At 71.0% G+C, this 90,012-nt stretch carries 83 protein-coding genes; 49 read left to right on the forward strand and 34 right to left on the reverse strand.

The genetic code is table 11. The features are described 5' to 3' along the window. Positions 1 to 178: 178 nt before the first annotated feature. From ABZ826_RS14015 to ABZ826_RS14025, 3 genes are all read right to left on the reverse strand, one after another. Positions 179 to 1,234 carry a type III polyketide synthase gene (locus ABZ826_RS14015; protein ID WP_361446813.1) on the reverse strand — a complete coding sequence of 352 codons (1,056 nt, stop codon included), beginning with the start codon at positions 1,232 to 1,234 and terminating at the stop codon, positions 179 to 181. A gap of 483 nt (positions 1,235 to 1,717) precedes the next feature. Further along, a complete protein-coding gene (locus ABZ826_RS14020) occupies positions 1,718 to 2,923 on the reverse strand; it encodes a cytochrome P450 (RefSeq protein WP_361446815.1) in 1,206 nt (401 codons plus the stop codon). Positions 2,924 to 3,170: 247 nt separating this feature from the next. Next, positions 3,171 to 4,172, reverse strand: a complete 1,002-nt coding sequence (locus ABZ826_RS14025) for a DUF1259 domain-containing protein (protein ID WP_361446817.1) — start codon at positions 4,170 to 4,172, stop codon at positions 3,171 to 3,173. A 346-nt stretch (positions 4,173 to 4,518) separates the two neighbouring features. Here ABZ826_RS14025 and ABZ826_RS14030 point away from each other — a divergent pair, with 346 nt between their 5' ends. Together ABZ826_RS14030 and ABZ826_RS14035 are read left to right on the forward strand one after the other, a co-directional pair. Next, a complete protein-coding gene (locus tag ABZ826_RS14030) occupies positions 4,519 to 5,724 on the forward strand; it encodes a DUF2786 domain-containing protein (protein ID WP_361446819.1) in 1,206 nt (401 codons plus the stop codon). Positions 5,725 to 5,861: 137 nt separating this feature from the next. Beyond that, complete coding sequence (locus ABZ826_RS14035) at positions 5,862 to 8,015, forward strand: FUSC family protein (protein WP_361446821.1); 2,154 nt, start codon at positions 5,862 to 5,864, stop codon at positions 8,013 to 8,015. A 19-nt stretch (positions 8,016 to 8,034) separates the two neighbouring features. On the opposite strand, the gene ABZ826_RS14040 is transcribed toward ABZ826_RS14035, so the two are convergent. Beyond that, the gene (locus ABZ826_RS14040; RefSeq protein ID WP_361446823.1) at positions 8,035 to 8,502 is read right to left on the reverse strand and encodes a hypothetical protein; all 468 of its coding nucleotides are present in this window, start codon (positions 8,500 to 8,502) and stop codon (positions 8,035 to 8,037) included. A 253-nt stretch (positions 8,503 to 8,755) separates the two neighbouring features. On the opposite strand from ABZ826_RS14040, the gene ABZ826_RS14045 reads away from it, so the two are divergent. Next, positions 8,756 to 8,998 (forward strand): DUF397 domain-containing protein, encoded by a 243-nt coding sequence (locus ABZ826_RS14045; protein WP_266746995.1) that lies wholly within the window; start codon positions 8,756 to 8,758, stop codon positions 8,996 to 8,998. A 74-nt stretch (positions 8,999 to 9,072) separates the two neighbouring features. Here ABZ826_RS14045 and ABZ826_RS14050 read toward each other — a convergent pair whose 3' ends face one another. Beyond that, a complete protein-coding gene (locus ABZ826_RS14050; protein ID WP_361446826.1) occupies positions 9,073 to 9,570 on the reverse strand; it encodes an ATP-binding protein in 498 nt (165 codons plus the stop codon). A gap of 326 nt (positions 9,571 to 9,896) precedes the next feature. Between ABZ826_RS14050 and ABZ826_RS14055 the strand changes: the two genes are divergently transcribed. The 6 genes from ABZ826_RS14055 to ABZ826_RS14080 all read left to right on the forward strand — a co-directional run bounded on the left by ABZ826_RS14055 (position 9,897) and on the right by ABZ826_RS14080 (position 15,382). After that, on the forward strand, positions 9,897 to 10,778 hold the full coding sequence (locus ABZ826_RS14055) for a helix-turn-helix transcriptional regulator (protein WP_361446957.1): 882 nt from the start codon (positions 9,897 to 9,899) through the stop codon (positions 10,776 to 10,778). A 54-nt stretch (positions 10,779 to 10,832) separates the two neighbouring features. Continuing rightward, a complete protein-coding gene (locus ABZ826_RS14060) occupies positions 10,833 to 12,290 on the forward strand; it encodes an aldehyde dehydrogenase family protein (protein ID WP_361446828.1) in 1,458 nt (485 codons plus the stop codon). 99 nt (positions 12,291 to 12,389) lie between these two features. Then, positions 12,390 to 12,941, forward strand: a complete 552-nt coding sequence (locus ABZ826_RS14065; protein WP_361446959.1) for a DinB family protein — start codon at positions 12,390 to 12,392, stop codon at positions 12,939 to 12,941. Between the two features lie 18 nt (positions 12,942 to 12,959). Further along, on the forward strand, positions 12,960 to 13,601 hold the full coding sequence (locus tag ABZ826_RS14070; protein WP_361446830.1) for a PadR family transcriptional regulator: 642 nt from the start codon (positions 12,960 to 12,962) through the stop codon (positions 13,599 to 13,601). A 78-nt stretch (positions 13,602 to 13,679) separates the two neighbouring features. Continuing rightward, positions 13,680 to 14,627, forward strand: a complete 948-nt coding sequence (locus tag ABZ826_RS14075; RefSeq protein ID WP_361446832.1) for an ATP-binding cassette domain-containing protein — start codon at positions 13,680 to 13,682, stop codon at positions 14,625 to 14,627. Then, positions 14,624 to 15,382, forward strand: a complete 759-nt coding sequence (locus tag ABZ826_RS14080; RefSeq protein ID WP_361446834.1) for an ABC transporter permease — start codon at positions 14,624 to 14,626, stop codon at positions 15,380 to 15,382. Before ABZ826_RS14075 ends, ABZ826_RS14080 begins: the two co-directional genes overlap by 4 nt. A 16-nt stretch (positions 15,383 to 15,398) precedes the next feature. Here ABZ826_RS14080 and ABZ826_RS14085 read toward each other — a convergent pair whose 3' ends face one another. From ABZ826_RS14085 to ABZ826_RS14095, 3 genes are all read right to left on the reverse strand, one after another. Next, positions 15,399 to 16,823: a glutamate decarboxylase gene (locus ABZ826_RS14085; RefSeq protein WP_361446836.1), complete on the reverse strand. Its 1,425-nt coding sequence runs from the start codon at positions 16,821 to 16,823 to the stop codon at positions 15,399 to 15,401. Positions 16,824 to 16,894: 71 nt separating this feature from the next. Then, entirely contained in the window at positions 16,895 to 17,518 is a 624-nt protein-coding gene (wrbA, locus tag ABZ826_RS14090; RefSeq protein WP_361446961.1) for an NAD(P)H:quinone oxidoreductase, read from the reverse strand. Between the two features lie 203 nt (positions 17,519 to 17,721). Then, a complete protein-coding gene (locus ABZ826_RS14095) occupies positions 17,722 to 19,041 on the reverse strand; it encodes an ion channel protein (protein WP_361446838.1) in 1,320 nt (439 codons plus the stop codon). A gap of 137 nt (positions 19,042 to 19,178) precedes the next feature. On the opposite strand from ABZ826_RS14095, the gene ABZ826_RS14100 reads away from it, so the two are divergent. After that, positions 19,179 to 19,937 (forward strand): MerR family transcriptional regulator, encoded by a 759-nt coding sequence (locus tag ABZ826_RS14100; RefSeq protein ID WP_361446840.1) that lies wholly within the window; start codon positions 19,179 to 19,181, stop codon positions 19,935 to 19,937. Between the two features lie 61 nt (positions 19,938 to 19,998). Here ABZ826_RS14100 and ABZ826_RS14105 read toward each other — a convergent pair whose 3' ends face one another. Continuing rightward, positions 19,999 to 20,364 carry a YbjQ family protein gene (locus ABZ826_RS14105; protein ID WP_361446842.1) on the reverse strand — a complete coding sequence of 122 codons (366 nt, stop codon included), beginning with the start codon at positions 20,362 to 20,364 and terminating at the stop codon, positions 19,999 to 20,001. Positions 20,365 to 20,510: 146 nt separating this feature from the next. Between ABZ826_RS14105 and ABZ826_RS14110 the strand changes: the two genes are divergently transcribed. Continuing rightward, entirely contained in the window at positions 20,511 to 21,209 is a 699-nt protein-coding gene (locus ABZ826_RS14110) for a VTT domain-containing protein (protein WP_361446844.1), read from the forward strand. Between the two features lie 26 nt (positions 21,210 to 21,235). Here ABZ826_RS14110 and ABZ826_RS14115 read toward each other — a convergent pair whose 3' ends face one another. Together ABZ826_RS14115 and ABZ826_RS14120 are read right to left on the reverse strand one after the other, a co-directional pair. Continuing rightward, positions 21,236 to 22,945, reverse strand: a complete 1,710-nt coding sequence (locus tag ABZ826_RS14115; RefSeq protein WP_361446846.1) for a threonine/serine exporter family protein — start codon at positions 22,943 to 22,945, stop codon at positions 21,236 to 21,238. A 255-nt stretch (positions 22,946 to 23,200) separates the two neighbouring features. Beyond that, entirely contained in the window at positions 23,201 to 23,695 is a 495-nt protein-coding gene (locus ABZ826_RS14120) for an inorganic diphosphatase (protein WP_003968257.1), read from the reverse strand. 86 nt (positions 23,696 to 23,781) lie between these two features. Between ABZ826_RS14120 and dacB the strand changes: the two genes are divergently transcribed. From dacB to folE, 6 genes are all read left to right on the forward strand, one after another. Then, the gene (gene dacB / locus ABZ826_RS14125) at positions 23,782 to 25,284 is read left to right on the forward strand and encodes a D-alanyl-D-alanine carboxypeptidase/D-alanyl-D-alanine-endopeptidase (protein WP_361446848.1); all 1,503 of its coding nucleotides are present in this window, start codon (positions 23,782 to 23,784) and stop codon (positions 25,282 to 25,284) included. 344 nt (positions 25,285 to 25,628) lie between these two features. Beyond that, positions 25,629 to 26,762, forward strand: a complete 1,134-nt coding sequence (locus ABZ826_RS14130) for a zinc-dependent metalloprotease (protein WP_361446850.1) — start codon at positions 25,629 to 25,631, stop codon at positions 26,760 to 26,762. Between the two features lie 199 nt (positions 26,763 to 26,961). Continuing rightward, positions 26,962 to 28,026, forward strand: a complete 1,065-nt coding sequence (gene tilS, locus ABZ826_RS14135; protein WP_361446852.1) for a tRNA lysidine(34) synthetase TilS — start codon at positions 26,962 to 26,964, stop codon at positions 28,024 to 28,026. A 99-nt stretch (positions 28,027 to 28,125) separates the two neighbouring features. After that, the gene (gene hpt / locus ABZ826_RS14140) at positions 28,126 to 28,665 is read left to right on the forward strand and encodes a hypoxanthine phosphoribosyltransferase (RefSeq protein WP_072487175.1); all 540 of its coding nucleotides are present in this window, start codon (positions 28,126 to 28,128) and stop codon (positions 28,663 to 28,665) included. Positions 28,666 to 28,906: 241 nt separating this feature from the next. Continuing rightward, positions 28,907 to 30,937 (forward strand): ATP-dependent zinc metalloprotease FtsH, encoded by a 2,031-nt coding sequence (gene ftsH / locus ABZ826_RS14145; RefSeq protein ID WP_361446854.1) that lies wholly within the window; start codon positions 28,907 to 28,909, stop codon positions 30,935 to 30,937. Positions 30,938 to 31,088: 151 nt separating this feature from the next. Next, a complete protein-coding gene (gene folE / locus ABZ826_RS14150) occupies positions 31,089 to 31,694 on the forward strand; it encodes a GTP cyclohydrolase I FolE (protein WP_361446856.1) in 606 nt (201 codons plus the stop codon). A gap of 37 nt (positions 31,695 to 31,731) precedes the next feature. Here the strand turns inward: folE and ABZ826_RS14155 are convergent, their stop codons facing one another. From ABZ826_RS14155 to ABZ826_RS14180, 6 genes are all read right to left on the reverse strand, one after another. Then, on the reverse strand, positions 31,732 to 32,214 hold the full coding sequence (locus ABZ826_RS14155) for a DUF3180 domain-containing protein (protein ID WP_361446858.1): 483 nt from the start codon (positions 32,212 to 32,214) through the stop codon (positions 31,732 to 31,734). 83 nt (positions 32,215 to 32,297) lie between these two features. Beyond that, the gene (gene folK, locus ABZ826_RS14160; RefSeq protein ID WP_361446860.1) at positions 32,298 to 32,909 is read right to left on the reverse strand and encodes a 2-amino-4-hydroxy-6-hydroxymethyldihydropteridine diphosphokinase; all 612 of its coding nucleotides are present in this window, start codon (positions 32,907 to 32,909) and stop codon (positions 32,298 to 32,300) included. Beyond that, entirely contained in the window at positions 32,906 to 33,265 is a 360-nt protein-coding gene (folB, locus tag ABZ826_RS14165; RefSeq protein ID WP_361446862.1) for a dihydroneopterin aldolase, read from the reverse strand. The genes folK and folB overlap by 4 nt, the downstream gene beginning before the upstream one ends. Before the next feature lie 195 nt (positions 33,266 to 33,460). Further along, positions 33,461 to 33,943, reverse strand: a complete 483-nt coding sequence (locus tag ABZ826_RS14170) for a nuclear transport factor 2 family protein (RefSeq protein ID WP_361446864.1) — start codon at positions 33,941 to 33,943, stop codon at positions 33,461 to 33,463. Continuing rightward, positions 33,940 to 34,737, reverse strand: a complete 798-nt coding sequence (folP, locus tag ABZ826_RS14175; protein ID WP_361446963.1) for a dihydropteroate synthase — start codon at positions 34,735 to 34,737, stop codon at positions 33,940 to 33,942. Before folP ends, ABZ826_RS14170 begins: the two co-directional genes overlap by 4 nt. A gap of 93 nt (positions 34,738 to 34,830) precedes the next feature. Then, positions 34,831 to 36,672 (reverse strand): phosphatidylglycerol lysyltransferase domain-containing protein, encoded by a 1,842-nt coding sequence (locus tag ABZ826_RS14180; protein WP_361446866.1) that lies wholly within the window; start codon positions 36,670 to 36,672, stop codon positions 34,831 to 34,833. A gap of 140 nt (positions 36,673 to 36,812) precedes the next feature. Here ABZ826_RS14180 and ABZ826_RS14185 point away from each other — a divergent pair, with 140 nt between their 5' ends. Continuing rightward, positions 36,813 to 37,934, forward strand: a complete 1,122-nt coding sequence (locus ABZ826_RS14185; protein WP_361446868.1) for an alpha/beta hydrolase-fold protein — start codon at positions 36,813 to 36,815, stop codon at positions 37,932 to 37,934. A gap of 89 nt (positions 37,935 to 38,023) precedes the next feature. Here ABZ826_RS14185 and ABZ826_RS14190 read toward each other — a convergent pair whose 3' ends face one another. Beyond that, the gene (locus ABZ826_RS14190; RefSeq protein ID WP_361446870.1) at positions 38,024 to 39,211 is read right to left on the reverse strand and encodes a betaine/proline/choline family ABC transporter ATP-binding protein; all 1,188 of its coding nucleotides are present in this window, start codon (positions 39,209 to 39,211) and stop codon (positions 38,024 to 38,026) included. Between the two features lie 130 nt (positions 39,212 to 39,341). Here ABZ826_RS14190 and ABZ826_RS14195 point away from each other — a divergent pair, with 130 nt between their 5' ends. The 4 genes from ABZ826_RS14195 to ABZ826_RS14210 all read left to right on the forward strand — a co-directional run bounded on the left by ABZ826_RS14195 (position 39,342) and on the right by ABZ826_RS14210 (position 42,952). After that, positions 39,342 to 40,046 (forward strand): ABC transporter permease, encoded by a 705-nt coding sequence (locus ABZ826_RS14195; protein WP_361446872.1) that lies wholly within the window; start codon positions 39,342 to 39,344, stop codon positions 40,044 to 40,046. Positions 40,047 to 40,049: 3 nt separating this feature from the next. Beyond that, the gene (locus ABZ826_RS14200; RefSeq protein ID WP_361446874.1) at positions 40,050 to 40,727 is read left to right on the forward strand and encodes an ABC transporter permease; all 678 of its coding nucleotides are present in this window, start codon (positions 40,050 to 40,052) and stop codon (positions 40,725 to 40,727) included. A gap of 130 nt (positions 40,728 to 40,857) precedes the next feature. After that, positions 40,858 to 41,847, forward strand: coding sequence for an ABC transporter substrate-binding protein (locus ABZ826_RS14205; RefSeq protein WP_361446876.1), 990 nt, complete (start codon positions 40,858 to 40,860; stop codon positions 41,845 to 41,847). A gap of 94 nt (positions 41,848 to 41,941) precedes the next feature. Continuing rightward, positions 41,942 to 42,952 (forward strand): hypothetical protein, encoded by a 1,011-nt coding sequence (locus ABZ826_RS14210; RefSeq protein WP_361446878.1) that lies wholly within the window; start codon positions 41,942 to 41,944, stop codon positions 42,950 to 42,952. Positions 42,953 to 42,967: 15 nt separating this feature from the next. On the opposite strand, the gene ABZ826_RS14215 is transcribed toward ABZ826_RS14210, so the two are convergent. Then, the gene (locus ABZ826_RS14215) at positions 42,968 to 44,110 is read right to left on the reverse strand and encodes an NADH-quinone oxidoreductase subunit D (RefSeq protein WP_361446880.1); all 1,143 of its coding nucleotides are present in this window, start codon (positions 44,108 to 44,110) and stop codon (positions 42,968 to 42,970) included. Between the two features lie 106 nt (positions 44,111 to 44,216). After that, positions 44,217 to 45,209 carry an SAM-dependent methyltransferase gene (locus ABZ826_RS14220; RefSeq protein WP_361446882.1) on the reverse strand — a complete coding sequence of 331 codons (993 nt, stop codon included), beginning with the start codon at positions 45,207 to 45,209 and terminating at the stop codon, positions 44,217 to 44,219. 96 nt (positions 45,210 to 45,305) lie between these two features. Between ABZ826_RS14220 and ABZ826_RS14225 the strand changes: the two genes are divergently transcribed. Both ABZ826_RS14225 and ABZ826_RS14230 read left to right on the forward strand, forming a co-directional pair. Next, on the forward strand, positions 45,306 to 46,508 hold the full coding sequence (locus tag ABZ826_RS14225) for a sensor histidine kinase (protein WP_361446884.1): 1,203 nt from the start codon (positions 45,306 to 45,308) through the stop codon (positions 46,506 to 46,508). Positions 46,509 to 46,550: 42 nt separating this feature from the next. Further along, positions 46,551 to 47,228 (forward strand): response regulator transcription factor, encoded by a 678-nt coding sequence (locus ABZ826_RS14230; protein WP_361446886.1) that lies wholly within the window; start codon positions 46,551 to 46,553, stop codon positions 47,226 to 47,228. A gap of 16 nt (positions 47,229 to 47,244) precedes the next feature. Here the strand turns inward: ABZ826_RS14230 and ABZ826_RS14235 are convergent, their stop codons facing one another. Beyond that, positions 47,245 to 48,360 carry a DUF5937 family protein gene (locus ABZ826_RS14235; protein WP_361446965.1) on the reverse strand — a complete coding sequence of 372 codons (1,116 nt, stop codon included), beginning with the start codon at positions 48,358 to 48,360 and terminating at the stop codon, positions 47,245 to 47,247. Positions 48,361 to 48,465: 105 nt separating this feature from the next. On the opposite strand from ABZ826_RS14235, the gene ABZ826_RS14240 reads away from it, so the two are divergent. After that, positions 48,466 to 48,708 carry a hypothetical protein gene (locus ABZ826_RS14240; protein ID WP_361446888.1) on the forward strand — a complete coding sequence of 81 codons (243 nt, stop codon included), beginning with the start codon at positions 48,466 to 48,468 and terminating at the stop codon, positions 48,706 to 48,708. A gap of 85 nt (positions 48,709 to 48,793) precedes the next feature. Here ABZ826_RS14240 and ABZ826_RS14245 read toward each other — a convergent pair whose 3' ends face one another. Beyond that, positions 48,794 to 50,050, reverse strand: a complete 1,257-nt coding sequence (locus ABZ826_RS14245; protein WP_361446890.1) for a beta-eliminating lyase-related protein — start codon at positions 50,048 to 50,050, stop codon at positions 48,794 to 48,796. 186 nt (positions 50,051 to 50,236) lie between these two features. On the opposite strand from ABZ826_RS14245, the gene ABZ826_RS14250 reads away from it, so the two are divergent. The 10 genes from ABZ826_RS14250 (at position 50,237) to ABZ826_RS14295 (ending at position 58,463) form a co-directional block, all read left to right on the forward strand. Continuing rightward, the gene (locus ABZ826_RS14250) at positions 50,237 to 51,187 is read left to right on the forward strand and encodes a DUF2520 domain-containing protein (protein WP_361446892.1); all 951 of its coding nucleotides are present in this window, start codon (positions 50,237 to 50,239) and stop codon (positions 51,185 to 51,187) included. Next, on the forward strand, positions 51,184 to 52,263 hold the full coding sequence (gene panC / locus ABZ826_RS14255; protein WP_361446894.1) for a pantoate--beta-alanine ligase: 1,080 nt from the start codon (positions 51,184 to 51,186) through the stop codon (positions 52,261 to 52,263). The genes ABZ826_RS14250 and panC overlap by 4 nt, the downstream gene beginning before the upstream one ends. Continuing rightward, positions 52,260 to 54,002 (forward strand): L-aspartate oxidase, encoded by a 1,743-nt coding sequence (locus ABZ826_RS14260; RefSeq protein WP_361446896.1) that lies wholly within the window; start codon positions 52,260 to 52,262, stop codon positions 54,000 to 54,002. Before panC ends, ABZ826_RS14260 begins: the two co-directional genes overlap by 4 nt. A gap of 2 nt (positions 54,003 to 54,004) precedes the next feature. Next, on the forward strand, positions 54,005 to 55,048 hold the full coding sequence (gene nadC, locus ABZ826_RS14265; RefSeq protein ID WP_361446898.1) for a carboxylating nicotinate-nucleotide diphosphorylase: 1,044 nt from the start codon (positions 54,005 to 54,007) through the stop codon (positions 55,046 to 55,048). Further along, on the forward strand, positions 55,048 to 55,845 hold the full coding sequence (locus ABZ826_RS14270) for a type III pantothenate kinase (RefSeq protein ID WP_114245204.1): 798 nt from the start codon (positions 55,048 to 55,050) through the stop codon (positions 55,843 to 55,845). The genes nadC and ABZ826_RS14270 overlap by 1 nt, the downstream gene beginning before the upstream one ends. Positions 55,846 to 55,983: 138 nt before the next feature. Beyond that, complete coding sequence (locus tag ABZ826_RS14275; protein ID WP_361446966.1) at positions 55,984 to 56,562, forward strand: hypothetical protein; 579 nt, start codon at positions 55,984 to 55,986, stop codon at positions 56,560 to 56,562. Positions 56,563 to 56,623: 61 nt separating this feature from the next. Then, positions 56,624 to 56,803 carry a hypothetical protein gene (locus ABZ826_RS14280; protein WP_361446901.1) on the forward strand — a complete coding sequence of 60 codons (180 nt, stop codon included), beginning with the start codon at positions 56,624 to 56,626 and terminating at the stop codon, positions 56,801 to 56,803. Positions 56,804 to 56,912: 109 nt separating this feature from the next. Next, positions 56,913 to 57,416, forward strand: coding sequence for a BlaI/MecI/CopY family transcriptional regulator (locus ABZ826_RS14285; protein WP_361446903.1), 504 nt, complete (start codon positions 56,913 to 56,915; stop codon positions 57,414 to 57,416). A 63-nt stretch (positions 57,417 to 57,479) separates the two neighbouring features. Then, complete coding sequence (locus ABZ826_RS14290) at positions 57,480 to 57,983, forward strand: amino-acid N-acetyltransferase (RefSeq protein ID WP_361446967.1); 504 nt, start codon at positions 57,480 to 57,482, stop codon at positions 57,981 to 57,983. A 144-nt stretch (positions 57,984 to 58,127) separates the two neighbouring features. Beyond that, positions 58,128 to 58,463: an Lsr2 family protein gene (locus tag ABZ826_RS14295; protein ID WP_093894032.1), complete on the forward strand. Its 336-nt coding sequence runs from the start codon at positions 58,128 to 58,130 to the stop codon at positions 58,461 to 58,463. Here ABZ826_RS14295 and ABZ826_RS14300 read toward each other — a convergent pair. Beyond that, complete coding sequence (locus ABZ826_RS14300; RefSeq protein ID WP_361446905.1) at positions 58,442 to 59,050, reverse strand: SCO3374 family protein; 609 nt, start codon at positions 59,048 to 59,050, stop codon at positions 58,442 to 58,444. The two genes, ABZ826_RS14295 and ABZ826_RS14300, sit on opposite strands and share 22 nt — an antisense overlap. A gap of 429 nt (positions 59,051 to 59,479) precedes the next feature. Between ABZ826_RS14300 and ABZ826_RS14305 the strand changes: the two genes are divergently transcribed. Next, positions 59,480 to 62,008: an ATP-dependent Clp protease ATP-binding subunit gene (locus ABZ826_RS14305; protein ID WP_361446907.1), complete on the forward strand. Its 2,529-nt coding sequence runs from the start codon at positions 59,480 to 59,482 to the stop codon at positions 62,006 to 62,008. Between the two features lie 675 nt (positions 62,009 to 62,683). Then, positions 62,684 to 63,373, forward strand: coding sequence for a M23 family metallopeptidase (locus ABZ826_RS14310; RefSeq protein ID WP_361446909.1), 690 nt, complete (start codon positions 62,684 to 62,686; stop codon positions 63,371 to 63,373). A gap of 19 nt (positions 63,374 to 63,392) precedes the next feature. Here the strand turns inward: ABZ826_RS14310 and ABZ826_RS14315 are convergent, their stop codons facing one another. Beyond that, positions 63,393 to 63,977, reverse strand: a complete 585-nt coding sequence (locus tag ABZ826_RS14315) for a helix-turn-helix domain-containing protein (protein WP_361446911.1) — start codon at positions 63,975 to 63,977, stop codon at positions 63,393 to 63,395. Positions 63,978 to 64,102: 125 nt separating this feature from the next. Here ABZ826_RS14315 and ABZ826_RS14320 point away from each other — a divergent pair, with 125 nt between their 5' ends. After that, positions 64,103 to 65,713 (forward strand): MDR family MFS transporter, encoded by a 1,611-nt coding sequence (locus ABZ826_RS14320; protein ID WP_361446913.1) that lies wholly within the window; start codon positions 64,103 to 64,105, stop codon positions 65,711 to 65,713. Positions 65,714 to 65,788: 75 nt separating this feature from the next. On the opposite strand, the gene cseC is transcribed toward ABZ826_RS14320, so the two are convergent. The 6 genes from cseC to ABZ826_RS14350 form a co-directional block, all read right to left on the reverse strand. Continuing rightward, on the reverse strand, positions 65,789 to 67,171 hold the full coding sequence (cseC, locus tag ABZ826_RS14325) for a two-component system sensor histidine kinase CseC (RefSeq protein ID WP_361446915.1): 1,383 nt from the start codon (positions 67,169 to 67,171) through the stop codon (positions 65,789 to 65,791). Then, on the reverse strand, positions 67,168 to 67,872 hold the full coding sequence (gene cseB / locus ABZ826_RS14330; RefSeq protein WP_361446917.1) for a two-component system response regulator CseB: 705 nt from the start codon (positions 67,870 to 67,872) through the stop codon (positions 67,168 to 67,170). Before cseB ends, cseC begins: the two co-directional genes overlap by 4 nt. A gap of 10 nt (positions 67,873 to 67,882) precedes the next feature. Then, positions 67,883 to 68,524 carry a hypothetical protein gene (locus ABZ826_RS14335; RefSeq protein WP_361446969.1) on the reverse strand — a complete coding sequence of 214 codons (642 nt, stop codon included), beginning with the start codon at positions 68,522 to 68,524 and terminating at the stop codon, positions 67,883 to 67,885. A 98-nt stretch (positions 68,525 to 68,622) separates the two neighbouring features. Beyond that, on the reverse strand, positions 68,623 to 69,258 hold the full coding sequence (locus ABZ826_RS14340) for a SigE family RNA polymerase sigma factor (RefSeq protein ID WP_361446919.1): 636 nt from the start codon (positions 69,256 to 69,258) through the stop codon (positions 68,623 to 68,625). A gap of 174 nt (positions 69,259 to 69,432) precedes the next feature. Further along, positions 69,433 to 70,335, reverse strand: coding sequence for an A/G-specific adenine glycosylase (locus ABZ826_RS14345; RefSeq protein ID WP_361446921.1), 903 nt, complete (start codon positions 70,333 to 70,335; stop codon positions 69,433 to 69,435). Positions 70,336 to 70,481: 146 nt separating this feature from the next. Further along, complete coding sequence (locus ABZ826_RS14350; RefSeq protein ID WP_361446923.1) at positions 70,482 to 71,141, reverse strand: phosphatase PAP2 family protein; 660 nt, start codon at positions 71,139 to 71,141, stop codon at positions 70,482 to 70,484. Between the two features lie 172 nt (positions 71,142 to 71,313). Between ABZ826_RS14350 and ABZ826_RS14355 the strand changes: the two genes are divergently transcribed. Then, the gene (locus ABZ826_RS14355; RefSeq protein ID WP_361446925.1) at positions 71,314 to 72,129 is read left to right on the forward strand and encodes a hypothetical protein; all 816 of its coding nucleotides are present in this window, start codon (positions 71,314 to 71,316) and stop codon (positions 72,127 to 72,129) included. A 219-nt stretch (positions 72,130 to 72,348) separates the two neighbouring features. On the opposite strand, the gene disA is transcribed toward ABZ826_RS14355, so the two are convergent. After that, positions 72,349 to 73,473, reverse strand: a complete 1,125-nt coding sequence (gene disA / locus ABZ826_RS14360; protein WP_361446927.1) for a DNA integrity scanning diadenylate cyclase DisA — start codon at positions 73,471 to 73,473, stop codon at positions 72,349 to 72,351. Between the two features lie 80 nt (positions 73,474 to 73,553). Continuing rightward, a complete protein-coding gene (gene radA, locus ABZ826_RS14365; protein WP_361446929.1) occupies positions 73,554 to 74,966 on the reverse strand; it encodes a DNA repair protein RadA in 1,413 nt (470 codons plus the stop codon). 252 nt (positions 74,967 to 75,218) lie between these two features. Between radA and ABZ826_RS14370 the strand changes: the two genes are divergently transcribed. Next, positions 75,219 to 77,087: a hypothetical protein gene (locus ABZ826_RS14370; RefSeq protein WP_361446931.1), complete on the forward strand. Its 1,869-nt coding sequence runs from the start codon at positions 75,219 to 75,221 to the stop codon at positions 77,085 to 77,087. 216 nt (positions 77,088 to 77,303) lie between these two features. Here the strand turns inward: ABZ826_RS14370 and ABZ826_RS14375 are convergent, their stop codons facing one another. Continuing rightward, positions 77,304 to 78,155 carry a hypothetical protein gene (locus ABZ826_RS14375; protein ID WP_361446933.1) on the reverse strand — a complete coding sequence of 284 codons (852 nt, stop codon included), beginning with the start codon at positions 78,153 to 78,155 and terminating at the stop codon, positions 77,304 to 77,306. Between the two features lie 40 nt (positions 78,156 to 78,195). Between ABZ826_RS14375 and ABZ826_RS14380 the strand changes: the two genes are divergently transcribed. The 4 genes from ABZ826_RS14380 (at position 78,196) to ilvD (ending at position 82,767) form a co-directional block, all read left to right on the forward strand. Beyond that, positions 78,196 to 79,143, forward strand: a complete 948-nt coding sequence (locus ABZ826_RS14380) for a Ppx/GppA phosphatase family protein (protein ID WP_361446935.1) — start codon at positions 78,196 to 78,198, stop codon at positions 79,141 to 79,143. Between the two features lie 124 nt (positions 79,144 to 79,267). After that, a complete protein-coding gene (locus ABZ826_RS14385; RefSeq protein ID WP_361446937.1) occupies positions 79,268 to 80,095 on the forward strand; it encodes a sugar phosphate isomerase/epimerase in 828 nt (275 codons plus the stop codon). Next, positions 80,092 to 80,733, forward strand: coding sequence for a TetR family transcriptional regulator (locus ABZ826_RS14390; protein ID WP_361446939.1), 642 nt, complete (start codon positions 80,092 to 80,094; stop codon positions 80,731 to 80,733). Before ABZ826_RS14385 ends, ABZ826_RS14390 begins: the two co-directional genes overlap by 4 nt. 183 nt (positions 80,734 to 80,916) lie before the next feature. Beyond that, positions 80,917 to 82,767 carry a dihydroxy-acid dehydratase gene (gene ilvD / locus ABZ826_RS14395; protein WP_361446941.1) on the forward strand — a complete coding sequence of 617 codons (1,851 nt, stop codon included), beginning with the start codon at positions 80,917 to 80,919 and terminating at the stop codon, positions 82,765 to 82,767. A gap of 39 nt (positions 82,768 to 82,806) precedes the next feature. Here the strand turns inward: ilvD and ABZ826_RS14400 are convergent, their stop codons facing one another. Beyond that, positions 82,807 to 85,152: a serine/threonine-protein kinase gene (locus ABZ826_RS14400; RefSeq protein ID WP_361446943.1), complete on the reverse strand. Its 2,346-nt coding sequence runs from the start codon at positions 85,150 to 85,152 to the stop codon at positions 82,807 to 82,809. A gap of 137 nt (positions 85,153 to 85,289) precedes the next feature. On the opposite strand from ABZ826_RS14400, the gene ABZ826_RS14405 reads away from it, so the two are divergent. The 5 genes from ABZ826_RS14405 to proC all read left to right on the forward strand — a co-directional run bounded on the left by ABZ826_RS14405 (position 85,290) and on the right by proC (position 89,245). Further along, on the forward strand, positions 85,290 to 85,616 hold the full coding sequence (locus ABZ826_RS14405) for an SH3 domain-containing protein (protein WP_361446945.1): 327 nt from the start codon (positions 85,290 to 85,292) through the stop codon (positions 85,614 to 85,616). Between the two features lie 115 nt (positions 85,617 to 85,731). After that, the gene (locus ABZ826_RS14410) at positions 85,732 to 86,286 is read left to right on the forward strand and encodes a hypothetical protein (RefSeq protein ID WP_361446947.1); all 555 of its coding nucleotides are present in this window, start codon (positions 85,732 to 85,734) and stop codon (positions 86,284 to 86,286) included. 442 nt (positions 86,287 to 86,728) lie between these two features. Further along, complete coding sequence (locus ABZ826_RS14415) at positions 86,729 to 87,496, forward strand: ABC transporter ATP-binding protein (protein WP_361446949.1); 768 nt, start codon at positions 86,729 to 86,731, stop codon at positions 87,494 to 87,496. Further along, positions 87,493 to 88,323 carry an ABC transporter permease gene (locus ABZ826_RS14420; RefSeq protein WP_361446951.1) on the forward strand — a complete coding sequence of 277 codons (831 nt, stop codon included), beginning with the start codon at positions 87,493 to 87,495 and terminating at the stop codon, positions 88,321 to 88,323. Before ABZ826_RS14415 ends, ABZ826_RS14420 begins: the two co-directional genes overlap by 4 nt. 112 nt (positions 88,324 to 88,435) lie before the next feature. Next, positions 88,436 to 89,245, forward strand: coding sequence for a pyrroline-5-carboxylate reductase (gene proC / locus ABZ826_RS14425; protein WP_361446953.1), 810 nt, complete (start codon positions 88,436 to 88,438; stop codon positions 89,243 to 89,245). Positions 89,246 to 90,012 lie beyond the last annotated feature (767 nt).

Consider the following 90,012-nt stretch of genomic DNA (forward strand, 5'->3'; position numbering starts at 1 on the left):
CTCGCGCGGCGCGGTCCGCACCCCGCCGCGCGAGGCTCCACCCCGCCCCGTCCTGCCCTTCCCGCCCGGTGCCGGGGCCCGTCCCCGGATCCCCGGGCCCCGCCGGTCCTCGTATGCCGGGGCCCGTCCCCGGATCCCCGGGCCCCGCCGGTCCTCGTATGCCGGGGCGGGCCGAGGCCTAACCGGCGTCCGTCGTCCAGGTGCCCAGGGAGATCTCGGCGGTGATGCCGGGGCCGAAGCCGGCCATCAGTCCGCGGTGGCCGTCGAGGGCCGAAGCCTCGTCGAACATCCGGCCGAGGGCGTCGAGCACCACCGCGCTGGCTATGTTGCCGTACTCGGTCAGCGTGGCCCGGCTGAAGCGGAACGCTTCGGGCGGCACGTCGAGGAAGCGGCTCAGATCGTCCAGGATGCGCGGGCCGCCCGCGTGGATGATGTAGAAGTCCAGCTTGCCCGCGTTCCACTGGTGTTCCTCCGCCACGGCGTTCAGGGCCGGAGCGAGGGGCTCCATGGTTCCGGGCACCCGTTTGTCGAGCTGGAAATGGAACCCGGTGGATCGCACCGCGTAGGAGATCCAGTCCTCGGTGTCCGGAATGATGAACGAGCCGTTGCGTTCCAGGCGGACCCCGGTGCCGCCGTGGCCCCGCAGCACCACGGCGGCTATGCCGTCGCCGAACAGGCCGTTGGACAACAGGGATCCGACACCCACGTCGGTGGGCTGGTAGCACAGCGAGCAGAACTCGCAGGCGACGACCAGCACATTGGTGTCGGGGTAGGCCCTGCAGAAGTCGTGGGCCCGGTTGACCGCCGCACCGCCCGCCGCACAGCCGAGTTGGGCGATCGGCAGCTGGCGCGTCTCCGGGCGGAAGCCCATCTCTCCGATGAGCCACGCCGTCGGCGGAGGCATCATGAAGCCGGTGCAGGAGACGTACACGATCAAGTCGATCTGCCGCGGCTCCACTTCGGCCTGGTCGAGTGCCTGGCGCACCACCGCCGGCACCCGGGCCTTGGTGTGCTCCTCGTACGTGATGCTGCGGGCGTCGAAGCCCGGGTGCTGCAGCACCTTCTCGATGGGCTGGATCAGATGTCGTTTCTGCACCCCGGTGTGTTCGATGAGCCGAAGCACCAGGTCGATCTGCGGATGGTCGCCGTGCAACCGTCGTGCCAGCTCAAGGGTTTCCTCGTTGCTGATGACGTACTCGGGAACCGCGATGGCCGGCTTGCAGAGAACCGCCATGGAACTCCTCCTAGCGGACTTGGTCCACGCCGCCGGGCCCGGGGCGGTCACGGGGGCGTCCGCCGACGCGGGAACGGCCACCACGGCCCCGTACGCGCGGCGCGGGACAGGGCCTCGGTGGATTCCTGCGCCGGGTTCGGTACCCCTGGAACGGGCGCGGACGGGCCGACCGTCGAAGACTGAGTTCTAGCCGTTCGTGGGCGGATGTCTGATCGGTCATTGATCGGACGTTGATCCGCCACGGCTGGGTGGCCGTCGGAACCACGTTACGGCAGGCCGATCGGGGCCGCATGTCGAGCCGGTGCGGGCGGGGCGCCGAAGCGCGGCAGGGCGCCCGACACCCCGGGACCGTGCCGGGTTGCCGGGCGCCCTGCCGCGACTCGTCATCGAGGACGGTCGCACCTCCGCGCGCGCAGGTTCGGTGCGCTGCCGGACCGCCCCTGTCACCGCGCGGAGGTCCGGTGCGCAGCCGGACCGCCTCTGTCACCAGCTGACGGGCAGTTCGACGGGGTAGCGCCAGATCGAGGTCTTGTTCCAGCGCACCTCATCGGCCGGTGTCGCCAGCTTCAGAGCGGGGAAGCGCTTCAACAGGGTCCCGATGGCGACCTGGAGCTCCGTGGCGGCGAGCGGCGCGCCGAGACAATGGTGTCCGCCCCAGCCGAATGTCATGTGGGACGGATTCTCGCGCTCCAGATCCAGCTCGTCGGGCCGGTCGAACTTGCGTGGGTCGCGGTTGGCCGTCAGATAGGAGACATGCACGATGTCGCCTTTCCGGATCCTCACCCCGCTGAGCTCCACGTCCTCGGTGGCGACCCGAGGGATGCCGACGCCCTTGCGGAAGGGGATGAAGCGCAGCAGCTCCTCCATGGCCTGCGGGAGCATGTCGGGTCGCTCGCGCAGCATCGCGAGCTCGGCGGGCCTGGTGAGCAGTGTGTAGGAGATGTTCCCGAGCTCGTACGTGGTGGTGTCCTGGCCGGTGATCAGCAGGACCATGGCCATGACGGTCAGTTCCTGGTCGTTGAGGATCTCGTCCCCGTCGCGCGCCGTGGCCAGCGCGCTGATCAGGTCGTCGCCCGGGTTCGCGCGCCGCTGTGCCGTCAATGTCTGGAAGTAGGCGCGGAGTTCGGCCTTGGACCGGATCGCGTTGTCCCGGTTCTCGACCGTCGTGTCCATCATGGTCCGGGCGTGGGCGCGCAGTTGCGCGCGGTCGGACTCGGGAATGTCGAGGACTTCGCAGATGGTGGTCAGGGGAAGTGGGGCCGCCAGGTGCTCGAAGAGGTCGGCGGGGGCGCCGTGCTCCTCCATCCGGTCGAACAGCTCGTCCACGACGTGCTGGGTGCGCACTTTCATGCGCTCCATGTGACGCGGCGCGAAGCCCTTGGAGATCAGGCTCCGCAGCCGGCTGCTGCCCGGCGGGTCCATCACGTTGATGGCTTCGTCCTGGACGATCGGCTCAGGGGTCATGCGCGGAAAGTTCCGGCCGATGATGGCGCTCCGGCTGAAGCGCCGGTCGGTGGTCACCGTGCGCACGTCGTCGTAGCCGGTGACGAGCCATGCCTCGCCGTCACCGTGCGGCAGCCGGATGCGGGAGACGGGTTCTTCGGTCATCAAGTGCCTGAGCACCGGGTCGAATTCGAGGGCCTCGGCGTAGTCGAACGGGCAGTACCGTGCGTCGGCGACTGGTTCCATACGGAGCTCCAGAGAGGGATCTGACGGATGGTTCGGGGAATGGGCGGGCTGGACGGGACATGAGTGCCCGGTCGTCCGCACGGACACGCGCCGCTCCGGGCCGATTGGTCCATCTGAAGAACGGATTCGGCGGCCGGGGTCGCTGGACCGGCGCAATCGGTCCGGCGGCCCCGGCCGACGGGGACGGCGGGGCCCGGTGGGCGCGGCAGTCGGGGAGGGCCGACGCGTCCGGCGCGAGGTGCCGCTCTCAGGCGGACGGTACGACGTCGGTGGCGTCCACCGCGGGGCGCAGCGCCCGTGCCAGTTCGACGCCGTCGCCCACGGCCCAGAAGTGGGTGAAGAACAGGCGGGGGTCCTCCGCCAGGTGGTGGTTGTGCAGCTCGACGAGTTCGATCCCGCCGCGTCGCAGGGCCTTCAGTACGTGCGGAACCTCGGCGGCGAGCATGGCGCAGTCGCCGCTGAGTGCGGCACGCCCGCCACCCAGCGGCTGGAAGTTGAACGCGGTGGTCGACCCCAGACCGGGCGGCAGGATCAGATCGCCGTCCGCGATGGTCTCGCGCCGGACGAAGATGATCTTGTAGAGCCCGTCCTCGACGGAACCCTTGGCACCGAGTGTCGCCTCCATGCCCGCGACGTCCAGGTCCACCGTGGTCGCGGGGCCGGGCGGCACGGCGGGCGGGGTTCCGGTGCGGTCGAATCCGGCGCGCAGACCGCGGGCCAGGGCCACCGCGTCGTGGTTGTGCGCGTGGACATGGGTCCACCAGAGGTCGGGGATCTGGGAGAGCAGGTGCTTGTGGAGCGCGGTCTGCTCGATTCCGTGCGCCTGCCAGGCGTCGGTCACCTGCTGCAGTTCCTTCTCGGTGACCACCACGTCGCCCATCAGCATCGTGGAGCCGTCGGCGTAACGGACGAAGGCCACGTGCGTGCCCAGCGCGAGCCCCGGTGTGACGAGGACGCCTTTGGAGACCACCTGGAGGTCCCGTCGGGGGAAGCCCGTGTGGTACGTCGTTCCGCGCAGCATGTTGCCGCTGCGGCCCAGCGCTCTCGCCACGCCCGCCCAGTCCGCCAGGTCGGTCCGCACCGGCTTGATCCGCCCGGTGTGCCCCGTCCCGGGCATCTTCGCGGGCAGGGCGCGAGCGGCGGCGGGCCCTGCCGCGGTCAGCACCGGTGCGAGCGCGGCGGCGGCCAGTACCCGCCGCCGCGACGGGATCGCCCGTGCGCGAGTGTCCTGCTGCCGGTCTCCAGTCATCACTTGATCGCCTCCATGGCGAGATGAAAGCACGCGAAACCTGGATAAAAGGATGAAAGCGGATGCATCGTCAGCGGGTCGGGCTGGATGGACCAATCGCACCGCCCGGCCCGGCCGGGGCGCTCCACCGGGCCAGGCGCCCCGCGCGGTGGTCGCTCGGGAGTTCGACATCCACAGGGCGTGGACGGACAGGTCCACGTCCGGCCTCCGCCGTGGACGGCCCGCACCGCCTCGCCGGCGGCCGGGGTTCAGAGCCCGCCGGACTGCACGGTCACGGCCGCCGGCGCCCGTCCACGGGTGCGGGGCCAGGCGTACCGCGCCGCATCGCCCTGCCTACCCTGACCTCATGGAACCGGTGATCGACCAGGCATTCGCGGCGGCCCTCTACTCGGACGGCGACGCCGGTCTCGACACCGGCGCCTCCCTCCTGGCCGCCCACCCCGCGGTCGACGCCGAACTGCACCGGCGCGGTGAGGAGTTCGTCCGCCGGGCCTGGGAGCGCGGCTGGCTCCCCGCCGATGTCGTACGCATCGTCCGCCGCGAACTCGACGAGACAGCCGTGGGGCTCGTCGCCGGGCTGATCGGCTCGGAGACCGGACGGTACGAGCGGCTGCCGCCCCGCTGGCGCTCCCAGCTCGACGGGCTGCCCGCCGCGCCGGCCCGGAACCGGCCCGACCGGTTCTCCTACGCCTCCGCCCTTCTCGGCCTGTACCGGCTGCTGCTCCGGCTCCCCGCCATCGAACCGGTCGGTCCGCCGCCCGGCACCCTTCCGCACGGACTCCGTCTGCCGCCCGCGCACGACGAACCCCGGATGCTGACCCGGATCCGTGCCCTGCTCGCCAAGGCGGAGGCGACCGGTTTCCCCGAGGAGGCGGAGGCCCTCACCACCAAGGCGCAGGAGCTGATGGCCCGGCACTCCATCGACGAGGCCCTGCTCGCCGCCCGTACCCACAGCAAGGAGGCGCCCGGGGCGTGCCGGATCGGGGTCGACGCCCCGTACGAGACGGCGAAGGCGATCCTGCTCGACGCGGTCGCCTCCGCGAACCGCTGCCGCGCGGTGTGGAACGGCGACCTCGGCTTCTCCACGGTGGTCGGCTTCGATCCGGATCTGGACGCCGTGGAACTGCTGTACACCTCCCTGCTGGTCCAGGGCACGGTGGCGATGACGAAGGCGGAGGCGGGCCAGCGGGCCGGTGGACGCAAGCGGACCAAGACGTTTCGGCAGTCCTTCCTGATGGCGTACGCCCAGCGCCTGGGCAGCCGGCTCGCCGCCGACGCCGCCCGTGTCACCGCGGATGCCGAGGCCGAGGAGGCCGGCACCGCCGCCCGAGCCGGAACCGCGGGGTCCGCGACCCCCCACCTGCTCCCGGTCCTCGCTGCCCGCGACATGGCGGTCGCGGACACCGCCGGGCGGATGTTCCCCGAGACCACGACCACGCGCGTCCGGGGCGCCACGGACCTGGACGGATGGACCCACGGAACGGCCGCCGCGGACCGGGCGAGGACGGGCGGGAACGGGCCGGGGATCGACGGCGGGCGCGGGAGCCGGTAGGCGCCTCGGGCGCCGCCTCGGTGCCGTCGGCCGTTTTGGGGCCGTACCGGCGGTTCCATCGGCCGGCCCTCCGGCGGACTTCCCGATAGCTATATGGGCAATTCGGGCTTATTGACTGTTCCGGCTAGGCTCTGGACATGAGCTGGCTCCGGGCGCTGAAGGAGACGGCCCGCTCGGGGCTGACGATCGAGCGGCGGCGTCTCGAACCGCTCATCGCGATCCGCGGTGCGGTCGGTCTCGCCCTCGTCATCGGGGTCGGCCTCGCGTTCTTCGGGCCCGTCGTCGCCGCGAGCTCCGCGTTCGGCGCGTTCCAGGCGGCCATCGCCACGTTCCAGCGCAGCTGGCGACCCCGGCCCGTCCTCGCCCTGGTCTCCGGGGCGAGTCTCGCCGTATCGACGTTCCTCGGCTATCTCACCGGCTCCCACGCACTGCTGTTCCTGGCCCTGCTGGTGCTCTGGACGTTCCTGGCGGGCCTGGCCTGGGCGGCGGGGCCGACGGGCGGGATCATCGCGTCGTCGAACGTGGCGATCATGCTGGTGACGGTCACCCTGCCCACCTCCGTCGCGAACTCGGCGGTGCACGCCGCGATGATCCTGTTCGGCGGCGTGGTGCAGGCCGCGCTGATCGTCCTGTTCCCGGTACGGAGATGGGGTGCCCAGCGCGACGCCCTCGCCGACGCCCTGGCCGCCGAGGCCGACTACGCGCGGCGGCTGCGCCACGACCCGCTCGCCGCCTTCGACCCCGTACCGCTGATGAAGGCCCGCAGCGCCGCCGCCGTCACGCCCTGGCAGTCCCGCCGCCGACCGCCCGAACTGCGTGGCTCCCGGGGCGTGGCCGAACGGATCAGGCCGGTGCTCGCCTCGCTCGCGGACCCGGCGATGGGCGTGCCGGCCGAGGGACCGGAGCGGGACCGGGTCCGCGAACTCCTCGCCGCCGCCGGATCCGTACTCGACTCGGCGGCACGCGCGATCCGCCACGGCGACCCGGTGAAGCTCTCCCCGTCCGCGGTGGCCGTACTGAAGACCCCCGACACCGGTTCCCTCCTCGCCGGCCCGCCCCGCCGCGCCGCCGACCGGCTCGGCGCGCTGCTCTCCGACGTCATCGAGACGGCCGAGGGGGCGGGGACGAAGGAGGAGGACGCCGAGGCCGAGGAGGCCGCCGAGGCCATCAAGGCCACCGGGGAGGAGACGCCCGGCGCCCCGCACCGCCGCCGCCCCACTCTGCTGCGGCTGGTCCCGGTCGTCGCGCGGGCGATGCGGGCCGAACTGCGTCCCGGTTCGCCGATCCTGCGGCACGCCGTCCGGGTCGCCGTCGTCGTCGCCGTGGGCTATCTCATCGGTGTCTCGCTGCCGTTCGGCCACGGCTACTGGGCGCCCATGGCGGCCGTCATGGCGATGCGGCCGGAGTTCTCCCAGACGTACGGGCGTTCCGTGGCCCGCTTCGGCGGGACGATCGTCGGGGTCTCGCTCGCCACCGCGATCGTCCAGACCGCCCACCCCGGCGTGACGTCGTCCGCGCTGCTCGCCGTGGTCTGCGCCCTGCTGATGTATCTGCTGATGCGCACCGGATACGTCGTCGGCCAGGTGTGCGTCTCCGCGTATGTCGTCTTCCTGCTCGGCATGGCGGGCGAGGCCTGGTCGCAGACCGTTTTCGAACGGGTCGTCCTCACCCTCGTCGGCGGCCTGCTCGCGATGATCTCGTACGCCGCCTACCCGGCCTGGGAGACCCCGAGGCTCCGCGGCAGGCTCGGCGACTGGCTGAAGGCGGACGGGCGGTACGCCGCCTCGGTCGTCGACCAGTACGCCGATCCGGCCGAGCGCGGACACGACGACGTCCGTTCCGCCCTCCTCGACACCCGCGAGGCGCGTGTGGCCTGGCAGGAGGCGCTGGCCACCGCCCAGCACGAACCGGTGCGCAACCGCGGCCTGTCCCGTGCCGCCGCCGACGACACCCAGCACGCCCTCGCCCAGCTCGGCCGGATCGCGATGCTGCTGGAGGCCCACCTCCCGTGCGGCGGCGCCACCCCCGTACCGGCCGCCGCGCGCCTGGCCGAGGCGCTGCGCCGGGCCACCGAACAAGGGGCGAAGGAGGTGCGGGAGCGGCGCGTACCGGACTGGGCGGAGGTGCGCGAGGTGCTGGAGGCGTGGGACGCGCGGCAGCGGACGGGCGAAGGCGGGGCGGACGCGTTCGTACGGAGCGGGGCCGGTCTCCTCCTCGAAGCCCTGGAGGAGTTCTCCCGGGGGCTGGACGGGACGTCGAAGCCGGCCCGGCCCCGGGACCGGGCGGACTGACGGGCGGCGCGGTCGGCCGTCAGGGGGTCGGCAGGCCCGGCAGACCCGACGGGATCGCTCCCGGTTCGGTCTTGGCCAGGGTGTCCTCCGTCCCGCCGTCCCAGGACACCTTGACGGTCTTGCCGTCGATGGACACGACCGACCCCGTGGTGCGGGCGGTGTCGCCGTCGGCGCACTTCAGGGCCAGCGTCACCCTGCCCGTCTCCTTCACGGTGCCCGTGCAGGCCTGCTGCTCGGTGACGAGCACGGCCTTCCCGGACGCGACGGACAGGATCACCGCTTTGCCGTCGGTCTTTCCGGCCCAACCGCCTTCCAGCGCCGCGGCGTCGGCCCCGGCGCCACCGCCGCCCGAGGCCGGGCCGGCCTTCCCGGCGTCGGAGCCGCCGCCCGGGTCGCTCTTCTCGCTGCCGCTGCCGCAGCCCGTCAGTGCGACGGCGGTGACGATTCCGGCGATGATTACGCCGCCGGTGCGTAGGACGGTGTGCACGTGGAATTCCCCCTCGTCGACGAAAGACCGCGCCAAGCTACCAGCGCGAGTCCCGGGGATGGGGTGCCCGGCTCGGGGTAGACGGAGCCAAACGGGCCTCCCGCGCGTCTATGCATACGCCGTAAAGCTGTAATCACGGGAACACCCCGCGTGCACGTGCATCCGCGCATGCATCTGCTCATGCAGGGATATTTGAACAGAGCTATGATCCGAGACTGTTGACACTTGCACCTTGCAACTCGGGGAGCGTCCTGTGCACCACGTGTACAACGGCATGGCGGCCACAGAGCTTCGCGGAGTCGTCTGGCAGAAGAGCAGACACAGCAACTCCCAGGGATCCTGCGTGGAGTTCGCGAAACTGCCCGGCGGGGATGTGGCGATGCGTAATTCACGCCACCCCGACGGGCCTGCCCTGGTCTATACGCCCGCCGAGATAGAGGCACTGCTTCTCGGGGTGAAGGACGGGGAGTTCGACCACCTCATAGCGGGCGGCTGACCGAATCCCCGGGCCGGCGTCCGGCCCGGCCCGCCGTGATCCGCCGGTGACGGCCAAGCGCCGGGCGCACGCCGTCAGTTGTCGGCCAGCCGGAACAGCGCCCAGACCACCTTGCCGCGCGGCGCCGCCGCGGTGTTCAGGTGCTCGGCCCCCAGGGCGGGGGAGGGGTGCCAGCCCCAGGAGTCGCTGAAGGACTCCACCAGGAAGAGACCGCGGCCCGATTCCGCCGAGTCGGCCGCCTCGGAGGCGACGGGGCTCTCCTGGCTGGGGTCGCGCACGGCGCACACCAGGCGGGAACTCCAGCGCATCAAGTGCAGCCGTACGGGCGCTTCCTGGAAGTCCGGTGCGGCGTCCCCGGGCAGGGCGTGCCGCAGGGCGTTGGTGACGAGCTCGGAGACGACCAGTACGACGTCGTCGAAGCGCTCGTTCAGCCCCCAGCCGTTCAGCGTCTTCCTGGTGAACCGCCGTGCCCCGCCCACGGCTTCGTAGCGGGCGGGCAGTGTGCAGGTGGCCGAGCCGGAGACGGCTGAGGGATCGATGGGGGGAAGCCCCTGCCTTAACGGCTCGAGCATCGTCGATCCATTCGTCCCCATGCGAGGCACTCCCGGGATTCGCGGCTGTATCGGTACTACGGGGTACAGCGGCACAACACGAACGAGCACGCAGGTGCGCGAGAGCCATGGTTCCGAATGCGCAGGGCAGATGCAAGGGCAGATGCACGTGCACGCGCCGGACCTGTCCGAACCCGTGCCGGTTCTTGGTCATTTCTTCCTGCGTGTATTTTCGTAGCTTTCCGTGGGCCTGCTCATTTCCGTAATCGAATGAGTACGGGCTGAAGCGTTTTGGTGGCAGAATCCGGCACTTGGGGTTCAGGGGGAGCCCCGGTGTCCAGGAAGCGATGGGGAGGATCGGGCCAGTGGCGGCAGGCGAGTCGAGTGGATCTGTGGTGCGGCGCATCCTGCTGGGCTCACAGCTCAGGCGGCTGCGCGACTCCCGGGGGATCACCCGGGAGGCAGCCGGCTACTCCATCCGGGCTTCCGAGTCGAAGATCAGCCGCATGGAGTTGGGACGGGTGAGCTTCAAGGCCAGGGATGTCGAGGATCTGCTCACGCTCTACGGCGTCACGGACGATGCGGAGCGCGACGCCCTGCTCGGTCTGGCCCGTGAGGCCAACATGGCGGGCTGGTGGCACAGTTACGGAGACGTGTTGCCCGGATGGTTCCAGACCTACGTCGGTCTGGAGGGAGCGGCGTCGCTCATCCGGGTGTACGAAGTCCAGTTCGTCCACGGCCTGTTGCAGACCGAGTCCTACGCGCACGCGGTCGTCGCCCGGGGCATGGGCGACGCCCCCGCCGTCGAGATCGACCGCCGCGTCGCGTTGCGGCTGGAGCGCCAGAAGGCCCTCGTCTCCGAACGTGCACCCCGCTTCCACGCCGTACTGGACGAGGCGGCGTTGCGCCGGCCGTACGGCGACCGTGAAGTCATGCGCGGACAATTGCGGCATCTGATCGAAATGTCGGAACAGCCCAACATCACTCTTCAAGTGATGCCCTTCAGTTTTGGCGGGCATGCCGGAGAGAGTGGTTCTTTTACGATGCTCCGATTCCCCGAATCGGATCTGTCGGACATTGTCTACTTGGAGCAGCTGACAAGTGCGCTCTATCTGGACAAGGCCGAAGAAGTCGCTCAGTACGAAAAGGCCATGGTGCGGCTGCACGAGGACAGCCCCGGCCCCGAGGAGAGCCGCGATCTGCTCCGTGGTCTACTCCAACTCACCTGATTCATCAGTACGATGGCGGTTCGACGGGAGTCTGCACCTGAGTTAAGGGATCGCATGTCCTTCTTCTACGAGCTGGCCGACCAGTACATCGACGGTGAGTGGCGGACCGGAACCGGCTCGTGGGACATCATCGATTTCAATCCCTACAACGGGGAGAAACTCGCCGCGATCACCATCGCGACCGCGCACGAGGTCGACCTCGCCTATCGGGCCGCCGAGCGTGCCCAGCGGTCCTGGGCCACCATCGGCCCGTACGAGCGCCGCGGGGTTCTGGAACGTGCCCTGGACGTCATCGGGGAACTGCGCGACGAAATCGTCGAGGCGATCGTCGACGAACTGGGCGGAACCCGTCTCAAGGCGGAGTACGAGGTCCGGGTCGCCGAGGAATTCCTGCGCGACGCGATCCATCGGACGCTGCGCCCCCGAGCCCGCATCCTGCCCTCCCCGGCGGACGGCAAGGAGAATCGTCTCTACCGCGATCCGGTCGGCGTCATAGGGGTCATCAGCCCCTTCAACTTCCCTTTCCTGGTGGCGATGAAGTCCGTCGCGCCGGCCCTCGCGCTCGGCAACGCGGTCGTCATCAAGCCCAATCAGAACGCCCCGGTCGTCGGCGGCGGGCTGATCGCCAGGATCTTCGAGGACGCGGGCCTGCCCGCCGGGCTGCTCAACGTCCTGATCACCGATGTCGCCGAAATAGGGAACGCGTTCATCGAGCATCCTGTACCCAAGGTGATCTCCTTCGCGGGCACGGACCGCGTCGGCCGCCACGTCGGCGCGATCGCGGCCGGGCACTTCAAGCGGACGATCCTCGAACTCAGCGGCAACAGCGCCCTGGTGGTGCTGGACGACGCGGACATCGACTACGCGGTCGACGCGGCCGTCTTCAGCCGCTTCGTGTACCAGGGGCAGGTCTGCATGGCGGCCAACCGCATCCTGGTGGACCGCGGTGTCGAGCGGGAGTTCACCGAGAAGTTCACCGCCAGGGTGGCCGCGCTGAGGACCGGTGACCCGCGTGACCCGGGGACCCACATCGGTCCGGTCATCAGCACCTTCCAGGCGGACGCCCTGACCGCCCTGGTCGACCAGGCGCTCGCCGAGGGGGCCACCGCGCTCGTGCGGGGCGGGACCCGCGGCAACCTCGTCGAGCCGACCGTGCTCACCGGACTCCCCGAGGGCTCCCCGCTGTTGTCCCAGGAGATATTCGGCCCGGTGGCGCTGCTGGTGCCGTTCGACGGCGAGGACGATGCCGTACGCATCGTCAACGACACCCCGTACGGGCTGAGCGGCGCCGTGCACACCCGCGGCGCCGAACGCGGAGTGCGGTTCGCGCAGCGGGTCGTCAGCGGCATGTTTCATGTCAACGACTCCACCGTCCAGGACGATCCGCTGGCCGCCTTCGGCGGCGAGAAGGCATCCGGGATCGGCAGGCTGAACGGCGAGGCGACCGTCCGTGCCTTCACCACCGAGACGTGGATGTCCATTCAGCACGGCCGGAGCGCGTTCCCCTTCTGACGCGCCGTTCCGCCGCGTCGAGGACAGAAGCTGACCGCAAGGGTCCGTAGCTTGGTCGGTGTCAAGAAGAAACCGGCACAGCTCACCGAGGCGGTCATCATGGTCACTCACGTTCCCGCGGAGAACTCCGGCGACGAGCGCGGCGCGCTCCTCTCCTTCGTCGAGGCGCAGCGCGGCGCGATCCGGCGCTCGCTCATCGGGCTGACCGAGGAGCAGGCGGCGAGCCGGCCCAGTGCCAGCGGACTCTCCCTCTCCGGGCTGCTCAAGCATGTCGCCGAGGGTGAGCTGAACTGGCTGCGGATGGCCCAGCAGCGACCGAGCGAGACCTCACGGAACGAGGAGACCTGGGCGGACAGCTTCCGGCTCGTCGGCGACGAGACGGTGGAGCGGATGCTGGAGTTCTGGGACGGCGTCGCGGTCGAGGTCGAGAAGTTCATCCGCTCGGTGCCCGGCCTGGACGACACCTTCCCGCTGCCCGACGCGCCCTGGTTCCCGAAGGAGGGGCGGGTGTCGATGCGCTGGCTGCTGCTCCATCTCGTCGAGGAGCACGCCCGGCACGCCGGGCACGCCGACATCATCCGGGAGTCCCTGGACGGCCGTACCGCGTTCGAGTTGGTGGCCGAGGCGGGCGGCTACGCTGATCAAAGTTGAATAGAAGGGGTGCGTGACATGTCCGCGATCCGGCTGCTGGTCCTCTGTGCCGTGCGTCAGCACGGCCGGGCGCACGGCTATCAGGTCCGCAACGACCTGGAGTACTGGGGTGCGCACGAGTGGTCCAACGCCAAGCCCGGGTCGGTCTACCACGCGCTGAAGCAGATGGCGAAGCAGGGACTGCTGATCGCCCACGAGACCGCTCCGAGCACGGCGGGCGGCCCGCCCCGTACCGAGTACGAGATCACCGAGCGGGGCAACGAGGAGTACCTCGCGCTGCTGCGCGCGGCGCTGACCTCGTACGACCAGAAGCTGGACGTGCTGTCGGCGGGGCTCGGCGGCATCGTCGACCTGGAGCGGGCCGAGGTGGTGGCGCTGCTCAAGGAGCGGGTGGCCGGTCTCGCGGCCTGGCGGGCCTCGGTCACCGAGTACTACACGCCGGAGGCCGGGCCGGGGTCGCTCGGTCACATCGGCGAGATCATGAACATGTGGGTCCACTCGGCGGACGCCGGGGCGGAGTGGACGCGCGGGCTGATCGCGCGCATCGAGGGCGGCGCCTACACCTTCGCGGGGGAGGGTGAACCCTTCATCGGCGTGCTTGCCGAGGGGCAGGAGAACCCGTACGCGACGGGCGTCCCGGATCCCGGCGACGACGAGTAATCAAGTTTGATGAATGAGATCGGCGGCGTTACCTTCGATCCCGCTAGTCAAATTTGACTACGGGAAGGTGTGGGGACTTTGACCGACGCGATCGTTGTCGAAGGTGTGCACAAGCGCTACGGGGAGAAGCGCGCCCTGGACGGCCTGGACCTCACGGTCCGCCGCTCCACCGTCCACGCCGTGCTCGGCCCCAACGGCGCGGGCAAGACCACGGCCGTACGCATCCTGTCCACGCTGCTGCGGCACGACGAGGGCCGGGTCGAGGTGGCGGGGTTCGACGTGCGGGACCGGGCCGGCGAGGTCCGGCGCCGCATCGGGCTGCTCGGGCAGTACGCGGCGGTCGACGAGGAACTCGGTGGCCGGCAGAACCTGGAGATGTTCGGCCGGCTGTACCACCTGGGCGCCCGACGGGCGGGCGCGCGGGCGGACGAGCTGCTGGCCCGCTTCGGTCTCGCGGACACCGGCCGGCGGCCGGTGAGGCAGTACAGCGGCGGCATGCGGCGACGACTCGATCTGGCCGCCTCGCTGATCACCGACCCGGAGGTGCTCTTCCTGGACGAGCCGACCACCGGACTCGACCCGCGCGGCCGGGCCGAGGTGTGGTCGGCGGTGCGCTCCCTGGTGAGCGGCGGCACGACCGTACTGCTGACCACGCAGTACCTGGAGGAGGCCGATCAGCTCGCGGACCGGATCTCGGTGATCGACGCCGGGCGGGTGGCCGCCGAGGGGACGTCCGACGAGCTGAAGACGATGGTGGCCGGGGACCGCATCGGCGTCGTCGTCCGGGACGGGGCCCAACTGGCCGCCGTGGCACGGCTGCTGGGTGACGGTGCGGTCGTCGACGCGGACCGGCGGCTGATCGGGGCACCGGCGCCGGACCGGATGGCGGCCCTGACCCGGACCGTACGGGCCCTGGAGGAGGCGGGCATCGAGGCGGAGGACATCGCGGTGCGGCGCCCGACACTCGATGAGGTCTTTCTCTCGCTGACCGAGCGGAAGCCGGAACGCGCGGAGGTGGCGGCATGAGCGCGATGAGCTGGGCGGTATCCGACTCCTGGACGATGACTCGGCGCGAACTGGCGCACTGGGCGCGGCAGCCGGTGCGGATCGTCGTCGGACTGGTCTTTCCCGTGATGCTGCTGCTGATGTTCAACTACCTGGTGGGCGGCGGGCAGGGCGTCGACGGCGACAACACCGGGTTCCTGGTGCCCGGCATGCTCGCGCTCACCACGGCCTTCGGCCTGGAGTCCACCATGATCGCGGTGACCCAGGACCTCGACAAGGGCGTCATCGACCGGTTCCGCGCCATGCCGATGGTCTCCGGTTCGGTGCTGGTCGGCCGGAGCGTCGCGGACATGCTCCAGTCGGTGGCCGCGCTCGCCGTGATGACCGGCGTCGGTTACGCGGTCGGCTGGCGCCGGCACCACGGGCCGGCCGCGGCGATGGGGGCGGTGGGGCTGCTCCTGCTGCTGCGGTTCGCGATGCTGTGGACCGGCATCCAACTGGCCCTGGTGGCCGGGAAGCCGGAGCTGGCGCAGGCGGTGCAGATCCTGGTCTGGCCGGTCGGCTTCCTCTCCAATGTCTTCGCCACCCCCGAATCGATGCCGGGGTGGCTGGGTACGGCCGTCGAATGGAATCCGATGTCCGCCACGGCCACGGCGGTACGCGGCCTGTTCGGCAATCCGGGCGGGGCGGACGGCACCTGGGCGTCCGACCATGCCGAACTGCTCGCGGTGTTCTTCCCGCTGGCGGTACGGAGGTTCGCCCGGATCGGCCGCTGACCGCGGCGCCCGGCGCTCAGTGGTGGAAGGACGTCGCCGCCTGTTTGTCCCGGCTCAACGGGTGCGGCTGACGGCGCAGGTCGGGCAGGATCAGCCGGAGGTCCTCCAGCAGCAGCTCGGCGAGGTCCGACGAGAAGCCGTTGCGGCACACCACCCGCAGCACCGACAGGTCCTGCCGGTTGGCGGGGAAGGTGTAGGCGGGCACCAGCCAGCCCTGCTCCCGCAGCCGGCGGGACACGTCGAAGACGTCGTACGCCTCCACGTCCGGTGCGGTCGTCAGCGCGAAGACGGGCAACTGGTCGCCCTGGGTGAGGAGCTGGAAGTCGCCGAGCTTCCCGATCTGCTGCGCCAGCGCGGTCGCGACGTCCCGGGAGGCCTGCTGAACGGCCCGGTAGCCGTCCCGGCCCAGGCGCAGGAAGGTGTAGTACTGCGCCACCACCTGGGCGCCGGGCCGGGAGAAGTTCAGCGCGAAGGTCGGCATGTCGCCGCCCAGGTAGTTGACCCGGAAGACCAGCTCCTCGGGCAGTATGGCGGGCGAGCGCCACAGCGCCCAGCCGACCCCCGGGTAGACCAGGCCGTACTTGTGCCCGGAGGTGTTGATCGAGGAGACCCGGGGCAGCCGGAAGTCCCACACCAGGTCCTCGTCCAGGAACGGCGCCACCATCGCACCGGACGCCCCGTCCACATGGACGGGGATGTCCAGGCCGGTGCGCTCCTGAAGGGCGTCCAGGGCCGCGCAGAGCTCCGCGATCGGCTCGTAGGAACCGTCGAAGGTGGAGCCCAGGATGCCGACGACGCCGATGGTGTTCTCGTCGCAGAGATCGGCCGCGGCCTGCGGGTCGAGATGGAAGCGGTCGCCCTCCATCGGGACCGGACGCGGCTCGACCTCCCAGAAGTTGCAGAACTTGTCCCAGCAGACCTGCACATTGATGCCCATGACCAGGTTCGGCCGGGCGGTCGCCGGGTAGCGGTCGGCGTTCCTGGCCGACCAACGGCGTTTCAGCGCCAGTCCGGCGAGCATGCAGGCCTCGCTGGAACCGGTCGTCGAACAGCCCACGACGGTCGAGGGGTCGGGGGCGTTCCACAGATCGGCGAGCATCGCCACGCACCGCCGTTCCAGCTCGGCGGTGCGCGGGTACTCGTCCTTGTCGATCATGTTCTTGTCGCGGCACTCGCCCATCAGCACCCCGGCCTGGGGCTCCATCCAGGTGGTGACGAAGGTGGCCAGGTTGAGCCGTGCGTTGCCGTCGAGCATCAGCTCGTCATGGACCAGGCCGTAGGCGGTCGAGGGCGGCATCGGCCCTTCGGGAAGCCGGTGCCGGGGCGGCGCCGACTCCATTCCGGCGATCGGGTCGGCCTCTCCGTAGAACGGGTTGAGGGCGAGCCTGCGGCGCTTCTCGGACGGCTCCGTGCCGTGGGGCGCACCCTTGTGGAGAGGCATCGGTGAACAGCCTTTCTCGGCTCTCGGCGGTCTTTTGCGAACCGCCACGGTCCGGTGGACGTGCGGTGCGTTCAGTTCTCGGCGGCGAGGCCGTCCTTGATGGCCCGGGTGAACCTCACGACGCGTTCGGCCTGGACCCGGGCGGCGGTCAGGGTCTGTTCACCGACCGGGATGTCGCCCTGGCCGGCCACGTGCGAAGTGCCGTACGGGTTCCCGTCGACGAACTTCGACGGGTCCGTGTAGCCGGGGGCGATCAGGATGCCGCCGAAGTGGTGGACCGTGTGGTAGAGCGCGAGCAGCGTGGACTCCTGGCCACCGTGCGCGGTGCTGGTGGAGGTGAAGCCGCTGTAGACCTTGTCGGCGAGACGGCCCGCCTGCCAGAGGCCGCCGAGGGTGTCGACGAACTGCTTGAGCTGGGAGGAGACGTTGCCGAACCGGGTCGGCGTACCGAAGATCACGGCGTCCGCCCAGAGCACGTCGTCGTGCGACGCCTCGGCGATGTCCGCGGTCGCCCGCGCGTTGGCGGCCCAGGCCGGGTTGGAGTCGATGGCCGCCTGCGGGGCGAGTTCACGGGCCCTGCGCAGCCGTACCTCCGCGCCGGCCTTCTCGGCGTCCTGCGCCATGGCCTTGGCCATCGTGGCGACCGTGCCGGTCGAGGAGTAGTAGATGACGGCGATGTTGACGGGCGTGGGCATCGCGGTGACCTCCGGCAGGGCCTGACGGGGCGTATCGGGGCATATCGGTACGGGGGAGACGATACGGATACCGGTGGCATCCGGCGCGTCGAGCGGGAGGGCCGGGCCGGAGGGGGGCGTACGCGCCGCCGTTCCGGGGCGAGTGGCTCGGTGCGTGCCGCCGTCCGGGGCGAGAGGGCCCGGGGTGCGTCGCCGCGCCGCGCTCACCTCAGCGGCGTACCGTCCTCGTGCAGTTGCATCTGCGGTCGCCCGGTCACCAGCAGCCAGGCCGGCAGCGAGGCGATGCACAGCATCGGGAGCACGGCCGCGCCGCCGACCAGCACCGCCGCGGTGAACAGGCTCAGCCAGCCCTGCCGGGTGACGGCCAGCAGTACGCCCAGCACGGCACACGACACCGCGAGCGCCACCGGCACCGAGGGGACCAGGGCGTGGGCGCAGAGCCCCAGTGCCACCCCCACGAAGACGGCGGGAAAGATCCGCCCGCCCCGGAAGCCGCAGGTCGCCGCGATCAGCAGCGCGGCCGTCTTCACCACGGCCATGCCCGCGAACTGCCCCGCCGACCAGCCGTTCGGGTCGGCGGCGAGCACCTTCACCTCGTCGAGCCCCTTGAACAGGGTGAGATGGCCGCCCAGTACCCCGAGCAGGCCGAGCAGCAGCCCGCCGAGGGTCAGCGCCAGGACCGGGTGCTTCAGGGCCCGGAAGCACCGGTGCGCATACGGGAAGGCGTACACCGCCGCCAGGCCCAGCACCGCACCCGCCAGGGCGATGACGACCGAGGAGAGCAGATCGCCCCAGTGCGGGTGGGTGTACGACGGCAGCGACAGGTCGAAGCTGGGGTGGGCCAGCAGCGTCATGGTGAGCGCGCCGGCGGTGCCCGCCGCGAGCGGGCCGAACAGCCGGTCCCAGAGCGCACCCGGTCCGGGGTGCGAGGCGAGCGTCTCGGAGAGGATCAGCGCGGCGGCGACCGGGGTGCCGAAGAGCGCGCCGATGGTGCCGGCCGCCGCCAGCGCGATCCACAGCTTCGCCGTCGTGCCGGGAGCGAACCGGCGGCCGAGCCAGTGGGCCAGCGCGATATTGGCGGCCGTGATCGGATTCTCCGGGCCGAGGCTGATCCCGCCCGCGAGCGTGAGGACGGTGACGAGCAGCAGTCCCGGAACCACGACCGGCGCGAGAGGCGGATCCACCAGCCCGGTGGTCGTCGGATCGGGACCGGCGTGACCGGGCACCACCCGGACGAGCAGCCCGACCACCAGCCCGCAGGCGGTGAGCATCACGATCGTCCAGAGCGAGGAGTAGCGGCCGATGGAGAGCGCGTCGGGGATCGTCCCCCAGAGCACGCCCTGAAGCTTCTCCGCGAGCAGGCTGATCCCGAGCAGGACGAGGGCCGAGGCGACTCCGACGGCCAGCGCGGGCACGATGACGGGCAGCAGCCGGTGTACCGGGGTGGTCTCGGTGCGAGCGGTTTCGGCGGGTGGCGGCCCGACGGGAGGGATTTCGGCGGGTGGGGGAGAATCTGTGGCCATCGGCTCACCATAACGACACAAAAGTGGCATAACCCCTCCAATGGCGCCGGAGGCGGTGGTGTTTCGGACTTGCACCTCACGTCACGTCAGGACTCAGGCTCGGTACGAACCGGAAACGGAGAAGGGAGCGGGGAGTCGTGGACTACTCCGTGGGACAGGTCGCCGGATTCGCCGGGGTCACGGTGCGCACCCTGCACCACTACGACGGCATCGGACTGCTCTCGCCCGGCGGGCGCAGCCACGCGGGCCACCGCCGTTACGACGACGACGACCTCGACCGGCTGCAGCAGATCCTGTTCTACCGGGAGCTCGGCTTCCCGCTCGACGAGATCGCGGTACTGCTCGACGACCCGGCCGCGGACCCGCAGGAGCACCTGCGCCGTCAGTACCGGCTGCTGACCGACCGGATCGCCGAGCTCCGGAAGATGGCCGCCGCCGTCGAAACAGCCATGGAGGCACGGAAGATGGGCATCAACCTCACGCCCGAGGAGAAGTTCGAGGTCTTCGGGGGCAAGGACCCCGAGGAGCACGCGGAGGAGGCCGAACGCCGCTGGGGCGGCACCGCCGCCTACGCCGAGTCGCAGCGCCGGGCCGCCCGCTACACCAAGGACGACTGGAAGCGGATGCAGGCGGAGGTCGCCGACTGGAGCGCCGCCTACGACGCGTTGATGGAGGCCGGTGAACCGGCCACCGGTGAACGGGCGATGGACCTGGCCGAGGCCCACCGGCTCCACATCACCCGGTGGTTCTACGCGTGCACGCCCGAGATCCACCGGGGTCTCGGCGAGATGTACGTGTCCGACCCGCGGTTTCGCGCGTACTACGAGTCGATGCGGCCGGGCCTGGCCGAACACCTGCGGAACGCGATCGACGCCAACGCGGAGCGCCTCTTGTAACCCGCGCACGCACGGCCGGCGCGGAGGTGGGGACGCTGCCCGCCCCCGTGCCGGCCGTCGCTCAGATCTTGCTGATCACGGCCGCCGTACCGTACGCGCAGACCTCGGTGCCCACATCGGCCGCCTCGGTCACGTCGAAGCGCATCATCAGGACCGCGTTGGCGCCCCGCGCCCTGGCCTGTTCGACCAGCCGCTCCATCGCCTGGTTCCGGGTCTGGACGAGCGTCTTGGTCAGTCCCTTCAACTCGCCGCCGATCATGGACTTCAGCCCGGCGCCGATCTGGCTGCCGAGGTGGCGGGAGCGCACGGTCAGACCGAACACCTCACCGACCACCCGGGTCACCTGGTAGCCCGGTACATCGTTCGTGGTGACGACCAGGACATCCGACTGGTCCGCCTGCCCGCCGCCGAAATCCTCGATATTCATCGTGTGGTACCTCCTGGAGAGAGCTTTGTCCCGGTTGGCCCGGTGCGTATTTTCGCGGGAGCCACTGGAACCCGGGGACATCATCCTGCGTTGATAGCTTTGGGCGGCCACGCAGCCGCCATCGAACGATCCAGGAGCCCGGACCCTTGAATACGCTTGCGCTCGGACCGAGCTGGCTGGACCCGGACTATCTCATCAACACCTTCGGACTCCCCGGCGTCCTCCTCATCGTCTTCGCCGAGTCCGGACTGCTGATCGGCTTCTTCCTGCCCGGTGACTCCCTGCTGTTCACCACGGGGCTGCTGGTGACCACGGGCCAGCTGAAGTCTCCGCTCTGGCTGGTCTGTGTCCTGGTGGCGCTGGCGGCGATCATCGGCGATCAGGTGGGCTATCTCTTCGGCCGCAAGGTCGGCCCGTCGCTCTTCAAGCGCCCGGACTCCCGCCTCTTCAAGCAGGAGAACGTCGAGAAGGCGCACGAGTTCTTCGAGAAGTACGGGCCGAAGTCGCTGATCCTGGCCCGCTTCGTGCCCATCGTGCGTACGTTCACGCCGATCATCGCCGGTGTGAGCCGGATGAACTACCGCTCGTTCATCACGTTCAACATCATCGGCGGGGTGCTCTGGGGCGTCGGGGTCACGCTGCTCGGCGCCGCGCTCGGCAAGATCGAGTTCGTGCACCAGAACATCGAGGCGATGCTCATCCTGATCGTGCTCATCTCGGTGGTGCCGATCGCGATCGAGTTCCTGCGGGCCCGCTCCAAGTCGAAGAAGGAGGCGGCGGCGGTCGGCGGCGGCGAGGGCCAGAGCCCGGTCGCCGGCCAGCGCGGCCGCCACGCCAAGCGCTGACCCGGAGCCGGTACCCGGCATCCGGCTCAGAAGCCGCGCGTCCGTTTGGCCGCGCGGCGGTTCGCCCCGCCGACCGCCCCCGGCACCCGCATGAACAGCCGGGAGATCTCGCTTCCCAGGTTGACCCCGATCGCGATGGCCAGCGCCGTCGCGACGGCGGTCGACAAGGAGGCCAGCCCGGCGTTCACATTGCCCTGCGCCATGCCCAGCAGGCCGAAGTACGTGGAAGAGCCGGGCAGCAACGGGCCGATCGCCGCCGTGATGAACGGCAGTGACGAGGTGTACCGGTAGCGCGCCAACAGCTGCCCGAACAGGCCCACCAGGCCGGCCGCCGTCGCCGTCGCCAGCACCGGTGAGATATGGCCGGTCCTGGCCATCGCACCGAAGATCACCCACGCCACGGCGCCGTTGAGGGACACCGCCAGCACCGTGGAGCGTTCCTGCTGGAGCAGGATCGCGAACGCGAGACAGAGCGCCATCGACGCCAGGATCTGCACCACGGGCCGGTCCGGGGCGAAGAACCGGGTCCCGGGATTCAGCTCGGCGCCCAGCTGCACGCCCAGATACAGCACGAGCAACACGCCGACGACGATGCCGATGAACAGGTACATGACTTCGAGCAGCCGTGCGGCGGCGGTGATGTAGAAGCCGGTCAGCCCGTCCTGCACGCCCGCCACCAGGGCCCGCCCCGGCAGCAGCGCGAACAGCCCACCGGTGATGACCGCGGACGGCCGCACGTCCGACCAGTGGGTCAGCGTCAGCGCCACACCCAACGCGGCGGGAGGCATCGCCGCCACCACGAACTGGTAGAACTCCGGCAGCCCCCGCCCGGCACAGAGCCAGGCGAGCCGGTCGCCGAGCATCGCGCCGATCGCGGCTACCACGAACACCAGCGCACCGCCGCCGACCAGCACCGATGCCGCACCGGCGAGTCCGCCGCCGGCCAGCGTCAGCACCCAGCCGGAGTACGGATGCCGGTTGCGCCGGATCTCCGCCAGGCGCCGGTACGCCTCCTCCAGCGAGACCTCGACATCCTCGGTGGTGATGTCGTCGATGAGCCGGAAGACGGCGGCCAGCCGGGTGTAGTCGGTGCCACGACGGCGTACGGTACGGCTGGCCGTCACCGGGTCGTCGACCAGCGAGGGCTGGTGCGAGATCGACAGCAGGGTGAAGGTGACGGTGGGCTCGCTGCGATCCAGCCCGTAGCTGCGGGTCACCGCGAACATCGCCGCCTCGACGTCCTCGGCACCCTCGCCGCCGGCGAGCAGCAGCTCGCCGATGCGTAGCGTCAGGTCGAGCACGCGTGGCACCGCGGGGCCCGTCTCGTCGGACTTCTGCACCGGCTCGGGCGCCGGGCGCTCGGCGACCGGCATCCGCAGCATCGTGCGCATCCGGTCCTGCCAGGGGGCCTCCTTGGTCAGCCGGATCATCGGGCTGCCGTGCGCCGGGGTGAAGGCGGGCGGTGAGTGCTGGGCGCTGTAGGTGCGCGGCGGGGCGAAGGCGGAGCCGATCGTGTCCGAGCCCGAACCCGTGGTCTGGCCGGAACCGGAACCCGAAGCGGAGCCCGTTCCCTGGGGTTCGGTTGTCAGACCAGCCGGAATGGCGAACTCCGATGTCGGCTGGTCGTCCTCGGACGCGGACGTGCGCCGTCCCACCCCGGTCGGCGGGAGGAAGGCGCTGCGCGCCTCGTCGGACTGGGGCTTCTGGTCCTCCGGACCGCCCGGTTCCGCCACCACTCGGTCTCGCTCCTCATCGGCTGCGCGTCTTCGGTTGCGCTTGTGCCCAGTATGGCCACGGGCAAGTATGCGGAAGCGAGGCGGGCGGGATCACGGGGCGCACGAACCCGCGGGCCGGACCGGTACGCGACCGGGACGGGCGGGCGTGCGGAACGGGCGGCACCCCATCGAGTGGAGTGCCGCCCGGTTCCAGCACGGAACCGTAAGCGGAACCGTGCGACGTACCTCGGCCGGAATCCGGCCGTGACCCTCGGGTCAGTGCGCGCCGCCCTGCGCCTCAAGGCGCTTGTAGGAGGCCTCGATCTCGGCCTCGGCCTCGGCGCGTCCGACCCAGTCCGCACCCTCGACGGACTTGCCGGGCTCCAGGTCCTTGTAGACCTCGAAGAAGTGCTGGATCTCCAGGCGGTCGAACTCCGACACGTGGTGGATGTCGCGCAGGTGCTCCACCCGGGGGTCGGAGGCCGGCACGCACAGCAGCTTGTCGTCGCCGCCGGCCTCGTCCGTCATCCGGAACATGCCGATGGCGCGGCACTTGATGAGGCAGCCGGGGAAGGTCGGCTCGTCCAGGATGACCAGCGCGTCCAGCGGGTCGCCGTCCTCGCCGAGGGTGTTCTCGACGAAGCCGTAGTCCGCCGGGTAGCTGGTCGAGGTGAAGAGTCGACGGTCCAGGCGGATCCGACCGGTCTCGTGGTCCACCTCGTACTTGTTCCGCGAACCCTTCGGGATCTCGATGGTGACGTCGAACTCCACGGGTGGCTCCTCCATGATCAACACATACGACTGGTGATTAAGTGTCCCCCACGCAGATGTGTGCTCGCGAAAGGGGCTGGTCAACGGTGGACGAGCCGGTGAAGAGACCGTCGGTCGACCCGCTGGGCAAACTGAGCAGGCTCACCCGGCAGAGTGGCGTGATCAGGTTGAGGGGACTGAGCGATCGGCAGTTCACGGCCGTCTCCGCGGGCCTCGGCCTGGCACTCGCGGCCGGCGTCGTCCTTGCCGCCGGCCCCTGGGACTCGGGTCAGCGTAAGGCCGAGCAGGACTGGGCCGCCGCCCGGAGCCGCACAGGTGGCGTACATCACGGATCCGGCACACCGTCCGGACCGGAACCCGCACCCAGCGCCCCGGCCGTCCTCCAGCCCCTCTCCGCCGCGGTCGACAACTCCGCGCCGGACGCGCGCGACACCCCGAACGGCGCGGCGGCCGCCCTCCGCACCACCCTCGGACCGCTGCTGAAGGCCCCCGCCCTGGGGACCGTGCGCAGCGCCGTCGTCATCGACACCACCACCGGCGAGCGGCTGTACGGCCAGGGTGCCGACACGCCCATGACGCCCGCCTCCACCATCAAGATCGCCACCTCGGTCGCCGCCCTGAGCGCGCTCGGCCCCGGTCACCGCATCGCCACGACGGTCCGGGCGTCCCCCGACTCCCGCGGCCTCACCCTGGTCGGCGGCGGCGACCCCACCCTCGACAAGGCCGCGCTGCGCGCCCTGGCCGCCGGCACCGCCCGCGCCCTGAAGGACCGCGGCGTGACATCGGTCCGTCTCGCGTACGACACCTCCCGCTACGCCGGCCCCGCACGGCACCCGATCGGCCCCAACGAGAACATCGCCCCCGTCAGCGCCCTGATGACCGACGAGGGCAGGCTCGACAGCAGCGACAGCGGACCCGCCCCCCGCAGCGACGACCCGGCCGGCGACACCGCCCGGACCTTCGGCGAACTGCTCGACGAAGCCGGGATCGCCACCCGGTCCGACCCGGTGCGCGGCCGGCCGGCCGCCAAGTCCCGGACGGTCGCCACGCATCTGTCGGTCCCGCTCTCCGCTCTGGTCGAACGGGCCCTGACCAACAGCGACAACGACATCGCCGAGGCACTCGCCCGGCAGACCGCCCTGGCCACGGGCGAACCGGCCGACTTCGACGGCGGCCGACGGGCCGTCACCGCACAGCTCAAGAAGCTCCGCCTGCCGCTGACCGGTGCGAACTTCGCCGACGGCAGCGGGCTGAACCGCAAGGACAAGGTCACCGCCGGACTGCTGGCCGGTCTCCTCGCCCGCGCCGCCGACCCGGACCACCCCGAGCTGCGCCCCGTCCTCACCGGCCTCCCCGTGGCCGGATTCACCGGCACCCTCAGCGGCCGGTACGACGAGAAGTCCGACGGCACCGGCCTGATCCGGGCCAAGACCGGCACCCTCACCGGCGTGAACTCCCTCGCCGGGACGGTCGTCGACCGGCGGGGCCGACTGCTCGCCTTCGCCTTCCTGACATCCGGTACGACATCCCCGTCCGAGGCCCAGTCCTCCCTCGACGCACTCGCCACCGGTCTCAGGTCCGTCCGGTGATCCCCGGCAGGTGCGCGGCGCCGGCCTTGTCCAGGGCCCGAGCCTGAACCTGCTCCGGGTGATCCCCGGCGGGTGCGCGGCGCCGGGCACGGCACCGCGCCGCGTCACCGCAACGCCCGAACGCCGTCCGCACACGGGCGCCCTCCGCCTCGCGTGGATCCGGTCGCCGGGCGTTCCCCGGCCCGGTGCGCATCCGATGCGTGAGCGCCCCCGTGCCGCGCGGCGCACCGCGTCCGACGCCCCTCGGGAATCCACCGGGGAGCACCGGACGACCCTCGGCGCCGGTACCGGGTGAGCCGGTCGACACCACACCGCGGACGGAGCCGAGCACGTACGGTTGACGCATGACGAGCATCGGTGGTGCCGAGATGGTCGACTGGAATCTCGCGGTCGCGACCGCGACCCGACTTGTGCGGCCGGGCCCCGAGATCAGCCGCGAGGAGGCCCGTGAGGTCGTCGCGGAACTGCGCAGGCATGCCAAGGCCGCGGAGGAGCACGTCCGTTCCTTCACCCGGATGATCCCCGAGGGGACCGAACCGGAGGACACCCCGGTCCTGATCGTGGACCGGGCGGGCTGGATCAAGGCCAATGTCGCGGGCTTCCGCGAACTGCTCCGCCCGCTGCTGGGAAAGATGCAGGACCGGCGGGGCAACGGGCCGGGCGGCGCCGTGCTCGGCGCGGTCGGCGGCAAGGTGACCGGTGTCGAGGTGGGGATGCTGCTGTCGTTCCTGGCCTCCCGGGTCCTCGGCCAGTACGAGACGTTCGCCCCCGCCACCCGTGAGTTCCCGGTCTCGGCCGACGGCGGCGGCAGGCTGCTGCTCGTCGCCCCGAACATCGTCCACGTGGAGCGCGAGCTGGAGGTCGACCCGCACGACTTCCGGCTCTGGGTCGCCCTCCACGAGGAGACCCACCGCACCCAGTTCACCGGGGTGCCCTGGCTCCGCGACCATCTGCAGGGCGAGATCCAGTCATTCCTCGAAGAGACCGATGTCGACCCCGTGACCGTGCTGGAACGGCTCCGCGAGGCCGCCCAGTCCCTGGCCGGGGGCCGCCCCGAGGGAGAGGACGGCGAGGACGGCGGCCGCAGCCTCGTCGAGCTCGTCCAGACGCCCGCCCAGCGCGAGATCCTCGGCCGCCTCACCGCCGTGATGTCCCTGCTCGAAGGGCACGCCGATTTCGTGATGGACGGCGTCGGCCCGGAGGTCGTCTCCTCCGTCGGCGAGATCCGGGAGAAGTTCCAGCAGCGCAGGGCGCGCGGTGCGAGCCGCCTCGACCAGGCGCTGCGCAAGCTTCTGGGCCTCGACGCCAAACTGCGCCAGTACCGGGACGGCGAACGATTCGTCCGCGCCGTGGTCGACGAGGTCGGCATGGACGGCTTCAACCGGGTCTGGACCTCGCCGAACACCCTCCCGACCAAGGCGGAGATCGCGAAGCCGGCCGACTGGATCGCGAGGGTGCACCGTAGGGCAGAGTCCTGATCGCGACGGGCCCGACGGCGGACGACAGGATGAGAACGCGCCGGTAATCACCCATCCGAGGGACCGTAGGGGCATGGGAAGGCGTGCAATGCTCGATGGACGGCTTGCCTCTGTCACCATCGACGCACTCTGAGTGACGGAACTCTCCCGTCCCGGCACTCCGAGGAACCTCTCCCGAACTCCACGAAGGGCACCGGACATGGGTCCCCATCCTGCGGTCGCGGCGATACGCCTGGCGGTCCGCCGCGTACTCCACGACGTACTCACCGAACACACCCGGCGCACCCCGCACCCCGAGCTCGCCGAAGCCGGTGCGGGCAGGCAGCGCGCCCCGCTCCCCGATCGCCCCGACACCCCACTCGTGCTGGTGGCATGCTCCGGCGGCGCCGATTCCATGGCACTCGCCTCCGCCCTCGCCTTCGAGGCCCGCAAGCTCGACGTCCGGGCCGGCGGCATCACCGTCGACCACGGCCTCCAGGACGGATCCGACACCCGGGCCGCCGAGGTCGTCGCCCGCCTCACCGCGATGCATCTCGACCCGGTCGAGTCCGTCGCCGTGCAGGTCGGCCAGGAGGGCGGCCCCGAGGCCGCCGCCCGCGACGCCCGCTACGCCGCGCTGGACGCGGCGGCCGAACGGCACGGCGCCGCCGCCGTCCTGCTCGGCCACACCCGTGACGACCAGGCGGAGACGGTGCTGCTGGGCCTGGCCCGTGGCTCCGGCATCCGCTCGCTCTCCGGCATGGCCGCCGCGTCGGGGCCGGCCGGCCGCTACCGCCGCCCCTTCCTCCAGCTCGACCGCCAGACCGCCCGCAAGGCCTGTCTCGTCCAGTCGCTGCCCGTCTGGGACGACCCGCACAACATCGACCCCGCCTACACCCGCTCCCGATTGCGCCACGAGGGCCTGCCCGCCCTGGAGAAGGCGCTGGGCAAGGGAGTCGTCGAGGCCCTCGCCCGTACGGCGCAGCTCTCCCGCGACGACGCCGACGCCCTGGACACCTGGGCCGCCGAGGCCGACCGCACCGTGCGGGACGACTCGGGCCGGCTGGAGTGCGCCAAGCTGTACGCGCTGCCGCCCGCCGTACGCCGCCGGGTGCTGCGCCGGGCAGCCATGGAGGCGGGCTCCCCGCCCGGTTCCCTCTTCGCCCGCCACATCGAGGAAGTCGACCGTCTGATCACCGGCTGGCGGGGCCAGCGGGCCATCAACCTGCCCGGCCGCGTCGAAGCCCGGCGGCAGGGTGGCAGACTGGTGATTCGGCAGAGCTGAAGCACGAGCGGCTGACATGCAGGCGAGCGGCCGCGCAGGGCCGGGGCACCACCCCGGACCCGGCAGGCAAAGAAAGAGACGCGGGTGAACGAGAAGGACATGGGCACCGACCTTCAGTCGGTGCTCCTCACCAAGGAAGAGATCGACGCGAAGCTCGTCGAGCTGGCCGCGAAGATCGACGCGGAGTACGCGGGCAAGGACCTGCTCATCGTCGGCGTCCTCAAGGGCGCAGTGATGGTGATGGCGGACCTGGCGCGCGCGCTGTCCACCCCCGTCACCATGGACTGGATGGCCGTCTCGTCGTACGGCGCGGGCACCCAGTCCTCCGGAGTCGTGCGGATCCTCAAGGACCTGGACACCGACATCAAGGGCAAGCACGTCCTGATCGTCGAGGACATCATCGACTCGGGCCTGACCCTGTCCTGGCTGATGTCGAACCTCGGCTCGCGCGAGCCCGCGTCCCTGGAGATCTGCACCCTGCTGCGCAAGCCGGACGCGGCCAAGGTCGCGCTCGACTGCAAGTGGGTCGGTTTCGACATCCCCAACGAGTTCGTCGTCGGATACGGGCTGGACTACGCGGAGAAGTACCGCAACCTCCCCTTCGTCGGCACGCTCGCCCCGCACGTCTACGGCGGCTGACCGCCGCCCGGCGTTCCCCGCCCGGCGTTTTCCGCCCGGCCCCGGGGTGCCCGGCCCGACCGGGACGGACGGCGGGGAACCTTTCACCGCATTCCCGCCGTTGACCCTTCGAAGGCGGGTTTTGACAGACGTCCCCGGCAGTCGCGGGTGACAATGCTGGGGTACCGTCCGAAGAACAGTCTTTTCTCACAGCAGCATTTACCTACGGGCAGGAGGGACGGGGCGTCATCGCCCCGTATGGATGGACGTGAAGCGATACTTCCGTGGGCCGGTCATGTGGATCGTGCTGGCCGTCCTCGCCGTGGTCGTGTTGATGCAGGTCGTCGGCTCGTCCGGCGGCTACAAATCGGTGGACACCGGCAAGGTGATCCAGGCGATCAGCAAGGACCAGGTGGCGCAGGCCAAGCTGACCACCGGTGACGAACAGATCATCAAGATCGAGTTGAAGAAGGACCAGAAGCTCTCGGGCGAGTCCGGCAGCAAGTTCCAGGCGAGCTACATCGGCGACCAGGGTGTCCAGCTGGCCGACACGCTGCAGCAGAAGTTCGAGAGCGGCAAGATCGACAAGGGCTACACTGTCTCGCCGTCGAAGCAGTCCCCGTTCATCTCGATCCTCCTCTCGCTGCTGCCCTTCGTCCTGATCGTGGTCGTCTTCCTGTTCCTGATGAATCAGATGCAGGGCGGCGGCTCCCGGGTCATGCAGTTCGGGAAGTCCAAGGCCAAGCTGATCACCAAGGACACCCCGAAGACGACGTTCGCCGATGTGGCGGGGTCGGACGAGGCCGTCGAGGAGCTCCAGGAGATCAAGGAGTTCCTCCAGGAGCCGGCGAAGTTCCAGGCCGTCGGCGCCAAGATCCCCAAGGGCGTCCTGCTGTACGGGCCTCCCGGTACGGGCAAGACGCTTCTCGCGCGCGCCGTCGCGGGCGAGGCGGGCGTCCCGTTCTACTCGATCTCCGGTTCCGACTTCGTCGAGATGTTCGTCGGTGTCGGTGCCAGCCGGGTCCGTGACCTCTTCGAGCAGGCCAAGGCGAACGCCCCGGCGATCGTCTTCGTCGACGAGATCGACGCCGTCGGCCGGCACCGCGGTGCCGGAATGGGCGGCGGCCACGACGAGCGCGAGCAGACGCTGAACCAGCTGCTCGTCGAGATGGACGGCTTCGACGTGAAGGGCGGCGTCATCCTGATCGCCGCCACGAACCGGCCGGACATCCTCGACCCGGCGCTGCTGCGTCCGGGCCGCTTCGACCGGCAGATCGCGGTCGACCGGCCGGACATGCAGGGCCGTCTCGAAATCCTCAAGGTGCACCAGAAGGGCAAGCCGGTCGCCAAGGACGTCGACCTCGGCGCCGTTGCCCGTCGTACGCCCGGCTTCACCGGTGCCGACCTGTCGAACGTGCTGAACGAAGCGGCGCTCCTCACGGCGCGCGGCAACCTGAAGCTGATCGACAACAAGATGCTCGACGAGGCCATCGACCGCGTCGTGGCGGGCCCGCAGAAGCGGACCCGGATCATGTCCGAGAAGGAGAAGAAGATCACCGCGTACCACGAGGGCGGACACGCCCTGGTCGCGGCGGCTTCCCCCCAGGCGGACCCGGTCCACAAGATCACGATCCTCTCCCGCGGCCGCGCCCTCGGTTACACGATGGTGCTCCCGGAGGAGGACAAGTACTCCACGACGCGCAACGAGATGCTCGACCAGCTGGCCTACATGCTGGGCGGGCGCGCGGCCGAGGAGCTGGTCTTCCACGACCCGACCACCGGTGCCGCGAACGACATCGAGAAGGCCACGGCAACGGCCCGCGCGATGGTCACGCAGTACGGCATGACGGAGCGGCTCGGCGCGATCAAGTTCGGCGGCGACAACACCGAGCCCTTCGTGGGCCGGGAGATGGGCCACCAGCGCGACTACTCGGAAGAGGTCGCGGCCCTCGTCGACGAAGAGGTCAAGAGGCTCATCGAGACCGCGCACAACGACGCGTGGGAGATCCTCGTCGAGAACCGCGACGTGCTGGACGCCCTCGTTCTCCAGCTCCTGGAGAAGGAGACGCTCGGCAAGGAGGAGATCGCCGAGATCTTCGCCCCGATCGTGAAGCGCCCGGCCCGTCCGGCCTGGACCGGTTCCGCCCGACGCACCCCGTCGACGCGGCCGCCGGTGCTCTCGCCGAAGGAGCTCGCCCTCACCAACGGCGCCACCACGGCGAACGGCTCGGTCGTCCCCACGGACACCGTCCCGGCCACCGAGGTGATCCCGGAGGACCGCCCGGAGAACTGATCCGAGACCCCGGTGTGGCCCCTGTCACGGGGCCTCACCGGGCCCGGAATGGATGCCGCGCCTCCGCAGGTTCTAGCCTGTGGGGGCGCGGCTTTTTCGTACGCCCGTACGGAGGTAGGTGCGGGTGACAGCTCAGAGGAACGAGGCACAGATGACCGACCCGGTGACGTTGGAGGGCCAGGGTCCGATCGGTGAGTTCGACGAGAAGCGGGCCGAGGCTGCCGTTCGCGAACTCCTCCTCGCCGTGGGCGAGGACCCGGACCGTGAAGGACTGCGCGAGACGCCGGGACGGGTGGCACGGGCGTACAAGGAGATATTCGCGGGTCTCTACCAGGAGCCCGAGGACGTTCTGACGACCACGTTCGACCTCGGCCACGACGAGATGGTGCTGGTCAAGGACATCGAGGTGTTCAGCACCTGCGAACACCACCTGGTGCCGTTCCGGGGCGTCGCGCACGTCGGGTACATCCCGGCGACCAGCGGAAAGATCACCGGCCTTTCGAAGCTGGCCCGCCTGGTCGACGTCTACGCCCGGCGGCCGCAGGTCCAGGAGCGGCTCACCACCCAGATCGCCGATTCGCTCATGGACATCCTGGAGCCGCGCGGGGCCATCGTCGTCATCGAGTGCGAGCACATGTGCATGTCGATGCGCGGCATCCGCAAGCCCGGTGCGAAGACGCTGACGTCGGCGGTGCGGGGACAGCTCCGTGATCCCGCGACGCGAGCCGAGGCCATGAGCCTGATCATGGCGCGCTGAGCTCCGGCACGGCAGCGGGAGAAGAGCTCGGTGGTCCCTACGCGGCCGCCGAGCTCTTGTCGTTGTCCTCGTCCTCCGGGAGCTTGCAGATGCGCTCCAGCCAGAGGGCCGCGGCCACCACCGCGATACCGGCCAGGACCGCGAAGCCTGCGTAGATCGCCTGGTCGCGGCGGGCGGAGATGTCGAGGGAGCCGAGCAGGAAGACGCCCGTGCCGCCGTACATGCCGGACACCAGGGAGACGACGAGCGCGCTGGCCTGGCCGAAGACGACGGCCCGCGCCGCCATCAGTGGCTCGACGCCCTTGGCTCCCGGCCGGCGCTCGCGCTGGGCGCGCAGCCGGGAACGGATGGAGAGTGCCGTGGCGAACAGGATGGCCGCGATCACCGCGAGCACGATCGGCGCGGCGAGGGGAACGCTCGGCAGGCTGCCGACGGAGTCCCAGAGGCGGGCGCCGCCCCATGAGAGCACCCCGGCCGCGGCGAAGAGGCCGGCCAGTACCGCGAGCCGTAGTTGCTTCACCGAGTGCTCCGCCCTTCGCTGCCGGTGGCCCGTGTCGCCACCGGTCCGTATCGCCAGTGATCCGTGTCCGTCGAGCCTAACGACTACTCGGGCAGACGGAGTTCCAGATCGGCCCGGGGCAGTACGCCGTCCCGGCCGACACCGGCCAGCAGCTCCGCGACGGGGCCGGCGCCGGGCAGCTGGGCCTCGGGGTCGACGTCGTGCCACGGAGCGAGGACGAAGGCCCGCTCACGGGCCCGGGGGTGAGGCAGGGTGAGCACCGGGTCGTCGGAGACGACATCCGCGTACGCCACGATGTCGACGTCGATGGTGCGCGGGCCCCAGCGTTCCTCACGGACCCGGTCGAAGGCCTCCTCGATGGCCTGGCCGCGCTCCAGGAGCGAGGACGGAGGAAGCGTCGTCTTCACGACGATCACCGCGTTGAAGTACGAGGGTTGAGAACCGGGAGCGACGCCCCAGGGCTCCGTCTCGTACACCGGGGAGACCGCCTTGACCCGCAGGCCGGGGGTGTCCTCCAGGGCGTCTATGGCGCCCTGGAGGGTCTCCAGGCGGTTGCCGAGGTTGGAGCCCAGGGAGATCACGGCACGTTTGGGATTGGAGAGGGTGATGTCCGCGGCGTCCACCTGCTCGACCACGGAGGCGGGCACCGGCTGTACGGTCGGGTCGCTCTGCCCCTCGGTAGAAAATGCAGTCATACTCGGCTCCGGGTGATGGTGATGGTCACATCGTCGAACGGAACGGTGATCGGCGCATCGGGCTTGTGTACCACCACCTCCACCTCCTTGACTCCTTCGTGCTTGAGGCACGTCTGGGCGATGCGCTCCGCGAGCGTTTCGATCAGATCGACCGGTTCTCCCTGCACCACGTCGACGACCTCCTCGGCGACGACGCCGTAGTGCACGGTCTTCGTCAGGTCGTCGGCGGCTGCCGCGGGGCGGGTGTCGAGGCCGAGCACCAGGTCCACGATGAACGTCTGTCCCTCTTCCCGTTCCCGGGGGAAGACGCCATGGTGTCCACGGGCCTTGAGGCCGCGCAGCGCGACACGATCCACGCGAATCACTCCTGCTGTCGTAGGGCGTAGAGACACGGGGCCGCGTGCGGACGGCGAGGTGCTCTCTTCCGAATCTACCTGCGAGCACCGACAGTGCTCGCCCGCGGGGGGCTGTGGGCAGGACCTCGCGGGGGGCTGGTAGCCGCTACTACCCGCGGACCCGGATTCCAACCTCCCGTCGGGCGGATGCCTCGGTCAGGAGGGGGATTCCTCGTCCTCGTCCTCGTCGGACTCGGTCAGTACGGGCGAGCCGTGGTGGGACCAGAGCTTCCAGCCGTCCGGGGTGCGCCGGAACACATTGGTGGCTACGACGAGTTGGCCGACCAGCGGTCCGAGTGCGTTGCCGTCCTCCGCCGGGCCGCCGCTGAGAATGTTCTCGGTGCAGGTCACCAGCGCCGTGTCGCCGGTCATCGAGATCCCGACGTCGGTCAGGAAGAACTGGATGTACTCGGTGTTCGCCATGATCAGGGCGTAGCTGCGCAGCACCTCGCCGCGGCCGGTGAGCACCGGCCAGCCCGGATGGACGCAGGAGACGGTGAGATCCTCGCCCGGCAGCCAGAGGCCCGAGAGCTCCTCGAAGTCGCCGCGCTCCATCGCCTCGTAGAAGGAGGTGTTGGCCTGTTCGACGGCCGCGATGTCGGCGGCCGCCTCCGCGTGTTCGTCGCGGGGCCTGCTCATGCGGCACCTTCGACGGCGCGGGCGACCCGTACGGCGTCGGCCGTGGCCCGGACCTCGTGGACCCGGACGGCCCAGGCACCCGCGCGGGCGGAGAGCGCGGAGATCGCCGCGGTGGCGGCGTCGCGTTCGCGCGCGGGGGGTGGCGCCGCGCCCTCACCGGCCAGCACATGGCCGAGGAAGCGTTTGCGGGAGGCGGCGACCAGCAGCGGTCGGCCCAGGGCACGCAGTTCGTCGAGGTGGGCGACCAGGGAGAGGTCGTGGCCGGCGTCCTTGGCGAAGCCGAGCCCGGGGTCGATCACGATCCGTTCCGGGGCGACTCCGCCCGCGACCACGGCGTCCATCCGCTCCCGCAGTTCCGTGACGACCTCGGCGACGACGTCCGCGTAGACCGCCCGGCTGTTCATGGACTCGCTGAAGCCGCGCCAGTGCATCACGACGAACGGCGCGCCGGCCGCGGCGACGACCCGGACCATGTCCGGGTCGGCGAGGCCGCCGCTGACGTCGTTGACCAGGGCGGCCCCGGCCGTGATCGCCTCGTCGGCGACACGGGCCCGCATGGTGTCCACGGAGACCGTGACCCCTTCGGACGCCAGACCCTTGACCACCGGGACCACGCGCCGCAGCTCCTCCGACGCGTCCACCCGGCTGGCGCCCGGACGGGTCGACTCGCCGCCGACGTCGATCAGGTCGGCGCCCTCGGCGACCAGGTCGAGGCCGTGTTTGATCGCGGCCGTGGCGTCGAACCAGCGGCCCCCGTCGGAGAAGGAGTCCGGGGTCACATTGACGACACCCATGACCGCACAGCGGTCCCACTCCGGCAGGCCTTGGACCGTGCCTCGTCCACGCAACGTACTCATGCGACCAGCGTAGGCCGATCCGGCGTGCTGTTATGCCGCGCGGGCGTGGTGCTCCTGGCCGGGCGGCGGGGTGTGGGCGCAGGGGCGGGCCCGGCGGCGCGGGAAACGGCGGGCGAAGGGACGGGGCAGCGCCAGGTTCACGAAGCCCTCGGCCTGCATCGCCGCGAGGGAGATGCGGGGCAGGTCGCCGGCGGTGCGGTAGACCACGAAGCGCGGCTCCCAGCGGGGCTGGAACTTGGCATTGAACTTGTACAGCGACTCGATCTGGAACCAGCGCGACAGAAAGATCAGTAGTCCGCGCCAGGTCCGCAGCACCGGTCCCGCGCCCAGCTTCTCGCCGCGGGCGAGCGCCGAGCGGAACATCGCGAAGTTCAGCGAGACACGCTCGACGGAGAGCTGCGAGGCGGACTGGAGGGCGGCGACGATCAGCAGCTCGTTCATGCCGGGATCGGCGGAGCGGTCGCGGCGCATCAGATCGAGGGACATGCCGTCGCCGCCCCACGGAACGAAGTGGAGCACGGCCTTCAGGTCGCCGTACGGGGAGTCGGCGGTGTGCTCGTCGGCCTTGTGGGCGGTGGCGATGACACAGTCCCCGTCGGCCGGGTCGCCGATCCGGCCGAGCGCCATGGAGAAGCCGCGCTCGTTGTCGGTGCCGCGCCAGTCGGCGGCGGCCCGCCGGATGCGGGCCAGTTCGGCCTCGTCGATGTCACGGACGCGCCGGACCCGGGTCTCGTAGCCAAGACGTTCAATGCGCTTCACCATCTGGCGTACGTTGCGCATCGCGCGCCCGGCGAGCGAGAAATCCGCGACGTCCACCACCGCCTCGTCGCCGAGTTCCAGCGCGTCCAGTCCCGTCTCGCGGGTCCAGACCTCGCCGCCGGTCTCGCTGCAGCCCATCACGGCCGGGGTCCAGGAGTGGGCCCTGGCCTCGTCCATGAAGCGTTCGATGGCGCCCGGCCAGGCCTCCACGTCGCCGATCGGGTCGCCGCTCGCCAGCATCACCCCGGAGACGACGCGGTAGCAGACGGCGGCCTTGCCGCTGGGCGAGAAGACGACGCCCTTGTCGCGGCGGAGCGCGAAGTGGCCGAGCGAGTCGCGGCCGCCGTGCTTCGCCAGCAGCGTGCGCAGCCGGGCCTCGTCGTCCTCGGTGAGGCGGGCGGCCGGGTGCTCGGGGCGGAAGGCGAGGTAGATGGTGGTGACGGCGGTCAGCAGGCCGAGGGCGCCGAGTGAGTACGCCACGGTCGAGGAGGTGACCCCGGCGTACTCGACGGGGCCTTCGAATCCGAACAGCCCGTACAGCACGTGCTGGAGCCGGTCGGCGACGCTGGGGCTTCCCACGATGCGGCCGGGGTGGACGCTGACGATGATCAGGCCGAGGCCCAGCGAACCCGCACCGAGGAGCACGAAGTTGGCCAGAGCGCGCCAGCGGCTCCGGGGATCGGGAAGCGCGGCGAATTCGCCGCGATGGCGGACCAGCAGGAGGCAGAGCGCCAGTGAGACGAGCGTGCCGATGACGGAGTGCCGGTAGGCGAACTGCGCCAGCGCGCCGGCCGGCAGCAGCAGGGCTGCCGCTCGCCAGGCCCGCCGCTTGCGTCGCTTGAGGCCGTGGGCGAGGAGCAGCAGCAGGACCCCCGCGCTCAGGGAGAGGGCGGCGGCGAACGGTCCGAGGGCGCCGGGGAGCACCTCGGCGAGGGTGTGCATCCGGCTGTGCCGGAAGCGCGGGAAGACGCCCGCGGCCACGTCGATCAGGCCGACGACGGCGCAGGCGGTACCGACCAGCGTCGGTACGGATTCGGGCCGCGGGCCGCGTACGAACTTGCGTACGGGGCTCGGAACCGATCCTGATTTATCCCCATCTAGCGTGACAGACATCGCTTCCCGTGGTTCCGCGAGAGATTCTTGAGTCCTTCGGCCGTGGCACTCCGGACGATGTGCGACCTGTAGGACGAGGCTTCCGGGCCGGGGGTTCACCCACCGGCCGGAAAATTCCAGACAAGAAAGCTCACCCCCTCATGGGTCTTACCAGCAAGGCGTTCCTGGCTGCCGCCATCATGCTGGCCGTGGTGTTCTTCGCTGCCACGGTCTGGCTCTGGCCACGGCTGGCCCGGCGCAGTGTGTCCGCGGTGTTCGGCAGGGTCGGTCTGCTGCTGGCGACCCAGGTGACGGTCTTTGTCTCCGTCGGACTGGTGGCGAACAACTCGTTCCTCTTCTACGGGTCCTGGGCCGATCTGTTCGGCCAGAAGCAGGAGCTGGGTGTGGTCACGGACCGCGCGGCCGGTGCCCTGGCCTCCAAGAACATCGTCCGGGTCGGGATACAGCGGCCGGACGGGCCGGGCGGTTCGCTGCCCACGAGGAACGGGCGGATCGACAAGGTCGTCATAGCGGGTCGGGAATCGAAGATCGAGAGTTCGGCGTACGTGTATCTGCCGCCGGAGTACTTTCAGCCGGCGTTCGCCCGCCGGAAGTTCCCCGCGGTCGTCGTCCTGACCGGTTACCCGGGCGTCTCGGAGAACCTTCTGAAGGGCCTTCGGTACCCGCGGACGGCACACGATCGGGTGAAGGCCGGACGGGCCCAGCCGATGATCCTGGTGATGCTGCGGCCGACGGTGGCGCCGCCGAGGGACACCGAGTGCGTGAACATAAAGGGCGGGCCGCAGACCGAGACGTTCCTCGGCACGGACGTGCCGCGGGCGGTCTCGGACGAGTACCGGGTCGGAAAGCTGGCGCGAAACTGGGGCATCATGGGCAATTCGACCGGTGGCTACTGTGCGTTGAAGATAGGACTCCACCACCCGGACCGGTTCGCCGCGAGCGCCGGGCTCTCCGCGTACTACAAGGCGGCCGAGGACCCGACGACCGGTGACCTCTTCCACGGCGACCAGGACGCGCGCAACCGCTCCGATCTGATGTGGAGCCTGGACAATCTGCCGCAGCCCGACTCGTCCTTCCTGGTCACGACCTCCAAGCACGGCGAGGGGAACTACCACTCCACGATGCGGTTCCTCGACAAGGTGAAGCCGCCCGCCCAGGCCTCGTCGATCGTGCTCGACAGCGGCGGGCACAACTTCAACACCTGGCGACGGGAGATCCCTTCGGCGCTGGACTGGATGAGCAGCCGGCTCAGCGAGAACTGAGCCGGGCCCGGTTCCCGAGCCGGCCCGGCCCGGCGCGTTCCGCTTTCCGGCCCGGTCCGGCCCGCTTCCGGCCCGGTCCGGTTCCCGGCTCAGCGTGCGGCGGTCTTGGCGAAGCTCTCCACTGTCTCGACGGCGACCTCGGCGCGCGGGACGTCCTGGGCGTCCGCGTCGATCGAGCGGCGCAGCGCCTCATGGAGCCGGGCCGGGGTGAGCACGCCGAGGAAGCGGCCGGTGCTCTCCTTGTCGATGACGGCGATCCAGCCGGCGTCGTGCTGGAGCATGGTGGCGAACGCCTGCTTGAGCGGGGCGCCGACGGGCAGCCACGCCTCCATCCTGCGGGCGTGGGCGCGCACCGTGTCCTCGGTCCCGTCGGCGGGGCTGTCGGCCGGGATCCAGCCGTGCAGATTGTCCTCGCCGTCCAGGACGACGGCCCAGCGCGCCCCCTCGGCCCGCAGCCGTTCGGTCGCCCTCGCCAGGGAGTCGTCGAGGTGGACGACCGGCGGCTGGTCCAGGTCGCCCTCCTCGATGGGGGTGACGGAGAGCCGCTTGAGCCCGCGGTCGGCGCCGACGAAGTCCGCGACGTAGGAGGTGGCCGGCGAGCCGAGCACGGTCGCCGGGGAGTCGAACTGCTCGATGGATCCCTGTCCGTAGACGGCGATGCGGTCACCGAGCCGGACCGCTTCCTCGATGTCGTGCGTGACGAACAGCACGGTTTTGCGGACCTGCGCCTGGAGTTTCAGGAATTCGTTCTGCAGGCGTTCCCGTACGACGGGGTCGACCGCGCCGAAAGGCTCGTCCATCAGCAGCACCGGCGGATCCGCGGCCAGTGCCCTGGCCACGCCCACGCGTTGGCGCTGACCGCCGGAGAGCTGTTCCGGATAGCGGTCGCCATAAACGGAAGGATCAAGTCCGACAAGGTCCAAAAGTTCCGCCGCGCGCTCACGGCCCTTTCCCCGCTTCCAGCCGAGGAGATGGGGAACGGTCGCGGTGTTCTCCAGGATCGTACGGTGCGGGAAGAGCCCCACCTGCTGGATCACATAGCCGATACGGCGGCGCAGCCGAACGGGGTCGATGGCGGATATGTCGTCCCCGGCGAGGAATATCCGTCCCTCGGTCGGTTCGATCAGCCGGTTCACCATCTTCATGGTGGTCGTCTTGCCGCAGCCCGACGGTCCGACGAGCGTGACCAGTTCACCCTCGGCGACCTCGAAGGAAAGGTCGTCGACGGCGGTGGTGCCGTCCGCGTACCGCTTGGTGACGTGCTCGAAACGGATCATGGTTCCCCATTGTCGCGCGTGTTCTGTGAAGGACATGTTGCTGGAATACAACGGCTTCGGCGATTGTCAGTGGTCGGGGATAGGGTCGCCAGAGATCGCTACGAGGCGGTAATCGGGAGGTGGGGGACGGATGGCTGCCGCACAGAACTGCATGGTGACGAACGACTGGATCTGCGGGGAGTATCTCCGTTCCCGCAGCCAGGAGTTGACCGATGCGGCGGTCCAGCACATCTGGATCACCGCCGTCTCGGTGGCGATCGGACTTCTGGTGGCCTTTCCGCTGGCGCTGCTCGCCCGTCGCAGCCGTCGCTTCGCCGGACCGGTGCTCGGGCTGACGACGGTGCTCTACACCGTGCCCTCGCTCGCCATGTTCTCGCTGCTGCTGCCGTTGTTCGGACTCTCCGCGGCGCTGGTCGTCACCGGCCTGGTGCTGTATTCGCTCACCATTCTCGTGCGGAACATCCTGGCCGGCCTCGAAGCGGTGCCGCAGGAGGCGAAGGAAGCCGCGAAGGGTATGGGATACGGGCCGGTGCGCCTGTTGTGGGAGGTCGAAGTCCCGCTCGCCATGCCAGCGTTGATGGCCGGTGTGCGGATCGCCACGGTCTCCACGATCGCGCTGACGACGGTCGGATCGATCATCGGCAGAGGCGGCCTCGGCAACCTCATAGGCGACGCCCTGCCCAGCTTCTTCAAGGCGCAGGTGCTCGCCGCCTCGGTCCTGTGCGTGCTGCTCGCGGTCGTCGCGGATCTGCTGCTGCTGGGCCTTCAGCGGCTGATGACCCCTTGGACCCGGATACGCGCCACGCACGCGGGCGCCACGGCAAAGGCGGTCTGAACCATGGGAGTTCTCGGCGAGGCCTGGACATGGCTCACCACCGGCGCCAACTGGTCGGGGGAGAGCGGTGCGGCGCACCGGCTCGGGGAGCATCTGTACGTCAGCGGTGTCGCGCTCGCCCTGGCCTGCCTCATCGCGCTGCCGGTAGCGCTGTACCTCGGGCACATCGGGAAGGGGGGCGCGCTGGCGGTCAACCTCTCCAATGTGGGGCGGGCGATTCCGGTCTTCGCGGTGCTGGCCCTCTTCATGGTCTCGCCGCTGCGCAACGCCGGATATGTGCCGACGGTCATCGCGCTGGTGCTGTTCGCCGTGCCGCCGCTGCTCACCAACGCCTACGTCGGAATGACGGAGGTCGACCGGTCGGTGGCCGAGGCGGCGCGGGGCATGGGCATGTCCGGGGGGCAGCTCTTCGTACGGGTCGAGCTGCCGCTGGCCTACCCGATGATCATGGCCGGGCTGCGCTCGGCCGCGGTCCAGGTGGTCGCCACGGCGACGATCGCCGCGATGGTCGGCCAGGGCGGTCTCGGCCGGATCATCACGGCGGGGTTCAACACGTACAACACGCCGCAGGTGGTCGCGGGGGCGCTGCTCGTCGCCGTGCTCGCTCTGCTGGTGGAGGCGGTGCTGGTGGTCCTGGACCGGATGCTGTCACCGCTGCGCCGACGTCGCGGGACGGCATGACGGCCCCCACACCCGTCCGTCACGTCCATCCGTCGGGCACACGCCCTCGCGTGCCCGGCGCCCCGGCGATCCCTCCCGATCCCGGATTCCCTTCTCGAACCATTCCTGTTGTTGTGGACGGAGACAACTCATGAGCAAGACCTCGCGAATAGCGGGCGCGGTCATCGGCATGGTCGCTCTGGCCGGCTCGCTCGCCGCCTGCGGCGGCGACAGCCTGGAGAAGGACAAGGGGGGCTCGGCGTCCGCCGGCGACTCCGGCGGCGGCTCCGGGAAGAAGGGTTCGCTCGTCGTCGGCGCGGCGTCCTTCACCGAGTCCAAGGTGCTCGCGGAGCTGTACGCGCAGATCCTGGGCGACGCCGGATACAGCACCTCGATCACCACGGTGGCCAACCGGGAACTGTACGAACCGTCCCTGGAGAAGGGCGAGATCGATGTCGTCCCCGAATACGCCGCGACGATCGCGGAATTCCTCAATGCCAAGGTGAACGGCGCGAAGCAGGCCGAGAAGAAGCCGGTCGCCTCCGGTGACACGGCCGCCACCGTCGCGGCGCTGGAGAAGCTCGCGGCCCCGCGCGGGCTGAAGGCGCTCCCGGCCGGCGCGGCCGTCGACCAGAACGCCTTCGCGGTGACGAAGGAATTCGCCGCCGAGCACAAGCTCAAGTCCCTTTCGGATCTCGGCAGGTCGAAGGCCGAAGTGAAGATCGCGGCGGGTGACGAGTGCGAGGTGCGGCCGTTCTGCGCGCCGGGTCTGAAGAAGACGTACGGCGTCAATGTCACCGGTATCGACCCCAAGGGAGTCGGTACGCCGCAGTCCAAGCAGGCGGTCAAGGACGGCAAGGACCAGTTGGTCCTCACCACCACCACGGACGCGGTGCTGGACAGCTATGGACTGGTGTTTCTGGAGGACGACAAGAAGCTCCAGAACGCGGACAACGTTCTGCCGGTCGTCAATGCCAAGGACGCGGGTTCCCAGGATGTCGCCGACGCGCTCGGCAAGCTCACCAAGGCCCTCACCACCGAGGATCTGGCGGAACTGAACCGCAAGGTCGACGCGGAGCGCGCAAAGCCCGCCGATGTGGCCAAGGACTATCTGCGGTCGAAGGGCCTCATCAAGAAGTAGCGATCGGGGGGATTGGGGACCGTCAGGTAACCGGCCGGGAACAGATTGGCGGGCGGCTCCCCAAGTGCCTCCTACACACGGTAAATTTCAGGCCATGCCACGTGGACGTCATCGCCATTCGCCACCTCTGCACAGAATCCTTCCGCCTTCGGCCGTCGTCGGAGTCTCGGTCCTCTGTGCCGGGGGCGCCTGGCTGCTCGCCGAGCCCCTGGTCCTGCGCGGTCTGGTGACCGCCGCGGCGGCCGCTGCTGTGACCGGTGCGTATCTGATGCGCAGCTGGGACCGGGAAGCGGGCCGTCGCGTCGCCGAGCTGACGCGCGCCCGCGCCGGCGACGAATGGCGGGCCGAGGAGCGTGTGGCCGAGCTGGAGTCGGACCTGGAGGAGTCGCGGGAACTGCGCGTACGGCTGGAGACGAAGCTGCGCCGCAAGCGCGTGGAGCTCGCCAACCTGCGCGGTGAGCACGCCGCGCTGCTGCGTCGGTACGCCAACGCCGAGACCGGTCGGGCCAGCGCGCTGGAGGGCCGCAGGCAGCTCGCGCTCGAAGCCGCCGCGCCCCGGGAACTGCCCGCGGCGCGCAGCACGCCGACGCCGGCCGCCTATCTGCGTGCCGCCCAGGCGCTGGAGGACCTCTCGCGCAACGGGGCCCTCCAGGAGGCGCGCCGTACCGCCGAGCAGGCCAGGAAGCGGGATCTCGCGGAGCGCGCCCGGGAGGCGGAGGAGCGGCAGGGGAAGCACGCGGCCGCCGCGGACCCGTCGGACGCGCGGCACCTCCGTCCGCCGACCGCCCTTCCCGCGCCCCGGCCGGCCGCGGCGCTGCCCGCGACCCGTACCGTGCCGGTCGCCAGCACGGTCGCGCCGTACGCGGCCTCCCGGCGCCAGCCGGTGCCGCAGGGCAGCTTCGACTTCTTCGGTACGCAGAAGGCACGTGCCGCGATCGAATCCGTGCAGAACGAGGACCTCGCGGACGTGGTGGGCGAGGAGGCGCTGGCCGCGCACCGTACGGGATCGGCCGAGAACCGGGCCGTCGGCAAGGTCATCGACCTGACCGCGCACGACGAGACCGAGCAGCTGGACGTGGCGCAGCTGCGCACCGCCATCTCGTAGGTCACGCGGGACGGCCTACTTGTCGATGTCGCCGACGACGAAGAAGAGCGAGCCCAGGATCGCCACCATGTCGGCGACCAGCGTGCCCGGCAGCAGCTCGGTGAGGGCCTGGATGTTGTTGTACGAGGCGGAGCGGAGCTTCAGCCGGTACGGGGTCTTCTCGCCCTTGGAGACCAGGTAGTAGCCGTTGATGCCGAGCGGGTTCTCGGTCCAGGCGTAGGTGTGGCCCTCGGGGGCCTTCAGGACCTTGGGCAGCCGCTGGTTGATCGGACCGGGTGCCAGGCCGGCCATCCGGTCCAGGCAGGCGTCCGCGAGATCCAGGGAGTTGTGCGTCTGCTCCAGCAGGCACTCGAAGCGGGCCAGGCAGTCGCCCTCGGTGCGGGTGACGACCCTGAGCGTGTCCTGGAGCTCCCCGTACGCGAGATACGGCTCGTCGCGTCGCAGATCGAAGTCGACCCCCGAGGCGCGGGCGATCGGCCCGGACACCCCGTACGCGTGGACGGTCGCGGCGGACAGCACGCCCACCCCGCGGGTACGGCCCCGGAAGATCTCGTTGCCGAGCACCAGGTCGTCGTACACGTCCATCCGGGACCGGACCGAGGCGACGGCGTCCCGGGCGCGGCCGAGCCAGCCCGCGGGAAGGTCCTCCTTGAGGCCGCCGACCCGGTTGAACATGTAGTGCATCCGGCCGCCGGAGACCTCCTCCATCACGGCCTGGAGCTCCTCGCGCTCGCGGAACGCGTAGAAGACCGGGGTGATCCCGCCGAGTTCGAGCGGGTACGAGCCGAGGAACATCAGATGGTTCAGGACCCGGTTCAGCTCGGCGAGCAGGGTGCGCGTCCAGACCGCGCGCTCCGGGACCTCCATGCCGAGCATGCGCTCGACGGCCATCACGACACCCAGCTCGTTGGAGAACGCCGACAGCCAGTCGTGGCGGTTGGCGAGCATCACGATCTGCCGGTAGTCGCGGGCCTCGAAGAGCTTCTCCGCGCCTCGGTGCATGTAGCCGATGACCGGTTCGGCGTGCTGGATGCGTTCGCCGTCCAGGACGATGCGCAGACGGAGCACGCCGTGGGTGGAGGGGTGCTGGGGGCCGATGTTGAGCACCATGTCGGTGCTCTCCGCCGCGCTCCCGATGCCGACTGTCGTCTCCGTCATACGGCCAGTATTCCTTGAGTGGCGGGGTGATGGACGGTGCGGGGTGGGGTGCGCGACCGTTCCCCGCCGCCCCTTCCCGGAACCGGGACTCCGCCCCGACAGGCTCTCAGACTCCGCCGGGGCCGTCCTTGCGCTGCATCAGCCAGCCGAAGTCGCCGAGGCCGCCCCGGGCCGTCAGCTCCGCCGCCTCGCCCGCCGAGGCGAGGGCCCGCACGTATCCGGCCGGGTCGGTCGACGCCAGGGACAGCGGTGGGCGCCCGCCGTCGACTCCGAGGCGGCGCAGCGCCTCGCGCTGCGTCAGCACCTCGGGCGGTGCGTCGGCCCCGGCCGCCGCGGCACACGCGTCCAGTGCCACGTGCGAGGTGAGGTCGCAGCTGCCGTCCGGCACCGGCCGCACCTCGCGGCCGGACCGGAAGCCGGTCAGGGTGCCGAAGGGCGGCCGGGCCTCCCGTGTGTGGGCGTAGTCCACCGCCACCGCGAGGCCCCCGGCCAGCGAGGACACCGCCCGTGCCCAGGCCTCGTCGCGCGGGCGGCCGATCTCCGCCCGGCTGCCCGGCCCGGCCGACGGCCACCAGCGGCGCAGCCACTCGGCATCCGCCCCGGTCACCGGCTCGCCCAGCCGTTCCGCACCGTCCGCCGTCCGCACGAGGACGTACCGGTCGACGCCGTCCGCGTCGGTTTCGGCGACCTCGGTGGGGACGTTGTCCAGCCATTCGTTGGCGAACAGCAGCCCGTGGGTTCCCCGTGGGGGTTCGGCGCACCACGTGATCCGGGGATCCAGACCGGCCGGGCGCGCGGCGAGCTCCACGGCGTACGCCCGCACGTCCGGACCACCGGCCCCCGCGGCCGGCAGCGCGGCCAGCACCCCCGTCAGCAGTTCGCCCCGCCCCGCGCCCAGGTCCACCAGATCGACCGAGCCGGTGCCCAGCTCCCGCGCCGTCCGGACCAGCAGCCGGGCGACGGCCGAGGCGAACAGCGAGGACGCGTGGACGGAGGTACGGAAGTGGCCCGCCGGCCCCTCGGGGCTCCGGTAGAACCCCCCGTCTCCGTACAAAGCGGCCTCTGCCGCCTCCTGCCACCCACGCCACTCATCCGTCACGTTCCCAAGTCTCCACCTTGGGGAGTACGGTCCCAGGAGCTGGATCGGCCCTTCGGCTGACCCGTGCACCCACCGCCTGTCCCTACGCTGGGTTACGTGCAGCGCCTCTACGACTTCATCCGCAGACACCCGACGGGCGTCGACAGCTTCTGGGCTGTCTTCCTCCTCGGGCTCTCCGGCTTGTCCACGGTGGAGCAGGCGGGCAGTGCCGGTGAGCGGCTTGCTGCCCTGCTGATCGGCATCGGCCTCTGCACTGTCGTCGCGTTGCGTCGGCGCGCGCCGGAGAAGATGCTGCTGCTCACCGTCGCGGTGGGCGTCGTGCAGGTGGTGTTCGGGGTCAAGCCGGGCGTCGCGGACTTCGCGATGCTGGTGATCGTCTTCACCGTGGCCACCATCGGGCAGCGCTGGGCGTCCCGGCTCGCGCTGGTCTGCAGCCTGAGCGCGGCCGGAATCTCCCAGCTGCGCTGGCCGCAGGACGTGCCCCAGACCGGTTGGCCGCAGCAGGCCTTCGTCGTCGTCGTGATGACCGTGCCGTTCGTGCTCGCCTGGGTGCTCGGCGACTCGATGCGCACCCGGCGCGCGTACTTCGACCAGCTGGAGGAACGCGCGGCCCGGCTGGAGCGGGAGCGCGAGGCGCAGTCGAAGGTCGCGGTGGCCGCCGAGCGGGCCCGTATCGCCCGCGAGCTCCACGACGTCGTCGCGCACAACGTCTCGGTGATGGTGGTGCAGGCGGACGGCGCGGCGTACGTCATGGACACGGCCCCCGACCAGGCCCGGCAGGCCCTGGAGACCATCTCCAGCACCGGCAGGCAGGCACTCGCCGAGATGCGGCGGCTGCTCGGGGTGTTGCGGACCGGAGACGCCAAGGAGAGCGGGGAGTACGTCCCGCAGCCCGACGTCGAGCAGATCGAGGACCTCATCGAGCAGGTCAGGCAGACCGGCCTGGCCGTCGACTTCAAGATCGAGGGCACGGCCCGCCCGCTGCCCAGCGGGGTGGAGCTGACCGCGTACCGCATCGTGCAGGAGGCCCTGACCAACACCCGCAAGCACGGTGGCCCGGACGCCGGGGCCAGTGTGCGGCTGGTCTACTTCGACGACGGCCTCGGACTGCTGGTCGAGGACGACGGGCGGGGCGCGGCGCACGAGCTGTACGAGGACGGCGGCGCCGACGGCGCGGGCCACGGGATGATCGGTATGCGCGAGCGGGTCGGCATGGTCGGCGGCACGCTGGACGCCGGGCCGCGCCCCGGCGGCGGGTTCCGGATCAGCGCACTGCTGCCGCTCAAGCCGGCCCACTAGACCTTCGGATTTTCGCTGGACAGACAGGAGACAGGACACCTCATGGCCATCCGCGTGATGCTCGTCGACGACCAGGTGCTGCTGCGCACCGGCTTCCGGATGGTGCTCGCCGCCCAGCCGGACATGGACGTCGTGGCCGAGGCCGGCGACGGCGCGGAGGCGATCGAGGTCCTGCGCGCCACCGCCGTCGACGTGGTGCTGATGGACGTCCGGATGCCGAGGCTCGACGGTGTCGAGGCCACCCGGCGCATCTGCGCGCAGCCCGGTGCGCCCAAGGTGCTCATCCTGACCACGTTCGACCTCGACGAGTACGCCTTCTCCGGGCTGAAGGCCGGAGCCAGCGGCTTCATGCTCAAGGACGTGCCGCCCGGCGAACTGCTCGCCGCCATCCGCTCCGTGCACAGCGGCGACGCCGTGGTCGCCCCGTCCACCACCCGCCGGCTGCTCGACCGCTTCTCACCGATGCTGCCGAGCGGCAACAGCGAGCCGCAGCACAAGGGCATCGCCAAGCTCACCGAACGCGAACGCGAAGTGATGCTGCTGGTCGCGCAGGGCCTGTCGAACGGCGAGATCGCGGCCCGCCTGGTGCTCTCCGAGGCGACCGTGAAGACGCATGTGGGCCGCATCCTCACCAAACTGAACCTGCGCGACCGGGTGCAGGTCGTCGTCCTCGCGTACGAGACGGGGCTGGTCAGGGCAGGCGGGGGCGGGGCGGGCTGACCCGGCCGACAGGCTCTCAGCGCAGGATGCCCTCCAGGAAGTCGCTGCCGAGCCGGGCCACCACGGTCAGGTCCAGCTGGTGCTGGACGTACCGGCCGCGCCGCCTGGTGGTGACCAGGCCCGCCTTCTTCAGCGCCGCGAGATGCCGGGAGACCTCGGGCGCCGTGATGCCGTACGTGTCGGCGAGCTCGCCGGTCGTGTACGCGGACCGGGCGAGATGGCGGCACAGGCGCATCCGCATCGGGTGGGCCAGCGCCTCCATGCGCAGCTGGAGCAGTTCCACGGAGGCGGGGGAGGACAGCTCGGGGCGGTGCACCGGGTAGTGGATCACCGGGCGCCAGCCCGGCGCGTGCAGCAGGTTCAGGTGCGGCCAGCCGAAGGCGGACGGGACAAGGGTGAGTCCGGGGCGGCCGACGGCCGGGTCGGCGGCATGGGCCCGGCCCTCGGTGAGCTTGTCGGCGCTGATCCGGGTCCCGGCCTCGTCGAGCGACAGCGCCGTGGACACCGCGCCCATTGCCTCGCGGAGCCCCTTGCGGCGCAGCAGATCCGTCTTGTGCCGGGCGTCGGCGACCAGCTGGACCTGCACCCGCCGCCAGGTGTCGGAGAAGAACGCCTGGTCGCAGTCCTCGAACAGGCGGCGGATCCAACGGCGCAGGGGGGCGGGGTCGGCCAGCAACTGCTGGGCGAACTCCACCTGCTGGGGGCCGCGCGCCGCCGCCATGTCCAGGGCGCGGGCGCGCATCGTCGGGTCGCAGAGCGGGGAGGGCGCGCCCAGCCCGTACAGGCTGGAGCAGGTGAACTCCAGGGCGGCGGCGACGAACCGCTCGTCGTCCAGCCGGTCGAGGATGTCCAGGTCCTCGGCGAGGTTCGCGCCCGTCCTGCCGTTCCCGCCGCGGACCCCGGCGAACGGCAGGAAGACGTCCGAGAACGTGTTGCGCCACAGGAACTCGGCCTCGTGCAGCCGGTCGGCGAGGTCGGGTTCCAGCGCGCTGGCGGTCGCCGTCGCCCAGCCGTGCAGCCCCGGGTGGTGCCCCGGCTCGGAGAGGGCGTGCAGGGCGAGCCCCAGCTCGGCGAGGGGGGAGGTCTCGAAGACGATGCTCTCGGGCGTCAGCCCGGCGATGTCGATGTGCACGCTCACCCCTCCATGGTGCGGGGTGCGCGCCGAAGGCCACGTGCCATTTGACGGTGGTCGTCAATCGGTGGGCCGGACGGGCCGCGCCCGGCCCACGCTGAGGCCATGGACGCCATTCAGCAGCACATGATCGACAGCTACCGTGCGGCTCAGCGAGGTGAACTGCCGCCTCCACTGCCGGGACGGCACGACTGGGGAGTGGTGCGCGAGGCACGCGACCGGCGCCGATTCGACGCGGTGATCGCGGGCCGCCCGGCGCGCCGCCGGTGGCGGACGGCGCTGCGGGCGCTGTTCACCCGACGCCACCGCGCCGGCCGCTCCGGTGCCGCCGGCCGGTGCGGCGTCTGAGGACGGAACCGTGCCGGGCGGCGCCCCAGGGGCAGACGGGTCCGGCCACCCGGCCGGCCTCCCGGCCGGCCCGGCCACCCCCCTGTCAGGTCAGCCGCTTCACGAACTCCGCGACTGCCTCCCGTACGTCCCCCGCCGTCCACTCCAGGCCTTCCCGTCCCACCGTGACTTCGGTGAACGACACCCCGGGCGGCCCGGCAGCCGCCGGGTACCAGTTGCGGAAGAGTGCCACGCCCGTCTCCTCCGCCTGCCGCACCGACGCCTCCGTCAGGACATCCGCCCCGTACGGCAGCCACACCTGGAACTGATGCGTGTGCGGCGGCTCCGGATGCACCCGGAACCACCCGGCGCCGGCCGCCGACAAGCCCTCGGCCAGTGCCCCGGCCACCACCTTCGCCTGTGCCACGTACGACGGCAGGCTCGGCAGCTCCCGGTCCAGGCCGATCAAAGCGGCGAGCGCCGCCGGGAACTGCTGGAAGAGCTGCCCGCCGTACCGGTGACGCCAGGTGCGGGCCTCCTCGATCAGCGATTCGGGCCCGGCCAGCGCGGCCCCGGAGATTCCGCCGAGGGTCTTGTAGAACGAGACGTACACGCTGTCGGCCAGCGCCGCGATCTCCGGCAGCTCGCGCCCGAAGTGGGAGGCGCACTCCCACAGCCGCGCGCCGTCGAAGTGCACCACCGCATCGCGTTCCCGGGCGGCCGCCACCACGGTCTCCAGCTCCTCCCACGTCGGCAGGACGAAACCGGCGTCGCGCAACGGCAGCTCCAGCATCAGCGTGCCGAACGGCTCGGCGAAGTCCTGGATCTCCCGCGCCGTGGGCAGCCGGGGCTCGGAGGTCGGATGGACGGTACGCAGCCCGCTCACCGCCCCCAGCGCGCCGCGCTCGTGCACCTCGGGATGGGCCAGGGGGTGCAGCGCCACCGCGGGATTGCCGGTCCGCCCGGCCCAGCACCGCAGCGCGACCTGCTGCGCCATCGTCCCGGTCGGGAAGAACGCCGCGGCCTCCATGCCCAGCAGGTCCGCGATCCGCGCCTCCAGTTCGGCGACGACGCCGTCGCCGTAGATGTCCGTGGGACGGTCGAGATCGGTGACCGATCCCGCCCCCGCCGCCAGCCCGGCCAGCCGCTCGCCGAGCGGAAGGTGCATGGGCGGCCTGATCAGGACCCGCTCCGCCGCACGCCAGGCGTTCAACCTGCGCAACCGCCGCGCATCCTCCCGCGACGGGTCCGGCTCGTGCGCCGGAGCCTCCTCGGCCCGCCCGACCTCCTCTGTGCCGTCCCGCGCCCCGTCCCGCGCCTGTGGCTGTCGTACCCGCTGATCCGTGTCCGGCGTGTCTGTCATGGGACGATCATCACGCAGAGTGCGGATCGGGCCCGAACGAATTCCGGGCCCACAGGCCTCGGGTCGCGCCCCGCCGGACTTTTCCCACAGGCTGTGGACAGCCAGGAACCCGGACGAAACGCTGGCGTAGCATGCAGAGGAATCGTCCGGTACCCCCCGCGGACTGGAACGGAAGGTCACCGCCGCGTGAATGCAACAGTCCCCAAGGAGCCCCTCGACGCGAGGGACCGCCCCGCCCGCCTCACGGTCGGCGTCGTGGGCGCGGGCCGCGTCGGCCCCGCTCTCGCCGCGTCCCTGCAGCTCGCCGGGCACCGACCGGTCGCCGTGTCGGGCGTCTCCGACGCGTCCGTGCGCAGGGCGGCCGCCCTGCTCCCCGACGTACCGCTGGTGCCGCCCGCCGAGGTCCTCGCGCGTGCCGAGCTGGTGCTGCTGACCGTCCCCGACGACGCCCTGCCCGGCCTGGTCGAGGGCCTCGCCGAGACCGGCGCGGTACGGCCGGGACAGCTGATCGTCCACACGTCCGGGCGGTACGGGACGAAGGTGCTGGACCCGGCGCTGCGGGCCGGAGCCCTGCCGCTCGCCCTGCACCCGGCGATGACGTTCACCGGCACCACCGTCGACGTCCAGCGGTTGGCCGGCTGCTCCTTCGGCGTGACCGCCCCCGAGGAGCTGCGGCTCGCCGCCGAGGCGCTGGTCATCGAGATGGGGGGCGAGCCCGAATGGATCGCGGAGGAGTCCCGCCCGCTCTACCACGCGGCGCTCGCCCTCGGCGCGAACCACCTGGTCACCCTGGTCGCCCAGTCGATGGAGCTGTTGCGCACGGCCGGGGTCGCGGCCCCCGACCGGATGCTCGGCCCCCTCCTCGGCGCCGCGCTCGACAACGCCCTGCGCTCCGGCGACGCGGCCCTGACCGGCCCCGTGGCCCGCGGTGACGCCGGCACCGTAGCGGCGCACATCGGCGAGCTGCGCGCGCACGCTCCGCAGGCCGTGGCCGGCTATGTCGCGATGGCCCGCGCCACCGCCGACCGCGCACTCGCCCACGGCATGCTCAAGCCGGAGCTGGCCGAGGACCTGCTCGGTGTCCTGGCCGACGGCACCGGCACCACGGGCGGCACCGGATCACAGGAGCCCCGATGACCCACACGACCGGCAGGCCCGGTGCGACCGGTACGCCGCGCGCCGCCGCGCCGCCCCGCACACCCGGCACCGCCGCCGCGGCTGCCCTTCTCCGTACGGCCGCCGAGCTCGCCGCGTTCGCGCCCCGCAAGGGACCGCGGGCCGTCGTCATGACCATGGGCGCCCTGCACGAGGGCCACGCCGCCCTGATCCGTACCGCACGCGCGGCCGCGGGCCCGGACGGGCAGGTCGTCGTCACCGTCTTCGTCAACCCGCTCCAGTTCGGCGAGGCCGCCGACCTGGAGCGCTACCCCCGTACCCTCGAAGCCGATCTCGCCGTGGCGGGCGCCGCCGGCGCGAACGCGGTCTTCGCGCCGTCCGTCGAGGAGGTCTATCCCGGCGGCGAGCCGCAGGTCCGGATCTCGGCGGGTCCCATGGGCGAGCGGCTCGAAGGGGCCTGTCGCCCCGGGCACTTCGACGGCATGCTCACCGTCGTCGCCAAGCTCCTGCACCTCACCCGCCCCGATGCCGCGTTCTACGGGCAGAAGGACGCCCAGCAGCTCGCGCTGATCCGCCGCATGGTGCGCGATCTCAACTTCCCCGTCGAGATCGTCGGCGTGGAGACGGTCCGCGAACCGGACGGCCTCGCGCTCTCCAGCCGCAACCGCTTCCTGGACGTCGAGGAACGGCACACCGCCCTCGCCCTGTCCCGGGCCCTGTTCGCGGCGCAGGACAGGCTCGCCGCCCAGCAGGCGCTGCACGCCCGCGCGCAGACCACCGCGGCGACCACCGGCCGGGCCGCCGCCCTCACCGCGCTCGGCGAGACCCGCGCGGCGGCCGACACCCAGGCGGTGGCCCTGGCCCGCCCCGTGGACGGACCTGCGGCGGTACGCGCCGCGGCGCAGCTGATCCTGGAGGACGCGGCCGCCGAGCAGCCGCCGCTCGCCCTGGACTACGTCGCGCTCGTGGACCCGGCCGACTTCACCGAGATCCCCGACGACCGCACCACCGGTGACGCGATCCTCGCCATCGCCGCGAAGGTCGGCAAGACCCGCCTCATCGACAACATCCCGCTGACCTTCGGAGCCACCACGTGACCGGAATACGGCTGACCGCCCCCGCCCCCGGCTGGTCCATCGACGCGGACGTCGTGGTCGTCGGCTCCGGCGTTGCCGGTCTCACCACCGCGCTGCGCTGCGCGGCAGCGGGTCTCGCCACCGTCGTGGTCACCAAGGCCCGCCTCGACGACGGCTCCACCCGCTGGGCGCAGGGCGGTATCGCGGCGGCTCTCGGCGAGGGCGACACCCCCCAGCAGCACCTGGACGACACCCTGGTCGCGGGCGCGGGCCTGTGCGACGAGTCGGCGGTACGGACCCTGGTCACCGAGGGCCCCGGGGCCGTACGCCGGCTGATCGGGACCGGCGCCCACTTCGACACCACGGACAACGGCGACATCGCCCTGACCCGCGAGGGCGGCCACCACCGCCGCCGCATCGCCCACGCGGGCGGCGACGCCACGGGCGCCGAGATCTCCCGCACCCTGGTCGAAGCGGTCCGCGAAGCCGCCCTGCACACCGTCGAGAACGCCCTGGTCCTGGATCTGCTCACGGACGCCGAAGGCCGTACCGCGGGCGTCACCCTGCATGTCATGGGCGAGGGCCAGCACGACGGTGTCGGCGCGGTCCGGGCCCCCGCGGTGGTCCTGGCCACCGGCGGCATGGGCCAGGTGTTCTCCGCCACCACCAACCCGGCCGTCTCCACCGGCGACGGCGTGGCCCTGGCGCTGCGGGCCGGCGCGGAGGTCTCCGACCTCGAATTCGTCCAGTTCCACCCGACGGTCCTCTTCCTCGGCGCCGACTCCGAGGGCCAGCAGCCCCTGGTGTCGGAGGCGGTACGGGGCGAGGGCGCCCATCTGGTCGACGCGTCCGGCACGCGCTTCATGGCCGGGCAGCACGAACTGGCGGAACTGGCCCCGCGCGACATCGTCGCCAAGGCCATCACCCGCCGGATGCAGCTGCACGGCACCGAACACATGTATCTCGACGCCCGGCACTTCGGCGCCCGGATGTGGGAGCAGCGCTTCCCCACGATCCTGGCGGCCTGCCGTGCCCACGGCATCGACCCGGTCACCGAGCCCATTCCGGTCGCGCCCGCCGCGCACTACGCCTCCGGCGGCATCCGCACCGACCTGAGGGGACGTACGACCGTGCCCGGTCTGTACGCCTGCGGCGAGGTCGCCTGCACCGGCGTGCACGGCGCGAACCGGCTGGCGTCCAACTCCCTCCTGGAGGGGCTCGTCTTCGCCGAGCGCATCGCGGCGGACATCGTCGAGGACCGTCCACGCGCGGGCGCCCCGACGGCCGGCGACCTGCCCGCCCCCGCGCCGCTGCTGGCGCCCGAGGCGCGCGGCACGATCCAGCAGATCATGACCCGCGGCGCCGGAGTACTCCGCTCCGCCGAGAGCCTGGCCGCCGCCGCCGAGGAGCTGGAGGCCCTGCACGACAGCGTCGCCCGTGCCGCCGAGGCGACCGAGCCCAAGGTCGCGGTGCCCGGCGTCGAGGCGTGGGAGGCCACCAACCTGCTGCTCGTCTCGCGCGTTCTGGTCGCCGCCGCCCGTCGGCGCGAGGAGACCCGAGGCTGCCACTGGCGCGAGGACCGGCCCGAGCGCGACGACGCGAACTGGCGCCGTCACCTCGTCGTCCGGCTCACCCCGGAGCGTCAACCGGTCCTCCGTCGGACGGAGACCGAGGCATTCGGGCCCGTACGCCCCACGCAGGCACCAGACTGCGCAGCAGTACCCCCGACCCACCCCGCCGACGTCACCGAGGAGCCGTAACCGTGAGCACGCCCGAAGAGAATCCGCGCCCCACACCCGTGGACGTACCGCTGATCCAGATCGGGGCGCCCGCACCGTCCGCGGGCGGCTGCGGGGACGGCTGCGGCTGCGGCGCGGACGAGCTCTACGAGCTCGACCCGCTGGAGTGCGGCCTCGACCCCGACCTCGCCCAGCTCCTCGCCGACGCCGGCCTGGACCCGGTCCAGGTCGAGGACGTCGCGCACGTCGCCATCGAGGAGGACCTCGACGGCGGCGTCGACGTCACCACCGTCGCGACCGTCTCCGAGGACGCCGTGGCCACCGGCGACTTCACCGCCCGGGAGGCCGGTGTGGTGGCGGGTCTGCGCATCGCCGAGGCCGTCCTGTCCATCGTCTGCACGGACGAGTTCGCGGTCGAGCGCCACGTCGAGGACGGCGACCGCGTCGTCCCCGGCCAGAAGCTGCTGACCGTCACCACCCGCACCCGCGACCTGCTCACCGGCGAGCGCAGCGCGCTCAACCTGCTCTGCAGGCTCTCCGGCATCGCGACCGCCACCCGCGCCTGGGCCGATGTGCTCGAAGGCACCAAGGCCGAGGTCCGCGACACCCGCAAGACCACGCCGGGCCTGCGCGCCATGGAGAAGTACGCGGTGCGCTGCGGCGGCGGCGTCAACCACCGCATGTCGCTGTCGGACGCGGCGCTGGTCAAGGACAACCACGTCGTCGCGGCGGGCGGTGTGGCCGAGGCCTTCAAGCGGGTACGGGACGAGTTCCCGGACGTACCGATCGAGGTCGAGGTCGACACCCTGCAGCAGGTCCGCGAGGTCATCGACGCGGGAGCCGATCTGATCCTGCTGGACAACTTCACCCCGCTGCAGACGGCCGAGGCGGTCGCGCTGGTCGGCGGCCGCGCGGTCCTGGAGTCCTCAGGCCGGCTCTCCCTCGACACCGCGCGCGCCTACGCGGAGGCGGGCGTCGACTACCTGGCCGTCGGCGCGCTCACCCACTCCTCGCCGATCCTCGACATCGGCCTGGACTTCCGCGACACCGACGGGGCCGGCTTCTGATGCTGCTCACCATCGACGTCGGCAACACCCACACCGTGCTCGGCCTGTTCGACGGCGAGGAGATCGTCGAGCACTGGCGCATCTCCACCGACGCCCGCCGCACCGCGGACGAACTCGCGGTGCTGCTCCAGGGGCTGATGGGCATGCACCCGCTGCTCGGCGAGGAGCTGGGCGACGGCATCGAGGGCATCGCGATCTGCTCCACGGTCCCGGCCGTCCTGCACGAGCTGCGCGAGGTGACCCGCCGCTACTACGGCGACGTCCCCGCGGTCCTCGTCGAGCCGGGCATCAAGACCGGGGTGCCGATCCTGATGGACAACCCGAAGGAGGTCGGCGCGGACCGCATCATCAACGCGGTCGCCGCCGTCGACCTGTACGGCGGTCCGGCGATCGTCGTCGACTTCGGTACGGCCACGACCTTCGACGCGGTCTCCGCCCGGGGCGAGTACACCGGCGGCGTGATCGCCCCCGGCATCGAGATCTCGGTCGAGGCCCTCGGCGTCAAGGGTGCCCAGCTCCGCAAGATCGAGCTGGCCCGGCCGCGCAGCGTGATCGGCAAGAACACGGTCGAGGCGATGCAGTCGGGCATCATCTACGGCTTCGCCGGCCAGGTCGACGGTGTCGTCGCGCGGATGAAGAAGGAGCTGGCGGCCGACCCCGACGACGTCACCGTCATCGCGACGGGCGGCCTTGCGCCGATGGTGTTGGGCGAGTCCTCCGTCATCGACGAGCACGAGCCCTGGCTCACTCTCATCGGGCTGCGCCTGGTGTACGAGCGGAATGTGTCCCGGATGTAGCGGATGCGGGGCGTACCTGCGGGAACGGTCCGGCGGGGCGGGGGCCGACGCCGCGCCGCCGACTGCCAGCTAAGAGGATTTTGTCCATTTAGCACGTATTGTCGCTTCATGCCCACGCCTTACGGATCACGCGGCGGTATGGCGTTCAGCGCGGACGAGCTGCGGGTGCTCCGACGTGCCCTCGCCATCGCCCTTCACCCCAAGCCCCTGCCCGAAGAGGACGTCCAGGACTGCCTGCGACTGGCGGGCGCCGTGGACGAGGCGGTCGGCGAGGCGGGACGGCTGCGCACGTTCCTCCTCGCCGACCTCGTCCGCTACCGCAATGCCCTCCCCGGCTCCGTCGGCGGCTACCTGGAGCTGCTCCAGGACGCCCTGGCAGGCGGATACGACCCTCGTCCCGACGACCTGGCCGCGCTGCGCGCCCTGCGCCACAGACCGGTGGCCGCGGCGCTGCTGGAGCGCTGTCAGATGCGCGCGGAGCGCTCGGTACGGGCCCGCCTGGCCGGACGTGCCGCACCGGCGGCGGCCCCGGCGCCCCGCAGTCGTCTCCTGGCCCTGCCCGGCGGCCGGGCGGCCGACCCGGAACCCGAACGGCCCAAGGCCCCGGCGACCCCGCCCCGGCCGGTCCCGCCCTCCGAGCGCCCGGCGCCGAAGCCGTCCGAGGTCTTCCCGCCCCGCAAGCCCGCCCCGCCGCGACAGCAGTGGGCCGCGGGGTAGTCGCGCCGCAACTCGGAGGGGGTGCGCGGAAGTCCGTACCGGCCTCGCTACTCTGGACGTCATGGACTACGTATCCGCGCTCGTGCCCCCCGTGGTGATGGCCGCCTTCTTCATCGGCCTCGTCGTGACGATCGTCAAGAGCCAGGGCGGTCCCAACAAGGCCAAGGAGGACGCGGCCGTGGACCTGGCGGTCGGCCGCGCCGAGTCCGTCCAGCAGGCTCCGCGGACCGACGGCGTCTGACTCCCCGCACCTCGCAGTACCCGAAGGGCGCACGGCTCGTCAGGAGCCGTGCGCCCTTTCGCCGCGTAAATAACCAGGCATTTCAGGCATCTGGCACTAAAGTGGCATTGTGCCCCGCCAATTGGGAGAACTGGAAGACGCCGTGATGACACGGGTCTGGCAATGGAACCGCCCGGTCACTGTGCGGGAAGTCCTTGAGGACCTTCAGCAGGAACGCTCCATCGCCTACACCACCGTCATGACGGTAATGGACAATCTCCATCAGAAGGGCTGGGTGCGCAGGGAAGTCGACGGCCGCGCATATCGATATACGGCGGTCTCCACCCGCGCCGCCTACTCGGCCGCACTGATGAACGAAGCCTGGTCGCGGAGCGACAACCCGGCCGCCGCTCTTGTCGCCTTCTTCGGCATGATGTCCGCCGAGCAGCGAGAGGCGCTCGCGGACGCCATGCGGATCGTCCGCCCCGGGGCCCCCGGACAGCCGGCCGGAGAAGCGGCCGGCGGGGCGGTGGGCGAACCGGGTGAGGAACCGGCTGAGGAACCGGCTGATGAAGCCGCCGGAGAAGCGGCCGAAGATCCGGCCGATGACGCGGGTCCGGAGACCGGGCGATAGCGTCGGGGTATGTCCTCAGAGCTTCCGCATACCGATTTCCGTACCGAACCGTCGGTTATAAACATGGCCATCACTGTCCGCCGTGCCAGGACCAGCGATGTCGCATCGGTCCGCCGTCTCCTCGACGGGTACGTACGTGAAGGCATCCTGCTCGACAAAGCAACGGTGACGCTTTACGAGGACATCCAGGAGTTCTGGATCGCGGAACGCGACGAAGACGCCCGGGTCATCGGCTGCGGTGCACTGCATGTGATGTGGGAAGACCTCGCCGAAGTGCGCACTCTCGCCGTCGATCACGGCATCAGGGGTGCCGGAGTCGGGCATCAAGTACTGGACAAGTTGTTGCAGACCGCCCGTTGGCTGGGCGTACGGCGGGTTTTCTGTCTCACCTTCGAAGTCGACTTCTTCGCGAAGCACGGCTTCGTGGAGATCGGGGAGACGCCGGTCGACGGAGATGTCTACAGCGAGCTGCTGCGTTCCTATGACGAAGGTGTAGCAGAGTTCCTGGGTCTCGAACGGGTGAAGCCGAACACCTTGGGCAACAGTCGGATGCTTCTGCACCTGTGACCGTCACAAGAAGCCGTCGCCCTATGTCCGAATCGCGCATGTTTCCCGTCTTCTTGCGATCCTGAACCCCTCCCGGGGGTTTGTGTTTTCCGGGGAAAAGCGGTTTCCTTTCCGCGTACTGCATTTTCGATGAAAGGAAATCCGGTGGCACAGAAGGTTCAGGTCCTTCTTGTCGATGACCTCGACGGTGGCGAGGCGGACGAGACGGTCACGTTCGCTCTGGATGGCAAGACCTACGAGATCGACCTCACCACGAGCAACGCGGACAAGCTCCGTGGTCTTCTTGAGCCGTACACCAAGGGCGGTCGGCGCACGGGCGGCCGCGCGGCGGCCGGCCGTGGCAAGGGCCGCGCCGTCACCGGCGGCAACAAGGACACCGCGGAGATCCGTAAGTGGGCCCGCGAGAACGGCCACAATGTGAATGACCGCGGCCGTGTTCCCGCGGAGATCCGCGAGGCTTACGAGAAGGCCAACGGCTGAGCAGTCGACCCATCGGTCGACCGCCCCGTTCGGGCGCGCATCAACCGGGCCCGGTGGCATTCCGTGGCCACCGCGTCCACGAGCCGTACGAGATCGGGAGCACCCCCACCCCTGCTCCCGAGGCCGACGAGGGCCGGGAGCTCCGGCTCTCCCTCGTGCCGCAGCCCGGGGGGCCGCAGCCAGACGGCGGCCCCCGACCGGCCGACCACCCGTCCGGGCGGCGTCGGCGCAGTGATCCGGCCGCCCGTGCCGATGGCGGTCAGCGAGAGGGCGACCCCGCCCCACTCCAGCCAGTCGAGCAGTCCGGGCAGTTCGTCGGCGCTTCCCGCCGCCACCAGCAGGCGCATCCGTCCGCCGGACAGCGCCACGGGTCCGGTGCGCCCCGCCCGCCGCAGCGCCGCACGGCCGACGGCCGCGGGCACTTCGAGGACGTCGAACCGCAGCCCGGTCAGCAATCGCACCGGTGCGGTGCCCTCCGTCGGCCAGCCGAGCTCGCGCTCGTACCACCGCGCCCACTGCGCGCAACCGGCGTGAGCTTTCTGCGTGTCGGCGAGCGACGGCGGGGGAGGTGGGACGGTGACGGCCATGCCGGAAAAACGGCCGAGCCGCCCCCAGGGTTACGCAGCGTCCGCGAGCAGGTGCGTAGCGTGTCCTGGATGGGGGCGTAGAGACGCATTCGGGAGCGCAAAGATGTTCGCCCGTAGCGGAGGGAACCGGCGCGCGCCGCATGGACTGTCTGTAATTACGGGTAAGACATCCCTAGTGGGGAGGGGCGACACGCAGGCTCGGGCATCTCACGTTCGCCATCGGCGTACTGGCGAAAGGGGTATCTGCCTGGCCTGCGGGAACATCGTCTCGCACCATCGGGTTGGAGCAGATGTCGGCGTTCGAGGTCAGGAGGCCAAGGACGGTGTCGGCAGTTGGAATGAGCGGTCCCCGCTTGCGGGACTAAGCTGCGGAAGGACAGGGAGGGGACCGACCCCTTACTGCCTGACCGCTCTGAGGAGCGATTAACGATGTTCGAGAGGTTCACCGACCGCGCGCGGCGGGTTGTCGTCCTGGCTCAGGAAGAAGCCCGGATGCTCAACCACAACTACATCGGCACCGAGCACATCCTCCTGGGCCTTATCCACGAGGGTGAGGGTGTCGCCGCTAAGGCCCTGGAGAGCCTCGGGATTTCGCTCGAGGCGGTCCGCCAGCAGGTGGAGGAGATCATCGGCCAGGGCCAGCAGGCCCCGTCCGGCCACATCCCCTTCACCCCCCGGGCCAAGAAGGTCCTGGAGCTGTCGCTCCGCGAGGCCCTTCAGCTCGGCCACAACTACATCGGCACCGAGCACATCCTGCTCGGCCTGATCCGCGAGGGCGAGGGTGTCGCCGCCCAGGTCCTCGTGAAGCTGGGCGCCGACCTGAACCGGGTGCGGCAGCAGGTCATCCAGCTGCTCTCCGGGTACTCCGGCGGCAAGGAGGCGGCAACCGCGGGCGGCCCCGCGGAAGGCACCCCCTCCACGTCCCTGGTGCTCGACCAGTTCGGCCGGAATCTCACCCAGGCCGCTCGCGAATCCAAGCTCGACCCGGTCATCGGGCGCGAGAAGGAGATCGAGCGGGTCATGCAGGTGCTCTCCCGCCGTACCAAGAACAACCCGGTTCTCATCGGCGAGCCCGGCGTCGGCAAGACGGCGGTCGTCGAAGGACTGGCGCAGGCCATCGTCAAGGGCGAGGTGCCCGAGACCCTCAAGGACAAGCACCTCTACACCCTCGACCTCGGTGCGCTGGTCGCCGGCTCCCGCTACCGCGGTGACTTCGAGGAGCGCCTGAAGAAGGTCCTCAAGGAGATCCGCACCCGCGGCGACATCATCCTGTTCATCGACGAGCTCCACACCCTGGTGGGTGCGGGTGCCGCCGAGGGCGCGATCGACGCCGCCAGCATCCTCAAGCCGATGCTGGCCCGCGGCGAGCTGCAGACCATCGGTGCCACGACGCTCGACGAGTACCGCAAGCACCTGGAGAAGGACGCCGCTCTTGAGCGCCGCTTCCAGCCCATCCAGGTCGCGGAGCCGTCGCTGCCGCACACCATCGAGATCCTCAAGGGTCTGCGCGACCGCTACGAGGCCCACCATCGCGTCTCCATCACGGACGAGGCGCTGGTCCAGGCCGCGACGCTGGCGGACCGGTACATCTCGGACCGGTTCCTGCCGGACAAGGCGATCGACCTGATCGACGAGGCCGGTTCCCGGATGCGCATCCGCCGGATGACCGCGCCGCCGGACCTCCGCGAGTTCGACGAGAAGATCGCGGGCGTCCGCCGCGACAAGGAGTCCGCGATCGACTCGCAGGACTTCGAGAAGGCCGCGTCCCTGCGGGACAAGGAGAAGCAGCTCCTGGCCGCGAAGACCAAGCGCGAGAAGGAGTGGAAGGCCGGCGACATGGACGTCGTGGCCGAGGTCGACGGCGAGCTGATCGCCGAGGTCCTGGCCACCGCGACCGGCATCCCGGTCTTCAAGCTGACGGAGGAGGAGTCCTCCCGTCTGCTGCGCATGGAGGACGAGCTCCACAAGCGCGTCATCGGCCAGAAGGACGCCATCAAGGCCCTCTCGCAGGCGATCCGCCGTACGCGGGCCGGTCTGAAGGACCCGAAGCGCCCTGGTGGCTCGTTCATCTTCGCCGGCCCGTCCGGTGTCGGTAAGACGGAGCTGTCCAAGACGCTCGCCGAATTCCTCTTCGGCGACGAGGACGCGCTGATCGCGCTCGACATGTCGGAGTTCAGCGAGAAGCACACGGTTTCCCGCCTCTTCGGTTCCCCTCCTGGTTACGTGGGTTACGAAGAGGGCGGCCAGCTCACCGAGAAGGTGCGCCGCAAGCCGTTCTCCGTCGTCCTCTTCGACGAGGTCGAGAAGGCCCACCCCGATATCTTCAATTCCCTGCTCCAGATTCTGGAGGACGGTCGTCTGACCGACTCCCAGGGTCGGGTCGTGGACTTCAAGAACACGGTCATCATCATGACGACCAACCTCGGGACCCGGGACATCTCCAAGGGCTTCAACCTGGGCTTCGCCGCTCAGGGCGATGTCAAGACCGGCTACGAGCGGATGAAGAACAAGGTCAACGAAGAGCTCAAGCAGCACTTCCGCCCCGAGTTCCTCAACCGTGTCGACGACACGGTCGTCTTCCACCAGCTCACCGAGGAAGACATCATCCAGATCGTCGACCTCATGCTGGCCAAGGTGGACGAGCGCCTGAAGGACCGCGACATGGGCATCGAGCTGAGCTCGGAAGCCAAGTCGCTCCTGGCGAAGAAGGGCTACGACCCCGTGATGGGCGCCCGGCCGCTGCGCCGGACGATCCAGCGCGAGATCGAGGACATCCTCTCCGAGAAGATCCTCTTCGGCGAGCTGCGCCCCGGTCACATCGTGGTCGTCGGCACCGAGGGTGAGGCTGAGGAGAAGAAGTTCACCTTCCGCGGCGAGGAGAAGTCGGCTTTGCCCGACGTCCCCCCGATCGAGCAGGCAGCGGGCGGTGCGGGTCCGAACATGTCGAAGGACGTGTAAGGACACCACCGAGCGCCTGAGCGCCTGAAGGGGCTGCCCCGGAACCGTTGAGAGACGGTCCGGGGCAGCCCCTTTTCCGTGTGGCGCCGACCGTGCCGTGCGGGGCGGTAGCGGTCGGTGGCCGCTGTGGCTCCTCGACGGCCCCCGGCTTCTCGACGGCCCCCGGCTTCTCGACGGCCCGCGGCTCCGCGGCTCCGCGGCCCGCGGCCCGCGGAGCCGCGGTGTCGGCCGAGCCGGTGCGACCCGCCGCCGATCGCGCCGTCGGCACGTGGCGGACGGCCCGGATCGGACGGCTCCAGGACCCTCCGGCGGTGACAAGGCACACAGCCCTTTCCGCCCCTACTACCGCCGATAGGGGAGAGAGCCGCGCCCCCGGCAGGGACCTTCGGCCCGCTGTGGAGGGGGGGCTCTCGGCGCCGGAACGCGAGACGCGTGGATCGCCGGGTTCGGTCCGGTTCGATCGGTTTGGAGCTGGGGTTAAACCTGCCTGGAACGAGAGTTTCAGTGGGCCCGGACGAGGGGCGCGTGAAGTCGGAGACGGCGCATTCCCGAGGCATCGGATACGGCTTTTGTTCGTATATGAGGTGTTTGAGCATCGGCGGGGGCGCGGGTTACCAAGGGATGGCCAGCCCGGCGGAAGCGTCGGGTCCAGTCATCTCCGGAGGTTCTCCGCTTATGTCGAAGCGCGTTTCGTTCCAGCACTCCCGTCGCCCGTCCCTGTCCCGTGTCCGTGGCGCCGTGGTGGCGGCCGGTCTGGGGACGTCGATGGTTCTCGGCGCGGGTGCTGCGTTCGCGGCCGGCACGACGGGTGCCCCCGGCATCGCGAATCTGATCAGCACAGGCGCGGCCGACTCCGTCGCCGCGCAGGCGGCCGCGCAGGGTAAGGCGGCCAACGCGGCCAAGGCCGAGCGTGCGGCGGCCGAGCAGGCGGCCGCGAAGAAGGCCGCCACCTGGAAGATCCCGGTGGGTCATTACGCGCTGAGCGCGAGCTTCGGCAGCGACGGCTCCCGCTGGGCCCACAAGCACTCCGGCCAGGACTTCGCCGTCCCGATCGGTACCAAGGTCGAGGCCGCGCACGGCGGCACCGTCGTGAAGGCCGGCCCGAACGGCGGCGGCGACGGCCCCGCGTACGGCAACGCAGTCGTGATCCGCCACGGCAACGGCACGTACTCGCAGTACGCCCACCTGTCGAAGATCGATGTGCGCATCGGCCAGACCGTGAAGACGGGCCAGAAGATCGCCCTCTCCGGCAACACCGGCAACTCCAGCGGCCCGCACCTGCACTTCGAGATCCGGACCACCCCGAACTACGGTTCCGCGATCAACCCGGTCTCGTTCCTGCACAAGGAGGGTGTCACGGTCTGACCGGACCGGGCGTACCCCGCTACTCGGCGGACCCCGGGCTGTGTGCCCGGGTGATCAGTTCGAAGGCGACTTCGAGGACGGCCCTGTGCTTCTCCTCGGGGTCGCCCTCGATGTCCTTCAGGGCGAACATGCCCGCGTGCATCGCGAAGAGCGCGGTGAAGCAGCGCACCTGGTCGGCCAGTGACGCGTCGGGTTCTTTGATCAGGTCGACCAGGCCGATGACGCGGTCCTTGATGGTCTTCCCGATGCTGAGGTCCCGCACGGTCGCCTGGTTCTCCTGCATGAAGCGGAAGAGCGGGGCCGCGGCGGTCAGTGCCTCGCCGTAGCGGCGCAGGATCTCCTTCTTCGTCTCCAGGGTGTGGGGCTGGTCCCTGCCCCACTCGATCAGCTCCTCGATCGGCCGGTTGAGGTCGTCGAAGATGCTGACCAGGATGTCTTCCTTGGTCTTGAAGTGGTAGTACAGCGCGGCCTTGGTGACGTCCAGCCGCTCGGAGATCTCCCGCAGCGAGGTCTTCTCGTAGCCCTGTTCGGCGAAGAGCTCCAGGGCGACGTCCTGAATGCGCTGGCGCGTGTTGCCCCGGCGTGCCTGCGGCGTGCTGCCCATGGCGCTCTCCCTAAGAAACTTACTTGACGCCCGGCTAGTTACGCGTCTACTTTTCCCCAGTGTAGTCAACTAGCCGGGCGGCAAGTAAGGGCCCGGCGCGCACCGGGGATCAGGGAGTGGGGACCATGGCGGAGCTGAAGAAGGCGACGGACGGAGAGGCGGGTGACCGGCCGGCCGGGAAACCCGGGAAACAGCAGCGCAGTGTCCGGGTGGTGATGCTCGCCCTGATGATCACGATGCTGCTCGCCATGCTGGACAACCTGATAGTCGGCACGGCCATGCCGACCATCGTCGGCGACCTCGGCGGCCTGGAGCATCTGTCCTGGGTCGTCACCGCGTACACCCTGGCCACCGCGGCCTCCACCCCCATCTGGGGCAAGCTCGGCGACATGTACGGGCGCAAGGGCGTCTTCCTCACGGCCATCGTGCTCTTCCTGATCGGCTCGGTCCTGAGCGGCATGGCCCAGGACATGGGCCAGCTGATCGGTTTCCGGGCCATCCAGGGGCTCGGCGCGGGCGGCCTGATGGTCGGCGTCATGGCAATCATCGGCGACCTGGTGCCGCCCCGCGAGCGCGGCAAGTACCAGGGCATGATGGCCGGCGTCATGGCCATCGCGATGATCGGCGGACCGCTGGTCGGCGGCACCATCACCGACCACCTCGGCTGGCGCTGGAGCTTCTACATCAACCTGCCGCTGGGCGCGGTCGCCCTGACCATGGTCACCCTCGTTCTGCACCTGCCGAAGCGGGAGCGCACCGAGCTGAAGATCGACTACCTCGGTGCGGGGCTGCTGACCGTCGGCATCACCGCGATCGTGCTGGTCACCACCTGGGGCGGTTCGGAGTACGACTGGAACTCCGCCGTGATCATGGAGCTCATCGCGATCGGTGTCGCCTCGCTCGGCGGCTTCGTCCTCGCCGAGATGAAGGCCGCAGAACCGATTATTCCGCTCCACATATTCCGCAACCGCAACTTCACCCTGATGTCCGTCGTCGGCTTCATGTCGGGCTTCGTGATGTTCGGCGCGGTGCTCTTCCTGCCGCTGTACCAGCAGTCTGTCCAGGGCGCGTCGGCGACCAACTCGGGTCTGCTGCTCCTGCCGATGCTGCTGTCGATGATGGTCGTCTCGCTGATCGCGGGACGGGTCACCACCAGCACCGGCAAGTACAAGATCTTCCCGATCCTGGGCTCGGTCCTGATGGTGGCCGGTCTGTTCCTGCTCTCGCGGATGGACACCGGCACCACGCGGCTCACCTCGGGCATCTACATGGCGGTGCTCGGCGCGGGCATGGGTTTCCTGATGCAGATCACGATGCTCGTGGCGCAGAACAGCGTGGAGATGAAGGACATGGGAGTCGCCTCCTCCGCGACCACCCTCTTCCGTACGCTCGGCAGTTCCTTCGGTGTCGCGATCATGGGTGCCCTGTTCACCGGCCGGGTGCAGGACGAGATGGCCGCCCGCGGCGGCGGGGCGGCCACCGCGAAGTCCGCCCAGCTGGACGCGTCGAGCCTGGCGAAGCTGCCGGACGCGGTGCGTGAGGCGTACCAGTTCGCAGTGTCGTCCGGTACGCACATCGCGTTCCTGGTGGGTGCCTCGGTCGGAGTGATCGCCCTGATCGCTTCGGTGTTCGTCAAGGAGGTGCCGCTGCGGGGAGCGGGCCCGGAGACCACGTCGTCGGACGGTGGCGCGGAGCCGGCCGCGGCCGCCGGTGCCAAGCAGCCCGAGGCGGTCTGACCCCTCCGCGGTGCTACGAGCGTGGTACGAGGAGGCTCCCGGGGCGCGCCCCGGGAGCCTCCTTCCGTATCCGGTTCAGCTGCCGGACAGCCTGCTGCCGGGCTCCGCGTTCTGCCCGTCGCCGCTGTCCGGGGTGCGCTGTTCGGACAGGTGCAGGATCGGGAAGCTGCCGGTGTTCGTGGGCGCGTGCTCGGGCAGCCACAGCACGGCGATCGCCCCGCCCGCGCCCTGCGCCGCCCCTTCCGGCGCCGCGTTGCGGAAGGTCAGCCGGGCTCCGAGGACCCGCGCCTGGCCGGCCGCGATCGTCAGCCCGAGCCCGTGCCCGTGCCCGGCCCGGTCACTGCTTCCGGTACGGAATCGGCTCGGCCCCTCACGCAGCAGTGCCGCGGGGAAACCGGAACCGTGATCGCGGATCCGCACCACCCGGCCCTCGACCGTGACCTCGACCGGTGTGGCGCCGTGCTTGGCGGCGTTCCCCAGCAGATTGCCGAGGATCCGCTCCAGCCGGCGCGGATCGGTGCTGACCCAGGACTCGTGGACGACCTGCACCTGTACACCCGGGTCCAGCAGCGCGACGCGCCGGCTGACGAACTCGCCCAGCGCGATCTCCTGCAGCTCGGCCCGCTCCGACGCGCTGTCCAGCCGGGCCACCTCCAGAACGTCCTCGACCAGGGTGCGCATCGCCTGTGCCCGGTCCCGTACGAGCTCGGTGGGACGGCCCGGCGGCAGCAGCTCCGCCGCCGTCAGCAGGCCGGTCACCGGAGTGCGCAGCTCGTGCGCGATGTCCGCGGTGACCCGGCGCTCCGCCTCGATCCGTTCGTTCAGCGCGTCCGTCAGCGCGTCCACCGCACGGGCCAGCTCATCGGTCTCGTCCTGGACGACCCCGCCGACGGCCTCCCTGACCCGTACGTCCGTATTGCCCTGCGCGACCCTGCCCGCGGCGGCGGCGGCCTTGCGCAGCCGGCGCGACAGCTGTCCGCCGATCAGCACGCCCAGCGCACAGCTGCCGAGCACCACCGAGACCGAGCCGATGATCAGTGCCCGGTCGAGATCCCGCAGGACCCTGGCGCTGCGGCCGGTGAAACGGGTGTGCAGCGAGAGCACATTGCCGTTGCCGACCGGGACGGCCGCCCACACATCGGGTCCCCCCTGCTTGAGCTCCTCGACATGCGTGGCACGCCGGTTCCTGCTGGTCTCCGCGCGCAGGCTGCGCGGCATCAACGGGTCGTTGAGCTTGGCGCCGAACCGGGGGTCGGTCTTCTGCGTCTTCTTCGCCTCGTACAGCAGCTGCGCGTACGTCAGCCGCGTCAGCTGGACCTCGCGCGCGTTCTCCAGCATCGAGACCCGGGCGGCGTTGTGGACGACGAAGCTGAGCGCGACCGCGGTCAGCGCGCCGACCGCCGCGATGGCGATGCTGATCTTCCAGCGGACTCCCGTCCGCAGCGTCGGCCGCTTCATGGCCTGAGCTTGTAGCCGAAGCCGCGGACCGTCTCGATCCGGTCCTGGCCGATCTTGGTGCGCAACCGCTGCACATGGACGTCCACGACCCGGGTGTCGCCGCCCCACCCGTAGTCCCAGACCCGCTCCAGCAGCTTGTCGCGGGAGAGCACCGTGCCGGGCGCGGCGGAGAACTCCAGCAGCAGCCGCATCTCGGTCGGCGTCAATGCCACCTGCTCGCCGCCCCGGTGGACCTCCATGCCCTCGGTGTCGACCTCCAGATCGCCGAAGGCCAGCACGCCGCCGACGGGCTGCGGCTCCCGGTCCCCGCTGCCCGGCTGCCCGCCCGACGCATGACCGAAGCGGCGCAGCACGGCACGGATCCGGGCGACCAGGACCGCCCCGTCGAAGGGCTTGGTGACGTAGTCGTCGGCACCGGCCTCCAGGCCGAGCACCACATCGATCGAGTCGGCCCGCGCCGACAGCATGATCACGGGGACCGTCGACTCGTCGCGGATGCGACGGCAGAGGCTGACCCCGTCGAGCCCCGGCACCATCACATCGAGCAGGGCGATGTCGGGACGGTCGGCGCGGAAGGAGGCGAGGCCCGACAGGCCGTCCGGCATCGCGGTGACCGCGAAACCGTCGCGCTCCAGCGCCAGCTGGGTGGCCTCGCGGATGACGTCGTCGTCCTCGACGAACAGGACGTGGGTCTCGGCCATCGGGCTGCTCTCAGTTCCCCGCCGGTTCCGCGGATTCCGGAAGACCGGCCTCTCCGTTACCGACGGCTCGGTTGAAGTCGTTGTGCACCCGGTCGTGCTCGTTGAACCGGTTGTCCGCCCAGTCGTAGGTGATCACTTCCTCGCCGGAGGGGTACGCGACCGAGTCCTTCTTCTCGTACACCTGGGCCGTCACCACCAGATCACCGCGGTCGATGGTGCCGTACACCGCGGGCTGCTCGACGGCGAACACGTTCTCGTACGTGCCGTTGGTCCGCTGGCGGTACACATAGGTGCCGACCCCCACCGAATCACCGCAGGTCATCACGTTCACCACGACGTCGGCCGAGGGACCGCCGGTCAGGGTGCCGTACGAGGTGTCCACCGGGTACGCGGAGCCGCTGCAGGGCTTCAGTTCCGTCCTGACCCGCTGGCTGACCTTGGGGTCGTGCTTGAGCAGCGCCACGGGATCGACCCGCGGCGTCGGCTTCGCCGTGGTCGACGGCTCGGTGCTCGGCGTGACCTGGGCGACCGGCTGGGTGCCCGCCGGGCCCTCGTCCCGGGTGCCGGTACCGCCGGTGGAGCACCCGACGACGAACAGCCCGAAGGCGGCGAGCCCGACCAGGGTCGTGGTGCTCGCCGCCCAGCCGGTCAGGACCCGGCCACGCCTGCCGGTGGCCTCGCGGCCACCGTCGTTCCCGCCGCCGACACGGTTGCCGTCCCCGTCGCCGTTGCCGCTGTCATCGCTGGCTGTCAGGCCGCGCACCGCTCCCGCCCCCGTTCGTCCACACGCCTGCCCGGCTGCAGCCCGACCTGCGCCGTTGCCCGCGCACGTACCGGAGCACGGCCGGCCGCGGTCGGTCCCTGCTCCTCCCGGAGCCGGGCCTCCCTGCTCGCTGCCTCACGGCTCTCCAGCTCCTGGCGCAGCCGGGCCAGCGCACGGTGCAGCGTGCTCTTCACCGTACCGGCCGACATACCGAGCGCCGCGGCCGTCTCTTCCGTACTCATCTGCTCCCAGTGTCGCAGCACGACGACGCTGCGCTGCTTGGGAGCCAGTACGCCCAGCACATCCATCAGCAGGGCGCGGTCGGCGCGCTGCTCGGTGCCGTCCTCGACGCTCGCGTCGGGCAGTTGTTCGGTGGGGACCTCGTCCAGCTTGCGGGCCCGCCACCACTCGGTACGGGTGTTGATCATGACGCGGCGCAGATAGGCGTCGGCGAGGGACTTGTCGGCGATGCCGTCCCAGCGGCCGTACGTGCGGGCCAGGGCGGTCTGCAGCAGGTCCTGCGCGTCCACCGGGTCGGGTACGAGTCGGCGCGCACTGCGCAGCAGTGCCTCCTGCCGAGTGCGTACGTACTCCTCGAATTCGAGCACCTCGCCCTGCGCCATTCCAACCGCCTCCGTCCCCGTAGAACCCCGTTGAACCGCTGTCGGCCACCGATGGGCCGGACCGACGTCGTTGACGGTACGGAGCTGTTGTCACGAGGCTGTGCGGAGCAGCCATACGCCGACGCACGGCTGTCCATCGGTTGTGTAACAGCAGGGGAGAGGCGAGCCTGCGGCTCAGCTCAGCGGCAGCCGGTACCGTCCGCCGGCCAGCGGTTCGACCAAGCCGTCCGCGACCAGTCCGTCCAGCGCGCGGGCGCGCTGCACCGGTTCGTCCCACACCGCGTCCAGTGCCGACTGCGGCACCGGTGTCACGGCCTCGCGCAGTACGGCGAGCAGTCGGCCGCGCACCTGCCGGTCCGTGCCCGCGTACGTCTGACCGCGCCGCGGGGGCCCCTGGTGCGCGGGCTTCCCGGCCAGCCGCCAGGCGCACTGCTCGGCGATCGGGCAGTGGGTGCAGTCCTCGTTCTTGGCGGTGCAGACGAGGGCGCCGAGCTCCATCGTCGCGGCGGCCCAGCGGGCGGCCCGCTCGTCCTCCTCGGGGAGCAGCGCGCGGGCGAGCTTGCGCTCGGCCGCGGTGGTCGCGTTCGGCGGGTACTGGATGCCGGTCGCGGCGCGGGCGAACACCCGGCGGACGTTCGTGTCGAGCACGGCATGCCGCTGTCCGTACGCGAACGAGGCCACGGCCGCCGCCGTGTACTCACCGATGCCGGGCAGTGCGAGCAGCTGACCGTGCTCGCTCGGTACGTCGCCGCCGTGCCGTTCCGTTATTGCCTGGGCGGCCCCGTGCAGCCGCAGCGCCCGGCGCGGGTAGCCGAGCCGGCCCCAGGCGCGGACCGCCTCGCCGGGCGGCTCGGCGGCCAGGTCGGCCGGGCGGGGCCAGCGGGCCAGCCACTGTTCGTACACCGGGAGGACCCGGCTGACGGGGGTCTGCTGCAGCATGAACTCGCTCACCATCACACCCCAGGCGCCCGCTTCGGGGCGGCGCCAGGGCAGATCGCGGGCGTGCTGTTCGAACCACCCGATGACGGGAGCGTGGAGGGAGGCGGGGGGCGTCTGTGTCGCAGTCATGGCAGTCATCGCACCGACGATCCTGGCACGGAAGAGCGGACATCGGCTTCGCGCACTGTGGTGTCGTGCCTCGTGAGGGCCCTTGGGGTGATAATGCCACCCGTCTTGTCCCCTCGGTGTCCGGCAACCGGCCCAAGGGGACTCCCTCCGGGCCGTCAGTGCCGTTTGCGCCGCCTCCGGGACCGGCCGGCCACCACCGGTGCCGTCCGCGTACCCGGCCCCGAGACCAGGGCCGCCACCGGGGCCCCGCTGCTTCGTACGGTGCGGGCGAGCGACTGTGCCGGGCGGCGCAGCACCGCCACCACCACGGCCGCCACCGCCGCACCCAGCAGCAGACCGACCGCCACATCATGCGGGTAGTGCACCCCGACGAAGACCCGGGAGAAGGCCATCAGCAGGGCCAGCGGCACGGTGAACCAGGCCAGCCGGGGCCGGGCCATCGCCAGGGCCACGGCTGCCGCGCCGGCGATCGTGGAGTGGTTGCTGGGGAACGACCAGTCGCCCACCGGCGGACACGGCACCAGCGACGCCGCCGCCCCGGCGACCGCCCTGCACGGGCGCTCCTCGTTCACCAACGATTTGAACAGCTCGCTGCCCACGTAGGCGAAGGCCGTCGCGAGGGGCGCGAGCACCGCCAGGGCCAGGGCGCCCTCGTCCGCCCGGCGGGCGCGCCACCACCCGGTGATGAACAGGACGCCGAAGACCAGAAGGCCGAGCTCCGTCCATATCTCGGCCAGGTGTTGCACCCATGACGGCATGTCATGAGCGAAGTCGGTGATGTCCCGGTAGAGCGGGGCAGTAGATGAACTATCCATGTGACAGAGGGTAGTCAACGAAACGGAGTGGTCGGACGGGACGATCCCGAGGGTCCAACTCGGCCGGAAGACCCGGCGGAACGGGGCGTCCCGGGATGATGATCCGCAAAACTTCCGGGCCGGGCGGCGGGTGGGGCGGGAGTCGGCGCCGATCTCTCGTAGAGTTTGCGCCGTGGGATCTTTGCGTAATCCGATCGGGCCGCTTCCCTCCACCATCTACTGGCGACGGAGGGCCGTAGCGGCGACGCTGGTTGCGCTGCTCGCGCTGCTGATCGCATGGGGCGTCACCTCCGGCGGTGGCGGCAAGAAGAACGCGGACGACTCCCGGCCCGGCGGCAAGGGGCCTGCGCACGAGATCACTCCCGGCCCCTCCCGGCCGGGTACGGCCATCAGCCAACAGCCGGGCGGACGCGACGAGTCGGACGACACCGGCGGCGGGGGCACCGGCGGTACGGGGGCGGGTTCCGACGGCGGCGCGAGCGGCGGCAGCGGCACGGACACCGGCGGCGGATCGGGCACCGGCGCCGGGGGTGCGGGCGGCAACGGTGCGGTGACCGGTGAGCAGGTCCCGGCGGGCTCTTCGCTCCCCGACTGCGCCCCCGGCGCACTGCAGTTGAGCCTGAGTACCGAAGTCAGCTACGGCCTCGACGAGAAGCCGAAGTTCCGGTTGATCGCCAAGAACACCTCGTCCACCACCTGCAAGGCCGACTTCGGGCCGAAGAGCGCGGTGCTCACCATCACCGAGGCCGGTGGCGACGACAACCAGGTGTGGTCCTCCAAAGACTGCCCGCGCAACGGCGGCAGCCTGCTGCTGAAGGTCCCGGCGGGCGCGACCGTCGTCCACACCGTGGAGTGGGACCGCAAGAAGAGCGTTCCGCAGTGCGCGACGCCGCCCGCGGGGACCGCCGCGCCCGGTACCTATCTGGTCGAGGCGAAGGCGCCGGGCGAGCCGTTGCAGCGCGCCTCGTTCCGTCTTGAGAAGGACTGAGCGAAGGATGCGGGCAAGGGCCGGGGAGAAGGCCGGGAAACGGCCGCGGGCGGCCGAGGAGAAGTCAGGCGGAAGGCCGGGAGAGGGCTGGAAGAAGGGCTGAGCTCCCTAGGGGCGGCCCGTTGCGGAAAGCACTCCGGGGCCCGGTCTCCCGGGCCCCGGCGCCGGCTTCTGTCCGTACCGCTACACGTACCGCTACACGTACCGCTACACGTACCGCTACACGTACCGCTCAAGGATCGACGACTCGGCCAGCCGGGACAGCCCCTCGCGCACACTCCGCGCCCGCGCCTCGCCGACGCCGTCGACCGTCTGGAGGTCGTCCACGCTGGCGGCGAGCAGCTTCTGCAGACCGCCGAAGTGCTCCACCAGCCGGTCGATGATCGCCCCGGGCAGCCGCGGCACCTTCGCCAGCAGCCGGAAGCCGCGCGGCGAGACCGCCGAATCCAGCGTCTCCGGCGAGCCGCTGTACCCCAGTGCCCGTGCGACGACGGGGAGTTCGAGCAGCTCGGTGTGGGAGAGCGCGTCGAGTTCGGTGAGGGCCTCGGCGACCGTGCGGGACCGCTTGGCGGTCGGCTCCGGAACATAGTCGCGCACGACCAGCTCACGCTCCGGCTCGACACCCGCGATCAACTCGTCGAGCTGGAGTGAGAGGAGCCGGCCGTCGGTGCCCAGCTCCACCACGTACTCCGCGATCTCGGTCGCGATCCGGCGGACCATCTCCAGCCGCTGTGCGACGGACGTCACGTCCCGGACCGTCACCAGGTCCTCGATCTCCAGAGCCGAGAGCGTGCCCGCGACCTCGTCGAGCCGGAGCTTGTAGCGCTCCAGGGTGGCGAGTGCCTGGTTGGCGCGGGAGAGGATCGCGGCGGACTCCTCCAGGACCCGGCGCTCGCCGTCGACGTACAGCGCGATGAGACGCATCGACTGCGAGACCGAGACGACCGGGAAGTTGCACTGCTTGGAGACCCGGTCCGCCGTGCGATGACGGGTGCCGGTCTCCTCGGTGGGGATGGAGGCGTCCGGGACCAGCTGCACACCGGCACGCAGGATCTTGGTCATGTCCTTGTCGAGGATCAGCGCCCCGTCGAGCTTGGCCAGCTCGCGCAGGCGCGTCGCGGTGAACTCCACGTCCAGCACGAAACCGCCGGTGCACATCGACTCGACCGTTCTGTCCATGCCCAGGACGATCAGCCCGCCGGTGTTGCCTCGGAGGATGCGCTCCAGGCCGTCCCGCAGGGCCATTCCGGGCGCGACGGCGGACAACGAGGCGCGCATCAGCGCCTCGTTACCGGTGCTTTGGCCGGACTTTCCGGGCGATGTTGCCCGGTCGCTGGCTGCCACTGCACTCCTCCGGTCACAGGTTTGTGGTGCCCTTGCGTCCCTCATGCCGTTCGTACGGACGGGCGAGACCAGGGCAAAGTCTACCGGCGCGCGTTCTCCTCCTGTGGGGCCTGTGCGCGGGACCGGCGCGGGAGCACCCTCAGCGCATCGCCCATGTTGGCGACTTCTGTGACCTTCATACCGGCCGGGACCTTTCCGGGGTCGGTCGGGACCAGTGCGTGCGTGAAGCCCAGACGGTGCGCCTCGGCCAGCCTGCGCTGGACCCCCGTGACCCTTCTGACCTCGCCCGCGAGGCCCACCTCGCCGATCGCCACCAGGTTCTTGGGGAGCGGGGTGTCACTGGCCGCGCTGGCCAGTGCCAGTGCGACGGCGAGGTCCGCGGCGGGCTCGGAGAGCTTCACGCCGCCGACCGTCGCGCTGTAGATGTCCCGCTTGCCGAGCGAGCTGATCCGGCCGCGCTGCTCCAGAACGGCCAGCATCATCGACACCCGGGACGTCTCCAGGCCAGAGGTGGTGCGCCGGGGTGACGGGATCTGTGAGTCGACCGTCAGCGCCTGGACCTCCGCGACGAGCGGGCGCTTGCCCTCCAGGGTGACGGTCAGGCAGGTGCCGGGGACGGGCTCGTCGCGCCGGGTGAGGAAGAGCCCGGACGGGTCGGCGAGGCCCGTGATGCCCTCGTCGTGCAGCTCGAAGCAGCCGACCTCGTCGGTCGCGCCGTATCTGTTCTTGACACCCCGCACGAGGCGTAGCCGGGCATGGCGGTCGCCCTCGAAGGACAGCACCACGTCGACGAGATGCTCCAGCAGCCGCGGCCCCGCGATCGCCCCGTCCTTGGTGACGTGGCCGACCAGGAGCGTCGACATACCGCGCTCCTTGGAGGCCCGGATGAGCGCACCGGCGACCTCCCGGACCTGCGCCATGCCGCCGGGCGCCCCGTCGATCTCGGGTGAGGCGACGGTCTGTACGGAGTCGAGCACGAGGAGCGACGGCTTGACGGCGTCCAGATGGCCGAGGACCGCGGAGAGGTCGGTCTCGGCGGCGAGGTACAGATGGTCGTTGATCGCCCGGATCCGGTCGGCGCGCAGGCGCACCTGGCTCGCGGACTCCTCGGCGGTGACATAGAGCGTGCGGTGGTCGTCGCTCGCCGCCTTCGCGGCCACGTCGAGCAGCAGCGTCGACTTCCCGACGCCCGGCTCGCCCGCGAGGAGCACGACGGCCCCGGGGACGAGACCGCCGCCGAGCACCCGGTCCAGCTCGCCCACGCCGGTCGACCGGGCGGTGGCCTGCCGACTGTCGACCTGGCCGATGGGGAGCGCGGCCGTGCTGACCCGGCCGGCCGCGGTGGTCCGCACGGCGGGGGCGCCGCCGAACTCCTCGACCGTCCCCCAGGCCTGGCATTCGGGGCAGCGGCCGAGCCACTTGGCGGTCGTCCAGCCGCATTCGGTGCAGCGGTAGGACGGCCGGTCCTTCGCGGATTTCGTACGGGCAGCCATGGCGCAACCGTATAGGTGAGGTCGGACAGTGCCGCCGGGCGCGGTCCGAGGCGCCGCCCGGCGCGGGTACGCGCCCGTCGACTACCCCGGCACTTCCGCCGGAATGTCTGATTCCAACCCCCCGGATTCCCGGTTTCGGCCTCTTGAACCATGAATTCCTGTCCCCTTTTGAGCGATACGTTCACCCGTAAGGATTAAATGTGCTGAAGGGGCGTTAAAAGCATGCTGTGTGCTGCCTACGGTCGCCAGGTGATGAGCAGCAGGCTGGAGCCCCCTACGCACACCACCGGCGCACACCGGGCGCGGCGCCGTGCGCCCCACCCCGCGGCGCAGCCTTCGCCGCGGCGGCCTCCCGCACGCTACGAGCCGCATCTCGACGGCCTGTTCACCTACTGCCTCTCCGTGCTCTGCGACCACGACGCCGCCACCGAGGCGCTCGGTGGAGTGCTCGCGATCGCGGAACGGCAAGGTGGCCGGTGCCCGGCGGGCGAGGAGGAACGTAAATCCTGGCTTTACGCACTGGCCAGGTGGATGTGTCTGCGCAAGCTCGCCGAACGGAAACAGGGCCGCCAGGCGCACCGGCACAAGGCCGGGAAGCTGTCGGGAAGGCAGCCGGCGAAGCAGGAGACGAAGCGGGAACCGAAGCGGGCGGGCGGACCTCCGGGCAAGCAGCCGGGCGGGACGGCCGCCCAGGGGGCGCGCACGGGACGCCGTACGCCCCCCGCCGCTCTTGCGAAGGCCCCCGCCCCCGCCGCCTTCACTCCGGGCGGCACCCCGGCGGGCAAGGCACCCACCCTCGAATCCGAAGCCGCCGCCGAGGCGCACCGCCGCGAACTCGCCCAGCTGGCCTGGCCCGAGGCCGCGGGTACCACCCCCGAACAGCGCGAAGCGCTCGAACTCGCCGTGCGCCACCGCCTCGCCCCGCGTGCTGTCGCCTCCGTCCTCGGCCTGGAACCCGCGACCGCCCGGGACCTCCTGGCCGCCGCAGCCTGCGAGGTGGAACGGACCCGCGCCGCCCTCGCCGTCGTCGAGACCGGCAGCTGTCCCACCGTCGCCCGGCTCACCGGCGAGCACCGCGTCCTGCTCTCCGCGACCCTGCGCCGTGAACTCGTCCGCCACGTCGACGACTGTCCCCGCTGCCGCCGGGCCGCCGAGCGGGCCGGCGCCGAGGGCCCCTGGCCGGGAGCCCCGCTCACCCCGGCCGCCGTGCTGCCGGTCGTCGAGGCACCGCGGCCCTCCGCCTACGTCGCGATGGTCCACGCCCAGCGGAACCGGTCCGGTGGCCCGCGCTTCGACCGGGCGGGCTTCCCGCTGGACCCGAAGGACCACGCCGCGCGCCGGGACCGGATGCGGGCCAGGGTGGTGACGACAACGGTGGTGGCGACGGTCGTGGCCGCCCCGGTGATCGCGTTGTGGACCGCCTACCGCGGCGCGCCGCAGACCGGCGAGGGCCATGAGGGTTCCTCGGTCACCGCGACCGAGACGGACGTCCGCCACGACGACGGCGCTCCGGACGGCCACTACGAGAACGCCGGCAACGCCCGTCCCCAGCCGGGCGCCCGCTTCAGGGACGGTCGCACCCCGGACGTCTCGGCCGAGGTGATCAGCTCGGGTTCGGTGCGGGGCGTCGGCGGGCTCACCGTCGAGGCCCGCTCGTCCGGCGGCACGACAGTGATCCGCCTGACCGCCTCGGGCGGTGCCCCCGTCGCCTGGTCGGCCCGCGCGGACGTGTCCTGGCTGCGTCTGAGCAGTTCCTCGGGGACGCTCGCCGCGGGCGAGAGCGTCACGGTCCGCGTCCTTGAGGACCATCCGCGAGAACCCGCCGGTCCGTGGAGCGCCCGTATCGCCCTCGCTCCCTCGGATTCGGTCGTGGTGATCCGGGGGCACGGGGCGCCGGCACCGTCACCCGGCGGTCCGGGACACCCGGGTCCGCCCGACCCCTCCGGCCCGTCGGCTCCGCCCTCGTCCTCGCCGCATCCCACACAGCCGACCGACCCGACGCCCGGCCCGAGCGAACCGACGCCGACACCGACGGACCCGGCCCCGACCGATCCGACCCCGACCCCGGACCCGTCGACCCCGACCGACCCCGGGACGGGCACGACCACCCCGGCGGGCTGAAACGGGACGTCGGGGGCGCGGTGGGCCGTCCGGCGTGGAACGGGATGCCCGGTGCGACAGCGAGCGGTCGGAGGCGACGCGGTCCGTCCGGCATGAACAGGCCGCCGCGGCGACACCGGCCGAGCCGCCGGGAGGCCCCCAGCTGTCGCGCCGGCCTCAGCCGTCACGCCAGGCCTCAGCCGTCACGCCCCAGCCGTCGGCGTCACGTTCCGGCCCCTACGCCGGGTCCGCCGGGTCCGCCGGGTGCGGTGCCATCGGCAGCAGCGAGGACAGGCGCTCCTCGCACAGCTCGACCAGCCGGTCGTACGCCTCCTTGCCCATCAGCTCGGTGAGCTCCGGCCGGTACGACACGTACACCGGCTCACCGGCCCCGTGCGCCGAGGTCGCCGACGTGCACCACCAGTGCAGATCGTGACCGCCCGGACCCCAGCCCCTGCGGTCGTACTCGCCGATCGACACCTGGAGCACACGGGTGTCGTCGGGCCGGTCGATCCAGTCGTACGTACGCCGGATCGGCAGCTGCCAGCAGACGTCCGGCTTGGTCTCCAGAGGCTCCTTGCCCTCCCGCAGCGCCAGGATGTGCAGCGAGCAGCCCGCGCCCGCCGCGAACCCGGGACGGTTCTGGAAGATGCACGAACCCTCCCAGCGCCGCGTCTGGCGTTCCCCGTCGTCGTCGACCTCGACCCAGCCGGTCCTGGTGCCGACGTCGTGGAACTGCCACAGCTCAGGGGTCAGCCGTGCGACATGGCCGGCCACGCGCTTCTCGTCGTCCTTGTCCGAGAAGTGCGCGCCCAGGGTGCAGCATCCGTCGTCCGCGCGGCCTGCCTGGATGCCCTGGCAGCCACTGCCGAAGATGCAGGTCCACCTGGAGGTCAGCCAGGTCAGGTCGCAGCGGAAGACCTGCTCGTCGTCCGCCGGGTCGGGGAACTCGACCCAGGCCCGTGCGAAATCGATACCCGTTTCGTCCTCGGACCGGTTCGGTCCGTTCGCTTCCTGCTGCCGCATCTCCTGCTTCGTTCTCTGCTTCTTCGTGTTTTTGCCCGGCTTCGCCTTTTTCGTCTTTGGCACGGGCCAAGAGTAAGTCCGCCGCCCCGGTAGCGTTCCGGGTATGAGACTCGGAGTCCTCGACGTCGGTTCGAACACAGTGCATCTGCTGGTGGTGGACGCGCACCCCGGTGCGCGCCCGCTGCCCGCGCACTCGCACAAGGCGGAACTGCGCCTGGCCGAACTCCTCGACGAGGACGCGGCGATCGGCCCCCACGGCGTGGACCGGCTCGTGGCGACGATCACCGATGCGCTGCAGGCCGCCGAGGACAAGGGGTGCGAGGACGTCCTGCCGTTCGCCACGTCCGCGGTGCGGGAGGCGAGCAACGCCGACCAGGTGCTGGCCCGGGTCCGGGAGGAGACGGGCATCGACCTCGCCGTCCTCAGCGGTGCGGAGGAGGCCCGGCTCACCTTCCTCGCCGCCCGCCGCTGGTTCGGCTGGTCGGCGGGGCGGCTGCTGGTCCTGGACATCGGCGGCGGCTCGCTGGAGGTCGCGTACGGCATGGACGAGGAGCCGGACGCAGCGGTGTCGCTGCCGCTCGGGGCAGGCCGGCTGACCGCCGGATGGCTGCCGGGCGATCCGCCGGACCCGGCGGACGTGAAGGCGCTGCGCCGCCATGTACGGGCCAGGATCGCCCGGAGCGTCGGCGAATTCACCCGCCTCGGGCGCCCGGACCATGTCGTCGGCACCTCCAAGACCTTCAAGCAGCTCGCCAGGATCGCGGGCGCCGCGCGTAGCACCGACGGTCTGTACGTGCAGCGCGCCCTCACCCGCAAGTCGCTGGAGGAGTGGGTGCCGAAGCTGGCGTCGATGACCGTGCGGCAGCGGTGCGACCTGCCCGGGGTCTCCGAGGGCCGGGCGGCACAGCTGCTGGCCGGGGCGCTGGTCGCGGAAGGTGCCATGGATCTGTTCGGGGTCGAGGAGCTGGAGATCTGCCCCTGGGCGCTGCGCGAGGGCGTCATCCTGCGCCGTCTGGACCACCTGCCCACGGAGCAGGCCGCGCTGCGCTGAGCGCCGGAAGGCCGGCTCGGGGCCCGCTGGGTGTCGCGGGGCCGGCCAGGAGCCCGCCATGGCCCTTCTCACTTTCCGCCCCGGGTCTCTCGGTGAGGCGTTCCGCTGCCCGTACGCTGTCCCAGTGGCAGAACCAGTGGTGCGCATCCCGGATGCGAAGGTCGCCCTGTCGACGGCATCCGTCTATCCGGAGTCGACGTCGACGGCCTTCGAGATCGCCGCGCGTCTCGGTTACGACGGCGTCGAGGTCATGGTGTGGACCGACCCCGTCAGCCAGGACATCGAGGCCCTGCGACGGCTCTCGGACTATCACGGGGTACCGATCCTCGCCGTCCACGCGCCCTGCCTCCTGATCACACAGCGCGTCTGGTCCACCGATCCGTGGGTGAAGCTCCAGCGGGCGCGTGCCGCCGCCGAGAAGCTCGGGGCGACGACCGTCGTCGTACACCCGCCGTTCCGTTGGCAGCGCAACTACGCACGCGACTTCGTCAGAGGGATCTGGCACATGGCGGACGAGACCGACGTGCGGTTCGCCGTCGAGAACATGTACCCCTGGCGCTACCGGGACCGCGAGATGCTCGCGTACGCCCCCGACTGGGACGTCACCAACGACGACTACCGTCACTTCACCGTGGACCTCTCGCACACGGCGACGGCCCGCACCGACGGCATGGCGATGGTCGACCGGATGGGCGGCCGGCTCGCCCACGTCCACCTCGCCGACGGCAAGGGCTCCAACAAGGACGAGCACCTGGTGCCCGGCCGCGGCGACCAGCCCTGCGCCGAACTCCTGGAGCATTTGGCCCGCACCGGCTTCGGCGGCCATGTCGTCATCGAGGTCAACACCCGGCGTGCCATGTCCACTGCCGAACGCGAGGCCGACCTGGCGGAGGCGCTGGCCTTCACCCGGCTCCACCTGGCGTCCTCCTCGGCCGAGGCGCCGCGCCCGTGACCGAGGGCCCCACCGGCGCCGACGGCCCCGCGAACCCTGCCCCCAGGCGCCGAGGCCGCCCCTCCCGGACGGCCGACACCACCGGCCCCGACGCCCGTACCCGCATCCTGGAGGCCGCCCGCACCGAATTCGCGGAGCGCGGCTACGACAAGACGTCGATCCGGGGCATCGCCAAGGCGGCAGGCGTCGACCCCGCCCTCGTCCACCACTACTTCGGCACGAAGGACGAGGTCTTCGCGGCCGCCATCGAGCTCTCCTTCGAGCCGGCCCTGGTGATCCCGGCCATCCTGGGCAGCGGCACCGACGGCCTGGGGGAGCGGCTGGCCCGCTATTTCATCGCCGTGTGGGAGAACCCGGCGTCGAGGGTTCCGCTGCTGGCGGTCATGCGGTCCGCGCTGACGCACGAGGCGGCGGCGAAGGTCCTCCGCGGCTTCGTCCTGCGCCGCCTCCTGGAACGCATCGCGGAGACACTCGACGTCCCGGACGCGACCTTCCGCGCGGAACTGGCCGCCTCGCACATGCTCGGGATCGCGATGCTGCGCTACGTCATCCGGGCGGAGCCACTGGCTTCGGCACCCCCCGAGCAGATCATCGAGATGGTGGCACCGACGCTGCAGCGCTACCTGACGGAATCCTGATCCCACCACCGCGGCCTGCGGTGAAACCGTCCCGCCCGCCGCGCGTTCCGGCGCCTCCGTACCGCCTCGATGCGCCGCCCACCCACCGAGCACCCCGTCCCGTATAGCGGACACCGTGTCCAGATCTTGGAGCCGGAGGCGTAGGCTCGGAAGCAGTCTTTTCCGTCTAAGGAGCGAGCGACGATGCCCGAGCTGAGGTCCCGCACTGTCACCCACGGCCGCAACATGGCAGGCGCCCGCGCCCTTATGCGGGCCTCGGGCGTGGCGAGCGAGGACATCGGCAAGCCGATCATCGCAGTCGCCAACTCCTTCACCGAGTTCGTCCCGGGCCACACCCACCTGGCTCCCGTCGGCCGGATCGTCTCCGACGCGATCAAGGCCGCGGGCGCCGTGCCCCGAGAGTTCAACACGATCGCCGTCGACGACGGCATCGCGATGGGCCACGCCGGGATGCTGTACAGCCTCCCCTCCCGCGACCTGATCGCCGACTCCGTCGAGTACATGGTCGAGGCGCACTGCGCGGACGCGCTGATCTGCATCTCCAACTGCGACAAGATCACCCCCGGCATGCTGATGGCCGCGATGCGCCTCAACATCCCGACGGTCTTCGTCTCCGGTGGCCCGATGGAGGCCGGCCGGGCCACCCTCGTCGACGGCACGGTCCGCAAGCTCGACCTGATCAACGCGATCAGTGACGCCGTCAACGAGAACGTCTCGGACGAGGACATCCTCCGTATCGAGGAGAACGCCTGCCCCACCTGCGGCAGCTGTTCCGGCATGTTCACCGCCAACTCGATGAACTGCCTGACCGAGGTCCTCGGTCTCTCCCTCCCCGGCAACGGCTCGGTCCTCGCCACGCACACCGCCCGCAAGGCGCTGTACGAGGACGCCGGCCGCACGGTCGTCGAGATCACCAAGCGCTACTACGAGCAGGACGACGTGACGGTCCTGCCCCGCTCCATCGGCACCCGCGCCGCGTTCGACAACGCCATGGCGCTCGACATCGCCATGGGCGGCTCGACCAACACGATCCTGCACCTGCTCGCCGCCGCGCAGGAGGCCGAGCTCTCCTACGACCTCGACGACATCAACGAGGTCTCGCGCCGCGTCCCCTGCCTGTCCAAGGTCGCGCCCAACGTGGCGCCCGGCGGCACGTACTACATGGAGGACGTGCACCGGGCCGGCGGCATCCCCGCCATCCTGGGCGAGCTGCACCGCGGCGGCCTGCTCGACGAGGACGTGCACTCGGTCCACTCCGCCACCCTCGCGGAGTGGCTGAAGAACTGGGACGTGCGCGGCGGTTCCCCGTCCCCCGAGGCCGTCGAGCTGTGGCACGCGGCCCCCGGATGCGTCCGCTCCGCGACCGCCTTCTCGCAGTCCGAGCGCTGGGACACCCTCGACCTGGACGCGGCCGGCGGCTGCATCCGCGACCTGGCGCACGCGTACTCCAAGGACGGCGGCCTCGCGGTCCTCACGGGGAACCTCGCCGAGGACGGCTGCGTCGTGAAGACGGCGGGGGTCGACGAGTCGATCTGGACCTTCGAGGGTCCGGCGGTCGTCTGCGAGTCGCAGGAGGAGGCCGTCGACAAGATCCTCCGCAAGGAGATCAAGGAGGGCGACGTCGTCGTCATCCGTTACGAGGGCCCGCGCGGCGGCCCCGGCATGCAGGAGATGCTCTACCCCACGTCCTTCCTCAAGGGCCGCGGCCTCGGCAAGAGCTGCGCCCTGGTGACCGACGGCCGCTTCTCCGGCGGCACGTCGGGGCTGTCCATCGGCCACGCGTCGCCGGAGGCCGCGTCGGGCGGCAGCATCGCGCTCGTCGAGGACGGCGACCGGATCAGGATCGACATCCCGAACCGCTCGATCGAGCTCCTCGTCCCCGAGGCCGAGCTGACCGCCCGCCGCGAGGCGCTGAACGGGGTGTACGCGCCGAAGAACCGCGACCGCAAGGTCAGTGCGGCACTGCGCGCGTACGCGGCGATGGCGACGAGCGCGGACCGGGGCGCGGTGCGGGACGTGTCCAAGCTCGGCTGAACCGAGCCGCGAACGCCGTGGCAGGACAGGGCCCCGATCTCACCAGTGAGCGGGGTCCTTGCCGTCCACGCCGAACACGGACCCGTCGGGCGCGGTCCCGAAGACGGTCCGGCCGACGGCGACGGCGACGGGGGCGGGCAGCGTCGAGGCGTAGCTGAGCTTCCCGTCCCGGAGCCGGGGGCTCGTCTGGCCCAGCAGGGTTCCACGCTCGGTGTCCACGGCGAGCAGGCGTCCGTCCGCCGCGGAGAAGTACAGCCGGTTCCCGGTGGCGAGGACGGGCGCCGACGTCCGCCCGGCCGCGGTCTCCAGCTGCCAGAGAACGGCTCCGCCGTCCCGCTTTCCGGCGCCCTTCTCGCCGCCCTTGCCGGCGCCCTTTTCGGCGCCCTTTCCGGCGCCCTTCTCGCCGCCCTTGCCGGCGCCCTTTTCGGCGCCTCTTCCGCCGGCCGGGCGCGTGTCGACGGCGACCAGGGTTCCGCCGTGGGCCAGCAGATAGGCGGTGTCCCCACCCACCGCGGCTTCCGGTTCGTTCATCCGGAACGGCAGTGCCACCCGTGTGACGTGCCCGCTCTCCGGGTCGTAGCGGACGAGTCCGACGGTCTGGGCGTCCCCGTTCATGGATGTCAGGACGAGTGCGCCGCCGGAGGTCCCCACCGGGGTGAGCATTCCGTCCAGCCGCCGCTGCCACGCCGCGTGCCCGGAAGCCGCGTCGAGCGCCGTGACCAGCGTGGTGGACCCGTAGGCCGAGTGCTCGAACGCGTAGGCGAGCCCGGACGCGTCGTCGTACAGCGCGAAGTCCGGGCGCCGGTGCCCCGCGAGCGAATGCCTCCAGCGGGACACGCCGGTGGCCGAGTCGAGCGCCTCGGTCGTACCGTCCTCGGCCGCCAGCAGCAGCGTGTCACCCGCGGCGAAGGGCGTGCCGACGTACGGGGAGAGATCCGCGGCCCAGACCTGTTCGCCCTTGTCAGGGTCGTACGCCCGGAGCTTCCCGCCCGGCACGGCCTTGTGCACCAGGCCGCCGGCGAGCGACAGCACGCCGGCCGAGGGAGTGTTCCCGGCTGAGCGGCGGGACCACAGCACCCGGCCGTCGGTGGGATCCAGCCGGGCGGCGCCGACACCGCCCGCGGCGCAGTACAACGCCGCGGTCCGGCCGGACACCCCCTCCCCGGCCTTTCCGCCGGTGCCGCCCGCCGAGGAACAGACCGGCGTCGCGCTGCCCGAGGTCACGAGCGATGTCCGCCACGGCGCGAACGCCGCCACCGACCCCTTCGCACCACCTGACTCCCCCGACTCGCCGGAGCCGCCCATGACACCGGCCGCCCACACCCCGCCGGCACCCACGACGAGCAGTGCGGCCGCGACGGCTGCCAGCTGCCACCGCCGTTTGCCGCCGCCGGTCGTGATGCCCGCGCCCACATGCGTGTCGGCTTCCGCCCCGGCCTCGGGCTCCGGCGTCGCGACCGCAGGGCCTTCGGCATCGGATCCGGCCTCGGATCCGGCCTCGGCTCGGTTTCCGACGGCGCCGGGCCGCCGCTGCGACGGTATGAACGCGGCGGCGTCGTACGAAGGAGGGCGCAGCTCCGCCATGATCTCGTCCGGGGTGGGCCGCTCCGCGGGGTCCTTCGCCAGGCACTGCCCGATCAGCGGAGCCAGGTCCGTCGGCACCCCCGCCAGATCGGCCTCGTCGTGCACCACCTGGTAGGCCACGATGTACGGGCTGTCGGAGTCGAAGGGCCCCCGACCGGTCGCCGCGTGGACGAGCACGGCCCCCAGCGCGAACACGTCCGCGGCGGGCCCGACCTCGCGCGGACGCTGGAACTGCTCGGGCGCCATGTACGGCGGCGAGCCGATCAGTTTGCCCGTCTCGGTGCGCAGGTCGCTGTCGTACGGCCGGGAGATCCCGAAGTCGATGACCTTGGGCCCGGAGTCGGAGAGCAGCACATTGCTCGGCTTGAGGTCGCGGTGGATGACCCCGGCCCGGTGGATGTCGCGCAGCGCCTCGGCGAGTCCGGCCGTCAGCCTGCGCAGCTCGGCGGGAGCCATCGGCCCGTTCCGCTTCACCTGGTCCGAGAGCGTGGGACCGGGCACGTACAGCGTGGCCATCCACGGGCGCGCGGCATCCGGATCGGCATCGACGACCGGTGCGGTGAAGGCCCCGCTGACCCGCCTCGCCGCCCCGACCTCCTGCCGGAAACGAGCCCTGAACTCGGGGTCCGCGGAGTAGTGCCGATGCACCACCTTGACGGCGAGCTGAAGTCCCGAGGCGGAGCGCGCCAGATGCACGATGCCCATGCCGCCCGCGCCGAGACATGCCTCAAGGCGGTACTGACCGGCGTACTCCGGATGCTCCGCTTCCGGATCCGCTCCGGTACCTCGCAGCGGCGGCATCGCCCACCCCCGTGTGTTCGTCCGCAAGCGCGACGCACGGAGCCTAGTCGATGGTGTGTGCGATGCGGCCGGGGCTTGTAGCCTGCGCGTCGTACATACCGTCTTGTACATACCGTCTCTCAGCGGGGGAGGGCCTCATGGCCATGGAAGAGCAGATCGACACCGTCACCGCAGACGCGGCCGAGGGCACGGCCGCGCTCGCCGGCACCGACGACGTCACCCGGTACCCCATCGCACCCGGCTACCGCGTCAACGTCCGCACGGGGCCGGGTACCCAGTACGGCATCGTCCGGACGCTCCCGTACGGAATGAAGGTTCCGGTCTACTGCCAGAAGCCGGGGGAGCGGGTCACCGGCCCGTACGGCACCTCGAACATCTGGGACAACATCGCCAACGGCCAGTTCGTGTCGGACGCCTACGTCCACACGGGCAGCGACGGCTACATCGCCCCGCGCTGCGACTGACCGCGACCGCGACCCGTCCGGGGCCACGATCCGGGCAGGGCCGTGACCGGGGCGGTTCTCCCGCGTCGGTGACCGGCCCGACCGAGGCCGTGGCCGCCCGGGGATAATCGACCTCGTGAGCGAGAACAGCGAAGACCCCGGTACCGGCGCGACACCCGGCAGCGCCACGCCCGGCTCCACCACTCCGGGTCCGCAGCCCGAGCCCCTGTTCTTCTTCGGTACGACCTGGGTCGACCACGAAGGGGGCTACGGGCTGCGACGGGTCGGGGCGGCGGTCGGCTCCCTCGTCGCGGCGGTCGCCGCCTGCTTCGTCCTGCGCTTCGCCTACCAGGGACTGCAGATCGCCGATGTCGGCAACCTCGTCGGCATCCTGGTCGTCGCGATGTTCGCCATCTGCAGCGCGATCGCCTTCCGCAAGACATGGGAGGGGTTCAGCCGCCGCCCGGCGGATCCGGCACGCGAGGCCAGTCTGCGCGGTCTGAAGACGATCGGTTTCGTCGGCTCGCTGATCGCGTACTTCCTCCGTACGTTCATGGAGGCGCCGGGCGAGCGACTGCGCCGCACGGAGTACGAGGCGGCCCTGGCCCGCTACGCGAAGCGCCGCTCGTCCCGCACCGGGAACCCGGCCGCCCGCAAGACCACCAAGGGCAAGCGGCCCAAGCGCAAGTAGGAACCGAAGGGCAGGGCCCAGGGCCACGCCGTACGGGCGCGGCAGCGGACCTGCTCCCCGTTCGGGCAGCCCTCCTCGCGTGCGGGTCGGGCTCTGCGCGCGGCCGAGACCCGCTCGGACAGGCCCGGCCCGCACCCGCGCGGCCAAGTCCCGCGAGCACCGACACCGGGCCTCCGCGCGGGCCACGATGACCCCATGTCTTCTTCCGGCCCCGCCCCCGGCTCCCGCCGGAACCGGTCGGTGGGCACGGAAGCACAGAGGGGTGGAATGCCCCGTCCGATCACGCCCCCGACCGCTCGCATCCCGGCCATGCCGAGCGGCCCCCGACCGCTCGCATCCCGGCCATGCCGAGCCCCGCCCCCCGCCGCGGCTCCTCCGCGCCGCCTCGCCACCGCCGCCCGGCCTCTTGACGAGGGGTACCGCCAGGATCAAAATTCATCGCATGATGAATTGTTCGGGCGTCGCCATCGAGGCCCGTGGCCTCGCCGTCGTACGAGGCAACCGCACCGTCCTCCGCGACCTCGACTTCACCGTCGAACCCGGCAGGATCACCGGCCTGCTCGGCCCCTCGGGCTGTGGCAAATCCACCCTGATGCGCGCCATCGTGGGCACCCAGGCCAAGGTCACGGGCACTCTCACGGTGCTCGGCAGCCCAGCGGGCCACCCCACCCTCCGCCCACGCATCGGGTACGTCACCCAGGCTCCGTCCGTCTACACCGACCTGACCGTCCGGCAGAACCTCGACTACTTCGCGGCGATCCTCCAGCCGGGCCGCCGTCACCGGGACGCCCGCCGAGCCGCGGTCGCCCGCGCGATCACCGAGGTGGACCTGACCAGCCACGCCGACGCCCTGGCCGGCGCCCTCTCCGGCGGCCAGCTCACCCGGGTCTCCCTCGCCGTGGCCCTGCTCGGCACCCCCGAACTCCTGGTGCTCGACGAACCGACCGTGGGCCTGGACCCGGTACTCCGTCGCGACCTGTGGAACCTCTTCCACACCCTCGCCGCCGACCGCGGCACCACACTCCTCGTCTCCTCCCACGTCATGGACGAGGCCGAGCGCTGCCACCGCCTGCTGCTCATGCGCGAGGGCGAGATCCTCGCCGACGACACCCCCGAGGCCCTGCGCACCGCTGCCCGTACCGCCACCGTCGAAGAGGCATTCCTCCACCTGGTCGACGAAGCCGCCACCCGTCAGGAGACCCTCCGATGAGCACGACCCCGACCTCGACCTCGAACCCGGGCCCGAACCCGGCCCCACAGCCCCTGTCCCAAAGCCGCGTCCACCCGGCCGCACCACCGCTGAGCCCCGCCCGCACCGTGGCCACCGCCGCCCGCGTCCTGCGCCAGCTGACCCACGACCCCCGCACCGTCGCACTGCTCCTGCTGATCCCGGTCGTGATGATCACGCTGCTCCGGTACGTGTTCGACGGCAGCCCCCGCACCTTCGACGCCATCGGCGCATCGCTCCTCGGCATCTTCCCGCTGATCACGATGTTCCTGGTGACCTCGATCGCCACCCTGCGCGAACGCACCTCGAGCACGCTCGAACGTCTCCTCGCCATGCCGCTCGGCAAGGGCGACCTGATCGGCGGCTACGCCCTCGCCTTCGGCGCCGTGGCGATCCTCCAGTCCCTCCTGGCCACCGCGCTCTCGGTCTGGGCGCTCGGCCTGGACGTCACCGGCTCCGCGTGGCTGCTGCTCCTCGTCGCCCTGCTCGACGCCCTGCTCGGCACGGCGCTGGGCCTCTTCGTCTCGGCCTTCGCCGCATCGGAGTTCCAGGCGGTCCAGTTCATGCCGGCGGTGATCTTCCCGCAGCTCCTGCTCTGCGGACTGTTCATCGCCCGCGACCGGATGGCGCCCGCCCTCGAAGCGATCTCGAACGTCCTGCCCATGTCGTACGCGGTCGACGGCATGAACGAGGTCCTCCACCACACCGACGTCACCGGCGACTTCGTCCGCGACGTGCTGGTCGTCGCCGGCTGCGCCCTGCTCGTCCTCGCCCTCGGCGCGGCCACACTCCGCCGACGTACCGCCTGACCGCCCCCGGTGCGAGGATGACGGACACAAGCACGGACCCGCGTACGGGCCCGCGCACCGAGCCCCGTCAGCACGACGCAGAACAGCGAGCACAGCCCGGAGGGTGAACCGCATGACCCAGACAGTTGCCGTCCTCGGCACCGGCAAGATCGGCGAGGCCCTGCTCAGCGGCATGATCCGGGCAGGTTGGCGCCCGGCGAACCTGCTGGTCACCACCCGCCGCTCCGAACGTGCCGAGGAACTGCACAGCCGCTACGGAGTCGATTCCGTCACCAACGCCGAGGCCGCCAAGCGCGCCGACATCCTCATCCTCGCGGTCAAGCCCCAGGACATGGGCCGGCTCCTCGACGAGCTCGCCGAGCACGTCACCGCCGACCGCCTGGTCATCAGCGCCGCCGCGGGCATCACCACCGCCTTCATCGAGGACCGTCTCACCGCGAACACCCCGGTCGTACGCGTCATGCCGAACACCCCCGTCCTCGTCGACGAGGGCATGTCCGTCATCTCCGCGGGCAGCCACGCCACCAGCGCACACCTCGCCACCGCCGAGGCGATCTTCGGCGGCGTCGGCAAGACCCTGCGCGTTCCCGAGTCCCAGCAGGACGCGGCAACCGCTCTCTCCGGTTCGGGCCCCGCGTACTTCTACTTCCTCGTCGAGGCGATGACCGACGCGGGCATCCTGCTCGGTCTGCCCCGGGCCCAGGCCCACGAACTGATCGTCCAGGCCGCCATCGGGGCCGCCGTGATGCTCCGGGACAGTGGCGAACACCCCGTCAAGCTCCGCGAAGCCGTCACCAGCCCGGCCGGCACCACCATCAGTGCGATCCGCGAGCTGGAGAACCACGGTGTACGGGCCGCCCTCATCGCCGCCCTGGAAGCCGCCCGCGACCGCAGCCGCGAACTCGCCACCGGCAACGGCTGACCGGACAGGCGCTCCGTCCCCGCCCCGCAGCCTCGATCAGCTCCGAACCGCGCACCACCTCCGCGAACCCACCGCCGGGCAACGACACGACGGTGGGTTCGCGACGACGACATCGGAACGTCGGCAGACACCGCGACCGGCATCGACCTCCACCTCCACCTCATGCGTGCTCACACGTACGGCCCACCGGGCCGAGACCTCCGCCACGATCGCCCGCACGATGGGGGACGGCCCGTCGGTACCGGCGGTCGGACCGAGCGAGCCCAGCAAGCACGCCCGTCCCACGCCGACCGTGACGCCGACACTTCGCCCCAGCCCTCTCGGCTGTCCGAGGTCCTCCATCAGGCCCCGGCCCAGCTCGGGGTTGACACGACACGCCGACAACCGTAATGTGCTCCGAGTTGTCCGACGTGAGCGCCGACCCTGGTCGGTCCCCGGACAGCCATTCCGCAGTAGCCACATCTCGTCGGCGACACCTGTCGCCCGACTTTCTGTGCGCATTTGCGAAATGAGGAATCCGCGTTCGAAGGAACGCGACCCCGATTAGCGTCGAGGCCCAGGATTCCGCTAAAGTCTCACTCGTCGGAACGGCCCAACGGCCGGGAAGACAAACCCCGCTGACTGGGAATCAGGCCCGAAAGGATCTGATAGAGTCGGACTCGCCGGAAAGGAAAACGCGAAAGCGTGGAACTGGAAAGCGGCCCCGCTTCGACCGGGAATCGGACACGAAAGAGTCTGATAGAGTCGGAAACGCAAGACCGAAGGGA

This window comes from Streptomyces sp. NPDC047515, from assembly GCF_040643055.1.
Taxonomy (GTDB): Bacteria; Actinomycetota; Actinomycetes; order Streptomycetales; family Streptomycetaceae; genus Streptomyces.

Excerpts from the sequence above, each read along its gene's own strand:
- ABZ826_RS14015 (WP_361446813.1), bottom strand. The coding sequence starts at position 1,234 with ATGGCGGTTCTCTGCAAGCCGGCCATCGCGGTTCCCGAGTACGTCATC.
- ABZ826_RS14020 (WP_361446815.1), bottom strand. The coding sequence starts at position 2,923 with ATGGAACCAGTCGCCGACGCACGGTACTGCCCGTTCGACTACGCCGAG.
- ABZ826_RS14025 (WP_361446817.1), bottom strand. The coding sequence starts at position 4,172 with ATGACTGGAGACCGGCAGCAGGACACTCGCGCACGGGCGATCCCGTCG.
- ABZ826_RS14030 (WP_361446819.1), top strand. The coding sequence starts at position 4,519 with ATGGAACCGGTGATCGACCAGGCATTCGCGGCGGCCCTCTACTCGGAC.
- ABZ826_RS14035 (WP_361446821.1), top strand. The coding sequence starts at position 5,862 with ATGAGCTGGCTCCGGGCGCTGAAGGAGACGGCCCGCTCGGGGCTGACG.
- ABZ826_RS14050 (WP_361446826.1), bottom strand. The coding sequence starts at position 9,570 with ATGCTCGAGCCGTTAAGGCAGGGGCTTCCCCCCATCGATCCCTCAGCC.
- ABZ826_RS14055 (WP_361446957.1), top strand. The coding sequence starts at position 9,897 with ATGGGGAGGATCGGGCCAGTGGCGGCAGGCGAGTCGAGTGGATCTGTG.
- ABZ826_RS14060 (WP_361446828.1), top strand. The coding sequence starts at position 10,833 with ATGTCCTTCTTCTACGAGCTGGCCGACCAGTACATCGACGGTGAGTGG.
- ABZ826_RS14065 (WP_361446959.1), top strand. The coding sequence starts at position 12,390 with ATGGTCACTCACGTTCCCGCGGAGAACTCCGGCGACGAGCGCGGCGCG.
- ABZ826_RS14070 (WP_361446830.1), top strand. The coding sequence starts at position 12,960 with ATGTCCGCGATCCGGCTGCTGGTCCTCTGTGCCGTGCGTCAGCACGGC.
- ABZ826_RS14080 (WP_361446834.1), top strand. The coding sequence starts at position 14,624 with ATGAGCGCGATGAGCTGGGCGGTATCCGACTCCTGGACGATGACTCGG.
- ABZ826_RS14085 (WP_361446836.1), bottom strand. The coding sequence starts at position 16,823 with ATGCCTCTCCACAAGGGTGCGCCCCACGGCACGGAGCCGTCCGAGAAG.
- wrbA (WP_361446961.1), bottom strand. The coding sequence starts at position 17,518 with ATGCCCACGCCCGTCAACATCGCCGTCATCTACTACTCCTCGACCGGC.
- ABZ826_RS14095 (WP_361446838.1), bottom strand. The coding sequence starts at position 19,041 with ATGGCCACAGATTCTCCCCCACCCGCCGAAATCCCTCCCGTCGGGCCG.
- ABZ826_RS14105 (WP_361446842.1), bottom strand. The coding sequence starts at position 20,364 with ATGAATATCGAGGATTTCGGCGGCGGGCAGGCGGACCAGTCGGATGTC.
- ABZ826_RS14130 (WP_361446850.1), top strand. The coding sequence starts at position 25,629 with ATGACGAGCATCGGTGGTGCCGAGATGGTCGACTGGAATCTCGCGGTC.
- tilS (WP_361446852.1), top strand. The coding sequence starts at position 26,962 with ATGGGTCCCCATCCTGCGGTCGCGGCGATACGCCTGGCGGTCCGCCGC.
- hpt (WP_072487175.1), top strand. The coding sequence starts at position 28,126 with ATGGGCACCGACCTTCAGTCGGTGCTCCTCACCAAGGAAGAGATCGAC.
- ftsH (WP_361446854.1), top strand. The coding sequence starts at position 28,907 with ATGGACGTGAAGCGATACTTCCGTGGGCCGGTCATGTGGATCGTGCTG.
- folE (WP_361446856.1), top strand. The coding sequence starts at position 31,089 with ATGACCGACCCGGTGACGTTGGAGGGCCAGGGTCCGATCGGTGAGTTC.
- folK (WP_361446860.1), bottom strand. The coding sequence starts at position 32,909 with ATGACTGCATTTTCTACCGAGGGGCAGAGCGACCCGACCGTACAGCCG.
- ABZ826_RS14170 (WP_361446864.1), bottom strand. The coding sequence starts at position 33,943 with ATGAGCAGGCCCCGCGACGAACACGCGGAGGCGGCCGCCGACATCGCG.
- folP (WP_361446963.1), bottom strand. The coding sequence starts at position 34,737 with ATGGGTGTCGTCAATGTGACCCCGGACTCCTTCTCCGACGGGGGCCGC.
- ABZ826_RS14180 (WP_361446866.1), bottom strand. The coding sequence starts at position 36,672 with ATGTCTGTCACGCTAGATGGGGATAAATCAGGATCGGTTCCGAGCCCC.
- ABZ826_RS14185 (WP_361446868.1), top strand. The coding sequence starts at position 36,813 with ATGGGTCTTACCAGCAAGGCGTTCCTGGCTGCCGCCATCATGCTGGCC.
- ABZ826_RS14190 (WP_361446870.1), bottom strand. The coding sequence starts at position 39,211 with ATGATCCGTTTCGAGCACGTCACCAAGCGGTACGCGGACGGCACCACC.
- ABZ826_RS14195 (WP_361446872.1), top strand. The coding sequence starts at position 39,342 with ATGGCTGCCGCACAGAACTGCATGGTGACGAACGACTGGATCTGCGGG.
- ABZ826_RS14200 (WP_361446874.1), top strand. The coding sequence starts at position 40,050 with ATGGGAGTTCTCGGCGAGGCCTGGACATGGCTCACCACCGGCGCCAAC.
- ABZ826_RS14205 (WP_361446876.1), top strand. The coding sequence starts at position 40,858 with ATGAGCAAGACCTCGCGAATAGCGGGCGCGGTCATCGGCATGGTCGCT.
- ABZ826_RS14210 (WP_361446878.1), top strand. The coding sequence starts at position 41,942 with ATGCCACGTGGACGTCATCGCCATTCGCCACCTCTGCACAGAATCCTT.
- ABZ826_RS14215 (WP_361446880.1), bottom strand. The coding sequence starts at position 44,110 with ATGACGGAGACGACAGTCGGCATCGGGAGCGCGGCGGAGAGCACCGAC.
- ABZ826_RS14230 (WP_361446886.1), top strand. The coding sequence starts at position 46,551 with ATGGCCATCCGCGTGATGCTCGTCGACGACCAGGTGCTGCTGCGCACC.
- ABZ826_RS14240 (WP_361446888.1), top strand. The coding sequence starts at position 48,466 with ATGGACGCCATTCAGCAGCACATGATCGACAGCTACCGTGCGGCTCAG.
- ABZ826_RS14245 (WP_361446890.1), bottom strand. The coding sequence starts at position 50,050 with ATGACAGACACGCCGGACACGGATCAGCGGGTACGACAGCCACAGGCG.
- panC (WP_361446894.1), top strand. The coding sequence starts at position 51,184 with ATGACCCACACGACCGGCAGGCCCGGTGCGACCGGTACGCCGCGCGCC.
- ABZ826_RS14270 (WP_114245204.1), top strand. The coding sequence starts at position 55,048 with ATGCTGCTCACCATCGACGTCGGCAACACCCACACCGTGCTCGGCCTG.
- ABZ826_RS14275 (WP_361446966.1), top strand. The coding sequence starts at position 55,984 with ATGGCGTTCAGCGCGGACGAGCTGCGGGTGCTCCGACGTGCCCTCGCC.
- ABZ826_RS14280 (WP_361446901.1), top strand. The coding sequence starts at position 56,624 with ATGGACTACGTATCCGCGCTCGTGCCCCCCGTGGTGATGGCCGCCTTC.
- ABZ826_RS14290 (WP_361446967.1), top strand. The coding sequence starts at position 57,480 with ATGGCCATCACTGTCCGCCGTGCCAGGACCAGCGATGTCGCATCGGTC.
- ABZ826_RS14300 (WP_361446905.1), bottom strand. The coding sequence starts at position 59,050 with ATGGCCGTCACCGTCCCACCTCCCCCGCCGTCGCTCGCCGACACGCAG.
- ABZ826_RS14305 (WP_361446907.1), top strand. The coding sequence starts at position 59,480 with ATGTTCGAGAGGTTCACCGACCGCGCGCGGCGGGTTGTCGTCCTGGCT.
- ABZ826_RS14310 (WP_361446909.1), top strand. The coding sequence starts at position 62,684 with ATGTCGAAGCGCGTTTCGTTCCAGCACTCCCGTCGCCCGTCCCTGTCC.
- ABZ826_RS14315 (WP_361446911.1), bottom strand. The coding sequence starts at position 63,977 with ATGGGCAGCACGCCGCAGGCACGCCGGGGCAACACGCGCCAGCGCATT.
- ABZ826_RS14320 (WP_361446913.1), top strand. The coding sequence starts at position 64,103 with ATGGCGGAGCTGAAGAAGGCGACGGACGGAGAGGCGGGTGACCGGCCG.
- cseC (WP_361446915.1), bottom strand. The coding sequence starts at position 67,171 with ATGAAGCGGCCGACGCTGCGGACGGGAGTCCGCTGGAAGATCAGCATC.
- cseB (WP_361446917.1), bottom strand. The coding sequence starts at position 67,872 with ATGGCCGAGACCCACGTCCTGTTCGTCGAGGACGACGACGTCATCCGC.
- ABZ826_RS14340 (WP_361446919.1), bottom strand. The coding sequence starts at position 69,258 with ATGGCGCAGGGCGAGGTGCTCGAATTCGAGGAGTACGTACGCACTCGG.
- ABZ826_RS14345 (WP_361446921.1), bottom strand. The coding sequence starts at position 70,335 with ATGACTGCCATGACTGCGACACAGACGCCCCCCGCCTCCCTCCACGCT.
- ABZ826_RS14350 (WP_361446923.1), bottom strand. The coding sequence starts at position 71,141 with ATGGATAGTTCATCTACTGCCCCGCTCTACCGGGACATCACCGACTTC.
- radA (WP_361446929.1), bottom strand. The coding sequence starts at position 74,966 with ATGGCTGCCCGTACGAAATCCGCGAAGGACCGGCCGTCCTACCGCTGC.
- ABZ826_RS14370 (WP_361446931.1), top strand. The coding sequence starts at position 75,219 with ATGAGCAGCAGGCTGGAGCCCCCTACGCACACCACCGGCGCACACCGG.
- ABZ826_RS14380 (WP_361446935.1), top strand. The coding sequence starts at position 78,196 with ATGAGACTCGGAGTCCTCGACGTCGGTTCGAACACAGTGCATCTGCTG.
- ilvD (WP_361446941.1), top strand. The coding sequence starts at position 80,917 with ATGCCCGAGCTGAGGTCCCGCACTGTCACCCACGGCCGCAACATGGCA.
- ABZ826_RS14400 (WP_361446943.1), bottom strand. The coding sequence starts at position 85,152 with ATGCCGCCGCTGCGAGGTACCGGAGCGGATCCGGAAGCGGAGCATCCG.
- ABZ826_RS14405 (WP_361446945.1), top strand. The coding sequence starts at position 85,290 with ATGGCCATGGAAGAGCAGATCGACACCGTCACCGCAGACGCGGCCGAG.
- ABZ826_RS14415 (WP_361446949.1), top strand. The coding sequence starts at position 86,729 with ATGATGAATTGTTCGGGCGTCGCCATCGAGGCCCGTGGCCTCGCCGTC.
- ABZ826_RS14420 (WP_361446951.1), top strand. The coding sequence starts at position 87,493 with ATGAGCACGACCCCGACCTCGACCTCGAACCCGGGCCCGAACCCGGCC.
- proC (WP_361446953.1), top strand. The coding sequence starts at position 88,436 with ATGACCCAGACAGTTGCCGTCCTCGGCACCGGCAAGATCGGCGAGGCC.